We start from the raw sequence: 114450 nt of genomic DNA on the forward strand, positions 1-114450 counted from the left end.
CGGCACCGACACGATCGACTTGACCCGGTACGACGCCGTGTGGCCGGAGCCGTTGATCACCACGACCTCACCCGTGGTGATGCGTCGCAACCGGGCGAAGAAGCCCAGCCCCTCGGTCTTGGTGTCGACGTGACCGGCCAGCACCACCGATCCGAACGGATCGCCGGCCTCGGCGCCACCGTCCCACCACCCGACGTCTTTCCCTTCCGCCGGGACCTTGAGCTGACCGTCGACGGTCGTTGCCGGAAGCACCGGTGCCTTCGCGCCGCCGGGCAGCACGACCTGCCCCGGGACGAAACGGATCCGCTGGCTCGGCGCCGGCGTACCGACCCGACCGGGCGGTGCGGTGCCCGGATCGGAGGGTAGCGGGATCGTCGGCGTGATCTCAGTGGCGAGCCCCGGGACGGACGACGGCGCCGGCGTTGCTGTGCCGTCGCCCGTCCCGGTGGTGGCGCTGTCGGCCCTGGCGGTACATCCCGCCAGGACCAGACAGCAGAGTGCGGCCCAGGTCAGCGGCCGTTTCAGCGACGTACCGCCTTCTTGTGGGCCTGTTTGCGGACCGTCACCACAACGGCCAGCAACCCGGCCAGAATCGCGATCGCCCAGAGGCCGGATCCGTGGGACGCGGCAGAGTTTCGCGCCTGGTCAAGCTCTGCCGCCTGTCCGCCGGTTCCGGTGTTCACCAACTGGGGCTTACCCGATCCGGTGGCCGGGAGTTTGATCGTGCCGACGGCAACGGTCATCGTCTTCTGACTCGGTGCGCCGACCGCGAACACGCGGGTCAGATATCCGGCTTTCGCCGCCAAATCCAACGGACCGAGAACAACAGGTGAAGTCGCGCCGGTAGGAACGATCTCGACCGAGTAGGTCGCCGCCGGAACGACTACATCGAGTGATTCCCCGTTCGCGACATTACTGAACAGCACCTTCCCGTTCACCCGGATGTCGGCCGGTCCGACCGCCGCCGTGTGCGCCACCCGCAGCGCCGCCTTGTCGGTCGGGATCGAGTTCAGCTTGTTCGCGTACGTCGTGATCACCGGAGCACCCGTCGGTGACGCCGGGTCGTGGATCACCACGTCCTCACTGACCCCGGTACCGACCGAGACCTGACGCTGGATCACCACCTTTCCGTTCTGCCTGGCAGTGATCATCCGCTTGCCCGCGGCCACACCGAACGGACCGATGAGCTTCGCGGTCTGTACACCGGTGGCCACCGTCCGGCCGTCGATGCTGATGTCCAGACTGCGGCTGGGCAGACCCTGGACGATGTACAGGTCACTCACCACCGCCGCGTCCGACGGCGCCGCGAGTACCACCGGCACGGCTGCCACGGTCACCGCCAGCAGCAGCGGAATCACCCTTCGAACTACCGGACCGCGAATTCTCGAAATTACCCCCTGAGATACTCCGCGGAATTGTCCGGACACGCTCCGTCTCTGCATTCTGTCCCCCCTCGAACTTCACGGAAAAATGCGGCAATAATTGCCGAACCCCACTAATTCGGGCGTATCGTATGCGCAAGTACGATCCGACCGCCAGAGGTAACGAATTTTTTCCGGCCAGGACCGTTTGGGGGGCGACGACGCATGCCAGGACGAGGTTCTGTCGATCGTGAGCTCCTCCCTGGCGTATCGGGGGTGGAGGATCTCAGCCGCACGACTGTGCGGACGCCGGTGCCCCGCGTCGGCGGTTCCGCCCTCCGGCGCGGGGCGGTGGCGGCGATCGCGCTGACTCTGGGGCTCAGCGCGGTGACCGCCTGCTCCCTTGGCGTCGGCGGTCCGGTCGCACCGAGTCCGGGAATCGACACCGAGCCACCAATTGCGAACGGTACCGAGAGCGTTCCGGTAACTCCTGGTCCCGGAATTACCAAGCCCGGAATCCGGCTCATCGCCGTACCGCGATCGGACGGAACGTTCGACATCACCGAGGACGTGCTGTTGCCCTCGGCCATGAACATCCTGCAGGTGCAACTGCCGGAGTCGGGCAAAGACCTGCCCGGGATGATGGCCAGGACCACTCCCAAGGCGACGAACCTGAAGATCGTCGCGGACAACCAGTCCGTGCCGCTCGAGCAGACCAGTCTCGGCGGCGCGGCCGACATCCCGTTGACGACGGCGGCGACCAGGTTGCGTCTGACCTACAAGCTGTCGGGGTCGACGATCCGCACCACACCGTCGAAGCCGGAACGCGCCAGTACGGCGATCCGGCCGCTCGCAGCGGCGTCCGAAGGGACACTGCCGGCCAGCCTGTCGGTGACCAGTGGCTTGCTGAATGCTGTCTGTCCGCTGTTGACCGACACCCGCTGTGCGGCCGGCGATCCACCGAAGCTCGGGATCATGCCGGAGATCCCGGCCAGCAAGGCACTCGTCGTACTGCAGCTGAATCTCCCGCGCGACACCTGATCCGTTTGACCTTCGTCGGGCGCGCGTCCGATGTCCGGCTGTGCATTTACGCTGTGCGCATGAGCGACGAGCGGATCGCGTTGGGGACCAGCCGGGGCCGATGGGTGCTGGCGGCTACCGCGCTGGGGTCGGGGATGGCGTTCCTGGACGGCACCGTGGTCAATGTGGCGCTGCCGGCGATGGGCGAGGAGTTCGGCGCGGACATCGCCGCGCTGCAATGGATCGTCAACGGCTACATGCTGACGCTCGCCTCGCTGATCCTGCTCAGCGGTTCGCTCGGGGACCGGTTCGGACGGCGGCGGACGTTCGTCATCGGCGTGGTCTGGTTCGCGGCCGCGTCCATCGTGTGTGCGGTGGCGCCAAACCTCGAGGTGATGATCGCGGGACGCGTGCTGCAAGGACTCGGCGGCGCGCTGCTCACACCGGGCAGCCTGGCCATCCTGCAGACCTCTTTCCGGCAGTCCGACCGCGGCAAGGCGGTCGGGACCTGGTCGGGCCTGACGTCGGTGGCCGCGGCGGTCGGCCCGTTCGTCGGCGGCGGCCTGGTCGACAGCGGCTCGTGGCGATGGATCTTCGTCCTGAACGCGCCGCTCGCGATCGCGACCGTGCTGGTCACGCTCCGGCACGTGCCGGAGACCCGTGACGAGACGGCGACCGGCAAGCTCGACATCAACGGCGCGATCCTGGCCACGATCGGCCTGGCTGGTCTCACCTTCGGTCTGATCGGCGCAGGCGATGGCGGATTCGGCAGCCCACGCATCCTGGTCAGTCTCGCCATCGGCGTGATCGCGCTGGCCGGCTTCGTCGAGTTGGAACGCCGCAGCTCGCACCCGATGCTGCCACCCGGCATCTTCAAGAACATCCGCTTCACCGGCGCCAACCTGGTGACAGTGGTTGTGTACGGCGCTCTCGGGACCGCGACGTTCCTGGTTGTCGTCTACCTGCAGACCGTGCTCGGGTACTCCGCTCTCTGGGCCGGTGCGTCCCTGCTACCAATGACCGCGCTCATGCTCGGTCTGTCCGGATACGCCGGTGGCCTGTCCGACCGGATCGGCGCCCGGATCCCGATGACCGTCGGGCCGCTGCTGATGGCCGGCGGGTTCCTGCTGATGCTGCGGATCGCGCCGGGCGCCAGTTACTGGACCACAGTCCTGCCGGCCGTCGTCGTACTCGGACTGGGTCTCGTCTCGACGGTCGCACCGCTGACCGCGACCGTGCTGTCGTCGGTCGAGGACCACCACGCCGGGATCGCATCCGGCGTGAACAACGCGGTCGCCCGGTCGGCGCAGCTGATGGCGGTCGCCGCGATCCCGGTGGCAGCGGGGATCACGGGCGACACCTATCGCGACATGGACGCGTTCCAGACAGGCTTCGGGAAGGCGTTGTGGATCTCGGCGGGGCTGGCCGTGGCGGGCGCGGTGATCGCGTGGGTGACCCTGGGCGATCGGACCAGGCAGCCGGTGCTCCGGGTCCATCACCACACCCATTGCGCGCTCGAGGCCCCGCCGTATGCGGACAGTCACACGCCGGCTCGTTGATTATCGAGCCGTGAGGTAGCGCTTGCGTACGTCGGGGGCCAGTCGCTCGATGGCGTAGCGGAGCATGGTGCGCGGCATCCGCGGCGCGTACTGATCGAGGAACGCTCGTAGCTCCGGCTCCGAGACGCGCTTACCGGCTTCCCGCAACATCCAGCCGGACGCCTTGTGAATAAGGTCTTCGCGATCGTCGAGCACTTCGACCGCGAGCGCGTAGGTGTCCGCGGTCTGGCCTACTCCGATCAGGAATTGCGTTGCCACCAAGGCGATCCGGCGTTCCCACAACGTTGCCGAGTGCACCAATTCGTAAAGAATGTCCCGGGGTTTGTCTCGTACGTAGCCGCCGACGATCTGTGGTGCGCTGCAGTCGACCAGGTCCCAGTTGTTGACGTACGCCGTACTGCGTAGATAGAGCTCGTGGATCGCGGTGACTTCGGCGGGGTTCGCCGTACGCGGCTGGAGAGCGCGGGAGGCTCGATCGGCCAGCAGGCAGAGGATCGTCAGCCGGTGCTCGTGGACCGGGCCGGCGAGGGCTTGCTCGAGCTCGGGCAACGGGAGGTCGGCGCGCAGGTACGGCTTGAGGATGCCACGGATCGTCGACAGCTTCACGCCGATCATCTGGTCGCCGTGGCCGTACCCTCCAGGCTGCAGCTGGAAGTAGCGCGACAGCACCTCCGCCGTCGCCGGGTCGGCGACGGCGTCAACCTCTGCCAGCAGGTCCTGCGTGTTCAGAGGACCAGACCGCCGGTCGCGCGGAGGTTCTGGCCAGTCATCCAGCGGCCGTCCGGGCCGGCCAGGAACGCGACCACGTCCGCGACCTCGGCCGGCTGGCCGACCCGGCCGAGCGCGGTCATCGCCACCAGCGTCTGCTGGACCTCGGGCGGGTTGGAGTCGCGGAACATGTCCGTGTCGGTCGCACCGGACGAGACCGTATTGACGGTGATGCCGCGGGGACCGTACTCGCGCGCGGCGATCTTCACGATCTGCTCCAGCGCTCCCTTGCTCGCGGTGTACAGCGAGTTGCCCGCGAAGGGCAGGGCGGTGTTGAGGCTCGAGATCGCCACGATCCGGCCGCCGTCGGACAGGACGCGGCCGGCGGCCTTGATGGCGAAGTACGGGCCTTTCGCGTTGATCGCGAAGATGTGGTCGTACTCCTCCTCGGTGACGTCGGCGATCGGCTTCAGCATCACCTGGGCCGCGCTGCACACGACGATGTCGAGTGAGCCGGTCGGCTCGAGCGCACGCTCGAACAGTTCCTCGGTCGCGCTCAAGTCGGCCTGATCCGCCTGTACGGCGAACGCCGTACCGCCGGCTGCTTTCACTTCGGCGACCACATCCGCGGCCTTGGCCTCGTTGGCGACGTAGCTGAAGGTGACCACGGCTCCGTCGGCGGCCAACCGCCGTACGATCGCGGCGCCCATCCCCCGCGATCCGCCCGTGACGAGGGCAGCCTTTCCTTCGAGTACACCCATTGCCCTTGTCTATCACCGGGTGGGTCCGTCATGTGCTTGATTGAGTGGCAGCGCTTACAGCGACGTCCACGGGGTCAGGTCACGCTCCGGGGTCATCAGCGGCACACCCGTTGTGAGGCTCGCTCGTTGGGGCATACGGTGAGACCAGGGCAGTTCCATCCGCCAGGACCTACCGGCGTTCGTGGCGCTACCCGGGGGAGATACCGGCGTGACAAGCCACCCAGAGCCGCGGGACGGCGAGATGATCAGAACGACTTTCGACGCTGTGACCGAGGAACTGGAACCGGGAGTACTGCTGGTCAGGCTGTCCGGTGAAATCGATATCGCGACCACCGACTTCGCCTCCGAGTCGATCCGCGCGGCCGTCGCCCCACCGGCCCGGCTGGTTCTGATCGACGTCTCCGCCGTCACGTTCTGCAGTTCGGCAGGTCTCGGCAACCTCGTCGAGGCCCGGAACCTGGCCGGCGAGCAGAACATCACCCTCGCCCTGGTCGGCGTCGGCCGCCCGGTCGACCGCCCACTCGCCGTCACCGGCCTGGGCGGCCAGTTCCGCATCTTCGCCACCGTCCCAGAGGCCCTTACCCAGCTCTAACGACACCCCTGGTTGGCGCTCTTACCCGGCTGTAACGAAGGCTCACTCGTGGATACGGTAGTTTGCGGTGTCTCCGACAAAGGAAAGTCATGGGTGAGCTGACCAAGATCGTGGTCGTCGTACCGACCTACAACGAGCGGGAGAACCTGCCCGTGCTGGCCGGGCTCCTGTCCGACCTGAACCTGCCCGGCCTGGAGATGCTCGTCGTCGACGACAACTCCCCGGACGGGACCGGTGACGTCGCCGACACACTGGCCAAGGAGTCGCCGGAGCACGTCGGCGTACTGCACCGCACCGCGAAGGACGGCCTCGGCCGCGCCTACATCGCCGGAATCACCCGCGCCCTGGACGAGGGCGCCGACATCGTCATCCAGATGGACGCCGACCTGTCCCACCCGGCGTCCGTGATCCCGACCATGGTCGAGACGCTGCGGACGACGGACGCCGGCGTCGTGATCGGATCCCGGTACGTCGAGGGCGGCGAGGCCGCAGCCGAGTGGGGCTGGCACCGGCGCGCGCTCTCTGCCTGGGCCAACTTCTACGTGAACGCGATCCTGCGACTGCACGTGAAGGACGCCACAGCCGGGTTCAAGGCCTGGAAGGCCGACACGCTGCGCTGGATCAACGTAGGCACCATCGAGAGCAACGGGTACTCGTTCCAGGTCGAGATGAACTACCGCACGGTGAAGCGCGGCCTGAAGATCGCCGAGGTCCCGATCCGCTTCGAGGAGCGCACGGTCGGCGCGTCGAAGATGACGTTGAAGGTGCAACTCGAGTCGGCCCTGATGCCGTGGAAGCTGCTGTTCTCACGGTCCTGACCGATCCCGTCGTACGACGTTCTGTCATCCGTAGCCGAGCTCGTGCAGCCGGGCGTCGTCGATGCCGAAGTGGTGCGCGATCTCGTGCACCACGGTGATGTTCACCTCATCGAGGACGTCGCCGAAGGTGTCGCAGATCGCCAGTGTCGGGTTCCGGTAGATCGTGATCCGGTCCGGCAGGACGCCGCCGTAGTCGTGCCCGCGCTCGGTCAACGGGATGCCTTCGTAGATCCCGAGCAGCTCCGGATCGCCCGGCGGTGGATCGTCCTCGACGAACACCGCCACGTTCTCGATCAGCAGCCCGAGCTCCTCGGGTATCTCGTCCAACGCCTGCGAAACCAGCGCCTCGAAGTTCGCCCGGCTCATCTCCATCACACCCCCAGTATCTCGTTTTGGAAGCTGGCACGGTCTCCTCTATGCTTACGGCTGTCCCTGGAGCTTCGGCTCCCGCGGTCCGAGTCCCCATCGTCTAGTGGCCTAGGACGCTGCCCTTTCAAGGCGGTAACGCGGGTTCGAATCCCGTTGGGGATACGGTCGAAAGACCGGTGTCAGAACCACCTCGAGGATGCTGTAAGATCGTCGAGTCATCTGGCCCAGTAGCGCAGTTGGTTAGCGTGCCGCCCTGTCACGGCGGAGGTCGCGGGTTCGAGTCCCGTCTGGGTCGCCAGGAGAAGGCGGCGGTGTAAAACACACCGCCGCCGAACTTTCTCCCCGGGTCAGGTAGCTCAGCTGGTAGAGCGTCCGCCTGAAAAGCGGAAGGTCGGCGGTTCGAGACCGCCCCTGACCACACTCCACCCTCTCCTTAACCGGTGAGGGTTTTTTCATGAGGACTTCTTCCCCGCGTGCTACGCAGCCGCCATTCGTCGCTCCGCTCCTCACAGCGCCCGCTCCGCGCGCTCCCGCCCACCCGACCTTCCTTGCGGGCTACCGCCCGCGGCCTGCGCGCTGCCGCGCGCGAGCGACCACGTCCGGGGCGGGCCACATCCGCCGGCGCGATACTGATCAGATCAGGCAGACCGAGCACGTCGTACGACCATCACCGCATGTCCTATCCACAGCTGGTTCGAAGGCTGATTACTCGAACCGCGCAAAGTGCACTAATTTCGGAGCATGCGTGTCGGTGTGTATGTAGACGGATACAACCTGTACTACGGAGGCCGCGATCTGTGCGGACGGAGTCAGCCTGGTTGGCGATGGCTGGACATCCGCAAGATGGTGGACGGCGTACTCGCTCGAAAGCCGAGGTGGCCGACGGCATCGATCGATCGAATCGTCTACTGCACGGCTCGGATCGACGTTCGAACGAACGCGTCCGGCCACGCCGACCAAGAGACCTATCTCAGGGCGCTGTCTACCAGCAGCTGCGTCGACCACATCGAGTACGGCAGATATGTAGCGAGAACCAAGGTCGCACCGCTCGCCACGAAGGACGACCGCGGTAGGCCAGTCCTGGTGACCTCTAGTTGGCCGGTCATGGTGCTGGACTCATCGTCGAAGCCCGTGCATGACGCTCAGTTCCTGGTCAGCGTGTTGAACACCGAGGAGAAGGGTTCAGATGTCAACGTCGCCTCGCACCTGCTCATCGATGCGCTCACGGGCGCTGTTGACGCGGCCGTTGTGGTGTCGAACGACAGCGACCTGAAGCTTCCGATCCAGAAGGCACGCGGCCTCATCCCAGTAGGGCTGATCAACCCTCAGCGGGGATACCTGGCAGGGGACCTCAAAGGACGGCCTACGGACGGAGTAGGAAACCACTGGTGGCACCAGCTAGATCCCGCAGACTTTGCCAACTCGCAACTCCCACCCCAAGTCGGCTCCCACAGCCGCCCAGCCGGCTGGTAACGGCGGAGCCGCCACTGGTGGCAGCCTCCGACAGAAAGGTTCCGACAACTCCTGTCACAACTTGCTAGTCACAATCCGACCAGCTAGAGTCGTGAACACATCCACCCGTCCCTTCGTGGGACGGGTTTTTAGTGCCTGTTGGGCAAGCCTTCGCAACCTCGGACGGCGGCCGCGTCACAAGCGCCAGCGTCGATCAGGTCCGAACCATGATCTCCGCCTCGACACCATCGAACGACGCGCAGGCGGCGCCCGAGTGCGGGACCACTGCCAGGAGGTATCTCCACGACGTCGCTCTGCCCATGCTGCAAAGGGAAGTCGAGGCACACTCCCGCTCGAATCTCTTCTCCGCCGTGGCCGAGCTGTGCGAAATCGTCGGATGGATGTACTACGACGCCGGGCAACACCGCATGGGCCAGACGTCTCAGTGGTTGGCGATGGGGTGCGGATCACGTTGCCGTGTGCGGATCGCGGCACGATCGGTCGGGGTCGCTGGGGACGTGGCGTGTGCGATGCTGCTCGCCGTGGAGAGCCGCGACGATTACGACCACGGTTGGCTGTTTGGCCTGGTCGATCCCGACCCGGCGGTACGCGCTGCGGCCCTTCGCCGCCGCGAGGCGGACGCCAGTGACTGGCGGGATGCCCTGGATCGCTGCAACGCGGCGTACTGGGCAAACGGCGGCAGTTTCGACTTCTCGGATTCACCGGCCCTGGGGGCGGCGAGCGACCAGGCCGAGGCCGCCATGCGGGAAGCCCGAGACCGTGGCTTCTCCGGCATCCTGTCGGAATTCATCACCGAGAGCCTGCCTTTCGGCCGCCGGGATCCCACCGCCCTGCGCCGTCTCGTGCCGTTCGCCGTGCTCTTCTTACAGTGGGAGGTCGCCTACCCGCAGGACTGGTGCTCGCCGAGTTCGCCATGGGGTCTCAAGAAGGACGTCCTACGGGGCCTTGCCAGTATCGAGGTACCCCGAGACTCGCGGGCGGCGCTGGTCGAGCTGGTCGTGGCCGCGGTCCGCCGCGAGCACCGCTGCGAGGACCGCGGGTTTGTGCTGCTGGCGCGCCGGCTGGACGGGCCCGACCTGCGCAATCCGGTCGCCCAGTGCCTAGACTCGCCCGACCCGATCGTCCGCCTGCGAGCACGCTTCCTTCTGGACGTCCTCGCCGATCCGAGCATGCGCGCGACAGTCGCAAGCTGGAAACGCTGGCTGGCATCAACCGCTACGTGACGCTCGCATGACGCCGCTCGTCGTCGGTACGCGCTCATCGCGCGTATCGACGGCCGGCGCCGGCCGTCTCTCGCAAGGCGACTGTGGTCGCGACGAACGGGAGCTTCGCTGATCCGGTCGCGGGGCAGAGAATGGTCGGCTCACGGGGGTGTGGATAGCTTGATCTGCGAAGGGTCTGCTCAGAATAATCTGGTGCTATGACCGCTGAGCCGATGCAGGGCTCGCCGGAGGACCCGAGCGAGATCCTCCGTATGTTGCCGGGCAAGTGGCATGAGCAGTTCCTCAGCGAGCACCGCGGTGGCCTGGATGCTGCCCACGAGGTGTGGCGCTTTCAGCAGCTGCGAGATGTGCTGCATCTCTGGCGGCTGCGGGTGGTTGCGTACTCGGATCCGGGCTTCGATGATGCCCTGCAAGCGACCCGCGAGGGTCGAGCTGAGGAGTTCGTGCCGGCCGAGCAGGCGATACCGGGCTGGTTCGATCGGCCGTAAGCTACAGCGGGTAGCCCGATACTCGCCGCGGTCGATCGCTGGCGGCGCCTTATTAATAAGGGGAACGATGACCGACCAGCCGATCACTCTTCAGCCTGTTGCGCATGTCGTTGGTGGTCGGATCGAGCCTACGGACGACTACTGGGGCGGGACTCAGGCGATCATCCGGATTGACGGCGGACTGTTCGATGCTGACGCGACGCAGGGGCTCGAGGAGTTCTCGCACCTTGAGGTGGTGTTCTCTTTTCACCTGACGGACCGGACCGATCTCCCGCTGGGCGCACGCCGGCCTCGCGACAACCCCGACTGGCCAGAGGTAGGCACCTTCGGGCACCGCAACATGCGCCGCCGTAACTGGCTCGGAGTTTCGCGATGCCGGCTGGTGAAGGTCGACCGGCTGGATCTACATGTCGAAGACCTTGACGCCGTCGACGGGACCCCTGTCCTCGACATCAAGCCCTGGTTCGCCGATTTCGGCCCCCGCGGATCCGTCCACCAACCGACCTGGCCCACCGAAATGCTCACCAACTACTACGCGCCCAACAGCTAACCGATCGGCGGTTGCGGGTCATTGCTGCTGGGGGCGGCGCGTGTGCACACTCGGATTGGGGTTACGTCGGGCTCAGGGCGGGTTCTGGTGCTTGGGCCGGGCGGTGGCAGGGGGAGGCGGGGTGGACGAGTCGCGAGGTCTTCGGCGGGCGGGGTGGGCGGGGGCGGCTTCGGTTGGGTTGTTTGTTGTGGGGGTGGGGCTGGGGTATTTGGTGGGGGTCGACGATGCGGGTATGTCGGACGCCGCGATCCTTGCGAGGCTCAATGATGATGGGCGGCAGGTTGCGGCTGGGTTTGCGTTGCCTGTGCTTGCGGGTGGGGTTGCGCTGCTGCTCTGGTTCGCTACTGGTCTGCGGCTTGTGTTGGACCGGCTGTCTGGTGGTGACCCGCTTGGGCACACGATCGTGCCTGCTGCAGCGATGTTCGGTGGGCTGATGATCACCGGGGTCTCGCTCGATGTGGCGAACGCGTTTGCGGCATGGTCGGACGAGTTCACTGCCGACCCGGACACCGTTCGCGCGTTGGGCATGGCGGGGCAGGTCCTCGCGCTGACCGGGCTGATCGGCTGCGGTGTGGTGGTCGCCGTCACGACGCGGATCGCCCAGCGGGCGGGTGCCCTGCCGACGTGGGCGATCTGGGTGTCCTATGCGGTCGCGGTGTTGTCCCTGTCCGGCTTCTGGAGTGGGGGGATGGCGTCGGTGGCTGTCGCGCTGTGGCTCATCGGCGCCGTCGTTGGGGTGCTGCGCACGGCACGGCGGACTATGGGTACCAGCTAGACACATCAACTGCAGGTCCAGTGGCCCTCGAGTCTTGATGGGTTTGGCCGCGCACGTGAGACTACGGGGATGCCGGAGGATCTGGTCGACGTCGCGTGCCGTTGGGTTGGGGCGTTGGAGCGGGCCGATGTGGCGGGGGCCAAGGCGGTGTGCGGTCTGGTTGGGTGGGATCCGGGGCCGTGGATCGTCGGGTCCTGGCAGCCAGACGTAGCGGAGTTCGCGGGGTCGGAGCGAACGGTGAGCAGTGCTCGGCAGGTCAATGAGCACATGGTCCGCGTTGTCTTGACCGGTAGCCGCGGTGAGGCGTTTGTGAGCGTGGTGCTCGACGCGGCCGGCAAGGTCGTCGGGACTTCGGTCGACGCCGACGAGCAGGATGGACGATTCTCGGTCGTTGTGGGTTGCCCCGAGGAGCGTGAGGACGAGGTACGCGCGTTTTACACGATGCTCACCCGTGGGCGGATCGGGGTGGGCGAGGGTCGAATGCGACCTCCGCGCTGGGGTGATCCGGCAAATCCGACCCAGATCCACCTCGATGTGCAGGTTGCTGAACTGGAGCCCGCGGAGTACGCGGTGCTGGAGCATGGCGCCACGAAGCTGGAGGACTTCCCGGGCTGGCGCGTGTACGCCGACCCGGTGGGGCATCCCTTCTGTCTCTACCCCGGGCCGGCCAAACCCACGGACCGCGTCGGCACGCTTGCCCGCGTGGTGATCGACTGCGCGGATCCATCACCGCTGGCACGGTTCTGGGGCGCCGTACTGGATATGCCGCGTACGGTCGAAGACTCGGCCGACCGGATCGTGATCGCGCGGGACGGCGAGCGGACGCCGATGCTTGCGTTGCAGCGCGTTCCCGACTACCGACCACCACGCTGGCCCGACCCTGAATACCCACCGCAGATGCACTTCGACGTCGGTTTCGACGACCGGGCTGAGAAAGAACGCCTCGCCCTGGCGCTCGGAGGAACGCTGCTACCGCCGCAGGGCGGCAGCTGTCCCGTGTACGCCGACCCTGCCGGCCATCCGTTTTGCCTTTGCTACAAGGGTGAGTGAGCTAGCGCAACGGTGTTCAAAGGAACAGTTGTACCGCGTCCGACTGCATGAGCTCATGAGGCCCGACGTACGGAAGGACGGGGGTTTCGACTTTCCGTTGGCCGGCGAGCGGACGATCTTTGTGCCTTCGGGGTTGGTGTAACAGGCGTCGAACTGGGCCTGCTGTTCCGGACGGTTTTGGGAGTGGCGTAGACGACGCCGCCGTTGGCGTCGTACGCGTGAATGGTGGCACTCGGGTCTACGACACGGTGGTCAGCCACTCTCGGAGAGTGGTGAAGTCGGCCGGGGTCAGACCGACCTCGGGGGCGACGGTGTGGACGAGGGCTTGGGCCGGGTGGTGGGTTTGGACCCAAGCGCGGTCGGCGTCGGTCGTTTCGTCGTCGACCCAGATGAAAGGGCGGCCGGCGGCCCAAGTGACGAGGGCGCGGGTCTTCCAGTGGAGTCCGGCTTGCTCGTCCTGATCGTCCTGGGAGGAACGCTCGGGCCAGATCACCACTGGCAACTGGGGAAACCCCAGGATCGGCGAGATGTCGTCGTTCGCCTCGGTCATCCAGGCCGTGGCCCAGATCAGGTCACAACCTAATGCCGCTAGCAAGCGTCCATGGTCAGGGTTGATGCTCTGCAGCAGTGGGTCGCCTTCGGGTGCGGAAGCCGTCGGCTCCAACTGCGAGCGAAAGGGAAGGAGCGTTCCGTCGACATCGAGGAAGAGCAGCGGGCGCGACACGACTGCACGATAGTGGAAGGCTGCTGCGGTGATTGACGATTTTGCCAAGGCGTATCTGCACGGGGATCTGCGCGACATCCGGCAGGTGATGCTGTGGAAGCTCGAGGGGCTTGCGGAGTACGACGTACGACGGCCGCTGACCTCGAGTGGGACCAACCTGCTGGGCCTGGTGAAGCATCTGACGCTCACGGAGTCGAGGTACTTCGGGGAGATCTTCGGGCGGCCGTTTCCCGAGGACCTGCCTCGGTGGGACGACCTGGAGGCTCGCGGTTCGGATATGTCAGCGACTGCGGATGAGACGCGGGCCGAGCTCATCGACCGCTACCGCCGCGTCTGGGAACACTCGGACGCGACCATCGCAGCCCTCCCGATCGACGCTCCCGCTCACGTCCCTTGGTGGCCGCGCCCGAACGTGATGCTCTTCAACGTCCTGGTCCACGTACTCGCCGAAACCAGCCGCCACGCCGGCCACGCCGACATCCTCCGAGAACAACTCGACGGCACCACCGGCGATTGGCCCCGCTAACCCATACAGCGGACCCTCAGTGCGGTGAGCTGTGCCGGAGTCGCACCAAACTGCAGGACGTACGCCGCGGAACCGCCGTACCGCCTATGTATGTGCATGAGGATCCCCCGAACGGTCTCGGGGTCAGGCGCTGGTTCGTAGACGGTGGCCGCGTAGTCCGCGGTGATGTCCTCGACCGGTACGCCGAGAAGGTCCAGCACCAGCGCAATCAGCAGACCGGTCCGATCCTTACCCGCGTGACAGTTGACGACGACAGGCCCGGCAGGAGCATCCGCGATCGCGCCAACTGCCGCCGCGAATCGTTGCGACCGTTCGTCGAGCAGGATGCGGTACTGCTTGAAGAGATCGGGGTCGTCTGGGTCGTCGGGGTCTGTCAGTGGGATGTTGAGCCACCGATGGTCGGTCGAGAACGGCGACGGGAAGGCTGCGCACTCCCAGGCGCTGCGGAGGTCGATGAAGCGGCTGATGCCGTGGGCTTGGACTGCCGCCAGGCCGGTGTCGTCGAGCTGGTCGAGGTTGTCGCTGCGGATGAGGGCCCCCGACCGCATCGGCCGGCCGGATGCCGTCCGCATTCCACCGAGGTCTCGCACGTTGCTGCAGTTCGGCCAGGTCAGTGGAGTCATGCGATCACGTTACGGGCGGGAGACTCACAACAGGCTCGAAGGGCCACTCCGCCTGCGCTGTCGCTGCAGAGCAGGCGGAGTGGTCCCGACGCACTATCTGATCGGTGCAGCCAAACTTCTACGCAGCGCGAGAGTGCCCGCTGTAGTAGAGGACTTGGCTGTCGCCGCAGCGGTCGCGGCTTCCGGCTCTGGTGCTGGGACGGGATCGCACTGGACGTCTGAGCGGTTGCCGGCCTTGCGGGCAGGGAGTGCGCCCGTTTCCAGGTACGCCGCGATGCGGTCGTCAGTACACGTGACACCCGACAGCGAGCCCGCGTGCGTGGTCCCGCCGACACCCTCGATCAGGACGGAGTTCGGGAACGTCTTGCGGGTCTGGATTGCACCCGAGTACGGCGTTGCCGGGTCGAGGGTCTCGTTGATCATCAACAGGCTCTTCACCTTGCTGCCGTCGATCTTGACCGGCTTGCCGGCCTTCGCGGGCCAGTAGACGCAGGGTGCGTTGAACCAGGCGTTGTTCCAGGTCAGGAACGGCGCCTTCGCGTACGTACGCCAGTTGTCGCGCCGCCACACGTTCCAGTTGGTCGGCATCTTGGCGTCGGTACACGTGACAGCGAGGTACATGGCGAACCCGTTGTCCTCGAACGGCGGGCCGCCGTACAGGTCGACCAGCGGCGCGGCGTCCTTGTCGTGCACCCATGCGGCGAACGCGTTGGCCACATCGACCCAGCCGTACACGTAGTAGGCCGCCTGCGTGAAGATGTCATTCCACTCGTCCGGCCCGATCTTGCCGGCGGCCGGGTGGCGGATGAGCTTGTACATCTCGGAGTAGTAGCGCTGCTCGACCGCGGCCTCGGTCTTGCCGAGATGCCAGGTCGAGTCGTGGGCGGCGACGTACGCGAAGTACACCTTGATGCTCTTGTTGAAGGCGACGTCCTGGTCGAGGTTGGCGGCGTACCAGACTCGGCGGGCGTCCACGACGCCGTCGAAGACGACGCGCCGCAGCTTGCTCGGGTACAGCGTCCCGTACACCTGACCGAGGTAGGTGCCGTACGAGAATCCGTAGTAGTTGATCTGCGGTGCGCCGAGAGCCTTGCGGATGCTCTCCATGTCGCGCGCCGAGTCGATGGTCTTGAGGTGGCCGAGCAGTGCATGCTGGTCGGCGTCGCAAGCCTTCGCGTAGGCCTTGGAACGCTTGAGCCAGGTCTGCTCGATCTTCGGCGTGACCGGCACGTAGAACGGACGGTTGTAGCCGGCGTAGTCAGGGATGCAGCTCAGCGCGGGCTTGCTCGCACCGACACCCCGTGGATCGAATCCGATCCAGTCGTAGGAGTCACCGGCGCCATGCGGCACGAAGTCTCCGAAGATCGCGTAGATCAGACCTGACCCGCCCGGCCCCCCTGGATTCACCAGCATCGGCCCCTGCGCCTGCGCATCGGGTGTCTTGTGCTTGACGCGCGACACCGCGAGCTGGATCTTCGTCCCGTTCGGATGGTCGTAATCGAGCGGCACAACGACGTAACCACACTGTGCTCCCGCGGTCACCAAGCGTGGAATGCTGCACGCGCCCCACTGCACAGGCGGCGGTGTGTAACTCGCTTGGGCCGGCTTCGACGGCGCGGCGGTCGCGAGCGGTACCGAAACCACCCCGGCAACCAACGCGGACGAAATTGTTGCGGCAACTACCAATCGACGAATTCTCATGCACCCTCCCCTTCCGCCGTCATCCTGAACCTGCACGCGGTGGGAGACAAGGACCTGCGTGAGCGCCACGCGGTCGGCGTGGCGCTCACACGGGAAATCATGCGGCTGCTGTTGCCTCGGCCAACTGCTCCGGGGTGGGCTGGAACTGGGGAGTGACCAGGGTCAGGAGGACGTTGGCCACGGAGAAGAGCGCTGCGACCAGGAGGCCGCGTTCGAAGCCGGACTGGAGTGCTGCCTGCTGGGTGGCACCGTGGGTCAGCTCGCTGGTGGTGTGAGAGATAGAGACAGTGGTGACGATGGCCAGGCCCAGTGCGCCGCCCACCTGGTACATCGCGTTCACCACGCCGGATGCGGCGCCGGCCTCAGCAGGCCGGACCTCGGAGACCGCGTTGATCTGGCCGGGCACGCCGACCCCGATGATGCCGAGTCCGAAGATGATCAGCCCAGGGAGAAGCTGTGACACGTAGCTGCCGGTGGCGTCCGCCTGTGAGAGCAGGAGCAGACCGACAACGCTCAGTACGGCGCCACCGAGCTGGACTGTGCGAGTGCCGAGGCGCTGCACGAGCTGAGCGGCGAGCACGGCCCCAACGATGGCCGCACCACCCATCGGCAGGAAGTGGACTCCAGCCTCGAGCGCACTGTCACCACGGACCTGCTGCAGGTAGATAGCAGTCAGGAAGAACATGGACAGGAAGCCGGCACCGTTCAGACCGAGCGATGCGCCGGACACGCTCAACGCACGCGACTTGAACAGCCGCATCGGCACCAGCGGAGCCGGGGACCGCCTCTCCACGACCACGAATGCGCTCAGCAGAGCCACTCCGGCAACCAGTACGCCGATGACCTCGGCCGATCCCCACCCGGACGGCTCGGACCGCACCACGCCGTACACCACTGCCATCAGGCCGGCCGTGCCGAGCACAGCACCCAGGGTGTCGAACGTCCGAGGTCCAGTGGCATGCCGTACGTCGCGAACGAACACGGGGACCACGGCGACCAGCGCGAGCACGATCGGCACGTTGACGAAGAAGACCCATTGCCAGCTGAGTGAATCGACCAGCACGCCGCCGGCCACGACACCGAGTGTCCCGCCGAGCCCGGCGAGACCACCCCAGACGCCCATTGCGATGTTCCGCTCGCGGCCATGCGCGAACGTCGTCGTCAGGATCGCCAGCGCGGCAGGTGACAAGAGTGCGCCACCAAGGCCCTGCACTGCCCGGGCACCGATCAGGAACTCAGGTGAACTCGACAGTCCGGCGATCAGCGAGGTCACGCCGAAGAGCAACAGCCCGCCGACGAACACCCGGCGCGGCCCGAGCAGGTCGGCCATCCGTCCACCGAGCAGCAGGAAGCCGCCGAAGAGCAGGGTGTAGGCGTTGATCACCCATTGCAGGGAGTCGGCGGAGAAGTTGAGATCCGCCTGGATGTGGGGCAACGCGACGTTCACGATCGTCACGTCGAGCACCACGATGAATTGCGCGAGAGCCAGCACCGCCAGGGTGGCCCAAGGACTGCGTCGCATGTCTACCTCACCGAGAAGAGAGTGTGTCTACGCTGTATGTATGCACTGTATGTATACGCCGTAAGCTTACATAGTAGACAGTAGGTCTACGGTGTAAACTTGTCAACGTGACCAGCAAAGAACCCGCCCCGCGGCTCGATCCGGAGAAGGTCGTCGACACCGCGCTGAAGATCGCCGACGACGAAGGACCGGCCGCCGTGACACTGCGGCGACTGGCCACGCTGCACGGCGTCACCCCGATGGCGCTGTACCGGCATTTCAAGGACAAGGACGACCTGCTCGCCGCTGTCGGCGACCGGATGTTGTCGGACGTCGTCCTGCCCGAGCCGAGCGACGAGGCGTGGGACAAGCAACTGCAGACCCTGCTGACCGCCTTCGTGACCGCGCTCCGCGCCCACCCGCGGCTGGCGGACCTCACGCTCACTCGCATCCTGATCGCCGAGCCGGGGCTGGACCTGTCCGAGCGGGCCCTGGAGTTGCTGACCGCGGGCGGGTTCTCCGTCAACGACGCCGCCCAGGTCGGCCGGCAGGCGTTCTGCGCGCTGATCGCCCTGGTCACCACGGATCCGGTCGCACGCGAGGTGAATGACCCGATCGCGCGTGAGGATTCACTGCGGCGCAAGCGCGCGTCTCTGGCCGCTTTGCCGCCGCGGAAGTATCCGCTGGTCACCGCTGCCGCGGACGCATTGATCTGCACGGACGACAGGGAGCGCTACTACTCCTTGGGGATCGAGATGACGGTCGCCGGCATCCGCGGCGTACTCAAGTAAGGCGTACTCAAGTAGTAGGGAGCAGTCCTTGGCAGTCAGCGTCATGACCTACCTGCAACAGAACAGTCCGGACGAGCTGGTGCCGGCGCGTGAGCAGCCGGTCGAGGTGCGTCGGGTCGAGGAGGTCGCACCGGAGTTCGCCCGCTACCTCTATACCGCTGTCGGCGGGCACTGGCACTGGTTCGGCAAACTCGGGTGGAACTGGGACCAGTGGGTCGAGTGGCTGAGCCGACCGGGCTTCGAGACCTACGTCCCCTGGGTCGGCGGTATACCGGCCGGGTACGTCGCTATCCGCGGCGTCGGCGACGAGGTCGAGATCGAGAACTTCGGACTCCTCCGTGCCTTCTTCGGCCGCGGAATCGGCGGTCATCTCCTCACGGTCGGCCTGCGGAACGCCTGGACTCTGCACGAGCGGCATGACGACGTCGACCCGATCACCAGGGTCTGGGTGAACACGAACACCTTCGACGGGCCGGCGGCACTCAAGAACTACGAGGCGCGCGGCATGACGCCGTACAAGACGGTGGAAGAGGAGCGGCCCGACGGCGACAGCCCTCCGCCAGGTCCGTGGCCCGGCTGGTCCGGCCCGCCCGGCGTGGTGCGTGAGGTCCCGGCGGGCTGACGGCGCTACGCTCCGAAACGCAGTGATACCAATCCAGGTGGAGGTATACCGATGGCGGGGAAGTTCGAACTGTACGAGGACAAGTCGGGCGAGTTCCGCTTCCGGCTGAAGGCCGGGAACGGCGAGATCATCGCGACCAGCAGTGAGAGCTACAAGACCAAGTCCGCGGCCCTCAACGGCATCGAGTCGATCAAGAAGAACGCCGCCGACGCGAACGTCGACGACCAGACATCCTGAAAGCTCAACAAAACAAGGGGTTCTCCACACCGTGGAGAACCCCTTGTGACGTCTAGAGCCCGTCGGCGAACACGACCCCACGGACCTCGACACCGAGGCCCTCGATCCCGGCGTCCGGGATCATCGCGGCCAGTTCGTAGGCACGCTCCGCGCTCGCCACGTCGATGAGATAGAACCCGCCCAGGAACTCTTTCGACTCCACGAACGGCCCGTCGGTCACGGCCGGTACGCCGTTGCGGACCTTGACCACCGCGCTCTTGGCCGGCTCGGTCAGCGCGACCGTGCTGTGGAATTCGCCCGACGCCTTGATCGTGTCCATGAATTTCTGGTGCCCCGCTCCGATCGCCTGCTGCTCCTCCTCGGTCAGCGCGGCCAGCACGTCGGGGTTGATGTTCAGGACCAGTAGGTAGTTCACGGTGTCTCCTTCAGCCGCGGCCCCCGGTGTGGGTGCCTCTCGATCATCAGTACGGAGCAGTCCGCCGCTTCTTGACATCATGCGAACGCAAGAGCAGATAGCGTCCCTCCATGGCCGAGCTGAGTCTCACAGATGTCCGGGCCGCCGCCGAGCGCATCGCCGGGGTCGCCCACCGTACGCCGGTACTCACGTCGAGGACCCTGGACGAGCGGGTCGGTGCCCAGGTGTTCCTCAAGGCCGAGAACCTGCAGCGCATCGGCGCCTTCAAGTTCCGCGGCGCGTTCAACGCGATCAGCCGACTGAGCCCGGAACAACTCCGGTACGGCGTCGCCGCGTACTCATCCGGTAATCACGCCCAGGCCGTCGCCCTGGCCGCCCGGATCGCCGGGACCAAGGCGGTCATCCTGATGCCTATCGACGCACCGCCGACGAAACTCGCCGCCACCCGCGGGTACGGCGCTGAAGTCGTCAACTACGACCGCTACACGCAGGACCGGGCCGCGCTGGCCGAAGAACTGGCGACCGAGCAGGGCCTCACGCTGATACCGCCGTACGACCACTACGACGTCATGGCCGGGCAGGGGACGGTTGCACTCGAGCTGATCGAGGAGGTCGGCCACCTCGGTGCACTGCTGGTCCCGGTCGGAGGCGGCGGGCTGATGGCCGGCTGCGCGACCGCCGCGACGATGCTGGCGCCGGGGATTCGGATGATCGGCGTCGAGCCGGCCGCTGGGGACGACCATGCTCGCTCGCTGGCAGCGGGCGAGCGGGTGGAGATCGCCGTACCCCGGACGATCGCCGACGGGCAGGCGATCTCGTCACCCGGTGAGCTGACCTTCGCGGTGAACCGGCGGCTGATGGACGCGGTCGAGCTGGTCAGCGACGACGAGATCGTGGCCGCGATGGCGTTCGCGTTCGAGCGGCTGAAGATCGTCCTCGAGCCGAGCGGCGCGTGTGCCTTGGCCGCATTGCTGGCCGGGCGGATCCATGGGCTGCCGGAGCGCGTCGGAGTGGTGTTGTCGGGCGGGAACGTCGGTCTGGACCGGTTCCGGGCCTTGCTCGAAAAAGCCTGAATCCACAAGGACTTCAGGGCACCTTGAGGGCGCCCTGAGTACACACTGTGCTCGTTGTCACAGACAGCCACGATCAAGTGTGACCGAGGTCACATTGCGGGCCTCATTTCAAGCCTGCGGCACGCTCAGACGCGCTCAGGACACCTGGTGTTCACCCAGGCTCGTTGACCCGTCAGAGAGCCCTTCAGAGCCTTTTAGGAGGGTGTCTGTGGATCTGAGGGTTTGCGTCGTGATCGTTCTGTTATACAGTCGTCGGCGGTTCGGTAATCAACACGAACCGCACGCGGGTCAACGCCGAGCCCTGCCAGGCCCACGTGCTCCCCTCGAAAACATTGGCAGGGGTGGGGGACCCAGGAGGTTGGGTCTCGACCGTGAGTGGTCGAAACCCTGGGGTGAAGTCCGCGGGAGCGGACCGGGCTATGAATCCCAGCCCGAACCCGACAGCTAACCTCGCAGGCGTCGGGAGACAACCATGCCCGTCACTGCCCGGCGGACGTCGCTTTCGCGCGCCGTCAGCCATTCCAGCGAGTCCAGTACCGTCCGGCCCACCGGCCGGACCCTGGGTAAGCACCGCAAGATCAGCAAGCCGTCGGCCCCGCGGGCCGCGGCAGCCGTCCTGTCGGTCGGCCTCGCCGTCGGCGGTGGAGCCGCCCTCAGCGTGACCACGACGCCGGCGACCGCTTCGGCCACCACGATGACCGCGGCGCAGCTGCGCGGCCACACGGGTGTCGCGAGCCGGCCGTTGCTCCGGTTCCGGGACTCCGGCCCGACGGTGAAGTACGTCCAGAAGGCTCTGCACCTGGGGCCGGACGGCTACTTCGGCAACAGCACCGTCCGGGTGCTGAAGAAGTTCCAGGCCTCCTGGGGTCTCAAGTCCACCGGCTACATGGACCGCAACACCTGGGGTCGGCTCACCTGGGCCGCCAAGCACAAGGTGCTCTACGGCAAGGGCAGCGTCAGCAGCGGTAGCAGCGGCGCCAGCACCGGCACCTTCCGCGCCCGGGTTCTGAAGGAAGCCGCGAAGCTCAAGGGCACCCCGTACCGCTACGGCGGCACGACCACCCGTGGCTTCGACTGCTCCGGGTACACCGGTTACGTCTACAAGGTCGCCGGTAAGAAGCTGCCGCGTACGTCGCGTCAGCAGTACAGCGCCACCAAGCACATCACCCGCAGCGCCGCGAAGCCGGGAGACCTCGTCTTCTTCAAGAGCGGTGGAGGCGGCGTGTACCACGTCGGCATCTACGCCGGCGGGAACCTGCTGTGGCACGCGTCGCGTCCGGGTGCTCCGGTCGCGAAGGCGAAGATCTGGACCAGCAGCGTGGCCTTCGGCCGCGTCTGAGTTCACCTCCTGCCGGTGAGCGCCCGTCCCATGGCGCGCCGGTTTGTCAGCGTCCTCTCCCCCCGGGAACGCTGACCCCGAAACCGGCCCGGGCCGTCGTCCCCCACCCCTCCGACGGCCCCGGGCCGGTTTCTCATGTCCGCCTCAGCCGTCCAGCAGGCCGGCTTCGTAGGCCAGGATCGCGACCTGGACCCGGTTGGTGGCGCCGAGCTTCACCAGCGCCCGGGACACGTGCGCCTTCACCGTCGCCTCGCTCATGAACAGCGTCTTGCCGATGTCGGAGTTCTGCAGGCCGCGGCCGACCTCGACCAGGACCTCCCGCTCCCGCTCGGTCAGCTTGCTGATCCGTTCCTGCGCGACCCGCCGCCGATCCGTGCGCGGGTCCGCGGCGAAGTGTCCGATCAGCCGCCGGGTCACCGCCGGCGACAGCATCGCGTCGCCGGCCGCCACGACCTTGACCGCCTGCACGAGCTCCCGCGGCGGCGTGTCCTTCAGAAGAAAGCCACTCGCACCGGCCTGCAGCGCGCGAAACACGTAGTCGTCCAGATCGAACGTCGTCAGTACGACGATCTTGGGCGGATCCGGCAGGGCCTGCACCTCGCGGGTGGCGGCCAGTCCGTCCAGTCGTGGCATCCGGATGTCCATCAGGACGACGTCCGGCTGGTACTCCTTCACCTTGGCCGCCGCGTCGGCACCGTCGTCGGCCTCCGCGACCACCTGCAGGTCGTCGTCGGACTCGAGGATCATTTTGAGCCCCGCGCGTACCAGCGCCTCGTCGTCCACGATCAGCAGCCGCGTCATCGTTCCCCTTCATCAACAGAGACTGGCCCAGAGACTGGCCCAGAGAGAGGTCCCGCGACAGGAACGGCGTTCTGGCGGTTGTTGTCCGGCCAGGGCAGCCAGGCTTCCACCTGCCAGCCACCTTCCAACGTCCGCCCGGTCGTCAGTCGACCACCGACCAACTGCACTCGCTCGCGCAACCCGACCAGTCCGGCGCCCGCGCCTGGGAGCAGTGAATCAGCAGCCACCGGTCGGACGTTCGTCACCCGGACCGTCACACCCGCACCCGGGGCTCCATGCACGTACACATCGGTCGACGCACCCCGTGCGTGCTTGTGCACGTTCGTCAGCGACTCCTGGACCACGCGGTAGACAGTCCGCCCCACAGACACCGGTACGTCGTCCGGCAGCGTGAACTCGCCGGTCACTCCGACTCCGGCCGCCCGCGAAGCCGCAACCAGTCTCTCGAGGTCCGCGGCCTGAGGCACGGGAGCCAGGTCGGCTCCGTCCACACTGACGTCGGAACGCAGTACGCCGAGGACCTCGCGCAAGTCCTCCATCGCCTGCCGCGCGGTCTCGCGGATCAGCCGGGCCGACCCTTCGACCTTGTCCGGACCCACGGTCGGGTTCACCTCGAGGCCTCCCGCGTGCAATGCGATCAGCGAGACCTTGTGCGCGAGTACGTCGTGCATCTCCTGAGCAATCCGGGCCCGCTCGCCCAGCCGGGCCTGCTCACTGCGCAGCTCGCGCTCGGCCTCGGCCCGCTCGGCCCGGTCCCGGAGTGACACCATCAGGTCCCGGCGGGCCCCGATGTACGCGCCGATCGCGATCCACGTTCCCACCAGGAACGGTGCAGTGAAGACGGTCACCCAGAACTGGCCGCCGGTGGCCAGCGTGTTGACGACGAACGCGATGAGCGCGGCGATGCTCAGGCCGAGCAGGACCAGATCGCGGCGGCGGATCGCCAGGGTCAGTAGGGCCAGTCCCATCGGAATGAAGATCTGGCCGGTGAGCAGCGCAATGATCGCGATGACGGTGACGGTGACCGGGAACCGCCGGCGCCACAGCAGTGCGACCGACGCGACCACGCCGATACCCAGCTCGTACCAGTCCTTGGGTCCCCAGCTGTTACCAGTCGTCGCCTGGAGGACCGACGTGAGCAGGCTGAATGCCATGTACAGGAAGTCGCGCATGCGTGGGGCGTGCCTGACCCACCACGCGTGCCACGTCCGCAACTGTCCCATTCCGCCAGCGTAGTTGGACGGTGTACCCGATCACGTCCACCTTCCGGGTGGGTTCAGGGCTGATCCCGGACGACTTTCGTAGGGGGTAGGAGCAGCCGGTCGGTCGATGTGCCGGAGGGGTCGACGGCGGTTGACTCGTTGACATGATCACAGTCGAGAATCTGACCAAGCGGTACGGCGGCACCACGGCCGTCCAGGACGTGTCCTTCACCGTCCAGCCAGGCAGCATCACCGGCTTCCTCGGCCCGAACGGCGCCGGCAAGTCGACCACGCTGCGGATGCTGACCGGGCTCACCCCGCCGACCTCGGGGAGCTCTACCATCACCGGCAAGCGGTACGTCGACCTGCCGAACCCGGGCCGCGTGGTCGGAGTGATGCTGGACGCCGCCGCGCAGCACCCGGGCCGCACCGGCCGCGAGACGCTGCAGCTGAACGCCAGCCTGCTCGGTGTGCCGAAGGGCCGCGCCGACGAGATGCTGGAAGCCGTCGGGCTCACCGCCGCCGCCAAGCGCCGGGTCGGTCAGTACTCGCTCGGTATGCGGCAGCGGCTCGGTATCGCTGCCGCCCTGCTCGGCGACCCCGCCGTACTGATCCTCGACGAGCCTGCCAACGGCATGGACCCCGAGGGCATCCGCTGGATGCGCGGCCTGCTGCACGACTTCGCAGCGCGCGGCGGCACCGTGATCCTGTCCAGCCACCTGCTCGGCGAGGTCCAGGCGACCGTCGACCGGCTGGTCGTCATCGGCGGCGGCCGGATCGTCGCCGACGGCTCGCTGGAGGAGTTGCTGGCCGGGAGCGGAACGCTCGTCCGCGGTCTCGACCCGATCGGCCTGAACCAGGCCCTGACCGCGGCCGGCCTGAACCTCGAACCGCTCGCCGACGGCTCGCTGCGCGTCGATGCCACCGCCGAGCAGGTCGGGCGCGCCGCTGCGGCCGTCGGCCAGATCCTGATCGAACTGCGCCAGAGCGACGGCGCCGGCCTGGAGGACCTCTTCTTCCAGCTGACCTCCACCCCGACCGCCGCTGCGGCCTGATCACACCTATCGCTGGGAGACCATCACCATGACCACCGTCACTGACGTCGCGCCGACCGCACCGGCCAAGCACCGGGCCGAGGTGGCGACCGCCTTACCGCCCGCCCGCGGGCAGTCCTTCCTCAAACTCGTCGCCGTCGAACTGCGCAAGTCCGTCGACACCCGCAGCGGCCGCGTCCTGATCGCCGCGATCCTGCTGATCGGGCTCGCCGCGATCACCTGGCAGCTCACCCACCTCGACGGGGGCCCGGCCACCTTCGACAACGTCCTGGCCGCTGCCTCGGCAGGCACGATGCTGATCCTGCCGGTCATCGGCGTGATGGCGATGACGAGCGAGTGGACCCAGCGGACCGCGCTGACCACGTTCACGCTGTCGCCGCGCCGGATCCGGGTCCAGCTGGCCAAGTTCGTCTCCGCGGTCGTCCTGAGCGCTGTGGTGATGACCGGAGTTATTCTGCTCGCCCTCGGCGCCACCGCGCTGGGTGGAGCTTTCACCGACCAGACCTCGTCGTACACCGGCCTCGGTGGCCAGGTGGCCGGCGCGTACCTGTCGGTCGCGCTGAACGTCATCATGGGTGCCGCCTTCGGTGCGGTCATCGCCCAGACCGCGGTCGCGATCCTGGTCTTCTTCATCGCCCCGACCGCCTGGTCGCTGGCCGGCCCGGCGCTGTTCAAGGACAACGCGAACTACCTGGACGTGTTCGGCGCGCTGGGCCGGATCGCCGAGCGCGATCTGCACGGGATGGTGCCCGAGACGCTGACCGCGGTCGGGGTCTGGATCGTCCTTCCGACCATCGTCGGACTGTGGGCAAGCTCACGTCGCGAGGTCAAGTAACCCTGACCCGGCGGGGCCTGGACGCGGTGGGGTGAGCCGGTTTGAGGGGACCGGTTCACCCCACCGGCGCGTCTTCTGCCCTTTCCGGCACGGCGTCCGGGGCTTGCGACGTACCAGCCAGGGGGCCGGTGCGTGTGTCGATCCCCCGCTGCGGGTATCCTTTAACCACGATTACTGACGACTGATCCGTGGGCGCCACGCTGCGTACCCGGTTGACTTGTGCGAGGGGGTCGACGCTATGGGGCGCGGCCGTGCAAAGGCCAAGCAGACGAAGGTCGCACGCGACCTGAAGTACCGCACCTGGGACACCGACTTGGACCAGCTCAAGAAAGAGCTGTCCGGATCTGGTGAGCCGCAGGGTGGCACCGCTTCTGCGAACGGCGACGACGACGGCGACGAATACGACGCCGACGACTATCACCCCCGTCGGTAAGCAACAGCTCGGCTGACTGCTCAGCGCTCCTCCGGAGTGCCTGAGCAGTTCACCGTGCGCCCGACGAGCTTCATACACCAGCACCACCGAGGCACTGAAGCCTGCCCAGATCACCTAGCTGGGCAGGCGAGCTCTGTGGAGAGGACCGGGGTCGGCTCCGGCTGTCCGGCCCGGCTCGCCGGACCATAGTCGACCCGTCCTGCCGGCTGCACCGGCCTGCTGAGGTCGGTTTGCTTTGGGGCGTGGCTTACTTGGCGTAGGCGCCTTCGAGTGTGACGGTGCCGCCGGGGGTTGCGGTGACCTCGCCGCAGACCCACGCCGGGATGTCGCGTGCAGCCAGAGCTGCGATCGCGGCGTCGGCCGCGGCCGGGTCGAGTACGGCGACCATGCCGGCGCCCATGTTCAGCGTCTTCTCCAGCTCGGGCAGTGCGACGTCTCCGAGCAGACCGACGAGCCCGAAGATCGGTGCCGGCGTCCACGTCGAACGGTCGATCCGGACCGACAGCTCGCTCGGGATCACCCGCGCCAGGTTCGCCGCGAAGCCACCGCCGGTGATGTGCGACATCGCGTGCAGCGGACGAGCGTCCTCGTCGTTCAGCTCCTGGATGAGCTCCAAGCAGTGCTTGGCGTAGACGCGGGTCGGCGTCAGCAGCACCTCACCGAGCGTGGTACCGAGCTCGGGAACCTCACGGCCCAGAGTCCACTTGGCCCGGTCGAAGAACACGTGCCGAACCAGGGAGTACCCGTTCGAGTGAAGCCCCGACGACGCCATCGCCACAACCACGTCACCCGCGCGCACCCGCTCCGCGCCGAGCAACTCGTCGGCCTCGACCACACCGGTGGACGCGCCGGCCACGTCGTACTCGTCCGGCTTCAGCAGGCCGGGGTGTTCCGCGGTCTCGCCGCCGACGAGCGCCGTACCGGCCTCGACGCACGCCTCCGCGATGCCCTTCACGATCTGCGCGATCGTCTCCGGGACCACCTTGCCGGTGCAGATGTAGTCGGTCATGAACAGCGGCTCGGCGCCACACACGACCAGGTCGTCGACGACCATCCCGACCAGGTCGAACCCGATCGTGTCGTGCTTGTCGAGCTTCTGCGCGATCGCGACCTTCGTCCCGATCCCGTCGGTCGAGGTCGCCAGCAACGGTCGCCGGTACGACGTCAGCGCGGTCGCATCGAACAGCCCCGCGAACCCACCGAGCCCACCGACGACCTCCGGGCGAGTCGCCTTGGCCACCCATTCCTTCATCAGCTCGACGGCCCGGTCACCGGCCTCGATGTCGACTCCGGCAGCGGCGTAGCTGGCGCCTTCGGTCACGTCAGTCTCTCCCTAAAAATACTTACGGCCGGCTGAGCGCGTCCGCCGCGCCGCCACCACCCGAGACCGTGGCCAGGCCGTCGACATCGGTCGTCACGGGGTCCTCGAGCAGGTGCTTGCCGAGGAACTCCGGGTCGGGCAGGGCGACCGGGTAGATCCCGTCGAAACAGGCCCGGCAGAGCTTGTCCTTCGGCACCGTCGTCGCGTCGATCAGGCCGTCGAGGCTGATGTAGCCGAGCGAGTCGGCGCCGAGCGAGCGGCAGATCTCCTCGGTGTTCAGCCCGTTCGCGATCAGCTCCGCGCGGCTGGCGAAGTCGATGCCGTAGAAGCACGGCCACTTGACCGGCGGCGCGGTGATCCGGACGTGGATCTCCTTCGCGCCGGCCTCCCGCAGCATCCGGATCACCGCGCGCTGCGTGTTGCCGCGGACGATCGTGTCGTCGACGACGACGAGCCGCTTGCCCTCGATCACCTCGCGGAGCGGGTTCAGCTTGAGGCGGATGCCGAGCTGGCGGATGGTCTGACTCGGCTGGATGAAGGTGCGCCCGACGTACGCGTTCTTGACCAGGCCGGAGCCGTACGGGATGCCGGAGGCTTCGGCGTACCCGATCGCGCCGGGCGTGCCGGACTCGGGCGTCGCGATGACGAGGTCGGCCTCGGCCGGGTGCTCCTTGGCCAGGCGGCGACCGATCTCGACGCGGGTCGAGTAGATCCGGCGGCCGGAGATCTGCGTGTCCGGGCGGGCCAGGTAGACGAACTCGAAGAGGCAGCCCTTGGGATCGGGCTCGGCGAACTTGGTCGAGCGGAGTCCGTCGGCGTCGACGGCGACGATCTCGCCGGGCTCGACCTCGCGGATGAAGCTGGCGCCGACGATGTCGAGGGCCGCGGTCTCGCTGGCGATCACCCAGCCGCGCTCGAGCCGGCCGAGGACCAACGGGCGGATGCCTTGCGGGTCGCGCGCCGCGTACAGCGTGTTCTCGTCCATGAAGATCAGGCTGAAGGCACCCTTGACCTTGGGGAGCACCTTCGCGGCGGCCTGCTCGATGGTGAGATCGGGGTAGCCGGCCAGCATCGACGTCAGGATGTCGGTGTCGGACGAGGCGCTGTGCTTCGCGTTCGCCTTCGCGTGCTCGACCTCGACGTCCAGGCCGAGGTCCAGCTCACCCTCGCCGTTCAGGCTGGCGGCGAGCTCGCCGGTGTTGGTCAGGTTGCCGTTGTGGCCGAGCGCGATCGAGCCGGTCGCGGTGGACCGGAACGTCGGTTGCGCGTTCGCCCAGACGCTCGAGCCAGTGGTCGAGTACCGGCAGTGGCCGATCGCGATGTGCCCGCGCAACGAGGCGAGCGTCGCCTCGTCGAACGCCTGGCTGACCAGACCCATGTCCTTGTAGACCAGGATCTGAGATCCGTTGCTGACCGCGATCCCGGCAGACTCCTGGCCGCGGTGCTGCAACGCGTAGAGACCGAAATAGGTGAGTTTGGCAACTTCTTCGCCAGGAGCCCAGACACCGAACACCCCACAGGCGTCCTGCGGCCCCAGATCCTGAGGGTCAAGTTCATGAGTAAGCCGACCATCGCCACGAGCCACGCCAGCAGTCTACGTGACGCTCAGCCGCGCCCGAACCAGAGCGACTACCAGCAGCTCGCGGCCATCTGGCAGTGCGGAGGGATCGTCTCGACGCCCGCGGTAACGGTCGACGACGCAGCGCCGAGCGAGAGCAAGAACACAGTCCCCGCGACTACGGACAGCACCTTCTTGATCACAGTTAGCCCCTTCATAAATAATCCCAACCCGACTATTGAGTGCTCTTTGTCGACGCTCTCTGTATATGGTCGGTTCCGACAAGTTCTGGGGAGAAGGATCGTGCTCGAGCCGCTGGGTGTGGATGAAGCCACCTTCGCGGTTTACCACGCCCTCCTCAGCCACCCAGACAGTACGCCGGAGCAGATTGCCGCGCTAGTCAGCCGATCTGAGCCCGAGGTCCACGAGATGATGGACCGGCTCCGCAAGCTCGAGCTCCTCGTCCCGACCTGGGCGAACCCGAACAGCGAGCACGCGGTCCATCCCCGCGTCGGGCTGGCGAGCCTGGCCGAGCGCCGCCGGGCGAACCTGAATGCCCAGCTCGGCGAGCTGCGCGAGGCCGAAGCAACCGCCGAGGTGATCGCCGAGCAGTACAACGAGTTGCTGACCGCACGCAGCAGTGGCGACGTCGAGGTGATCAAGGGCCGCGGCAATGCGTCCCGCCGGATCGACGAGCTGGCGCTGAAGGCGCGCGACACGTTCTGGGCGCTGGTGCCGGCTCATATCGACGACACGGTTCGTCCGGTCGAGGGCTCTCCCGACCTGCCTCTGCTCGAGCGTGGTCTCAAGATGCGGGCGGTCTACCTGCAGAACATGCTGGAATCCAAGGTCGCGACCGAGTACGCGGCCGCCATCCACCGCCTCGGCGGTGAGGTGCGGGCAACGCCGACCCTCCCGATGCGACTGCTGATCTTCGATCGTGAGATCGCGATCATGCCGATGGACCCGGAGAATCCGACCGCCGGCGCCGTCATCCACCGAAGCCCCGCGGTCGTCTCGGTAGCGCTCGCCCTCTTCGACGCCTACTGGTCCCGGGCCGCCGAGCTCTTCGACCCAGAAGACCGCGACGACGACACCCCGCTGACTCCGCACGAGGCCGAGGTCCTCCGCCTGCTGGCCGGCGGCGCCAAGGACGAGCAGGTCGCCCGTCTCCTGGGCATCTCGCTGCGCACCGCCCGCCGGATCACCGCGAACCTGTCCGAGCGCCTCGACGCCGCCAGCCGCTTCGAGCTAGGCGTCGCCGCGGCAAAACGCGGTTGGGTCTAGCGGCTCAGATCGTCTTCAGTGCGGCCAGGAGTTTGGTGAGGGAGTCTCGGGCGTCGCCGAACAGCAGGGTGGTCTTGGGGTCGTAGAGGAGTTCGTTCTCGATGCCGGCGAAGCCCGGGCGCATGGAGCGCTTGAGGAAGATGACCCGTTGCGCCTCGTCGGCGTTGAGGATCGGCATGCCGTAGATCGGCGCCGACGGCGTGTTGCGTGCCGCCGGGTTGACGACGTCGTTCGCACCGACCACCAGAACGACGTCCGTCGACTTGAAGTCGCCGTTGATCTCGTCCATTTCGCGGAGTTGGTCGTACGGGACCTGGGCCTCGGCGAGCAGTACGTTCATGTGACCGGGCATGCGGCCTGCCACCGGGTGGATCGCATAGTCGACCTTGACCCCACGGCTCTGGAGCTCTTCGACCAGGTCGCGCAGGGTGTGCTGGGCCTGGGCGACCGCGAGACCATACCCAGGCACGATGATGACCCGGTTCGCGTACCCGAGCAGGATCGCCACGTCCTCGGCGCCGCCGGAGATGACGGGCCGCTCGGACGCCACACCGCCGCCCAGCGTCGACCCACCGCGGACCGCGCCGAAGAGGATGTTGAAGACCGATCGACCCATCGCATCGGCCATCAGCTTGGTCAGCAACGTACCGGCCGCGCCGACCAGGGTGCCCGCCACCAGCAGCAGCGTGTTGCCGAGCACATAACCACCAGCGGCAACCGTCAGACCCGTGAACGCGTTCAGCAGTGAGATCACGATCGGTACGTCGGCCCCACCGACCGGCAGCACCAACATCACGCCGATCGCCAGACCGACCAGGCAGAGCAGTACGCCGACCCACACGCGCGGATCCGAGACGAGCCACACCGCGAGCGCGAACCCGCCGAGGATCGAGGCCACGAACAACACCGGCAGACCCGGGAACGTCACCGGCCGGGTCGTCATCATCTCCTGCAGCTTGGCGAACGTCACCACCGAACCGGAGAAGCTGATCGCCCCGACCAGCACCGTGAACGCGGTCGCGATCGCTGCCACGGTCGCGTCGGCCGAGACCTCGCCGAGCTCCATCAGCGCGACCAGCGCGGCCGCGCCACCGCCGACACCGTTGAACAAGGCAACGAGCTGCGGCATGTGCGTCATCTGCACCCGCCGCGACCCGACCACACCACCGATCGTGCCGACGATCAGCGCGATCAGGATCGGCGCGAGGTGGTCCGGCTTGTACGCCGCGAACGTGATCAGGACCGCGAGCACCGCACCGGCGGCACCGAGCAGGTTGCCGGTCCGGGCGCTGCGCGGCGACGAGAGCGCCTTCAACGCGACGATGAAGCAGACCGCGGCGACCAGATAGCCGATCTGGGCCCAGGTGGGAATCACTTGTGCAGCTCCTTCTTGCGCGCCCCCGGGCCTTTGAACATCTCGAGCATCCGGTCGGTGACCACGAACCCACCGACCATGTTCACCGTCGCCAGAACGACGGCCAGCAGCCCGACGATCACGCCGAGCGCCGAGTCGGCCCGCCCGGTCACGATGATCGCGCCGACCAGGATGACGCCGTGGATCGCGTTCGCCCCGGACATCAGCGGGGTGTGCAGCGTCGAGGAGACCTTGCTGATCACCTCGACCCCGACGAACGCCGCCAGTACAAAGATCGTCAGCAGAGCGATGGACTCGGTCACGGTGCCTGTCCTTCTAGGAGGGCGCGGGTTGGTTCGTGCAGGACGCTGCCGTCGTGGGTGACGCAGCAGCCGCGGACGATCTCGTCGTCGAAGTCGGGGTCGAAGGCGGCGTTGCGGGTCATCAGCCGGATCAGGTTGGTGACGTTCTGGCCGTAGAGCCGGCTGGCCGGTCCGGCCATCTGGCTCGCGACGTTCGCTCCGCCCCAGACCAACGCGTTGCCGATGATCAGCTCGGTGCCGGCCACGGATCCCTCGACGTTGCCGCCCTGCTCGGAGGCGAGGTCGACGACGACCGAGCCCGGCTTCATCTGCTCGACCATCGACCGTGACACGAGCGTCGGTGCGGAACGACCCGGTACGGCGGCTGTCGTGATCAAAGCGTCCGCAGCGGCGACGTACGGCGTGAGCAGCTCACGCTGGAGCTGCGCCCGTTCCGGTGTCATCTCCCGCGCGTACCCGCCCGGGCCGTCCAGGGTGCCGAGCTCGAGCTCGATCGGCACGGCGCCCATGGACGCGATCTCCTCGGCTGCCGCCGTACGAACGTCGTACGCCTTGACGACGGCGCCCAAACGCTTGCTGGTCGCGATCGCCTGCAGCCCGGCCACGCCGGCACCGAGGACGAGAACCTGGGCCGGCGGGACCGTGCCGGCGGCAGTCATGTTCAGTGGGAAGAACCGGGGCAGCCGCTCGGCCGCGACGATCGCGGCGCGATAGCCGGCGACCAACGCCTGTGAGGACAGGGCATCCATCGACTGGGCCCGGGAGATGCGCGGGATCAGCTCCATCGCGAAGGCGGTCAGCTTGGCCCGGGTCGCCGTCCGGACCGCGTCCGGCGGATTCGTCGGCAGGAAGGACATCAGCGCCGTACCGGCGTGCAAGCGCTGCAGACGCTCCCGCTCCAACGGCTGCACCGAGGTCACGATCGTGGCCGCGTGATCGGCGCCCCAGGCAACCTCGGCCCCGGCATCGCGGTACTGCTCGTCGGAGAACAGCGCCCGCTCACCCGCGGCCGGCTCGACCGCCACCTCGTATCCGAGCTCGACGAGTTTCGCGACTTGTTCCGGCACCAGCGCGACCCGGCGCTCGGCCGGTCTGGTCTCTCGCACGACTGCGATCTTCACTCGCCGAAACCTATGCCAAACACTGGGTCGCCGAAAAGCCCGGCCACGGGGAGTTGGGCTGGTTCTGTCACCGCGTCAGGCCCCTTCGGCCAAGTTTTGCAGCAGCAACGCCTCGGCCAGGCAGACCTTGGTGAACTCGGCGAGGTGCAGGCCCTCGTCGATTCCGTGGGCCCGGGTGTCGGGATCCTCGACGCCCGTGACCAGGACCGACGCGTTCGGGAAGGCCTGCTGGAACTCGGCGATGAACGGGATCGAGCCGCCCATCCCCATGTCGACCGGCTCGACCCCCCACGCGGTTTTGAAGGCCGATCGGGCCGCTTCGTAGCCGGCGCCGCGCGCATCCACCGTGCACGGCTGGCCGGTCTGGCCTTCGGTGACAGTGACCTGCGCGCCCCAGGGCGCGTGGTTCTCGAGGTGGGCCTGCAATGCGGCGCTCGCCTTGGTCGCGTCGTCACCCGGCGCCACCCGCAGGCTCACCTTGGCTCGGGCGACCGGTACGAGCGTGTTGCTGGCCTCGGCCACGGACGGCGCGTCGATGCCGACGACGGCGATCGCCGGGCGGGTCCACAACCGGTCGACCAGCGAACCCGAACCGGTCAGCCGGACGGAGTCCAGCACACCCGACTCGGCCCGCAGCCGGTCCTCCGGATACTCGACATCCGCGGCCCGCGACGCATGCAGCCCATCGACCGCGACATCACCCTTGTCGTCGTGCAGGGTGGCGAGCAGTCGGCACAGTGTCGACAGTGCGTCCGGGATCGGGCCGCCGAACAATCCGGAGTGGACCGCATGGTTGAGCGTGCGGACCTCGACGTACGACTCGACGAGACCGCGCAGCGACACGGTCAGCGCCGGCCGGCCGATCTCCCAGTTGCTGGAGTCGGCGATCACGATCGCGTCGGCGGCGAGGTCCTCGGAGTATTCGTCGAGCAGTTGCAGCAGGGTCGGCGAGCCGATCTCCTCCTCACCCTCGACGAACACCGTCACTCCGACCGGCAGATCGTTGCCAAAGGCCCGTACGGCGGCCAGGTGCGCCGCGATCCCGGCCTTGTCGTCGGCCGCGCCCCGGCCGTAGAGCCGGTCGCCGCGCTCGGTCGGCTCGAACGGGTCCGACGTCCACTGGTCGACCGCACCGGTCGGCTGAACGTCGTGATGCGCGTACAGCAGGACCGTGGGCTTCCCGGCCGGCGCTGCCTTCTTGGCGATGACCGCCGGCGCACCGTCGTTCACCCGGACGATCTTCACCTCGAAACCCTCGGCCTGGAACAGCGCCGCGGTCGCCTCGGCGGAGCGCTGGACGTCGGCCGCGCGGGCCGGCTCGTAGCTGACCGAGGGAATCCGGATGAGGTCCTCGAGGTCAGCGCGGACGCTGGGCAGAACGCGGTCGATCGCCGCGGACAGATCGGTCATGCGCCTACCGTACGGCGTAACCCGGTGGGGCCCCACGTCGAGCACCACGGACTCCATCGCGGTCCGACCCGGCGACGGTTATGGCGTGTAAGCGACCGAGTCCACGACCTTGTCGTTCTCGGCGCCGGTGCCGCCGCGCACCTGGATCCGGAGCAGGGTCGCGTTGTCCAGCCGCCGGTACTCCTCGAGGATCGACGGATTGCTCCCGCAGACGTAGTTGAAGCTGACGGTCTCCTGGTTGCCGCGCTCGCCTCCGACTGCGGCCCCCGCAGTGCAGCCTGCTGGTGCGGTGCCGGTCCGGGGCAGGTCGGTCGCCTTGACCAGGCCGACGAAGACACCCTCGACGGCCGGATTGGTCTGCCAGGCTGCGGTGTTCGTGCTGACCACCATGGACTTGCCTTGGTCCACAGCCTTCTGCGACCAGTTGCGCGGGACCTCCACGGATACCGGGCCGTTCCCCACCTTGACCGGACGGCTGAGGATGAAGCGGTAACCGCCGTACCCACCGCCCGCCGCCAGCACGATGGCGAGGAGGATGGCGATCACCCGGCCTCGGATCGAGCGCTTTCGCCCTGTTGCCAGGGTGAGCTGGTTGGCGCTGGACAGCGCGGTGGCTTGGTCGATCGGAGCGGCGACGGGCGCCGGTGCGGGCATTTCGGCCGCCGGAACCAGGCGATCCGGGACCTTGCCCGTGGTGTGCGCCTCTTTCAACGCGTTGAGGAAGCTGTCCAGATCGGGCCAGCGCTTGTCGCGGTCCGGCTCGAGAGCACGTCGTACGACGACGTCGATCGCATCCGGTACGTCCTCGCGCAGAGTGGTCATCGAGGGCGGCGGATCAGCGATCTGCATCACCGCACCGAGGCTGGCGACGCCATGTGGTGCTTGTCCGGTGAAGGCGGCGTACGCGACCGCTCCGAGCGAGTAGAGGTCCGCACGGTGGTCCAGCCGCTCACCACGGACCTGCTCGGGAGCGACGTACGCCGGGGTGCCGCCGGGCAGCGTGATCCGGGAGACCTCGGCCAGGGCCTTGCCCAGCCCCAGGTCCGACAGCATCGCGCGGTCACCGGCCGGATCCGAGCGGAACAGCACGTTGGCCGGCTTCACGTCCCGGTGCAGGACCCCACGAGTGTGCAGGTGCTTGAGCCCGCGGCCGACTTGCGTGATGATCCGGACCGCCTCGGCGAACTCCAGCGGGCCGGCCTTGATCCGCTCCGCCAGCGTGCCGCCATCGGCGTACGTGAGCACCATGAACGGACGGCCGTCCTCGGCCTCACCGACGTCGTGGACGCCCACGACGTACAGGGAGTCGACGCGGCGCAGGAACCGGCCCTCGGCCAGGAACCGGCGCCGGACGTCGTCGTCCTCGATCCAGTTGTCGGACAGGATCTTGACCGCGACCTCGGCGTCGAGCTGCTCGTCGCGGGCGAGCCAGACCGTCGCGAAACCACCGGCACCCACCCGTCGGACCAGGGAGTACCGGCCGATCCGCGGTGGTTCGTCCATGGCGCAATTATGCTCGATCCTTCCTGCGACTCGATCGCTGGAGCAGACAATCCGACGTTTCGGAGCAGACAATCGGATCGCTCGGGGCGAACATTCGGACGTTTTCAGGCGTCCAAGGCCCCGATGGAGACGTTAGGAGTCCGCCGATGCGGAAGATGAACGGGCGCCTGATCGCCCTGGTGGCGGCCGTCGCGGTAGCCGCGATCGCCACCGGCGGAGCCCTCGCCTACCGCCAGGGGCCGAGCCACAACACCCAGGTGGACGCCGCACCACTGGCCGGCACCCCGTCCCCGGGCCAGACCCCCACGCCGCCGACACCGACCCCATCGGCGACGCCGAAGTCCACCCCGCCGCCGGCGCGGACGCCGGTGCCGACGGCGACGCCGTCCAAGGCCGGCCCGGTCAAGTCGAAGATCGAGCTGGCCAAGCTCGCCGATGGTCGTGCGCCGCAAGTCACCTACGTCTCCGGACGGACCGTGAAGGGCGGGCCGGGTCAGGAGGTCACCGTCCCGGGCAAGGCCGACATCCAGGCGGTCGCCCGGCTCAGCCAGTCAGTGCTGGCGATCGTGACCAAGGGAACCAACCAGACCGAGATGCTGACGCTCGGCTCCGACGGCAAGATCCTGAAGCGCACGCCGGACGTCACCGCGGTGGTCACCACCGAGGACGGGATGGCCGCGGCCTACACCGCCACCAACCGCTCCGAGGCAACCGGCCAGGAACAGCCAGGCGCCATCATCTACGCGGAAGAGAAGGCGGTCCAGAAGCTGACTATGCCGGGCGTCTACGACGCGTACCCGCTCGGCTACATCGGCGGCAAGGTCTACTTCAGCGCCAGAGCAACCGAGGCGGGCAACAGCGGGACCTTCTACTCCTGGATCCCCGGGGCCTCGAAGGCGACCGCGATCAAGGGCGTCCCAGTGCCGACCGCTCTGAGCAGCGACGGCACGCTTGCCGCGTCGTTGATCAACCAGACCGACTACAAGAGTTGCACCAACGTCAACGAGGCCGCGACCGGCAAGCGACTGTGGAAGACCTGCGACTACATGGTCGACAAGTTCACCCGCGACGGCAGCACCGCAATCGCAGGCCCCTTCTACCGGGACGGGTACGGCGACGGCCTCACCGCAGCCCTCGACGCGACGACAGGCAACCTCCTGCACGAGTGGAGCGGAGTCTTCCGCCAGACGGTCGCCGAAGACGACAACCACCTCCTGATCCTCGCCGACGACGGCGAAGAAACCCCAGCCTCGATCATCCGCTGCACCATCACCACCGGCACCTGCGAACGAGCCACCCCACTAGCCAAAGGCAACCTCCTGATCGGCAGCTGACTGTCTTCGCTGTGCGAGGATGTGCGGACGTTCGGATCGGAGGAGGGGTGGAGTGCGAGCTCGAACCATTGTGGGAATCGCTGGGGGAACTCTCGCGCTGACGTGTGGCGCCGCGCTGCCGGCGTTCGCGAACAACGTGGACCTGGCTGTTGGGCCGACACCGACGCACAAGTACCACCACGGCATGTGGTCGGACGCGACCGACAACCTGGGAGCTTGTCTCGGAGGCGCAGGCACGTTCTACAAGGTGGTCGTCACCATCCGTCCGTCCGACGGCACTGGTCCGGTCTTCTCCGAGATCGACACCACAGCGGGCAATGGGTGTGAGTACACCGGGAACCTCAGCATTCCTGAGGACGAGCGTTACATCATGACGCTGACGGCCTACAACGTGGTCGCGTCGAAGAACCTCAGCGACTCCCTGGGCTTCTACACCTGAGCGTCTGCCGGCAGCAGACAAGGCGATGTCCGAGGTCATCCGCGGTGAGACTAGGCGCATGGGTCGGGTTGTGGTGTTGGCGGATGTGCATGGGGTTTTGCCGGCTTTGGAGGGGGTTCTGGCGGAGGCTGATGTGGTGAGTGCGGACGTCATCGTGGTGGCGGGGGATGTCGCTGCTGGGCCGCTGCCGGTGGAGACGTTGGATTTGCTTGCTGGGTTGCGTGAGCGGGTGGTTTGGGTGCGGGGGAATGCGGATCGCGAGCTGGTGGAGATGGCTCGGGGGACGTATGAGCTGGAGCCGCCGGATGCGGTGTCGCCTTGGGCTGCCGGGGAGTTGCGGGCGGATCAGGTGGAGTTGCTGGCCGGACTGCCGACGACGGTGACGATCGGGGACGTGTTGTTCTGCCACGCCACTCCGCGGAACGACGAAGAGGTCGTGCTGGTGGATAGCCCGATCGACCGGTGGGCCCAGGTGTTCGCCGACCTGCCCGACGAGGTCAGGACGGTGGTCTGCGGGCATACGCACATGCCGTTCGCCCGACAGGTCGACCGACGGCTCGTGGTCAACGCCGGCAGCGTCGGCATGCCGTACGGCGCTCCTGGACCGAGTTGGGCTCTGCTAACACCGGACGGCGTACAACTGCGTCGTACGGAGCTGGATCGGGTCAAGGCTGCGGAGCGGATCGTGAGTGAGTCGACGTACCCAGGACGCGAGGAGTGGGTGGCGGCGTACCTGCTGACCAACTACTCCGACACGGAGGCGCTGGCAGCGTTCAGACCGCGCGCTGCGGGCTGAGCGGCTACCGTCAAGGAGTGTTCGCGCGGCGGCGGAAGCATTTCGGGACTCCGGCTGACAAGGCGACGTATGCGACCCTGCATACCGCCTCGCTGGCCTCTCCCCACCTGCGCGAGGGTCTGACGCCCGCAGCGGCCGGCAAAGCGAGCCGCCACCTCAGAGACCTCCTCGGTACGGCGGCCATCGCCATCTGCGACCCCTCCGGCGTACTGGCCTGGGACGGCGTCGGCGGACCCTACGAAAGCAACCACCGCAGGGACGCCAAAGCCATAGCGGCCCCAACTCTCCGCTCCGGACGTACGGCGGTGCTCGGCGCGCACGATGTCGCCTGCGGCGATCCGCAATGCCCGATCCGGACCGCGGTGGTCGCCCCCATCGTCACCGAGGAGCGAGTGGTCGCCGTACTGGTCGCGTACAGCATCCGCTCCTCGGCCGCGTTGGTGCGGGCCACCGAGGAGGTCGCCCGCTGGGTGTCCGGCCAGGTGGAGCTGGCCGAGCTCAACAAGGAACGCACGCGGGCCATGGAGGCCGAGCTGCGAGCACTGCGCGCCCAGATCAGTCCGCACTTCATCTACAACGCACTGGCCGCGATCGCGTCGTTCGTCCGGACTGACCCGGAGCGTGCGCGTGAACTGCTGCTGGAGTTCGCGGACTTCTCCAGATACGCACTGCGGCGCGGCGGCGAGTTCACCACGCTGTCGGACGAGTTGCGCAACGTGGAGCGCTATCTGGTCTTGGAGCAGGCGCGATTCGGCGACCGGCTCAAGGTGTCGCTGCTGATCGCCCCTGAGGTGCTGCCGGTGGTCATCCCGTTCCTCGTCGTCCAGCCGCTGGTGGAGAACGCCGTACGGCACGGCCTCGAGGCGGGCGTCGGCCGGATCACCATCCGCGCCCGGGACCAGATCAGCGAGGCAGAGATCAGTGTCGAGGACGACGGCGTCGGCAGCGACCCCGAGGTGATCCGCGCGGCCCTGTCCGGCGAGCCCAGCAGCGACTCGGTCGGCCTCGGCAACGTGGACGCCCGCCTACGACAGGTCTACGGCGACGCATACGGCCTGGTCGTGGAGACCGCAGTGGATGCAGGAACGAAGGTCACCTTCCGAGTGCCCAAATACTCCTCAGGAGTGCACGCATCCCCTTAGTGTGAGGGCATGGCCGACACTCCTTTGCGCGCGCTGGTTGCGGACGACGAGGAGCCTGCCCTGGCCGAGCTCGTCTATCTGCTCACCCAGGACCGGCGGATCGGCCCGATCCGGACCGCGTCGAACGGACCGGACGCACTGAAGATCCTGCAGGGCGCCGATGTGGACGTGGTGTTCTGCGACATCAAGATGCCCGGCCTGGACGGCATCGACCTCGCCAAGGTGTTGTCGAAGTTTCGCCAGCCACGGCCGCAGATCGTCTTCGTCACGGCGTACGACCAGCACGCGGTCGAGGCGTTCAACCTCGAGGCCACCGACTACGTGATGAAGCCGGTCCGGGCCGAGCGACTGGCCGAGGCAGTCCGTCGGGTGGTCACCGCCGGAGCACCGGCCGCATTGCAGACGCCCGACGAGACCGACGACGAGGTGATCGCGGTCGAGCTGGCCGGGGTCACCAGGTTCGTCCAACGCTCCACAGTCCGGTACGTCGAAGCCCAAGGCGACTACGCCCGTCTACACACCGGACAGAACTCGCACCTGGTCCGCATCCCACTCAGCACGCTCGAGGAACGCTGGCGCGACTCCGGCTTTACCCGGATCCACCGCAGCACGCTGGTCGCACTCGCGCATGTGGACGAGATGCGCGTCGACGGCGGCCGCTGCGCGGTCCGGGTCGGCGACGACTGGCTCCCGGTCAGCCGGCGTCACACCCGCGAACTCCGCGACCTCCTGGTCCGCTCGACCTCGCTGCGATGAGACTGCGTTGATGAGTACGCCGGAAGGCCCGCGACGGGTCCGGGTCACGAGCCCCCGGACGACAGCCGCCCGCCGTCCGATCACCCCGACCGGTACGCGCGAGATCGACGAGCAGACCCGGCTCGGCGAGATCTACATGCACTCGTTGATCCAGTCCCAACTGCGGCTCACGCTCGCTGTCATCGCCGGGGTGATCGTCGTCCTGGGCAGCATCCCGCTGCTGTTCTGGCTCGTCCCGCCGACCCGCACACTCTCGATCTCCGGCCTGCCGTTGCCCTGGGTCGTCCTCGGCGTCGCCGTCTATCCCGTGGTCTATGTTGCCGCGCGCACGTATGTCCGCAAGGCGGAACGGATCGAGACCGAGTTCACCGAGTTCGTCGGACGCCGCTGATGTCACCGGCGATGAGCCTGACCGGCATCGGATTGGTGATCGTGGCAACGATCGGGATCGGCCTGTTCGGGCTGCGCATCTCCCGCACCACCAGCGACTTCTACGTCGCCAGTCGCGCGGTCACCCCACGCTGGAACGCCTCCGCGATCAGCGGCGAATACTTGTCGGCGGCATCCTTCCTCGGTGTCGCCGGTCTGGTGCTCGTCAACGGCGCCGACATGCTCTGGTTTTCGGTCGGCTACACCGTCGGCTATCTGATGCTGCTCGTGCTGGTCGCGGCGCCGCTACGGCGATCCGGCGCGTACACGCTGCCCGACTTCGCCGAGACCCGATTCGAGTCCGCGGCGGTCCGCCGGATCTGCTCCGGCCTGGTCGTCGGCATCGGCACTCTGTATCTGCTCCCCCAGTTGCACGGCGCCGGATTGGCCGTCCAAACTGTCACGGGTGCGCCGCCACAGGCCGGTGCGTTGATCGTCGCGGTCATCGTGGTGATCAACGTCGCCGCGGGCGGGATGCGGTCGATCACGTTCGTCCAGGCCTTCCAGTACTGGCTGAAGCTGACCGCCTTGGCCACACCGGTCTTCGTGATCCTGATCGCCTGGCACCATCCGGTCGGCGTCCTCGACTCCCTGCACGGCGCGGCGGCCGCCTGGGCCGAGCCGCTGTCCAGGGCCGGCGGCCGGGACCATCCGCTGTACGCGACCTATTCGTTGCTCATGGCCCTTTGTTTCGGAACGATGGGCCTGCCGCATGTCCTGGTTCGCTTCTACACGAACCCGGACGGACGAGCAGCACGACGTACGACGGTCGTCGTACTGGCGCTCCTTGGTCTGTTCTATCTCTTCCCACCGGTGTACGCCGTCCTGGGCCGGACGTTCGCCCCCGATCTCGTCAGCAGCGGCGCGGACACCGTCGTACTCGAGCTGCCGGGGCGCGTTCTTCCTGGTACAGCAGGGGATTTGCTCGGTGCGCTGGTCGCGGCCGGGGCGTTCGCCGCGTTCTTGTCGACGTCGTCCGGGCTGACGGTCGCGATCGCGGGGGTGATCGACCAGGACCTGTTGCGCAGCCGGCTGAGTCGGTGGACCGGCGGCGATTACGTGGCCATCAACAGCTTCCGGATCGCGGCGCTCCTTGCGATGACCGTGTCCTACTTGGCGTTCGCGGTCACGGGCGCGGTGAGCCTCGCGGACACCGTCGGGCTCGCGTTCGCGGTGGCCGCGTCGACCTTCTGTCCCCTGCTGGTGTTGGGAATCTGGTGGCGACGGATGTCGACGACCGGGGCCACGGCCGGCCTGGTGGTCGGCGGAATCGCGGCGAGCGCGGCGGCACTGGTGAACGTGGTCGGCGCACCTTCCGGTGGTTGGCCGCGAGCCCTCGTCGGTCAGCCGGCCGCATGGACGATGCCACTCGCCTTCCTCACCGTCATCATCGTCTCGAAGCTCACCCCGGACCGGATTCCGGCCGGCACGGCCCGCAGCATGGTCCGCCTGCACACCCCCGAAGCGGTCGACGTCGATCGAGGTCTTCCGCAGCGATAGGAACCGCTTGTCGTGCGCTTCCGACCGCTCGGCGCAGTGAAGTGATCCACCTGCCGACTGGTGTGGTCCGCTGAGCGCTCGATGCGTGTGGGTGCTGTCGGCACAGAGTGACCGAGGCCACAGTACGGACATGCCCGGCCTCTTCCGCCCGGCTTGATTCCTGTATGGAGGTCACGCGATGAGTGATACCGCGCGCGATCCGGATCTTTCGACGTACCGGGATGTCCAGTTGTCACCGGACTTCTCCGAGCTGCGCCGCAGGTTCCGGAACTTCGTGTTCCCGATGACCGGGCTGTTCCTGGTCTGGTACTTCGTCTACGTCTTACTGGCCGACTATGCGCACGGCTTCATGTCACACAAGGTCGGCGGCAACATCACCGTGGCCCTGCTGTTCGGGCTCGGCCAGTTCGTGTCGACGTTCGCCATCACGATGATCTACGTCCGCTGGGCCGACCGCCGGCTCGACCCCGAAGCCGAGAAGCTGCGCCACGAGATCGAGGGAGCCGAGCAGTGACCGCCCCATTGATGGTGCCGATGGCAACAGATATCGGCAACCCGACCGTCAACATCCTGATCTTCGCGCTGTTCGTGGTCGCGACGCTGGGGATCGTCCTGCGGGCCTCGCGGAACAACCGGTCCGCGGCCGACTTCTACGCCGGCGGCCGGTCCTTCACCGGCCCGCAGAACGGCATCGCGATCGCGGGCGACTACCTGTCGGCCGCGTCGTTCCTCGGCATCGCCGGGGCGATCGCACTGAACGGGTACGACGGCTTCCTCTACTCCATCGGCTTCCTGGTGGCCTGGCTGGTTGCCCTGCTGCTGGTCGCCGAGCTGCTCCGGAACACCGGCCGGTTCACGATGGCCGACGTCTTGTCGTTCCGGCTGAAGCAGCGTCCGGTCCGGATGGCGGCGGCGATCTCGACCCTCGTCGTCTGCTTCTTCTACCTGCTCGCGCAGATGGCCGGCGCCGGTGGTCTGGTCGCGCTGCTGCTCGGTGTCTCGCACAAGACCGGTCAGAGCATCGTGATCGCCGTGGTCGGCGCGATCATGATCACCTACGTCCTGGTCGGTGGCATGAAGGGCACGACCTGGGTGCAGATCATCAAAGCCGGCCTGCTCGTGATCGGCGCCGGGATCATGACGATCTGGGTGCTCTGGAAGTACCACTTCAATCTGTCCGGTCTGCTCGGTGCGGCCGTCGACAAGAGCCCGGCGGCCGGCGAGAAGCTGCTCAGCCCGGGTCTTCAGTACGGCGCAACGGGGATCAGCAAGCTGGACTTCATCTCGCTGGCGCTCGCGCTGGTGCTCGGCACCGCGGGTCTGCCGCACGTGCTGATGCGCTTCTACACGGTGCCGAACTCCAAGGAAGCCCGGCGCAGTGTCAGCTGGGCGATCTGGATCATCGGCATCTTCTACCTGTTCACCCTGGTGCTCGGGTACGGCGCCGCCGCGATCGTCGGCCCGGACCGGATCAAGGCCGCGCCGGGCAAGGCGAACTCGGCCGCCCCGCTGCTCGCCTTCGACCTCGGCGGTGAACTGCTCCTCGGCATCATCTCCGCGGTCGCCTTCGCCACCATCCTGGCAGTGGTGGCCGGCCTGACGATCACCGCGAGTACGTCGTTCGCCCACGACATCTACGGTCAGATCATCAAGAAGGGCCAGATCAGCGGCGACGGCGAGGTCAAGGTGGCCCGGTACACCGCGGTCGTGATCGGTCTGGTCGCGATCGTCGGCGGGATCTTCGCCAACGGCCAGAACGTCGCCTTCCTGGTCGCCCTCGCGTTCGCGGTGGCAGCCAGTGCGAACCTGCCGACGATCCTGTACTCGCTGTTCTGGCGGCGGTTCAACACCCGCGGCGCACTCTGGAGCATCTACGGCGGTCTGGGCTCGGCGATCATCCTGATCGCGTTCAGCCCGGTCGTCTCCGGCAAGGTGGACGCCAAGACCCACCTGAGCCTGTCGATGATCACCGACACCGGCATCGACTTCCACTGGTTCCCACTGGACAACCCGGGCATCGTCTCGATCCCACTGGCGTTCCTGCTCGGCTTCATCGGCACGATCACCAGCAAGGAGCCGGTCGACGTCGACCGGTTCGCCGAGATGGAGGTCCGCTCCCTCACCGGCGCGGGCGCCGAGAAGGCGGTCGAACACTAACCCACCAGACCTGTCAGGCAGGCCCTGCTGATTTCACGCGAACCTGCCTGGCAGCCCTACCCGAGCGACGGACCCGACCACCCGGCGGGTCCGTCGTTCGACGTTTACGTCAGCTGAGCTTGAGCTTGGGCCAGAGCTTGAAGAACGCCCAGGCCGACGCGGCGCCTCGGTTCTCCTCGGCGGCGTGCAAACGGCCGAAGGTGAAAGCGTTCCCGCCGTCGAGATGGACCTGGACAGCGAGTCCGCGGAGCAGGTCGCGGGCGACCACGCTGTCCTGGTGCTCGCCGAGGATCTCCTGCACCTCTTCCGCATGGCTGGCGAGGTCTGTGGCCTCGGCACCCAACACCGGTACGGCGGACTCCGCCGCGTACCGCAGGCGCTTCGCGGACTTCCGGACCTCGTGGAGCTCGTGGTCCTGCTCCTCGGCCGTCTCCGCCTTCTTGGCCCGGTGCACTGCCTTCCGGATCCGCTTCCAGTCGTGCCCGAGCAGGTCGTGGATCTGCTTCTTCGCCTTGGCGTCGTCGCCGACCACCGGAGGCTTCGCGATCAGCTCGTCGAGTGCATCCAGCAGCCGGAAGTACCGCTCGCTCTCCAGCGCTGCCAGCGAACCCGTCCGGCCCTGCTTGTACACACTGCGCAGGTGGTCGTCGATCCGGCCGGCGACGCGACCCATCACGAGCTCGACGGGCTCGGCCGCTACCAGCTCGGCGAAGTGTTCGCGCTGCACCTCGGCATCGCGCGCGACTCCGAGCTCGCCGGCCAGCCACTTCAGCTCGTCGCGGAGCTGGTCGCCGACCTCGCGGTCCACGACCGGCCGGTACGTCGCCAGCGCGGACCGCAGCCGTCGCGTCGCGACCCGGAACTTGTGGATCGAGTCGGGCAGATCACGCCGTACCTCAGGATCGCGCTCGCGGATCGCCTGCACCTGGGCACTCGCGTACGCACGGAACAGCTCAGAGGTCCGCGGCTTCGACGGCAGCTCCCACTCGTCGCTGTCCGGCACCCGATCGCCGAGCGCCCGGGCCAGCTTGCTCGGACCCGAGGCGGGTCGCGCCCCCGCGATCCGCAGCAGGTCGCCGGCGTCGTCCAGCAGAACGTCGTCGCCACCGACGAGCTCGACCTCCCACTCGCGCCAGCTCTCCGGCTCGCCACCCTCGACCGTCGCAGTCACGTGGTCGTCGGCGACCTCGGCAAGGACATCGCCGTTCGCGTCGAGGAGCTTGTGCACGATGCGCCGTGTGTTCAACCTCACCACCGGCGCCAGGTCGTGATCGCGGACATGGACGCGGACCGTGCGGACCACCGCAATCGGAACGGTGCGCGTCGCCCGGCCGAGCGGGTGATGCACCTCGAGCCGTTCGCCCGACGACACCGGGAACTTGACGTGCCAGCCGTCGTCCTCGCCACCCGTCCGCCGGCGCAAAGTCACCTTGTTCGCGGCCAGATCGAGCCCGGCCGTGTCGTAGTACACGGCTTCGAGATCCAACTCGACAGGTTGCGCAACACTCGCCACCCCGGGCAGCTCGTGCAGCGCCGGGAGCATAGTTCTCTCGTCGACGTCGTACTTGGTCTCGATCTCCAGCTGCTCTGTCGGGGACATGGCTACTGTTTACCAGGCGTTCATGAACTAGTCAGCTGATAGCTCGCAGGTCGGAGACGAGTCGCTGGAGGTCGCGGTCGGGGACTCCGTTGTAGGAGGTGGTCCGGATTTGGCGGCGTTGGTTGTGGCCGAGGCCTTTGCAGATCAGTACGACGAAGGCCAGCAAAGTGATCATGTGCGTCCCACCGCCTTGAAGAAGGTGTAATGAAAGGTGCCGCCGGGCTCGGCGGTCTTGTCGAGCTCGCGGATGCCGGCGGCCCACTCGGCCGGGGTGCGGAGGCCGGCGGCGAGGGCGCGCTCGCGGACCGACTCGACCATCGCGATGAACGTCTTGCGGGTGAAGCCGTCGACCAGGTGCGGGAGCGTCTCGTCGGCGTACACGGTGCACGGGTGGGCGTGGACGTCGTCGTACCCGGCGTTCGCGAGGAGTGGTTGGAGGCGGCGGCCGATCAGCGCGTCGCCACCCGATTCGGCCTGGAGGGTGACAAGACAGTCGATGACTGCCTGCGCGGCCGTACTGCGCGGGTGGAAGAACGCCGACTGGTGATCGCCCTCGATGACCGTGATCGTGCCGCCGGGTTTGAGGTGGTGGCGGAGTCGGGTGAGCGCGGTGTGCGGATCGGGCAGGTGTTCGAGCACGAAGCAGACGAAGATGTGGTCGAACTGCTCGTCGTCGGAGAGGTCGTGGAGGTCGGCGTGCCGCCAGTCGACTCTCGCGTTCGGTGCGGTTGCGGCGACGCGGGCCTTCGCTTGGGTGAGTGACTCCTCGGAGACGTCGATCGAGACGAGGTCGATGCCTGGGCTGCGAGTGACCAGTTGCACGGTCTGGGCGCCGACTCCGCATCCCGCCTCGAGGACGCGGCTGCCGGCCGGGTAGGTCGTGCCCTCGTGGAGCAGGTCGGCCAGCGTCTGGGCCTGGTCGGTCAGCCGGCGGGTCTCCGCCGGGGTGTAGCCGTGCACGTAGTCGGTTCCCATACCTCCAAAGTGCCGTCACAATGGTCCAATGGACAGGTCCAATCCAGGCCAAACTGGTAGGTCCAATGGACCGGTGGGTGCCGACTTCCTCCAACTGAACCCCGCCGAGGCATCACCCGGCGGTCTCGCCGACTGGCTCACCGACCGCCTCCGCGCCGCGATCTCCGACGGCCGCCTCCCGATCGGCAGCCGCCTCCCCGCCACCCGAGTCCTGGCCGCCGAACTAAACCTCTCCCGAGGCGTAATCACCGAGTCCTACCAACGCCTAACCGAAGACGGCCACCTACAACCCAACGGCCGCTCCGGAACCACAGTCGTAGCCGCCCCCCTCACCACCCACCCCGCCGACCAGACGGGCACACCCCGCCCACCCCGCACCACCAGCCAGGCGGCGAGAGCTCACCCCGGCACCACCCCACCAGCAGCAACAGGCTCTGGAGCACAACCGGTCTTTTCTGAAGGCCTTGGCCTTCGGGCGCGGCGAGGCGTGGGGCCGGTGGTTGAGGGTCCTGGGGTGGATGTGTTTGACAGTTTGCGGGTGGCGCCGGCTCGGATCGACCTGACACCAGGGGTGCCTGATCTGGCTGCCTTCCCGCGGGCAGCGTGGTTACGTGCCGAGCGAGCCGTCCTGAAAGACCTGGAGTCCGCGGAGTTCGGGTACGGCGACCCAGCCGGCACCCCCGCAGTCCGACGCGCAGTAGCCAGCTGGTTAGCCCGCAACCGCGGCATCACCGCCCACCCCGACGACCTGATCATCGTCTCCGGCGTATCCCAGGCCATCAGCCTGGTCGCGCAGGCACTCATCCGCCGCGGCACCACCGACATCGCCGTCGAAGACCCCGGCTCACTCGGCGCCCGCCAGCACCTGAACAACCTCGGCCTCACCACGATCCCGATCCCAGTCGACACCAACGGCCTCAGCGTCGACCGACTCCGCGAATCCGGCGCCACCTGCGTCATGGTCACCCCAGCCCACCATTTCCCAACCGGCGTAGTACTAGAAGGAGAACGCCGTCGAGACCTGATCCAGTGGGCAGCCGAAGGCGGCCTGATCCTTGAGGACGACTACGACGCCGAGCACCGCTACGACCGTCCGCCGGTCCCAGCACTCCATGCCATGCTCGCCGACCAGGTCATCTACGCCGGCAGCGTCTCGAAACTCCTCGCCCCATCGCTCCGAATCGGTTGGATGCTCCCGCCCCCGGCGTACCAGCAGGAGTTCGTCGCGCTCAAACGCCTCGCCGACCTCGGCAACGCCGCCCTCCCCCAACTCACCCTCGCCCACCTGATGGAGTCAGGCGAACTCGAACGCCAACTGCGCTTCCTCCGCCGCCGCCACCGAACCCGCCGCGACGCCATGGTCGACGCCATCCACAACTACTTGCCCACAGCAACCATCCACGGCGCGGCCGCAGGTCTCCACCTCACCATCACCTTCGACGACAACACGAGCGACGTCGAACTCTCCGCGGCCGCCCTCCAGAAGGGCGTCAAGACCCACCCGCTCTCCTGGCATTGCCAGCTCCCGTACGCCCCCGGTCTGGTCCTGGGCTACGCCGCCCGCACCCCCACCGAGATCACCGAAGCCATCGCCACCATCGCCGGGTGTGGGCATCGAGTCGTGGATCGGGGTTGGTGACACGCCGCACCATCGCATCCGGATTCACGACTCGACGAACCCGGCCCGAACCCATACGCACGACTCGACACCGACCGGACCGACGTGGTGGGTGGGCCCATGAAATCAGGGGTTCCTGACCCGCATCCAGGGGCCGCAACCCCCTATTTCAGGGGTCTACCCATGAAATAGGCCGAGCTCGGTGACCGTTCTTGCCGAAGCACTGGTCAGGTACGACGAGGACGCGGGATCACCAGCGGAGTCCCGGTCAACGGGTCCGGGATCACCTCACAAGCAAGCCCGAACACCTCTGACACCACCTCTGCGGTGATCACCTCATCGGGCGACCCCACTGCGACCACCTCTCCGTCCTTCAACGCGATCAGGTGGTCGGCATACCGAGCGGCCAGATTCAGATCATGCAGTACGAGCACAACCGTCTTGCCACGCTCACGATTCACATCCTGCACGAGGTCCAGGATCTCCAACTGATGCGCGAGATCGAGGAACGTCGTGGGCTCGTCGAGCAGCATCGTCTCCGCATCCTGAGCCAGCGCGAGCGCGATCCACACCCGCTGCCGCTGCCCACCGGACAGCTCGTCCAGCGGCCGATCGGACAAGTCGGCAACGCCAGTCGACGCGAGCGCCGCGGTCACCACCCGCTCGTCCTCCTCCGACCATTGCCGGAACCACTTCTGATGCGGATGCCGTCCACGCCCCACGAGATCGGACACCGTGATCCCGTCCGGCGCAATCGGCTGCTGCGGCAGCATCCCCAGCTTCCGCGCCAGCCGCGATCCACTCAGCTTCGCCAGATCCACATCGTCCAGATAAACGGTCCCACCGCGAGGCGTGAGCAGCCGAGCCAGCCCGCGCAACAACGTCGACTTGCCGGACGCGTTCGCGCCGACGATCACCGTGATCCGCTCCGCCGGGATGGTCGTCGACAATCGCCGTACGACGGGAGTCCCGTCGTACGCGAGGGTCAGGTCATCGGTGCGTAGGACGGTCATCATCAGCCTCCTCGGCCGACGCGGTTGGCGCGGGCCATCAGGATCAGCAGGTACGGCGCACCGAGGAACGCGGTGACGACGCCGACGGGCAGTGCGGTCGGCGCGAAGATCTCGCGCGCGACCAGGTCCGAACCAACCACCAGCAACGCTCCGATCGCCCCGGCCGCGAGTAGTCCTGCCACCCGCTCGGCAACCAGCCGACGCGCGAGTTGCGGTGCCACCAACGCGACGAAGCCGATCGGCCCCGCCGCAGCAGTGGCGAACGCGGCAAGCACCACCCCGACCGCGATCAATACCCCACGCGAGACCTCGACCCGACCCGCGAGCGTCCGCGCCAAGTCGTCCCCGAGCTCGAGCAGCCGAAGCTGGCGTGCGGCAGCCAAGGCCATCGGCAGCGCCACGACCAGCGTCGCGCCGATCAGGACGACCTGCGCCCATGATCGACCGGCCAAGCTCCCGGCCAGCCACATCGACGCACTCTTCGCGGTGTAGATGTCCGCCAGTGTCAGCAGGTACGCCGTCAACGATCCGATGATCGCGGTCACACCGACTCCGACCAGGACCAGCCGGTACCCGGAGATCCCGTTGCGATAGGCAAGCAGATACACAGCGATTGCCGACAGCAACGACCCGGTCAACGCGCCGGCCGGGATCCACCCGCTGCCGAGGACCGTGATCATCAGCACGGCGGCCAACGCCGCGCCCGCGTTGACTCCGATCAGGTCCGGGCTGACCAGGGGGTTGCGGGCCAGCCGCTGGAAGATCGCGCCCGAAATCGCGAACGCCGTACCGACGCCGATCGCGACCAGGACCCGTGGCAAGCGGTTGTTCACGACCACGTCGTGCGTGATCAACGAACCCTGCCCGGCCAGGGTTTCCAGGACGGAGGAGAGCGGGATCTTGTAGTCGCCGAGAGTCAACGACACCGCGCCGATGATCAAGGTCAGCAGCCACGCGACCACGGAGATCACGACGCTGCCGGAATCCACCCGCGTGGAGATGGGTCCGACTCTGATCGTCTTCACAGGTCGGCGGTCCTTCGGCGGCGCACCAACGCGATGAAGAGCGGCGCTCCGATCAATGCGGTGACGATCCCGACCTGCAGCTCGGCGGGCCGGACGACCAACCGTCCGAGGACGTCGGCGAGCAGCAGTACGGCGGGCGCCAGCACCATCGACCACGGCAGGATCCAGCGGTAGTCCGTGCCGACGATCGTCCGGGCGACATGCGGTACGGCGAGGCCGAGAAATGCGATCGGTCCGGCGACAGCGGTCGCCGTACCGGCCAGAACGACGACGGCAAGGCCGGCGAGCACCCGCACGAGCATGATCCGCGTTCCGAGCGTCCGCGCCAGCTCGTCGCCCAGCGCAAGCTGGTTGAGCGAGCGCCCGAGCACGAGCGCCAGAACGGTGCCCACGGCAATGAACGGAACCGCCTGGCCGACGATTCCCTGATCGGCCAACGTCAGCGACCCGACCACCCAGAACCGGAACTCGTTCAACGTCGACAGATCGAGCAGGGTGACCGCAGACGTCACCGACCCGAGCAACGCCGAGATCGCGGCGCCGGCCAACGCAAGCTTGACCGGTGTCGCCCCACCCCGACCGATCGCGCCGACGAGGTAGACGACCACTGTCGCCACCAACGCCCCGCCCATCGCGAACCAGACGTACCCGGTCAGGCTGGTCACCCCGAACAGCCCGATCGCGGCCACCACGGCCAGCGCAGCGCCCGCGTTCACGCCGAGGATCCCCGGGTCGGCCAGCGGGTTCCGGGTCACGCCCTGCATCAGCCCACCCGACAGCCCGAGGGCAACGCCGACCAGCAGGCCGGACAGGGTCCGCGGCAGCCGTAGGTACCTGATCACCCGATCGGAATCACTGCCGCTGAAGTCCGCCATCGCCAGGTACACGTCGTGCGGCGCGAACAACTGATTGCCGACAATCAGCGACAAGAGCACCGCAAGTCCCAGCACGACACAGCAGACCAGCAGCCCGGCCGCACGTTTCACTTGACCAGGTCGGGGTGGATGAGCTGCGCGATGTTCTCGGTGCTGTAGGCGCCGCGAACGCCGGCCGAGTGATTGGCGAACAGCCACGGAATCACGCGATGATTGCGGACCGCCTTCAGGTTCGCGTACGCCGGGTTCGCCAGCAGCTTGTCCACATCCGCCTGCGACGAGGCCGGCGTGAGCCCGGCATCACAGCAACCGCTGATCAGCACGTAGTCGGGGTCGCGCTTGATGAACTCCTCGACGCTGATCTTCACGTTCCGCTTGGACGTGAGGTCGGCGAACGCGTTCGTCCCACCCGCCTGCCGGATCAGGACGGTACCGAAGTCGGGACCACCGGACACTGTCATCCCGCCGCCCTCCAGCCCGGGCCGCAGAATCGCGACCGTCGGCCGATCGGCACCCTTCACCTTCTCCGCCACGGCAGCGATCCGCCGCTGCTGGTCGGCGATCACGGCTTCCGCCTTGTCCTCGACGTCGAAGATCCGGCCGAGATCACGCAGATCGGCGTACACGTTGTCCATCGAGACCGTCGCGGGGTCGATCGCCTCGTCGCCCTTGCCATCCGCGGTCGGGCAGAGCGGACTGAAGATCCACGTCCGCACCCCGAGCTCGCTCAGGCTCTTGCGACTGCCGAAGCTCGAATCGCTGCCGGCGGAACTGAAGACGTCGTTGAACCCGGACAACACGAAGTCCGGATCCAGGCTGAGCAACTGCTCGCGGCTCGGCAGGTTCTTGTAGTACTTCGCCTCGGCCTGGGCCGCCGTGTACTCCGGCAGGACCTTGGCATCCAGGTACGCCGTCCCCACGAGCCGATCCGAGATCCCGAGCGCATGCGCCAGCTCGATGGCTGGCTGGTACGCCGCGAACACCCGCTTCGGTGGACCGTCGACGGTGACGTCGATCCCGCAGTTCTTCACGGTGATCGCGCCGGGACCGTTCTCCGCGGTCGCGGCCGGACCACAGGCCGACAGCAAGGACAGGGACAGGACAACAGCGACAACGCGCACAACGGCCATGACGGACCGCTCCTCCAGCACCTCGTGGACGGGTCTGACGCGCCGTGGCCGGTCTCCTGGCTGACGGGTACAGCATCCACCGGTCTGACCTTCCCAGCCGCACGCGGCCAGTGGTCTCCTCAACGGAACGACAGGCGGAAATCCCGATCACAGTGGCGAGGGCCGCTCCGGTATCTCACCGGCTTCCCGAGCACCACGACGCCGCCACAGTAACATCCGCGATTCGATCGCAGGTACGGCTGCTCAGCGGGTGTAGAGCGGAGCCATCGCGAGCGCGAACGACGTCATCAGGTCCACATCGACCGCGCGGGCCGGGAGCGGGACCAGCTCGATCAGCTTGTCGTCGCCGACCCGGATCGTGGTGCGGCCGGTGGCGATGTCGACGTACCCCTCGTCACCCAGCGGGATCGGCTGGGAGGTCTTGGCGGCGCGGATCGGCGCCATCAGCGCTTCCGCCTTCCGGGTACGTCGTACCGAGGTCGACAGCACGCTGTCCGCGGTGACCCACCCGCAGACCAGGTCACCGGGCCGGCTCTCGCCGTCACGGCGAGCTGTCGCCGGAGCGCCCATCACCTTCTCGGCGAGGGACGACCCACGCTCGCAATCCGACTGCAGGATGTCCGGCCGCGGGTCGGGCAAGCCGGGCGCCTGCTTGGCGACGTCCTGACCCAGTACGACGTACTTCGCCAGCGTCGCCTGCGGTCCGATGACCCGGTACAAGCGCCCTTGCAGCAGGAACACCACGAACGTGCTCGTCCCGTATCCGGCCTCGCCCACGAGCGCAGGCTTGGCCGGCTCAGCCTTCGTGGCCGTGTAGGCCTTCAGGGTTGAGGTGAGTGTCGATTTGGTTGCCGGGAGCACCGAAGTCTCGACCTTGAGGACCGGGCCACCGGCCTTGGTGCTGAGCGCGAGCTGACAGACGTCGTACGTCGGCAACCCGAAGTCGGCCGGAAGCTGCGCGGGCTCGATCTGCACCGTCGCAACGGCGAGCGTCGACTGCACGAGCGTCGGGTCCATCCGCACACACAACGTGTCGGCGACCTTCGACCCGCTGGGGGTCTCCGAGGGCGTGGCCGACGGCGTTGGCGTGGGGATGTCCGACGGTGTCTGCGAGCTCACCGAGACGAGCGGCGGCACGTTGGGAGCGTTCTCCTGACCGGGGCCGCTGCATCCCGCCAGCACCGCGGCAACCCCGATGAGCCCTACTACCGAACGCATGCGCATGGTCACCCACACTACTCAAAGCTTTCGAGGAACTCCTTGCTCTTCGCGATCGCGAACCCCCAGCCCTGGCTCACCGTCACCTGCGGCGGCACCGACACCTCGTCGGGATTCGTCAGTACGTCGAGGAGCACGGGCCCGGGCGTCGCGAACGCCTGCTGCACCGCTGCTTCCACCTCGTCCGGCTTCTCCACCCGGATCCCGGTCAGCCCGATCGCCGTCGCGACCGCGGCGAAGTCCGGATTCGCGAGCTTGGTCCCGTACTCCGGCAGCCCGACCTGCTCCATCTCGAGCTTCACCATCCCGAGCCGCCCGTTGTCGAAGACCACGAGCTTCACCGGCAGCTGATAGGACACCGCGGTGATCAGGTCGCCGAGCAGCATCGACAGTCCGCCGTCACCACAGAACGCGACGACCTGGCGATCCCGATCCGCCGCGGCGAGCCCGAGCGCCTGCGGCATCGCGTTCGCCATCGAACCGAGGTTGTACGACCCGACCAGGCGCCGCGACCCGCGCATCCGGACGAACCGTGACAACCACACCGTCGACATCCCGGTATCGGTCGTGAACACCGCGTCGTCGGCCGCATGCCGATCGACCACGGCGGCGAGGAGCTCGGGCCGGATCCGACCGTCCGGGTTGTCCACCTTGCGCCGCAGCAGCCCCTTCGCCTTGTGGTCGAAGCCCGGATCGGTGAATTGCTGCTGCCGCTTCCGCCAGGATTCGTACGTCGACCGGGCCTTGTCCAGGTGCCCGGTGTCGGTCTTTGCCTCGAGCAACGGAAGCAACTGCGCGAGCGTCGGTTTCGCATGCCCGACCAGCGCGTGCGCCGCGCTGATCCGCCGCCCGATGTGCGCCCCGCGCAGATCGAGCTGCACGACGGTCTTCCCGGCCGGCAGGAATTCGCGGTACGGGAAGTCCGTCCCGACCAGGAACAACACGTCGCACCCGTCGAACGCGACCTTGCTGGCATGGTTGCCGATCAGCCCCGACTGCCCGACCTCCTGCGGCAACTGCTCCTCGAACCCTTCTTTCGCCTTCAGCGTCAACACCGTCGGTGCAGCCAACGTCGCAGCCAGCTCCTGCACCTCGGACAGCGCCTCCCGAGCGCCCATTCCGACCAGGAGCGTCACATTCTTGGCGGCGTTCAGCACCGCAGCGACCGCAGCCAACTCGTCCGGTGCCGGAACGGTCTGCGACGCCGGCTCGACGAACCGCGGCACCGCCGTACCGTGCGGCAACTCCAGACCACCCACGTCACCAGGGAACGACAGCACCGCGACCCCGCGCTCGGTCAGGCTTGCGTTGACCGCCTGCTCGATCAGTCCGGGTGCCTGCTCGGCCGTCATCACGGTCGCGGAGAAGACGGCCACGTCGGCGAACAGCGCGTCGTTGTCGACCTCCTGGAAGAAGTCGCTGCCGATCTCCTCGCGCGGCACCTGGCCGCAGATCGCGAGCACCGGCACCCGCGACTTGGCCGCGTCGTACAACCCGTTCAGCAAATGGATCGCGCCCGGCCCGACGGTCCCCATGCAGACGCCCAGCTTGCCGGTCAGCGCGGCCTGCGCGCCGGCCGCGAACGCCCCGGCCTCTTCGTGCCGCACCCCGATCCACTCGATCCGATCCTCCCGCCGGATCGCGTCGGTGACCGGGTTCAGGGCGTCACCGACGACACCCCAGACAGAGCTGACGCCGTGGTCCGCCAGCGACTCGACGAGCAGTTCAGCAATCGTGGTCATCCATGACTCCTCAGGGCTTGAACACATCAGGATCCGCGTGCGCCCAGTCGCGGGCCCACTCGGCCGGGAGGTCGTGCGGACTGCCCAGCAACTGGCCGGGTGTCAGGTGGTCGAAGAGCTCGGCATAGCTGGCGGTCCGGGTGTGGTCGATCCGGCGCAGCAGCATCCGCGGTTCGAGTTGGTCGGGTCCGTCCAGACCCATCGAGGCGATCACCTGCATCGCCTGCTTGATCGTCTCGTGCTGGTAGCTGGCGACCCGCGCGGTCTTGTCGGTCACGTCGAGCGCGCGCATCCGGCGCGGGTCCTGGGTGGCGACCCCGACCGGGCAGGTGTTCGTGTGGCAGGTCTGCGCCTGGATGCAACCGGTCGCCATCATCATCGCCCGGGCCGCATTGGTGTAGTCCGCGCCCTGCAGGATCCGCTTCACGATGTCGACCCCGGTGGCCACCTTGCCCGAGGCACCGACCTTGACGCGGTCCCGCAGCCCGACGCCGACCAGCGCGTTGTGCACGGTGAGCAGTCCTTCGGTCAACGGCGTACCGACGTGGTCCTCGTACTCCTGCGGCGCCGCGCCGGTCCCACCCTCGCCGCCGTCCACGACAATGAAATCCGGTGTGATGCCCTCGGCAACCATCGCCTTGCAGATCGCGAGAACGTCGGTCCGCGAACCGACGCAGAGCTTGAAACCGGCCGGCTTACCGCCCGCCAGCTCGCGCATCCGGGCGATGAACAGCACCAGTTCCCGCGGCGTCGCGAAGACCTTGTGGTACGGCGGGGACACGCACTTCTCTCCCCGCGGAACACCCCGCGCGGCCGCGATCTCGGCGCTGACCTTCGCCCCCGGAAGGACTCCGCCGATCCCCGGTTTCGCACCCTGGCTGAGCTTGAGCGACACCAGCTTGACCTGGTCGTCGGCGGCCTTGTCGCGGAACTGGTCCGGGTCGAAGTCGCCGTCCTCGGTCCGCGTCCCGAAGTACCCGCTGCCGATCTCCCAGACCAGGTCGCCGCCTTGCCGGTGATACTTGCTGATTCCGCCCTCGCCCGTGTCGTGGGCGAAACCGCCCTTGCGCGCACCCCGGTTCAGCGCCTCGATCGCGTTCGCGCTGAGCGCGCCGAAGCTCATCGCGGAGACGTTCAGCAACGCCATGTCGTACGGCGCGGTGCAGTCCGGCCCACCGATTCGGACCCGTGGGATCTCTGCCGAGACCGGGCGCGGCGCGGTCGAGTGCACCAGGTACTCGTACCCGACCGCGTTGACGTCCCGCTCGGTCCCGAACGGCTGCTCCTCGTTCTCGCCCTTGGCCCTGGCATAGATAGTCGAGCGGGTGTCCCGGTCGTACGGACGACCGTCGTAGTTCCGCTCGATGAAGTACTGCTGCAGCTCCGGCCGGATGTCCTCGAGCAGGAACCGCATGTGTCCGATCACCGGGTAGTTCCGCAGGATCGAGTGCTTCTTCTGGATCAGGTCGTACAGCCCGAGGACCAGCACCGCGATCACGACCGCCAGCAGCACCCACCAGCCCGCCCCGCCGATCACCGCCGCCAGCAGAGTCAACGCACCCAACACGCCGAGCGTCGCCAGGACATAGAAGCGAACCACCGCACCTCCTCGGATCAGGACCCACCCCGAGTACCCGGCAAGGCCTGGATCCGAAACTACCCGCTCGTCTCGGCAGTGGTGCGGAGATCCCTTTCCCGGACCGCGTGTTCGTCGGTGCGAGCGTCGTACCGCCAGAACTCGCGCAGCCACGCCGCGGTCCCGACCACGCCGATGACACAGAGCGCGCCACCGCTGACGATGGCGAACCGGACGCTGGTGAGGTCTGCCACGATGCCGGACCGCGCTTGTCCGCCCAGCGGACCGAGGGAGTAGCCGAGCATCTCGATGCCCGCGAGCCGGCCGCGCATCTCGTCCGGGATCGTCTGGTTCCAGATCACCGACCGGAACAGCACCGACACCATGTCCGCTCCACCCGCCACCGCGAAACACCCGATCGCGACCCAGATATTCGGCGCCAGTCCGGCGATTCCTACCGCCGCACCCCAGCCGATCGTCGCGAGGACGACGGCTCGGCCCTGGTGGTGCACGTGTTTGGCCCAACCGCTGGTGAGGCTGGCGCACATCGCGCCGATCGCCTCGGCGCTGTAGAGGAGACCGAGCAGTTTCGGCTCCTTCAGAATGTCGGTCGCGAACGCCGGGAACAGCACGATCGGCATCGCGAGGAACATCCCGACCATGTCGACCAGATAGGTCGCGAGCAGGTCCTTGCGCCGGAACGCGTAGACGATTCCGCCGCCGATCGCGCGCAAACTCGGTGGCGTGCTGCGGTCATTGGTTTTGTACGGGCGTAGTCCGGCGTACAACCCGGTGGCCAGCACGATCCCCGCGAGCTCGACCCCGAACGCGTACGAGACCCCGACCGATCCGACCAGGACACCACCAAGGGCCGGGCCGGCGAGCTGGCCGATCTGCGACGTCAGCGAGCTGAGCGCGACCGCGGCGGGGATCTCCTGGTGTGTCACCACCCTCGGCAACAGGGCCTCGCGGCTCGGGCGTTGCAGTGACGTGGCGATCGCGTTCAGTGCGCCGCAGAGGTAGATGACCCAGACCTGCGGGTGCGCGATCAGGGTGTTGCTGAGCATGACGGCGGAGATGACAACCTGCGCAATTCCCGATCCCACCAGCATTTTTCGCCGGTCCACGTGATCGGCGAGGGCGCCGCCGTACAGGCCGAACACGACCAGTGGCGCGATCGTCACCAGCCCCATCGCGCCGACGGCGAAGTTGGATCCGGTGAGCTTGTACAGCTGGTACGGCAGAGCGACGTACCCGACCATGCCGCCGAGGTAGAAGATCGAGCCGGAGATCAGCAGGATGCGGAAGTCCCGTGAGCTGCGCCACGGGGTCAGATCGACGCGGAGCCGGGCCAGCCGCGCGCGCACACTTGCTGCCACCGAGACATAGTGTCAGGCCCAAGCGTCTCCGACGAACCTGTTTTCGGGCGTGGACCCTTCCATCTGGATCGAAAGGCCCCGGGAGCGAGCCTCCGGCGCCCTACGGTGGAACCGATTGGTTGCCCAAGGCGTCAATCTTTCCGGCCGGGCACACCGCCCGGCCTCCTCGACAACGGAGAAGAACCGGATGATCTCGATCAAGTCGGCGCGCACCAAGGCGCTCGCCACCCTCGTCGCTGGCGTGGCGGCCGGTGCCACCCTGCTTGTTCCTTCGGCCGCGCAGGCGACCGGTACCGTCAGCACGGCAGCGACCGCTGCCACGGCCCAGACCAAGGCTGTCGCGGTCTCCGACCTGCTTCTTCCGGGCCAGTACCTCAAGGCCGGGCAGTACCGCCGTTCCAAGAACGGTCTGTACACGCTGATCATGCAGACCGACGGCAACGCGGTCCTCTACAAGGGCAAGACGGCGCTGTGGGCCAGCGTGACGGCTCGCAAGGCGTCGTCGCTGGTCATGCAGAAGGACGGCAACCTCGTCATCATCTCCGGCCGGACACCGGTCTGGGCGAGCAACACCGGCGGCAGCACCGGCGCGTTCCTGGCCGTGCAGAACGACTCGAACCTGGTCATCTACAACGTCCGTAAGAAGGCCGTCTGGACCCGGACCATGGTCATCGGCACGCTGGGCGCCGGCCGCCTGCTCAAGCCGGGCGAGCTGCTGATCTCGCCGAACCGGATCTACTGGCTGGCCATGCAGACCGACGGCAACGCGGTCATCATCAAGAACGGCAAGACCCCGCTGTGGAGCACCAAGACCATCAGCAAGGGCGCGTTCCTGGCCATGCAGTCCGATGGCAACCTGGTCGTCTACAGCGCGGCCAAGAAGGCCCTGTGGGCGACCAACGTGAACCGCAAGGGCTCGGTCCTGCAGATGCAGAACGACGGCAACCTGGTCGTCGTCTACGGCCGGACGCCGGTCTGGGCGAGCGGTACCGGCGGTCGCTGACCCGCCGCCCCACTTGCTGGGCCGCGACACTCCCGGGCGGGGGGCTGTCGCGGCCCAGTTTGCCTTTTCAGGCACGTTTCAGGCACAGCTGCTGTCAGGCGAGGGGCAGGTACGGGCTGAGGTCGGTGCGTTCGCCGCTGGCGCGGAGTTTGCCCGTGGCGCGGGCATCAGGCCAGCTGATCCGGCCCAGCGCGAGGTCGATCCAGAGCTCAGGCGGGAGCTCGACGACGGCTCCCGGCGTACCCCGGGTGTGTCGCGGGCCTTCGATGGCCTGCACCGCGCCGTACGGCGGCACCCGCACCTCGACCGCGTGCCCGGGAGCCTTCGCGACCAGGAGGTTCAGCAGCTGCTTGGTGAGCAGCTTGAGGTCGGCGCGTTCCGCCGTACCGTCGTCGTACCGGCGTAGTGCCTGGTCCAGTGCCTCGGCGCGCGCGGGGTCGTGCGTGTCCACGACGTGCCAGCGTACGCGCGGATCGCAACGGATTGCGGGGACGCCCCTTTCGTCAGGGATAATCAGGCGGGAGACAGGAAGTGAGGTCGGGATGCTGACGCCCAGGCACCAGGCGCTGCTGATGACGCTGGCGGGAATGACCGTCGGCGTGGCCGTGTTCGGCGGGGTTCTCGCCTTCAACGGCAATCCGCTGGCGGGGAACGACACCCCGGCCGGGATCGTCAACAGCCAACCCGCGCCCAGCACACCGGTCCGTACCGACGGGCTCCAGGTCGACTCGCTGCAGTACGTCACGCAGACGTTCGGCACCTCGAAGGCGCCGGTCTCGGCCGAGGTCCCGACCGGGTGGAAGAGCTCGCGGGACGACACCCGGCCGCGGTTCCAGGACCCGACCGACGTGTGGCAGATCCGGTTCGACACGCGCGGGAGCAAGCAGTCGCCGGATCAGCTCGTGCAGGCGCGGGAGCGCAGCATCGACGAGCGCGACCTCAAGGTGGTCAGCCGTGACAACGGCACGCTGATCTACACGTACGTCGACCAGATCCGCGGACCGCGGATGGGCCTGTCCCGCTGGATCTCCACCGACAACGGGGAGACGTCCGCGGTCGAGATCACGGTCGGCGGCCGCCCGCAGGACGAAGCCGCCCTCCGAGCCATCCTCCAGCACGCCACCGACACCCTGGAGCTCCCCACAGCCTCAGGCGACAACAGACCGAACTAGCACTTCACGTCCGCTGTCGGCGCCGTCCCCTGCAACAGGTAACTCTCGACCGTGCCATCTACGCAGGCGTTGCCTTGTTTGTAGCCGGTGTGGCCGTCGCCGTCGCGGGTGATGAGGACACCGCTCTCCAACTGGTGAGCGAGCCCGACAGCCCAGGCGTACGGCGTCGCCGGGTCACGCGTCGTACCGACGACAAGGATCGGCTTCGCACCCGCGGCCTTGATCGCGTGCGGCGCGCCCTGAGCCTTGACCGGCCAGTTGAGGCAGACCGACGACGACCAGAGCATGAACTCGCCGAACCGCGGTGACGCCGCCTTGTACTCCGGCTCCTCCGCCTTCAGTTGCGCGATCGAGGTGTAGTCCGGCCGGTCGACGCAGTTCACCGCATTGATCGCCTCGTTGGCGTTGTCGGCGTACCCGTTCGGCTGCCGGTCGGTGTACTGATCAGCGAGGGCGAGCAGGCGCGCGCCGTTCCCGGAGAGGCCGGCGGCGACCGCGTCCTCGAGCTGTGGCCAAAGGTCCTTCACGTACAGCGGATAGAGGACTCCGAGCACGGCGATCGCCTGAGTGACCTCACGCTTGCCGTCTCCGGACAGCGGAGTGGCGTCGGTGCTCTGGATCAGCTGGTCGATCTTCCCGAGCACTTCGGCCTTGGTGCTCCCCAGCTGGCACGACCGCTGCGCGCAGTCGTCCGCGAATGCATCCAGCGCGGTGTCGAAGCCCTTCGCCTGCGCGATCCCCATCTGCTTCGTGGTCAGCGACGGGTCGACTGCACCGTCGAGGACCAGGCGGCCGACGTTCTTCGGGAAGAGCTCGGCGTACGTCGCGCCCAGATAGGTGCCGTAGGACGCACCGAAGTAGTACAGCTGCGGGTCGCCGACGATCCCCCGCAGTACGTCGATGTCTCGGGCGGCGTCCTTGGTCGAGACGTGCGGAAGCAGGTCGCCGGAACGCTGCTCGCAGCCGGCCGCCATGATCTTCGCCTCGTTGTTCAGGTCGGTGATCTCGGCCTCGTTGTCCGGGCTACCGTCCGTCGCGATGAACTTGTCCAGCTGGGTGGTGTCCAGGCACCGAACCGGCGTCGACTCGCCGACACCGCGCGGATCCCAGCCGATGATGTCGAACTTGCGCAGGATCGACGACCCGAACGCGAACCCGGCCGCGGCGGCGTACTCCTGCCCCGACGCACCAGGCCCACCCGGATTGATGAACAGCGTGCCGACCTTCCCGTTCCGGTCCCGGGCCAGCACCTTCCGCGCCCGCAGCTCGATCGTCTGACCGGTCGGCTTGCTGTAGTCCAGCGGCACGGTGATCGTCGCGCACTGCTGGTTCGTCCCGCAGCGCTCCCATTCGGGCTGCTGGGTGTAGAACTTCTCCAGCCCGGCGGGAATCGGCCCGGTCGGTCCCTTCGGCACCGGATTCGTGCCCGAACCGTTCGTCGACGTACCGCCGTCCGCGTTCTGCGCGCGACTCGCCACCCCACACCCACTCGCCAGTACCGCCAGAGTCGCCACGAGGACGGTTGTGTTGCGGAATCTCACTGCGGGGTGTCTCCTTCGTCGTGGTGCAGGCGGCGACGCCGGCGCGGCTTGCGGCGCCGACGCTCCTCCGTGGTCTCCGCCTCAGGTGTCTCGAGCTCCGGTTCTGCCGTTTCCGGGTGGGTGACCGCGGATGCGATGACTTCGGGCTCATCGGGTACGACGTCCACCAGGTCTTCCGCCAGTGGTTCAGTTACTGGTGCTTCCAGGGGCGCGTCCGAGGTCGTCGTACTGGACGCTTCGTACTGCTGCCGTGGCGAACAGACGTCCGCTCGACTGCACGCACACCGCCGGCCAGAAGCAGCCAGCCGAACCACCACCGTGTCGCTCGGGACGTTGTGTCCCACGACCACTCCATCACCCGCGGGGGTCTCCACCTGGGTCCCGGTCGCCGGCGCCTTCGCGTTGAACTCCTGGTACAGCGGGTGCTCGTACTTGAGACAGCACATCAGCCGCCCGCACGCACCGGAGATCTTCAGCGGGTTGAGCGGCAGGTCCTGGTCCTTCGCCATCCGCACGCTGACCGGCTCGAAGTCCTTCAGGAACGTCGCGCAACACAGGTCCCGCCCGCACGGCCCGATCCCACCCTGCAGCCGCGCTTCGTCGCGCGCACCCACCTGCCGCAGCTCGATCCGCGCCCGCAGCGCGCGGGCAAGATCCCGCACCAGCTCGCGGAAGTCCACCCGATGCGGCGCGGAGAAGTACACGATCACCAGCTGATCGACATCCGGCCGCCGGTCGACGAAGTCGATCCCGACCACCTTCATCGGCAACTCGTGCTGCCGAATCGTCCGCTTGGCGATCACCCGCGCATCGGCCCGCCGCTGCCGATTCTGCTCGTCCCGGTCGAGGTCCGTCGCGGTAGCGATGCCCGCACACAGCGGCAACCCACCGATCTCCTCGGTGACGTACTGCGGAGCCCACACACACTCCGCCACCTCCGGCCCGTCGTCGGTCGGAACCAACACCTTCTCCCCGACCCGCGGCCGATGCGAGCCGGGGTCCAGGTAGTACAGCCGCCCATACCGCTCGAACGACACCGCCATCACCATGCCCACCCCGCCACACTACTTCCAACCCCCGCGTACTATTCAGCCCCCGCGTGCTCCGCAGCCGGGGGAATTACCGGTGGCTGTTCTTTACTGTGCTGGTGAGGTCTTCGCCGGGTGGGCCGTAGGCGGCGCAGATGACCATGCGGTCGTGGTCGTTCCAGAGGTTTTCGTCGGGGGTCCACCAGGCGACGTCTAGTTCGGACTTGTCGACGGACTTGCCGACGTACGCGGCGAAGACGGTCGCGCAGGCTGACTTGGCTTGGGTGTTGACGGCGGTCTTGCCCGGGTACGGGCCGTCTCCCAGCGTGACCTGCGAGATGATCTCGCCGTCGTGGGCCTCGGTGCAGGTCCGGCGGATGGCTTCGTCGTCGGCGGAGCCGTCGTCGAAGCACTCTCCGACGCTGAGATCTTCGTACGTCGTGGTCGAGCTCGACGTCCCCGACGCACCGTTGTAGTCGTCGTCGAGGCTCGAGCCGAGCGCGAAGAGGAAGACCAGGAGCAGTACGTAGCCGACCGTGAGGACCGAGCCGATGATCAGGCCGGCGATCGCCATGCCCTTGCCGGTCTGGTTCCGCTTCTTGATCTGGACCAGCGCGGCGATCCCGAGCGGGATCGCGACCGGTGCCGAGATCCCGATGATCAGCCCGCCGAGCCCACAGGCCAAGGACGCCGCGGCCAACCCGTTCGTGCCACCACCCTGCTGACCCGCGTAGCCGTACCCGTACGCATAAGGCATCGGCGCCGGGTACGACGGTTGCCCGTAAGCCTGCTGCCCATAAGCCGACTGCGCCCCAGCCTGCTGAGCCCCAGCCGGCTGCGGACCAGCCTGCTGATATCCGGCCTGCTGATACCCACCCGGCTGCTGCCCATAAGGAGCCTGCTGCCCGTAAGCACCCTGTTGCTGGGGCGGCGGCTGCCCAGGAGCCGCCCACTGCGTCCCACCCTGCGCCTGACCAGGCTGACCGGCCTGGGGCTGCCCCGCCTGGGGCTGACCAGCCGGCGGCAACTGCGGACGCCCGTACGTCGGGAACGGCTGAGTGGCGTCCTGAGGCCGATCCTGTGGTCTCCCCGGATCTGGTCCGTACGGTGGCTGAGTCACATTTCCCCCACTGCTTCCCCGCTCGTACGACGGGCGCTGGAACGACTACCGCTGTGATCCGCGCATGCTACCGGTCAACTTCATTCCCGGCATCCCGACCAGACACAGGACGTTGCCGTCAGCAACAGCACGATTTTCCAGCACGACGTAGTACATGTCCAGTTCGGACCGCTCGTACGGCTTGCCGACGAAGTCGCTGAACGCGATCGCGCACTGCTGGGTCGCCACGGTTCCGGTCTGCTCGGAGGAGAGTCCGCTCAAGGCGGCCCGGACCTTCGCGTACGCCTCGCCGGTGTGCGCGGCCGTGCACGCCGCGATCCGCACCGACCGAAGCGTCGCCTCCTCCAGGTCCGCGTCGAAACACCGCCCGACCTCGACCTGGGAGATCGACACCGTCTTACCGACGCCGGCCCGGCGCTCGACGTCCAGGCCGAGGGCGACCGCGACGCCGATCGCGATGACCCAACACAGACTGACCACGAGAGCGCCGTACGCGAGTCCCTTGCCGCGCTGTCCGGTTCGCTTGATCCGGCGCAGGGCGATGCCCGCCAGGACTACCCCGAGCGGCACCAGCCCAGGCAGGCTGGTCGCGAGCGCGGCCACGGCGTACCCGTCCTGCCGTTGCTGTGCCGGAGTCGGGACGCCCGTCAGCCATGACTCGGCCGACGGCAACGAGCGCCGCACAGGCTGCGTCGGAGGGGGCGGCTGGCTCATGAGGGTCCGTTTCGGCACATTTCACGCCGAGCGATCTGTTTAGCCCGGACACACGGACATCGGACCCGCGGGTCTCGGTGTTACATCAGCTGCCCAGTAATCGGACAGCCGTCTCAGAGAGTGACCACCCTGTCGCCCTAGCCTTCGAACAGCGCGATCGTCATCGCTTCCAGGGCGAGCAGAGGGGCCACATTGGTCTCGATCGCCTCACGACACGCGGTGATCCCGCCGATACGGCGGATCGTCTGTTCAGGCGTGGTCCGAGCCGCCAACTGCTCGATATTACGGTGCAGCTCGGCGTTGATCAGCTCGGTACCGGCCTTCGTCTGTACGACGAGGACGTCGCGATAGAGCGCCATCAGATCGACCAGTGACCGGTCCAGGACGTCGCGTTCCCAGCGTTTGGCGCGCGCCTTCTGCTGGTCCTCCTGCTCCTTCAGCGCCGCGTTCGCCTCGCGCGGTTTGGCGCCCTTGGTCCCGACGCCGAGCGCCTGCTCGAGTGCGAGCCGTTCCTTCTCGTCGACCTTCTCGGCGCTGACCTTGGCCTCCTCCTTCGCAGCCTCGACCAACTGCTGCGCAGCCTTCAGACACGCACCGAGGTCGCGCAGCGCGAACGGAACCTCCAGCACCTTGGTCCGCCGCTCCCGCACCTCCTCGTCGCGCGCCAACGCCCGAGCCCGGCCGATGTGACCCTGCGCCGCGCGCGCCGCGAACCCGGCCAGCTCCGCGTCCACACCCAGCTTGCTCATCAGCATGTCCGCGACCGCGCCCACCGGCGGCGTCCGCAGCACCAACAGCCGGCAGCGCGACCGGATCGTCGGTACGACGTCCTCCACGGTCGGAGCGCACAACACCCAGACCGTCCGCGGCGCAGGCTCCTCGATGCTCTTCAGCAGCGCGTCCGCGGCCTGCTCGGTCAGCCGGTCCGCGTCCTCGACCACCATCACCTGCCACCGGCCCTGCGTCGGGCTCATCGCGGCCCGGCGGACTAGCTCGCGGATCTCGCTGACCCGGATCGACAGCAGCTCCGTGCGGATCAACGACACATCGGGGTGTGCGCCGCTGAGCGCAGTACGGCACTCGTTGCACGTCCCGTCGCCACTGTGAGCACACTGCAGCGCTGCCGCGAACGCACGCCCGGCGTTGGACCGGCCGGATCCGGGCGGCCCGGTGATCAGCCACGCGTGCGTCATCCCAGCAACTGCGGCGCCTCGCTCGCCCCGCATCCCCGCCTCGGCGCCGGCGACAGCCTTCTTCAGTACGGCGACAGCCGGCTCCTGCCCGACCAGGTCGTCCCAGACGCTCATCAGTCCACCTTGGGGAGGATCGGCTGGAGCCGGCCGCGGATCTGCTTGGCCAGGTCTTCACGGTTCTGGGTGGCGTCGAGGACCAAGTAGTGCTGTGGCTCGGCGGCGGCGAGCTCGAGGAACGCGTTCCGGACGCGCTCGTGGAAGTCGTTCGACTGCGCCTCGATCCGGTCTCGCTCGGTGAACCGGCCGAGGCCGTTCGTCGGGGGGAGATCGAGCAGGATGGTCAGGTTCGGCCGGAGGTCATCGGTGGCCCAGCGGTTCACCCGCTCCACGTCGCTCTGCTCCAGGTCGCGGCCGGATCCCTGGTAGGCCAGCGCGGAGTCGACGTACCGATCGGTGATGACGACGGCACCGGCCTTGAGTGCGGGCTTGATCACCGAGTCGACGTGCTCAGCCTTGTCGGCGGCGTAGATCAGGGCCTCCGCGCGATGCGAGATGTCGCCGGTGGCGGGGTCGAGGACGAGCTTCCGCAACGTCTTGCCGAGCTCGGTCGCGCCCGGCTCACGGGTGAGCAGGACCTGCTGGCCCTGCTCCTCCAACCACTCCACGAGCAATGCGGATTGGGTCGACTTCCCAGCACCTTCGCCGCCTTCGAGGGCGATGAACAGTCCGGTCGTCGGATACACACCGGGGGTCTTGCCGAAGCTTCGTCGTACGTCGCGCCAGAACGGGACTCCTGGGCGGTCGTCCATCTGCCGCCAAGCGACCAGACCGATCACGCCGGCCACGATCGCGGCGATCAGCATGGTCATCGAGGCGCCGTTGTACGTCACCGACTTCTTGGCAACCGTGTAGGTGTGCCGGCCGATCGCACCGGCAGCGAACGGCGCAATGGCCAGCGTGACCGCGAGCACTGTGCGGACCGCTGACTGCACGAACGCGAAGGTCCGGCCGCGGACCGCGTCCGGAACCTCGAGACCGAGCAGCGTGTAGCCGGAGACCCACGACGCACCCGCACAGAATCCGAGCAGGATCGCAACCATCGTGGCGATCTCGATCTGCTGAACCAGCGCCAACCCAGCCAGGCAGATGCCGGAGCCGACCAGTCCGGCCGCAAACAGCCGGCGCCGGGACAACCCGGAGAAGATCCGTGGCCCAAACCCCATCCCGAGCGCGAGACCACCGAACACCGCACCGAACAGCACGCCGTAGCCAGGATCGCCTGCACCGAGACCCTCGACGTACGTACGACCGAGGCCGACCACGACCGCACCGGCCGCGAATGCGCCGGAGATCCCGACCACGAGCCCGCGGATGACCGGCGTACCAGTCACATAGGACCAGCCCTCGATCATGGTCCGCCACAGCGTCGGATGGTCCTCGTGCTCGTGAACCGCGCGGCCGATCTCGGAGACCGAGATGATCGCGAACGCCGAGATCACGAAGGTCGCCGCGTTCACGTAGACGGCCAGGTCGATCGAGAAGTCGCCGGCCCAGCGGAAGAGCAGGGTGATCGCCGTGAAGATGACCGCGGCCGGCAGAGCGGTCCCGTACGTCGTGATCAGGCTGATCTGGTTGGCTGCCTCGAGCCGGTGCCGGGGCACCAGGTTGGGCACGCTCGCGTCCTTGGCCGGACCCCAGATCAGGCTGACGATCTCGATCAGCACGGTCGCCACCAGCACCCAGGTGAGGGTGCCGACGATCGGGATGCTGACGAAGAACGCGGCCCGGATCAGGTCGCCGATGATCATCGTCGACCGCCGGTCCAGCCGGTCCGCGATCCAGCCGGCCACCGGACCCATCACCAACGCCGGCAGCACCCGCAGGAACAGCACGCCGCCGATCGCGAAGTTGGCGGCCTGATAGTCGTCGCCCGCGAACGACTTCGCCATCGCGGTCAGCGCCAGCAGCCCGATCCAGTCGCCGAGACTGGACAGACCAAAAGCGATCCACAGCCGCCGGAACGCCCTGATCCGCAACACCGCGCGCACATCGTGCGCCGGTGCAGGATCGGTCAGCGGGTCGTAAACCTCCGGCACACCGCAAGACTAGTGGGCGGCCCGGACAGCTTTGGCCAGGGCATCCAAAGCCGCGTTCAGTTCGGCCGGCGGCAGGAACCCGAACCCGAGACGGCAGATCCGCGACTCGTCGTCGAACCAGTTCCCGTCGGCCAATCGGACACCGAGATCTGCCGTCGCCCGCCGGAACTGGTCCAGCGAAACAGCCGGCTTGAGCCGGATGCAGCACAGCGCTCCCGCATCAGGACGGACCCACTCGACCAGGTCGCCGTTCGCCTCCACCCACTTCTCGGTCGCGGCGAGTCCGGCGGCGAGCCAGGGCCGACGTACGGCGAGGATCTCGTCCTCCCGCTCGAATACGCGGAGGGCCAGCGCCTCGGTCACCGGCGCCGCGGAGACAACCGTGCTGAACTTGCCTGTCTTCAGCTGGTCCATCAGGTCCGCGTCCGTGCCGATGACCCATCCGATCCGCAGTCCGGCCGCGCCGTGACACTTCGACAGCGACGCGACGGTCACCACCTTGGGTCCGAGCCCCACAACGGTCTCCGCGACCGGGTCATCGCCGTACGACGCAATCCGGTAGGTCTCGTCGACCATCAGGTATGCGTCCGGGCAGATCTCGGTCATGGCGGCGACGATCTCCGCGAGGGTGGCCTGCGGGATCGCGACACCGGACGGGTTCTGCGGGGTCGCGAGGCTGACGAGCTTGGTGTCTGGCGTGAGGTACGCGCGGACGGCCTCGGCGGTCACGCGGTAACCGTCGTCGAAGCTGAGCGGGACCACTCGAACGTCGGATCCGACCGATGCGTAGGCGTTCCGGGCGATCGGGAACAGCGGCGCGGTCGTGACGACCTGACCGCCGTGATCCGCCAGGAGGTAGGCGAGCAGGAAGATCCCGTGCATACCGCCGACCGTGATCACTACCTGTTCCGGACGTACGCCGTGCCGCTCGGCGATCGCGGTCCGCAGCCGAAGGTCACCGGCCGCGGTGCCGTACCCGAGCTCGAGGTCGCCCAGCTCCGGCGTCAACAGGTCGGAGAGCTTGAGGTCCGGCCCGTAGCTCTCGCCCAGCTCGTGCCGGGGCTGCTCGGCGGTCAGGGACATGATGTCGCTGCGGGGGAAACTGGCCATGGATCCATCGTTCGGGACGGACTCTGGCGGACCCAGAGCCAATCCCGCAGAATTGGATCGCGAATGAGACCAATCGAGGTGGTTGAGCGGTTGGGTCGCTGGTCGTCGGGCCGCGGCCCGCTGTACGTGCTGCTCGCGACCCGCCTCCGCCGACTGATCGACGACGGCGAACTTCCGCCTGGAGCGCTGCTACCGGCGGACCGCGCACTGGCCGGCGCGTTGGCCGTCGGCCGGACCACTGTGGTCGCGGCGTACGACTTACTCCGGTCAGAAGGCCGCATCACTCGTCGGCAGGGCAGTGGGACGCTCGTTGCTGGTGCGCCGAGTGCTGGGGCAGTCGAGGACGCACCGGTGGACCCGATCTTCCTCGACTCGTTGGAGGGGCGGGACGACGACGTACTGTTCGCCATCTGCGCCGCACCAGGTGAGCCGCCGCCCCAAGTCGCGGAGGCCTACGCACGGATCGTTCCTGAGCTCAGCCGGATCACGCGGGACATCGGCTACTACCCGTACGGTCATCCGATCCTGCGGGAGGCACTCGCGGCGCGATATGCGTCGTACGGCGTCCCGACGTCGCCTGACCAGGTGATGGTGACGAACGGCGGGCAGCAGGCGCTGTCCTTGATCGCGCACGCGTTGCTGTCGCCGGGCGATCAAGTGCTCGTGGAGGCACCGACGTTCTCCGGTGCGCTGGAGGCGTTCCGGGAGGAGGGCGCGGTGCTGCGTGGTCTGCCGGTTGGGCTGGAGGGCTTCGAGGCGGCAGTGCGGGAACGACGTCCTGCGTTGGCCTATGTGATTCCGACGTACCACAACCCGACTGGCTCGGTGATGTCTCCGTTGGCGCGTGAGCGGTTGGCGCGGACCATCGGCGTACCCCTGATCGAGGACGAGGTGCCGGCGGATCTGGGCTTCCCGGGTACGACGCGGCCCCGGCCGCTGGCGGCGTTCAGCGAGTCGGTGATCTCGGTCGGCTCACTCAGCAAGAGCGTCTGGGGTGGACTCAGGATCGGCTGGATCCGCGCCTCCACTCCACTCATCAACCGCCTGGCCCGCATCCGCGCCGTCCACGACTTAGGCGGCAACGTCCCCACCCAGCTCGCCGCAGCACACCTCATACCGCAACTGGACGACCTAGGCCTGGCCGAAGAACTCCAGTCCCGCCACGACCACCTGCGCGGCCTACTGGCTCAACACCTACCGAGCTGGCACGTCCCGGATGTCACCGGAGGCCAATGCCTCTGGGTCCGCCTCCCGTACGGCGACGGCACCTCCTTCGCCCAAGCCACCCTCCGCCACCACCTGGCCATCCTCCCCGGCGCCGCCCTCGACATCACTGCCCAAAGCCACACCCACATCCGCCTACACTTCCGAGCCACCCCCACCGACCTAACCGAAGCAGTAACCCGCCTAACCACCGCCTGGGCGACCTACAACCCCCCACCCACCCAAACCCGCCCCACCCCCTCAATCACGCTTTGAAGCAGCTAGCCGCCGTAGAACATAACGTTCTACACTGGCCGCATGGACAGCATCCCAGTGCGGGAACTCAACCAGCACACCAGCGCCGTGCTGGCGCGGGTCGTCAACGGTGAGACCTTGGAGATCACAGTCAGCGGACGCCCGGCCGCTCGCTTGGTTCCGATCGACGACACCGCCGGCATCCGCGCCGATCTGATCCGGCGTGGCCGGTTGATCCCTGCGAGCAATCCAGGACCGCTCACGCTGCCTCCGGGCGAGCCCGACCTGACAGTCGACTCCACCGACATCATCTCCGACCTTCGCGAGGAACGCCTGTGATCTTCCTCGACTCGGCCGCGATCGTGAAAATGCTCCGGCGGGAGGCAGAGAGTGCAGCCCTCGAGAGCTGGCTCGCGACGCAGGCGGACAAGGAGCTCGTGGCATCGGCGCTGGTCCTGACCGAGGTACCACGAGCACTGCGCAGGTCCGATCCAGGACGACTGGCAGCCGTTCCGACCATCTTGGCAAGACTCGATCGCGTCCCACTCGACGAGACCGTGTTGGCAACCGCTGCGGCCTACACCGACCCGATGCTGCGAAGCCTCGACGCGATCCACCTGGCCAGCGCGCAGACCCTGGTCCTCGAGGGTCTGGAGCTGACTGCTTTAGTCACCTACGACAAGCGCCTGCTGGGTGCGGCGGCCGAGATCGGTCTGCCGACCGCCGCGCCCGGCGCCGATTAGCGCGTGAACCGCAGGGTGAGGGTGGCTGGGGTAGTTTTTAGTTTGTCTCGGTCTGGGAGGGCTGGGCCGCAGGCGGCTGTGCCTACGCCGGATTGGGCCAGGTCGAGGGTTACGTAGGTGGTGTTGCCTGGGGTTAGGTCCGGGGTGTGTTTGGCGGACTCCAGGGCTTGGGTGGTCCAGTCTCGGACGGTCAGCCCGAAGAGGGTGTCGATGGCGTCGATGCGGAGGCCGTCCAGGGTGACCCAGCGGGTGTCGATGCGGTGGCCGTTTTCCTGGGGGCGGACGTACGGCGTCTGCAGGTCGGCAACCGTGGACGAGTACTTGCCGACCGCGGCGGCCTCGCGGGTGTCGACGTACGCCTCGTTCGGGCCGGTGCCGAACCACTCGACCTGCTGCACCTTGGGCAGTTCGAAGGTGATGCCAAGTCGGGGCAGGACCTCGGGGAACTGGCCTTCGGGCTGGATACGCAGGTCGAGCTCCAGCGCGTCGTCGAACCTGCTCCACCGCCAGGTCGAAACCAGACCCCACTGCAGCTGCGGCGGCGCGGTCCGCGTCACGACGGTCCAGTCGTGGGCGCCCAGCTCGACCGAGACGATGCGGTGCTGCACCCGGTGCAGACCCTGCTCACGCCAAGCTTCTGCAACGCCAGGGATTGCGTCGTTGTCGATCGGCGCACGCCATACGTCCAGCCGGGCGTTGGCGAACTCGGGGAACGTGATGCCGTGCACGCCCGCGACACCTTCGGCCGGCGCACCCGCAACCAGGTGATGCGCCCGCTCGACGTCATCAAGCCGGATCTGCCCCCACGCCACCCGATGACCCGCCTCGGCCCACGCAGTCGCTTCGGTCAGTTCGGCCGTGACGGTGAGCCAGCAGTCCGCGCGTTCGCGCTGCTTCTCAATGCCCGGCGGCAGCTCGACGGTGACCGTCTCGCCGGGTGCGATCACGGGCACCGGCAGCCCGCCACCGCCGACCAGCTCACCCTCAGCCTCGACGCGGATGGTGAACGTCAAGTGGCTCGTGTCCAGGACCTCGTAGCGGTTCGTGATCGACACCCCACCGTTGCCGTCAGCAACAATCCGCAGCGGCTCGATCACCTTGGTGTACTCGAGCATGCCGGGTGACGGCGTCCGGTCCGGGAACAGCAGGCCGTCGCAGACGAAGTTCCCGTCGTGGATGGTCTCGCCGAAGTCCCCGCCGTACGCGTAGACCTCGTGCCCGTCGATCGTGGTCCGCAGGCCGTGGTCGATCCACTCCCAGATGAACCCGCCCTGGCAGCGCGGGTACTTCTCGAACACCTCGCGGTAGTCGAGCAGCCCGCCCGGCCCGTTCCCCATCGCGTGCCCGTACTCACACAGGATGAACGGCAGATTCCGGTACAGCGAGGTGTCGGCCCCGATCTCCGCACACCCGGCCGGGTCGGTGTACATCCGCGAGTAGATGTCGACGAACTCGGCCTCGGTGTCACGCTCGTAATGCACCGGCCGCGACGGATCCAGCTCCTTGGCCAGGTCGTACATCGCGCGCAGGTTCTCGCCCATCCCGCACTCGTTGCCGAGCGACCAGATGATGATCGACGGGTGGTTCTTGTCGCGTTGCACGGTACGACGCATCCGCTCGACCAGGTCGTCGCGGAACCGCGGGTCCATCACCGGATTCGGCAGGTTCGGCGGCTCCGGCTCGTACCCGAATCCGTGCGTCTCCAGGTCGCACTCGTCGATCACGTACAGCCCGTACTCGTCGCACAACGACAGGAAATGCGGATGCGGCGGGTAGTGGCTGGTCCGGACGGCGTTGACCCCGGCCCGCTTCATCAGCAGTACGTCGTCGAGCATGTCCTGCTCGACCAGCGCCCGGCCGCGATCGGGGTGGAACTCGTGCCGGTTCACGCCGTTGAACAGGACCCGATTGCCGTTGACCTCGAGGATCCCGTCGACGATGGCGACCGTCCGGAACCCGATCCGCAGGCGGACCTCACCACCGTCCGTCCGCAGCACGGCGTCGTACAGGCGCGGCACCTCGGCACTCCACGGCTCGACCTTCTCGATCCGGACGTGTTCACCCGTCGGCACCTCGAGTCCCAGCGACGGCACGCTCACAGTGCCCGGTACGTCGGACTCCACCAGCAGCGTGCCGGCTCCGTCGACATGGTCGTACGCCGCCTTCACGAAGACGTCGGTCGGGGCATCCGGGCGCAGCGCGAGCAGGTTGACCTCGCGGAAGATCCCGGACAGCCACCACATGTCCTGGTCCTCGACGTAGCTACCGGCGGACCACTGGTGCACGCGCACCGCGATCCACGCTTCCTTGCCTGGGGCAACTACCTCGGTCAGGTCGAACTCCGACGGCAACCGCGAACCCGACGACCACCCGACCAGCGAGCCGTTCACGTGCACCGCGAACCGCGAGTCGACACCCTCGAACCGCAGCACCACCCGCGCGCCGTCCCAGTCCGCCGGGATCGTGACGGTACGAACGTAGTCGCCGGTCGGATTGTCCGTGGGCACGAACGGCGGCTCGACCGGGAACGGGTACACCACATTCGTGTACGCGGGAGCGCCGTACCCCTTGAGCTGCCAGTGGCTCGGGACCGCGATCGTGTCCCATCCCGAGGTGTCGGGGTCGTTCAGGTCGTCCGGCGCGTCCGCCACACTCGGCGAGAGCCGGAAACTCCAGTCACCACTCAACGGCAGGCGCGCAGCGTCATCATCCAGCCACGCCCGCGCGGGCAGCACGTTGGCACCAGGAGCGAATTCCTCGACATAGTGGGTCACATCCACCGACCCTAATCCCAACCTGTTCACGTTTCCACACCGATGAACAGATATGGACAACCAACGAGAGCTACAGCAAACGCCGCTCCACAGCGGCCGACCCATCGCCGCCCCGCCCACCCCACGGCCCGGCTGCCCCATTTCAGGGGCCGACCCCTGGAATGGTGGGTTGCGGACGGTGAATTCCAGTGACCAACCCACAATTTGAGGGGCCGGCCCCTCAAATGCGAACCCCGGGGACCGGTGGGGGTGAGGGCGGGGGGCGGGGGGCGGGGGGCGGGGGGTCAGGGCTGGCAGTTCTTGCAGACTCCTACTAGGGCTACCTGCTCGGGGGCCAGGTGGAAGCCTAGGTCTCGGGCGACTTTTTTGCGGGCGGACTCGAGGATGTCGCCGGGGGCGTCGTAGACGGTGCCGCATTCGGAGCAGCGGAGGTGGAGGTGGCGGGGGGCCAGGTCGCCGGCCAGGTGGTACGTCGTACCGGCGCGTCCGAGGTGGACGTGGGTGACGAGGCCGAACTCGCCGAGTGCGTCCAGGGCGCGGTAGACCGTGGCGCGGTGGATCCCGGGGCGCAGCTGCTCGGCCCGTTCGCCGATCTGCTCGGCGCTCAGGTGCTCCTCCGTACCCGCGAGCACCTCGACGACGGCGAGGCGGGCGGGCGTGACCCGCTCACCGCGCTCGCGCAGTCGCTGCGCGCTCACCTCGACCGCACTCGTCATGTGCGTCCCCTCAGGACTTCTTCGCCGCCGTCTTCTTGGCCGCTGTCGTCTTCTTCGCAGCGGTCTTCTTGGCGGCCGTCTTCTTCGTGCCGGTCGTCTTCTTCGCAGCAGCAGTGGTCTTCTTCGCCGCGGTGGTCTTCTTCGCCGCGGTGGTCTTCTTGGCAGCGGCCGTCTTCTTGGCCGGCGCCTTCCGAGCTGTCTTCTTCACCGGACCACGCGCCCGCTTGTCGGCGAGCAACTCGGCCGCGCGCAGCAGCGAGATCGTGTCGACCGCGTCGTCCTTGCGCAGCGTCGCGTTCGTCTCGCCATCGGTCACGTACGGACCGAAGCGGCCCTCCTTCACCACCACCGGCTTGCCGGACTCCGGGTCCTCGCCCAGCTCCTTCAGCGGCGGCGCGGCAGCCCGGCGACCCCGCTGCTTCGGCTCGGCGTAGATCTTCAAAGCCTCGTCGAGCGTGATGTCGAACATCTGCTCCTCGGTCGACAACGACCGCGAGTCCGTGCCCTTCTTCAGGTACGGCCCGTACCGCCCGTTCTGCGCCGTGATCTCGTCACCGGACTCCGGGTCCTTACCGACCACCCGCGGCAGCGACAGCAACTTCATCGCGTCGGCCAGCCCGATGCTGTCCAGCGCCATCGACTTCAGCAGCGACCCGGTCCGCGGCTTCGCGCTCTTCGGCGCATCCTCCGGCAGGACCTCGGTCACATACGGCCCGAACCGACCCGCCTTCGCAACCACCTGAAGACCCGTGTCCGGCGCCGCGCCGAGCTCGATCTCGACACCCGACGGCTGCTCGAGCAGCTCGCGCGCCTTGTCGACGGTGAGCTCGTCCGGCGGCAGATCCTCCGGCACGTTCGCGCGCCGCTCGTCCTTGTCCTCGACGTACGGACCGTACCGGCCGACGCGGACGACGATCCCGCTGTCGTCGTCGCCGACCGGGAACGTGGACATCTCCCGCGCGTCGATGTCGCCGAGATCGCTGACCATCGACTGCAGACCCTCGAGGTTGTCGTCGCCGAAGTAGAACCGGGACAGCACCCCCTCGCGCTGCAGATCGCCCGCCGCGACCTCGTCGAGCACGTCCTCCATCGTCGCGGTGAACGCGTAGTCGACCAGCCGGGTGAAGTGCTCCTCCAGCAGCCGCACGACCGCGAATGCGAGCCAGGCCGGCACCAGCGCGGTGCCCTTCTTGTACACATACCCACGGGCCTGGATGGTGCCGATGATCGACGCGTACGTCGACGGCCGGCCGATCTCCCGCTCTTCCAGCCCACCGACCAGCGTGGCTTCGGTGTAGCGCGCCGGCGGCTTCGTCTCGTGCCCCGAGGCCAGCACCTCGATCGCGGGCAGTACGTCGCCCTCGGACACGTCGGGCAGCCGCGTCTCCTGGTCGTCCGACCCGGTGGACGGGTCGTCCTGCCCCTCGACGTACGCCTTCAGGAACCCATGGAAGGTGATCACCCGGCCGGACGAGGTGAACTCGCACTTCTCCCCGGTCGACGCGGTCGCGTCGATCTTGATCGAGACGCTGTTACCGACCGCGTCCTTCATCTGGGACGCGATCGTCCGCATCCAGATCAGCTCGTAGAGCCGGAACTCGGCACCGGACAGACCGGTCTGGGCCGGTGTCTGGAAGTGCTCACCGGCGGGCCGGATCGCCTCGTGGGCCTCCTGCGCGTTCTTCACCTTGGAGGTGTAGACGCGCGGCTTGTCCGGCAGGTACGACGCGCCGTACAGCTCGCGGACCTGGGCCCGGGCGGCGGTGATCGCAGTGTCCGACAGCGTGACGCTGTCGGTACGCATATAGGTGATGTTGCCGTTCTCGTACAGCCGCTGGGCGATCTGCATCGTCTGCGACGCGGACATGCCGAGCTTCCGCCCGGCCTCCTGCTGCAGAGTCGTCGTCCGGAACGGCGCATACGGCTTGCGGGTGTACGGCTTGGACTCGATCGACCGGACGGTGAACTGCGAGTCGCGCAGCGCACCGGCCAGCGCGGTCGCGGTCGCCTCGTCCAGGTGGACCGTGTTCTGGCTCTTCAGCTCACCGGTGGAGGCGAAGTCGCGCCCCTGGGCGACCCGCCGGCTGTCCACCGAGACCAGCCGCGAACCGAACTGCCGCGGTTGCCGGCCCTCGCCGGCGTCCAGCGTGGCGTCCAGATCCCAGTACGACGCACTCCGGAACGCGATCCGCTCACGCTCGCGGTCGACCACCATCCGGATCGCGACCGACTGCACCCGGCCCGCCGACAGCTTCGGCATGACCTTCTTCCACAGCACCGGCGAGACCTCGTAGCCGTACAGCCGGTCGAGGATGCGGCGCGCCTCCTGGGCGTCGACCAGCGCATCGTCGATGTCGCGGGCGTTGCCGACCGCGTCCTGGATCGCCTTCGGCGTGATCTCGTGAAAGACCATCCGCTTGACCGGGACCTTCGGCTTCAGCTCCTCGAGCAGGTGCCAGGCGATCGCCTCGCCCTCACGGTCCTCATCGGTGGCGAGGAAGAGTTCGTCGGCGCCCTTGAGCAGATCCTTCAGCTTGCGGATCTGGGCCCGCTTGTCGGCGGGAACGACGTACAGCGGATCGAAGTGGTCCTCGACGTTCACGCCGAGCCGCGCCCAGGGCAGGCCCTTGTACTTCGCCGGGATCTCGTCCGCGCCGCTCGGGAGGTCGCGGATGTGGCCGAAGCTGGACTCCACCACGTACCCGGACCCCAGGAAGCCGGCGATCATCCGCGCCTTCTTCGGCGACTCGACGATCACCAGGCGGTTGCCCGTCGATGTCTTCGACCCTGCTGCCCCTGCCACCGCACTCCTAGCTCTAGCACTCTCGTCCTGCCGACAACGCCCACGACCGGACGCCTGTTCCCCGCTCTGCTCCGCACGCGGCGACCCAGCCCCGCCCGAGGACAGAGTACGGCCGACCGCAACGCATTTCTCAACGCACGGTAACCGGTCCCGGCCCGATTACACCCCTCAGGGTTTCAGACTGTGGCCAAGAACCCACCCGTCGCAGCGCGTCGCGACCTCGCCACGCCCAGCCCCCGCCGTCTACGAGAGTACGCCGTCTTCGGGGGTCAGCAGGTCAGCTGCGCCCGGATGCGTCACTCCGCGAAGCGGACTTCCGGAAACTTCGGGGAGTCGCCGCGCAGCAGCAGCCCGGGCCGGCGGCGCAAGGTCTGGTCGAAGAATGCACCGATGTACTCGCGCTGGGCCCGGACGCTCCGGTCCGGATTCACGCCGCCGACGAGAGCCTTCATCACCGACGTGATGATCGGGTCGTCGCCGTAGATCGCGCGGAACAGCTGGTCGAAGATGAACTGGTAATCGGTGAAGGCCTTCTGCTTGGCTCCGGCCAGGCTCAGGTTCAGCTTCCAGCCGCGCTGGGCGTCCCAGAAGTTCGCCCACGAGACGTCGTACCCGTCCTTGCCCGGATCGGTGCGCTGCGTCTCGTCCGAGCCGAAGAGCAGGAACGGCCGGTCGAGTCCCTTCTCCGCCGCGTCCCCGAGCGGGCCCTTCGCCCGGTCGTCCTGCAGCGTGCCGTCGAGGTCGAGGCCGGCCAGCACGCGGTGGTCCTCGAGCAGCGTGTTGGCGGTCGCATATCCGCCCAGTGAGAAGCCGAACATGCCGACGTTCCGCAGATCCAGTCCCGCTCGCACCCCGTCCGGCAGATCGTTGCCCTCGGCATCGGGATTCTCGCCGGCCGCGATCCGTTCGAGCTGGTCCAGGACGAACCGCGCGTCCGCCGTCCGGGTCTCGACCGCCTTGCGGGTGAAGTCCGGATCGGGCAGCTGCGACACCGGTACGCCGGGGACGAACCGGCCACGGGGGAACTCGACCGGCGTCTCGTGCGTGTGGTCCATCGTGACCACGACGTACCCACGGCCGGCCAGGTCCTCGACCAGCGCGGTGTTCACGAACCGGCTGTACTGATAGCCGGGCGAGAACAGGACGACGGGATGCCGGAAGGGCTGCATCGGCGCACCGACGCGCGAGTGCGTCTCGGTGTTCGCGAAGTCGAACGTCCCGGTCGGCAGTGCCAGCCCGTACTCACCGGTCCACGCATCATCAACCTCGACCGCAGTCCGGGCCGGCATGTACTTCGCGTACGGCGCCCCGCCGAACAGCGTCGCCGGGTACCACAGGCTGATCATCAGCTCCCGGTGTCCGCTCGGCATGGTCGGATCCGGCCGGTCCTTGTCGACCAGGTGGAGTTCGGTCGTCCCGAGCGCCTTCCGTCCGGTCGGCTCCGGCAGCCGGAACGTCACCGGGTGAAAGTCCGGATCGTCCGTGGCCCGGAAGCCGTTCGCCCCGGCGTCGTCCGGCTCGAACGGTGACGCCGCCGCGAACCCAGGGGCTGCCAGCGCGAGACCCGCGGCCAGGCCACCCGTCAGCACGAAACGCCTGGTGATCGTGTGACTACTGGGGCCGATGGGACGCGTGTTCGCCATGCGACTCATCGTCATGGTCGCGTTTCTCTCTGTGATGGAGACCTCATCTCAAGTTCATGACGGCCGACCTGATGACAACGCGGCCTCGGTGAGCTTCAATGTCGCCATTCTGTTCATAGATGCGTGAAATGAGGCACTCGTGAGCATCTTTGTCCGCATGAAACGTTCAGTAGTCGCCGCAGCCCTGATCGCGGGCGCTCTGGTGCATGTAGCCGCCCCGGCCCACGCGGCCGGCAGCACGCTCGGTGACGTGACCGGGTTCGCAGCCGACAGAGCGACGTACACCCTCAGCTCCGGTACCGCGAAGGTGCGCGTCGTGTTCCTGAAGGACGACGTCTTCCGGCTCTGGCTCGCACCGGACGGGAACTTCACCGACCCGGCGGGTACGCCGCCCGACGACCCGAACGCCCCGGCGTCGACCATCGTCACCAAAACCGACTACAGCACCCCGGTGACGTCGTGGCGCGATCGCGGCTCGTACTACTCGCTCACGACCGGCAAGATCGAGGTCCGTGCGCAGAAGTCGCCGCTGCGGTTCTCGCTGTACCGCACGAACGGCCAGCTGGTCTGGTCCGAGACCGCACCGCTGTCCTGGACCGACACGTCCACGACGCAGACCTTGGGTCGTGGTCCCAACGAGCAGTTCTTCGGCGGCGGCATGCAGAACGGTCGCTTCACGCATCGCGACCAGACGATCAAGATCTCCACGGACTTCAACTGGGAGGACGGCGGCAACCCGAACGCCTCTCCTTATTACATGAGCACCGCGGGCTACGGCGTACTGCGGAACACCTTCACCCCCGGCAGCTACAGCTTCACCAGCCCGGTGGTCACCACCCACGACGAGAAGCGCTTCGACGCGTACTACTTCGTGGGAGACCTCAAGACCTCGCTCGACCGCTACACCGAGCTCACCGGCCGCCCGTTCATGCCACCGATCTACGGACTCGAGTACGGCGACTCGGACTGCTACAACCGCGGTCACTACGGCACCGACCCCGACCCCGACAACGACTGGAAGGTCAACCCGGACAAGGTGACCACACTGGACGCGGTCAAGGTCGCCCAGCGATTCAGGGACGAGGACATGCCCGGGGGCTGGATGCTGGTCAACGACGACTACGGATGCGGGTACTCCGACAACACCGACTCCGAACTGGTCGGCGACACCTGGTGGGGCAAGCGGGACATCCCGGCCCTCAAGCAGACCGGCGACGAATTGCGCGCCCGCAACCTCCAGATGGGACTGTGGACGCAGTCCTCGCTGGACCGGCAGCCGGCCGAGGTCGGCGACGCGGGCGTCCGCGTGCGCAAGCTTGATGTCGCCTGGGTCGGTCCGGGCTATCGGTACGCGCTGAGCGCTTGCGACACCGCGCACAACGGCATCGAGCAGTACAGCAACGCACGCGGGTTCGCCTGGATGGTCGAGGGCTGGGCCGGTGCGCAACGGTGTGCAGTGCAGTGGACCGGCGACCACAGTGGTTCGCTGGACGCGATCAAGTGGCAGATCCCTGCAATTACGGGCTCCGGCAACTCGGGCATCGCCTACAGCGCCGGTGACGTGGACGGGATCTTCGGCGGCTCGGCGACGTCGTACGTGCGAGACATGCAGTGGAAGGTGTTCAACCCGGCCTTCATGACCATGTCCGGCTGGTCGACTCCGGCTTCCAAGCAGCCATGGGCTTACGGCGACCCGTACACCTCGATCAACCGTAAGTACCTCAAACTGCGCGAGCGTCTGCTGCCGTACTTCTACACGTACGCCGCCGAGGCGCACCGCACTGGAGCACCCCTCAACCGCTCTTTGGTACTGGAGTACCCGGACGACCCGAAGACGTGGGACGACACCACCAAGTACGAGTTCCTGGCCGGCAAGGAGTTCCTGGTCGCACCGATGTTCGGTGCGGACGAGGTGAAGAACGGGATCTACCTCCCCAAGGGCCGGTGGGTCGACTACTGGACCGGACGGGTCTACCAAGGCCCGACCACGGTGAACGGGTACCACGCACCGCTCGACACGTTGCCGCTGTTCGTGAAGGCCGGTGCGGTCGTACCGATGTGGAAGTCAGGGATCAACTCGGCCGCCGAGCAGGGCTTCGGAGACCGTCTGACGGTCGACATCTATCCGGAGGGGAAGTCCTCGTTCACCCTGTTCGAGGACGACCGGGTCACCCGCTCGACCAAGTCGGCACAGCAGACCTTCGCGGTCAGCGCACCGACCCAGTCGCGCGGTGACGTGACCGTCAAGATCGGTCCGAACACCGGTTCGTACGCCGGGAAGCCCGCAACTCGCCCGTATGAGCTCACGGTCCACACCGGCAGCGCACCGCGCGTGGTCACCGTGGACGGCCGCAAGGTGGCGTGGACCTATCAGAACGGTGTGGTCAGCGTGCAGACCGCATCGATCCCAGCCGCCCGGAGTGCTGTGGTCCAGCTGATCGGCACGTCCTCCGTCGGCGGACCGTCGGTGTCGGACACCTTCGGCACACCGGAACTCACCACACCCTCGCTCTGGAACGCACCAGGCCAGGCCACTGAGGTGACGGCCAGCTTCCGCAACGGCAGTCACTCGACCATGCGGAACGTGCGTCTCGACGTTCAGGCTCCCACCGGCTGGACGACGACCGGCCAGAACACCTTCGCCAGCGTAGCTCCGGGCCAAACCGTGACCACAAAGTTGCAGGTGAGTCCGGCCGCCGATGCGAAGCCGGCCAGCTTCACGTTGCAGCTGAAGGCGTCGTACGTTGCCCAGGGCAAGAGCTACGCGAACACCACGGCAGCGACAGCACAGTTGCCGTACGCATCGTTGTCGCAGGCAGCCAACGTGGTCGGGATCACCGATGCGGCGACCTATGCCCACGGCAACTTCGACGGATCCGGCAACAGCTACAACGGCGAGGCCCTCGCCACGGCCGGATTCACCCCAGGCGCGAGTGTCACCGTCCAGAATGCGTCGTTCACCTGGCCGACCGGCGCTCCCGGAACACCCAACCTGGTCAAGAACCAGTCGGCCCCGATCCTCGTCTCCGGCACGGGATCGCACCTCGCCCTCCTGGGCGCCGGCGCGAGCCTCAACGCCACCGGCGCGGTGACAATCATCTACACCGACGGCTCCGAATCCCAAGCGACCTTCCAGCTGCCGAACTGGTGTTGCCAAGACCCAACTACTGGCGGTGCCAAGACAGCGGTCTCGGTCAAGGGCCGCTACACCCAGGCCGGGCTCGCCAACACCACCACCGACTACCGGGTCTTCTACACCAGCGTGTCCCTGGACGCAGGCAAGACCGTGAAGGCGGTGAAACTGCCCGGCGGTGGACTCGGCTTCTTCGCGGCCACCATCACCAGCTGAGTGGGAAGATGGGCCGCATGACCGAGCTCACGGGGACCGACGTGGATGCGCTGCGACAGGCGTTCACGACAGCCGGATACACAGTGGAAGGCGTCGCTGACCGGTTGGGGCCGCAGGCAAACGGTGCGCTGGCTCGCAACGAGACGACTCTTGCGAGCCGGCGCACCGCCGGTGGTGATGCCCTGGACACGATGATCCGACTGTTCCTGTTGCAGCGGATCGTGCCGGAGGCCCTTGTGGTACAGGCGTTCCCGGCTGTCGATTTGGTTGCTCTAGGCATCATTACTGTTGACGGCGGGGATGCTCGGGCGCTGCTCGACATCCGGCCGTTCGCGGAGGACGAACGGCAGTGGTGGGTCGTCGCTGACCTCACCCCCGGGCTCGACGGTCGCCGCGAGGCGATGCGCTCGGACTATGTGCTCGGAATCGCGCCCGCAAGCCTGAGCCTGATCCACCTGACCGTACCGATCAAGGCCGAGCGGGCCCTCGACATCGGCACCGGCTGCGGTATCCAGTCGTTGCACCTGGCCGACCGCGTCAACCAGCTCATCGCCACGGACGTCAATCCGCGCGCCCTCCAACTGGCTCGGTGGACCGCCGCGTTGAATCGCATCGACCTGGAGGTGCGGGAGGGCAGTCTCTACGAGCCGGTCCGCGACGAGCGATTCGACCTGATCGTGAGCAACCCGCCGTACGTGATCTCGCCGCCCGGCGGTGGGCTCACCTACCGTGAGACAGGGTTCGCCGGTGACGCCGTAGTCGAGCAACTGGTGCGCCAGGCGCCGTACCACCTGACTGACGGTGGCTGGTGCCAACTGCTGGCCAACTGGACCTGCGTCCGCGGTCAGGACTGGCAGGACCGGATCGCCGGCTGGACAGGCGATCGCTCCGCATGGGCCGTACGGCGGGAGCAGCTCGACCCATCCGAGTACGTCGAGCTCTGGCTGCGTGACGCGGGTCTGCAAGGGTCCCCGGCGTACACCACCAGGTACGACGAGTGGATGCGCTGGCTGGACGAACAGGACGTCGAAGCGATCGGCATGGGCTGGATCACCCTGCACAACGTAGAAGGCGAGCTCGACGCCGAGGCGTGGCCGTATGAGATCGAACGACCGATCGGTCCACACGTGCTGCACCGGTTCGAGCGCAAGGAAGGGCTACCCGCGGATCTGACCGCTCTGCACCTCACGTTGGCCGACGATGTGGTCCAGGAGACGAGCGGCCAGCCCGGCGCGGAGGATCCGGCCACAATCGTGCTCCGGCGTCAGCGTGGGATGCGACGGGCCGAGCAGGCGGACACCGTGCTGGCCGGCTTCGTCGGTGCGTGTGACGGCGATCTGAGCGTCGGACAGATCCTGGCCGCGCTGGCCGACCTACTGGATCGTTCAGTAGAGGACGTCCATCGTGACTACCTTCCGAAGGTCAGAAGCCTGGTAATAGAAGGCTTCCTCGACTACTGATTGCGGCGTCGGCGTTTCTCGGCGTACATGCGCCGGTCGGCCACGGTCAGCAAGTCAGCGACCGGAGTGCCGTCGGTGCTGCTCGCCTGCCCGATACTCAGCCGCAGCATCCGGAACCACGGCTCCTGTGACCCAGCAGCCACCCGGTCCGCCGCAGATTTGATCCGCTCGACCAGCTCCCGCGCACCCCGCTCATCAGGCTTGTCCAGTACGACGACGAACTCGTCCCCACCGGCCCGAGCGACCACATCCTCCGCCCGGCACTGCTCCGACAGCAGCACCCCGACCCGGCGCAGGACGTCGTCCCCACAGGCGTGCCCGTAGCTGTCGTTGATCACCTTCAGGTTGTCCACGTCGATCGCGATCACCGCAACCGAACGCCCGGCATCGTTCGCGACGGACATCCGCTCATCCAGCGCACGCCGATTCCCCACGCCGGTCAGCGGATCCTCCCGTGCGGCCCGCCACTCGGCGTCATGCCGGATCGACAGCTCATGGTTGGCCAGTGCGCTGCGTACGGCGTACAGACCGCGTAACCGCTCCGCCCACCAGCCTCTGGTGATCGCACGCGCGTACTGGAGTCCCGTCACGGCTCCCACGTCACCCGACTCCGCCACGATCTGCACCGCGGTATGGCGAACCAGCGCCTCCACCGGAGGATCAGAGGTCGGCGGCAGATCGCTACCCGCCCGGGCCGCGGCCTCCATCGCATCGTCGGTCCGCCCGGTCGCGGCGTACGCCTTGGCCAGGTACGTCCCCGCGATCGCAGCCAGCTCCAGATCGCCCAGCTTGGCGAGCTGATCCCTGCAATCCTTGAGGATCACCGCGGCTTCGGCGGCACCCGCTTCCTCGTCACTGGCCGCCAGCCACATCCGTCCGGCGATCGGCCAGTACCCGAGCAGGTCGGCCCGGACGATCACCTCGTTCGCCTCACCCGCCCATCGATGCGCCGACCGCCTGCGCACCCGGATCTCCTCGTCGTACGACGGATCGCCCAGGCGCTCGAGCTCGTGGGCCCACCGCAGGTTGGACTCCGCGAGATTCAGCCGGTTGATCGCCGGCGCCTCCGCGAGACCGAGCGGATCGTGATCGCCTTCGGTGGCGAGCTCGAAGTGGGGGATGCACAGCTCGTACAACCGCAGCAGGTCGTAGGCGTACCCGAGGCCGGTGTGCGCCCAGCCGGCCAGGCCGAGGTCGCGAGTCCGCGACAGTGCGTTCTCCGCGGCCACGAGATCGGCCACCGAGTCACCACCCTCGCCGGTGCGGATCAGCGTGACGATGCGGATCGCGATCGCGTTCGCCTCCCAGCCGGGCGCGTCGATCGCGCGGGCAACCCGGATGCACCCGTCGACGGCCTCCAGCGCCTCAACGGCATCGGTGGCGTGATGTGCGGCGACAGCCCGCACGTATTCGGCCGCGGCGCGCTCGTGGCTCGGTTCCGGCCCCAACTCGGCCAGCACTGCGCTGATCTCCTGACCCGCCTCGGCCGGGCTGCCCGACTGGGCTCGAGTCATCGCCGCCGCGATCCGTGCCGTCACCCCCGACGTCTCGCGCACCACGTCTCCACTCCCCACCCACGTACCTGCAAGCTCTCGCCTCACCTGTTGCGTCGCTTGTCCCCGTACAAGCGCCGATCCGCCGTGGCGACCAGTTGATCCACCCCGACCCCTTCCGCGGTCGCGGCGTACCCGATGCTCAGTCCGAGCCGCCGTAGCCAGGGTTTCTCCGTCGCCGTCGCGATCGCGCCGACCGCCATCCGGATCCGCTCGGCCAGCTGCGCGCCGCCCTTGGCGTCCGGCTGGTCGAGCACCACGAAGAACTCGTCGCCTCCCGATCGAATCACGGCATCGGTCGCTCGCGCCTGTTCTACCAGGAGATTTCCCACAACCCGCAGCAATTCGTCCCCGCAGGCGTGCCCATAGGTGTCATTGACGAGCTTGAGACGGTCGACGTCGATCGCGAGCAGCGTGACCGCACGGCCCGAGTCGCGGGCCGCGGTCAAACGTTCGTCCATCGCCCGCCGATTCCCCACGCCGGTCAGCGGATCCTGCCGGGCCGCGTGCCACTCGGCGTCGTGCCGTGCGGACAGGTCGCGGCTGGCAAGCGCATGCCGTACGGCGTTCAACGCGCGCTGCCGCTCCTTCCACCAACCCCTCGAGACGGACCGCGCGTACTCCAAGCCTGCCAGGGCTCCTGGCTCATCAGCGGCAGCGGCGATCTCGGATCGGGTCTGCAGGACCAGGACCACAGTCGACGGGTCGGCCAACGGGGTCAGGTCGTCCGCGGCCCGGTCCGCCGCTGCCTTGGCATCGTCCGGTTTGCCGTCGGCCTGGAGAGCCCTGGCCAGGTAGGCGCCGGCGAGTGCGAGCCGTTCGGTCTCGCCGAGCTTGCTGATCTCGTCGCGGCACTCGATCAACTCGGCGACCGCGACGGCCGGATTCGCCTGCGTAGCAGCAGCTGCGAGCCACAGCCGGGCGGTGAGCCGCCAGAACTCCTGGCTCTTGTCCTTGACGATCACCCGCTCGGCCTCACGCGACCAGTACGCGGCCGAGGCCAGACGGTCCTCGATCTCCTGCCCGTACGACGGATCACCCAGCCGCTCGAGCTCATGGGCCCAGCGCAGATAGGTCTCGGCCAGGTTCAGCCGGTCAATGGCCTCGGACTCGGTCAGCTCGAACGCATCGTCCTCGAGCTGAGCGGCCAGCTCGTAATGCGGAATGCACAGTTCGAAAAGGCGCAGAACGTCGTACGCGTAGCCCAGACCGGTGTGAGCCCAGGCGATCAGCCCGGCGTCCCGGGTCCGGCTGAGCGCGGCCTCGGCGGCGACCATGTCGTTGACAGTGTCGCCGCCGCGTCCGCTGCGGGCGAGGGTGATGATGCGGATCGGCAGGGCGTTGGCTTCCCAGCCTGGCTCGTCGATCGCCTTCGCGACCTCGATGCACGCGTCGACCGCCTTGAGGGCCTCGTCGGCGTCGCTGGCGTGATGCGCTGCGACACCACGCACATACTCGGCCGCGGCGAGCTGGTAACTCGGTACACCGTCCAGCTCGGCCCGGATCGCATCGAGCTCGGCCGCCGCGCTCGCGTGCCCGCCCGACTGGGCCGCCGTCATCGCGGCGGCGATCCGGACGGTCAGCGCATCTCCCACCGCCATCTCGCCACTACCCATACCCGCCGACGGCCTTCCCTGTTACCGCACCCGTACCTCGGGCCAGACCGCCCATTGTGACTACTCACCCCCGCTCCTGTCACGACCCGAACCGGCCATCGACCACCTAGTGCCACAACGGGATTACATAGAAGAACCACCAGTTCCGATACGCCGTCACCGTTTCAGCTGTTCGGTACACCGATCGGGTAGACCACGGCGGCCTGGCTCGAGGCGAACTTGGGAGTGGCCACCGTGCACGTCAGGACCTTGGTCGAGCAGCTGAGCAGGTCCAGCGGCGCCGACTCGTCCGACCCGAACCCGACCGCGAAGAACTTCTCGTCGCCGGCCCACTGCGTGGGAGCGATCAGGTTGTAGCCCGGATACTTCAGGTCCAACTGACGATCACTTCGTACGTCGAACAGCCGGGCCACGTCGGCCTTGTCGGTGAGCAGGTAGCGAGCCGACGGGGACAGGTTCGCGTGCCAGCCTTCGAAGTGCTTGGGGTTGGCAGCAGCGATATCCGGTCCGACCGCCAGATCGTTGCCCGCTTCGGCGGCAGGACGCTCCCAGACGAGCTGACCGTTGCCGGCCGCCTGCAGCAGGGAGGTAGCCGCGCCGGCCTTGATCAGGGGATCCGTGCCGGTCACGATCGTCCAGCGGTGCAACCCGTCGGACGCGGCGAGATAGGCAACTCCGTCGTCGATCGCGGCCACCCGCACCGGATCCGACTTCTTCGCATCGCCACGGCGATTCCCGATGGCCGTCCGCCCGACCTCGCGGTCGGAGGCAGCGTCGTACAGGACGAACTCCGGGACCGGTGGGCGCATGTCGACCCAGCCGACGATCGCACCGATGTCGTCAGCGGCCAGCAGGTGGCTGGTGTTACCACCGCCGATGCGCTTGCTGTCCCGTCCGGCCACGCGATAGACGAATCCGTCGGTACCGGTGACGACGAAGCCGGCGTCGGTCTGCACGAACGAGGCGATCTTGAGGTTGGTCTTCAGTACGTCGGCGCCGTAGTGGATCGTGTTCCCGAGAGCCCACGTCGCTCGACGTTCGGCGTACGGCGACGCGGCCGTGTTGGCGCGATTCGTCGCGGTACTCGAGACCGGGGCGTTGGATTCGCCGGCGGAGACCTTCCGCACGGCAAGGGTCCCGCCGCCGACCACGACGGCTGTCGCGGCGACCACGCTGACCGCAGCCGCGAGCCGGCGCCGCTTCCGGCGCTGTGTGCCGGTCCGCATCACCGCCGCCACGTCGATGTTCGGCTCGCCCACGGAGTCGGCCTGTTCGGTGAGGATGTCGTTGAGCAGGTCGGTCATCCCACCATCACCTCCTTCAAGATCGCGCCGGCATCAGGGCCCAGCCCCGTCCGTAGCCTCGTCAACGCACGGCTGGCTTGGCTCTTCACCGTGCCTTCGGAACACCCCAGGACCCGGGCGGTCTCGGTCAGGCTGAGGTCCTCGAAGAAGCGCAGGACCAGCACCGCCCGCTGCTGCGGCGGGAGCTTGCAGATCTCGGACCACAACCACATCCGCGTGGTCATGTCGTCGGTCTTGGCCGGAACACCCACCGGCACGTCGTCCTGCGGCCGCTCGGCCCGCCACGCCTTCCGCCGGAACCAACTCGTTGCCTTGTTGGTGATCACCCGCCGCGTGTACGCCTCGGCGTTGGCCGAGTCACGCAGCTTGCCCCAGCGGGTGAAGGTCGTGGTCAGGGCCTCCTGCAACAGATCCTCGGCCAGCCCACGGTCCCCGATCAGCAGATACGCATACCGGAACAGCGCCCGTTGGCGGCCAACCACGAACTGCTCGAACTCCTTGGCCTCTGTGGCCTCAGCCGCCATCGATCCCCCCAGGTCCCGCCTCGCACGTCGTCATACCCCCCAGATGCGCCGAGCCCCCCAAAACGTTGGCAAGCCTGCTGCAGCGGATCCCGTCAGCCTGCGGCTTGGTTGGTGGCGGAGGTGTGGAGGCGGACCGGCAGGGACTCGACGCCGTAGACGATCGAGAAGTCGCGGAAGCGGAGTTGCTCTTCCGGTACGGCGAGGGTGAGGTCGGGGAAGCGGTGCGCGAGCGCCAGGAAGGCGGCGCGCAGCTCCATCCGGGCCAGCTCAGCGCCCACACACCGGTGCATGCCGTGGCCGAAGGCGAGGTGCGCCGACGAAACCGTACGGCGGGGATAGAAGTCCTCGGCGTCGTCGCCGAAGATCTTCTTGTCCCGGTCGGCCCCGGACAGCGACACCGCGACCAGGTCGCCCTTCTTCACCTGGTGACCGAACAGCTCTTGGTCGTGCCGCGCGAACCGAGGGAACGCGACCTGGACGACGGTCAGGTACCGCAGCAGCTCCTCGACGATCACGTCGACGGCTCCCGGCTCGTTCCGAATCAACTCGAAGTTGGCGGGGTCGCGCAGCAGCACCAGCGTGCCGAGCGCGAGCATGCTTGCCGACGTCTCGTAACCACCGAGGAACACACCGTCGGCCAGACCACCGAGCTCGATGTCGTCGAGGTCGTCACCCTGCGACCGGATGATCGAACCGATCAGTCCGTCGCCCGGATTCTCGCGCTGCTTCCGCACGATCTCGAAGAGGAAGTCCCGTGATTCCGACGCCGACCCGAAGACCCCGATCCCACCACCGGACAGGTCGAACCGGGCCGGCCCCAGCGCGCGGAACCGATCGCGATCGGACTCTTCCACCCCGAGCAGGTCGGCGATCAGCAGGAACGGCACGTTGAAGGCGAAGTCGGAGACGATGTCCGCGACCGGGCCCTTGGCCTCCATCAGGTCCAGCTGGTCGTTCACGATCTTCTCGATCGCGGGCTCCAGCCGCGCCAGCCGGCGCTTGGTGAACTCCGGCGTCAGCAGCTTGCGCAAGCGCGTGTGGTCCGGCGGGTCGGTGAACCCGAGACCGCCGATCCCCTCGGACGGCTTGTTCGGGTCGGAGCCGACCAGTGGCCGGATGTCGTTGCTGAAGTTGGTGGTGTCGGCGAGAACGACCTTCGCCTCGGCGTGACCGCTCACCACGAACACGTTCAGCCCGAACAGGTGAGCCAGTTTGTGCACCGGCTCGGTCTCGCGCACGCGGGCCAGCTCCGGGACCGGATCCAGGCCCTCGCGGCGCAGCGGCATCGAGACCTGGCGTGGGAACATCCGCATCTTGGACAGATCGAGACCACCCCTGCGGGTGGTCCTGCTCAAGATCCGGTTGCCGACCCATCGCTTGAGGTATGTCGCAACCATGACTTCCACGCGCCCTCTCTAAAACCGCAACCCCGACGGCTTGCGTCATCAAAACTAACGTCGCCAGGGACCAGACCTGATGGTGATGGCACTACTCCCGCAGTGGCGTTGGCACCACCATGGGAGGGGGCCATGGTTCTACCAGCACAGACCTTGTCACATCCAAGTTCCACGCTTCCACCGGATCCCACCTGTACATTGCCCTGGCCGCCGGCACGCCGTACCTCAGGGACACTTCAGGGAAACTACCGCCGAAAGTAGGATGCGCTCTCCGCCCCCAGCAGCTTTTACTGAAAGATGACCCCGGCAACAATCCCAACCCCATGACCCTAGGTTAGCCTCACCTACACCCTGAGATTCCCGTCACACCGGTCCTCAGCGGTGACACGGTTAAACGGCCCGTGGGACATCCGGTTTCCCAGATGTTCCACGGGCCGTAGCGACCAGGACCCCTCAGCCCGGCCGGGCACGCGCCCCGGCCAGGGCCCCTCAACCTCGGCCGGGGTGGTTCAGTTGGTCAGGCGTCGCGCTTGCTCGCCGAGAACAGGGCGATGGCCAGCAGCACGGCCGCCCACCCCGCGAAGTAGAGCAGTGCCCACCACGGCCCGAGTGCGTACTGCGCGTCGGCGCCGGGACCGTTGGACCCGAAGTCCTGGCCCTGGTTCAGGAACGAGGCGGCGTTCTGGAACGGCGACCAGCGCGACATGTCGTCGCCGACCTTCGGGATCAGGTTGAACAGGTTCTCGACCAGCAGCGGCCAGAGGATCAGGATGGCGATCGCACCGGCGCTCTGGCGGATCAGGATGCCGACCGCGACCGCGATCACCGCCGACAGTGCGAACACCAGGCCCTGGCCGGCCAGCAGCCGCCACTCGGCTCCGGTGTTGATGGACAGGTCGGCGCCGTCCGCGAAGATGTTGCCGATACCCCACGCGCCGAACGACGCGACCAGGCCGACGACCGCGGAGAGCCCGGCTACCACAGCGGTCTTGCCCAGCAGCAACGACGCCCGCTGCGGAACGGCCTGGAAGCTGGTCCGGATGGTGCCGAACCGGTACTCCGTCGTGACCGCGAGGGCGGCCATCACCATCATAACCATCTGGCTGAGCTGAGCTCCGCCTTGGGTCAGGCCGATCGTGACGCCGTCCTTGGTGAAGCCGGCGGCCAGCGCGGCCAGGCCGAGGGTCAGGACGGCGGCGACGATCATGCACCACCACGGCGAGCGGGTGGAGAAGAGCTTGATCCGCTCGACTGTGATCACCGACATGTCAGTTGTCCTCCTTCGGACCCGAAGCGACCTCGGTGGCGGTCGGCTCGTCGAGTGGTCCGCCGACCGCTGCGGCCAGCTGGTCGTGCGCGTGGTACTGGACCGAGTCACCGGTCATCTGCATGAAGGCCTGCTCCAGCGACCCGCGCTGCAGGGTTAGCTCGTGCAGCACGATGCCGTGCGCGGCAGCTGCCTCACCGACCTGGTCGGTGGTCAGGTCGCCCTCGACGAACAGCACCTTGCCTTCGTTCTCGACGTCCTCGATCCGGGTCACCAGTTGCTGCTGGTTCAGCACACCGGCCAGCTGGTCGAGCTGCGGCGTCCGGACCTTGACCGTCGTTCCGCTGGCGCGGTCGACGAACTCCTGCGTGGTGCTCTGCGCGATCAGCTTGCCGCGGCCGATCACGATCAGCTCTTCGGCGGTCAGCGCCATCTCGGACAGCAGGTGGCTGGAGACCAGCACGGTCCGGCCCTCGTCGGCCAGCCGGTGCATGAAGGTCCGGATCCAGACGATGCCTTCCGGGTCGAGGCCGTTCACCGGCTCGTCGAACAGCAGCACCTCCGGGTCACCGAGCAGGGCACCGGCGATCCCGAGCCGCTGCGACATACCCAGCGAGTAGGCGCCGGCGCGCTTGTTCGCGACCTCGGTCAGGCCGACCATCTCCAGCGCCTTGTCGACGCTGTCCTTGGGCAGCTGGTTGGACGCGGCCATCCAGGCCAGGTGCGCCCGGGCGGACCGGTTCGGGTGGACCCATTTCGCGTCCAGCAGCGCGCCGACCTTGGTCAGCGGCTTCTTCAGGTCGCGGTAGCGCTGGCCGTCGATGGTGACCTGGCCGGCGGTCGGGGTGTCGAGTCCGAGGATCATCCGCATCGTGGTCGACTTGCCGGCCCCGTTCGGGCCGAGGAAGCCGGTCACCTTGCCGGGTTTCACCTCGAAAGACAGGTTGTCAACGGCAACGGTTGCGCCGTATCGCTTGGTGAGGCCCTTTGCCTCGATCATCGCCGTACTCCTCGGTCGGGTGGCGCGCCAGTGTCGTCGGGCGGGCTGTGCTACATCAGTATCGAGGTCAGAAGGGTCCAGATCATCGGACCCGGGGCGGATCCGGTGTGTCCACCCGTGGGTTGATTCTGCCGTCCGGATGGATGCCCCGGCCATCGGTTAACGCCCTGACCACAACCCCGACGATCCCCTATGCCGCGGCCTGCCACATCAGCCGAAAGTCGACGGGCGCTGTACTTCTGGATGCCGAGAGCAACAAACGTTTGAAGCGGAAGTGACATCCAAACGACAGTCAGGCCGGTACGCCGTACAGGACCAAGTTGTGGGTATACCGATGATTCTTGTGGTCGTACGCGCCGATGCACGTGACCAATGCCAACCGTGGCTTCACGTCACCCCGGAAGAGGTCCGCGGGCAACGCCTTCTGGTCATAGGTACGACGGGCAACGATCCGATACTTGTGGACGGCTCCGTCTCCGCCGGTGACCGCGACCGCGGCACCGACCGGCACCTCCGACAATCCCGCGAAAACTCCACGCCCGTACTTGGCCGAGTCCACGTGCCCGACGAGCAGCACGGTGCCGTCGTCCGAGCCCGGCGACGCACCCGCCGCCCACCAGCCCACGTCGTCCGGTGAGGCCGGCACCTGCAACTGACCGTCGCCGGCGGTCGCGACCGGCAGCACTGCCGCGTTCGCAACACCGGGCAGCTTCACCTTGACCGGCGGTACGGCGACTTCCCGGGCCACCGGCGTCGGAGCAGCCTTCGGAACGTCGCCGGAGTTGTCGGGCAGCTTGCCGAACACCATCAGGAGCCCGACCGCCACGGCGGCTGCACCGATCAGACGTCGCCGCGCGGATCCCGCCTTCCCGACCAGGAGAAGAATCATTCCGACGCCGACCAGAACCATCGCGATCAGCGAGGCGGTCCGCCGGCCGTCAGCGATCTGGCCGCCGTCGCCGGTCGGCACGATCGGCGTGTGGGTCTCGACCTTGCAGGGACCGGCCACCATCCGCAGATCCATCTGGATCACGGGCTGGGCGCCTTCCGCCACCGATTCGACCGCAGGCGATGCGCTCTTCGGCACGTTGCCCTGGACCAACGTCAGGTACTGCTGGTGTTGCTGACGCTGCAACACCAGCCAGGCATCTTCATACCCGGACGTCCCGGCCTTGGCCTGGAGAGCGGTGAGCTGCAGCCGTTGGGTCCGGGTAGGGATCGTCGGCAGCACGATGCCGAAGCGCTGGGCGAGCGTGGTCTCCTGCGCGGCGAGATTGCGGTGATCGCTTTCGATCTGGGCGCCGGCGCGTTGCAGGCAGGCACTGTGTTCCTTCGCCTGCGCGGCATGCGCGGCCAGGATGATGGTGAGGTTGTACTGGTGCGCCGCGATCAGGTAGACCGCATCGGGTTGAGGCGTCGCGGCAGTGGCCGGCTGCGCCATCCCTAGCGCTCCAGCCACGACAAGCAGCAACGCCGAGAGACGAGCAATCGTCACGTGTCGAGGGTAGTCGCCACGGACTGCCCTGGTCCAGACATGACAACGGCCCACCAGAGTCTGGTGGGCCGTTGGCATGCGCTGGATCAGGCGGCGACGTTCGCCTCGGCGGGGGTCTCCGAGATGACCGACTCGCGGCGCTTGGAGATGACCACGGCGACGACCAGGATGGCCAGCGCCACCAGGGCGATGATGATCCGCAACGGCGTGTTGGTGTCGTTGCCGATCGTCGACATCCCGACGACGGCCGGAGCGATCAGCACCGAGACCAGGTTCATCACCTTGATCAGCGGGTTGATGGCCGGACCGGCGGTGTCCTTGAACGGGTCACCGACGGTGTCACCGATGATGGTGGCCTCGTGCGCCGGCGAACCCTTGCCGCCGTAGTTGCCGTCCTCGACCAGCTTCTTGGCGTTGTCCCAGGCTCCACCGGAGTTGGCCAGGAAGACCGCCATCAGCGTGCCGGAGCCGATCGCACCGGCCAGGTACCCGGCCAGGGCCGGTGCCCCGAGACCGAAGCCGACGGCGATCGGCGCGGTCAGCGCGAGCAGACCCGGGGTGGCCAGCTCCCGCAGCGAGTCCTTCGTGCAGATGTCGACGACCTTGCCGTACTCCGGCTTGCCGGTCCCCTCCATGATCCCGGGGATGTCGCGGAACTGACGCCGTACCTCGTAGACGACCGCACCGGCGGCGCGGCCGACCGCGTTGATGGCCAGACCGGAGAACATGAACACGACGGCCGCACCGAGGATGATGCCGACCAGCGTGCCCGGGTTGAAGACCAGCGCGTCGGCCTCGAACTTGGCGTAGTTCTCGGCCAGCGAGGTCCGGATCGCGTCGGTGTAGGAGCCGAACAGCGCGGTCGCGGCCAGTACGGCGGTCGCGATCGCGATGCCCTTGGTGATGGCCTTGGTGGTGTTGCCGACGGCATCCAGCTCGGTCAGGATCTGGGCCGCCTCGCCGTCCACGTCACCGGACATCTCGGCGATGCCCTGCGCGTTGTCGGAGACCGGGCCGAAGGTGTCCATCGCGACGATGACGCCGACGGTCGTGAGCAGACCACAACCGGCCAGCGCGATCGCGAACAGCGCGACGATGCCGGAGCCACCGACCAGGAAGGCGCCGTACACGGCCGCGGCGATCACGACCGCGGTGTAGACGGCGGACTCGAAGCCGACCGAGATACCGGACAGGATGACGGTCGCGGCACCGGTCAGCGAGGTCTTGCCGACGTCCTGGACCGGCTTGTCCTCGGTCCCGGTGAAGTAGCCGGTCAGGGCCAGGATGACCGCGGCCAGCACGATGCCGATGATCACCGACACCGTGGCGATGAGCCGCGGGTCGCCGTCGTTCGCGGCGATGGCGTCGGTCGCGCCGGTCAGGCCCTTGAAGGTGCTCGGCAGATAGACGAACGCCGCCACCGCACAGAGCACGGCGGAGATCAGCGCGGAGATGTAGAAGGCGCGGTTGATCGTGCGCAGACCGTTCTCGCCGGTCCGCGGCCGGGTCAGGTAGACACCCGCGACGGCGGTGACGGCACCGATGGCCGGCACGATCAGCGGGAAGATCAGGCCCTGCTCGCCGAACGCGGCCTTGCCGAGGATCAGCGAGGCCACCAGCATCACGGCGTACGACTCGAACAGGTCGGCCGCCATACCGGCGCAGTCACCGACGTTGTCGCCGACGTTGTCGGCGATGGTCGCGGCGTTGCGCGGGTCGTCCTCGGGGATGTTCTGCTCGACCTTGCCGACCAGGTCCGCGCCGACGTCGGCGGCCTTGGTGAAGATACCGCCGCCGACCCGCATGAACATGGCGAGCATGGCGGCACCGAAACCGAAGCCCTCGAGCACGGTCGGCGCGTCACCCTTGAACAGCAGCACGACGAGCGCGGCGCCGAACAGGCCGAAGCCCACGGTCGCCATGCCGACGGTGCCACCGGTCCGGAACGCGACCCGCATCGCGGGGTTGCGGCCCTCGGCCCGGGCGGCCGCGGCAACGCGGACGTTGGCCCGGGTCGCGAGCCACATGCCCAGGTAGCCGATCAGGGCGGAGAAGCCCGCGCCGACCAGGAAGAAGACGGACCGGAAGATCTTGAGCGTGGTCTCACTGGTGCCGGCACTGTGCGCGGGCAGCAGGAACAGCAACAGGAACGCGACCACGGCGAAGATCGACAACGTCCGGAACTGCCGGCTCAGGTAGGCCGATGCGCCTTCCTGGACCGCCGCGGCGATCGTCTTCATGTTCTCGGTGCCATCGTTCGCGGCAAGCACCTGGCTCCGGAAAACCATCGCAATGGCGACCGCGAGGATCGCGATTCCACCGACGACGATCACCAGTACGGTGTTGCTCGACGAAAGATCCACCGCTTGTGCAAGCAGCGCGGACATCCGTCCTCCTTGTAGGCAACCCTTCCAGGCTTGCGGCCCCCATCTGCCGGAACCGAAGGGTTGGGGAAATACGACACAGCGCCAAAGGACTGGCGCGGTGGGTCACTCTAACGGGTATCCGACCAGACCTGACGACAGGGTGGTCTACGCCATACCAGGTCGGCCAAGCAAGCAGATGACTCAACGTAGCGACGGGGACACCTTTTCGCTTCGCTCGGACACCCGCTCGCTCGGCTCAGATCGCCGAGGCCACGTCCGGATGGATGTCGAAGACCTTGGTCAGGCCGGTGATCCGGAAGATCTTCAGCAGCCGTTCCTGCGTACAGACCAACGACAGGGTGCCGTCGTGCGTACGCACGCGTTTCAGTCCTCCGACGAGGACGCCCAGACCGGTGGAGTCCAGGAACTCCACGCGTTCCAGGTCGATGACCAGGTCAGTGACACCGTCGTCGACGAGAGCGGCGATCTTCTCGCGGAGCTTCGGTGCGGTGTAGACGTCGATCTCCCCCGCCACCTCGATGACGGTCCGCCCGCCCTCGGCGCGCGCGGTCAGCGACAGATCCACTTCGGCCTCCGATCCCGTGAACTGCAGCATCTAACCATGTACGGACCGTAAGTACAGACCGTTGCCGAAAACTCTTTCATCTCGTCGTACCGAAGTCGATTCCCCTCCGCAAAAAGCCGCGTGCATCCGCTCGTGCACCGGACCGTGCACATACCGACAAATGCTGTCCGTGGCGAAGGCTAGGCTCGCCGTATGCGTGCGGGCGGTGAGGCGGCGGCTGTTCTGAAGCGGCTCGCCGCCGGTCGGGACGATCGGCTCACCCATGTCGAGTCCGTGCCACCCAGGCTGGGACAAACGTGTGCTTGGCCGCGATGGGTCCCCGACGACCTGCTCGGCCAACTGGCCGATGCGGGCATCACCGCGCCGTGGACCCACCAGGTCGCGACGGCGGAGGCGGCGTACGGCGGGAAGCACGTTGTGGTCGCGACCGGCACGGCATCGGGCAAGTCGCTCGGCTATCTGCTGCCCGCGTTCGCCACCTTGAGCATCGCGCAGGCCGCATCACCGCATCGCCGGACCGCCTCGGTGCTGTACCTGTCCCCGACCAAGGCGTTGGCGCATGACCAGCTCCGCGCGGTCTCGGCGTACACAGTGCCGGGTCTGCGCGCGACAACGCTGGACGGCGACTCGGAGCTGACCGAACGCGATTGGGCGCGCGACCATGCGACGTACGTGCTCAGCAATCCGGACATGCTGCATCGCTCGGTCCTGCCCAACCACCAACGCTGGGCGCGCTTCCTGGGCTCCCTGCAGTACGTCGTTGTCGATGAGTGCCACCACTACCGCGGCGTCTTCGGTGCGCACGTTGCCGGCGTGCTGCGGCGGTTGCGCCGGGTTTGCGCGCGGTATGGCGCCCATCCGATCTTCGTCTGCGCTTCGGCGACCGTGGCCGAGCCGGCCGGATCCGGCGAGCGACTGACCGGTCTGCCGATGGTCGAGGTGGTGTCCGACGGCTCGCCGCGCGGTGGGATCTCGTTCGGTCTGTGGGAGCCGCCGCTGACCTCTTCGCGGGGAGAGAACGGCGCCCCGGTACGACGCTCTGCCACAGCGGAGGTGGCTGACCTCCTGACTGACCTGGTCGTGTCGGGAGTGCGGACCGTCGCGTTCGTGCGCTCCCGTCGTGGCGCGGAGAACGTGGCGATGACAGCCCGGGAGAACCTCATCGAGGTGGACCCATCACTGTCCGAGCAGGTCTCGGCGTACCGCGCCGGCTATCTGCCCGAGGAGCGCCGACGGCTCGAGAGCATGCTGCAGAGTGGTGAGCTCACTGGTGTCGCCGCGACCAATGCGCTCGAGCTGGGCATCGACATTGCCGGACTGGACGCCGTGCTGCTGTCCGGCTGGCCTGGTACGCGCGCATCCCTGTGGCAGCAGGCCGGCCGCGCGGGCCGAGCCGGTGGGGACGCCCTGGCCGTGCTCGTGGCGCGTGACGATCCGCTGGACACGTACCTGGTCCGCCATCCGACGGCGATCTTCGGACGTCCCGTCGAGGCGACGGTGTTCAACCCGGAGAACCCTTACGTCCTGGGACCACAGCTGTGCGCCGCCGCGCAGGAGCTGCCGCTGACCCCGGAGGACTTCGAGATCTTCGGCGGTACGACGGAGTCCGTGATCGCCCAGCTGGTCCGACAGGGTTTGCTCCGCGAGCGACCGCACGGCTGGTTCTGGACGCGCCGGGAGCGGGCTGTCGATGCCATCGACATCCGATCCGCCGGTGGGAAGACCGTGCAGATCGTCGAGGACCAGACCGGTCGTCTGCTCGGCACTGTCGATGGTGGGTCGGCGCACGCGTCGGTTCACGAGGGGGCTGTCTACGTGCACGCGGGCGAGTCCTATCTGGTCCGGTCACTCGACCTCGAGGAGCACGCAGCCGTCGTCGAGCCCGCCTCGCCGGACTACACCACGTTCGCGCGGGACGTGACCGAGATCAGCATCTTGGCCACGGAAGAGGCGTGCACCTGGGGGACGGCGGAGTTGTCGCGCGGATGGGTCCAGGTGACGAGCCAAGTGGTGTCGTACCAACGCAAGCTGCTCGCGACTGGCGACGTACTGGATGAACAACCCCTCGACCTGCCCGCGCGCACACTGCGGACGAAGGCGGTCTGGTGGACCGTGCCCGACTCCGCGATCGAAAAGCTCAGGCTCTCCGACGTGCCCGGCGCGGCGCATGCGGCCGAGCATGCATCGATCGGCCTGCTCCCGCTGTTCGCCACTTGTGACCGCTGGGACATCGGTGGCGTCTCCACCGCCCGGCACGCCGACACCGGCCGGCTCACCGTCTTCGTGTACGACGGCCACCCCGGCGGGGCCGGTTTCGCCGAACACGGGTACGCGGCGGCCCGCGAGTGGTTGACGGCGACACGCGAGGCGATCGCACACTGTGAGTGCACGGATGGTTGCCCGTCCTGCGTACAGTCACCCAAATGTGGGAACCAGAACAACCCACTCGACAAAAGCGGCGCGGTGGCGCTGCTCTCGGCATTACTGAGCAGTGAGGCCTGAAACGTCCGGCAAGTCCGGACAGAGAGGCAGCTGGCCATGTTCGTTCTCGGACTCGTTCTGATCGTTCTTGCGGTGTTGTTCGGACTCGGGGTCTCGGTGTCGTCCACCGCCTCGACCAAGCTGGAGGTCTTCGGGGTCGACTTCGGCGTCTCCGTGCCGACCATCTTCTTCCTCGGTGTCGCCGCCGGCGCGATCCTGGTCGCCGGACTGTGGTTGACGAAGAAGGGACTCGGGCGCGGCTGGCGGCGGCGCAAGGAGATGCGCGCACTCCGCGCCCAGGCCGCCGCTCCCGCCGCCGAGCCCACTACCGGGCCCACTGCCGGCCGGGAGACCCCTGTCGGCGGAGAGACCACCGTTGGCGGAGAGATCACTGAGAGTGATTCAGCTTCGGAGCTCCCGGCCGGTGCCGGTGCGTCCTCCGAGCGGCCGGGGGACGAGCGGCTCGCCGTCGAGCAGGAGCTCGCTCCGGACCCCACTGACACCAAGCAGCCCCACTGAGCACTCTGTTGCCCATGGCATCAATTAGCTCAGTGGCGATCCCGTTTATCGCCGCACAGCGGTAATATCTCGATCGCCACACAGCCTGCACTCAGCGCGGCCACGGACGTTGCGCAGCGGCATTTCGATGCCCTGCGCAACGAGTTTTTCCTGGCAGTTAGTTGCCATTGGCATCAAGTTTCGGGGTCTCGCCATAACCACCCTCGACACACCTGTGCCTTACTGGTTGTGGCGTCAACGTCGCGTTGAGTCACTTCGGCCTTCCGGGCCACACCGCCTCCTCACGGGGGACCGACCCGCTGCTCACCCCACGCAAAGGGGTGTCTGTCGCGGTTCCCGGAATCCGGATCGACCCACGCCTCGGGGTCCCGACGACCTGACGCCGCGAGATGGCACGACCTGTGGAGGTTGTCTTGATCATCCGTAAATTGTTGAGCCGCACCGGCGTGACAGTGCTCGCGGTCAGCGTCGCACTGGCCACCGCCGTACCGGCCCAGGCCGCGAACCCGGTGGCAGGCGGAACGTCCACCCCGGGCGTCGAGGTGGGCGTGGCGAAACAGATCGCCACCCGCGCCGACACGCGGTACTGCCTCACCTTCGTCGCGGCCGCCAAGGTCCCGATGGCGGTCATGATGGTCTGCGCCCCGGGTAAGGAAGGCAAGACCCAGGAGTGGATCTACACCGAGTCCGGTCAGCTGCAGGTGGCGATGAGCAAGAGCGTCGGTGGCGCCCTTGCCAAGACCGGTGCCTGTCTGGACAGCGGTGCGGACCTGGCCAAGGTTCCGGCCGCGGCACCACTGCTGGTACTGCCTTGCCGTAGCGGCGACGGGCAGAAGTGGACCTACGACGAGAGCGCGGGCACGTTCGTGAACGCCGCCAGCGGTCTCGCCCTCACGTCTCTGCTCGGCAAGGGGAAGGCCAAGCAGGCACAACCGACCGGCGCGATGTCCGCGACCGGTACACCGGTTCAGGGTTGGAGCGCACTGCCGCTGCCGGGTCTGGACATCCTGGGTGCGGTCCTGGCACTCGTGAACGCGCTGCTGGCATCACTGGGCCTGGCCCTGCCACTGCCGATCGCGAACGCCGCATCCAGTCTGCTCAGCCTGGTTCGGGGCTCGACCCCGATCCCAGCTCAGATGACCGAGCTGCCGAAGCAGATGATGCAGTTGGCGCAGAAGTAACCTCACTGCACCCAACGACAGCCGGCCCCGACGATGTCGGGGCCGGCTGTTTTCTCACTCCTTCGAATCGACGCGACGTTTCAGTTGTGTCCTGGTGATCCTCGTTCGGTGGTGAGTGGTGCTCGGGGGAGACTCCGGAATCCTCGCTGCTTGCGCGTCAGCGGGAGCCCGGTGAGATCGTCACCGACCCACCAGTCCGGTCGTGGCCGTCACCAGCCGGCCGGAGCGGTCACCACCAGCAGTGATGCCACCAGTGGTGGCAGTGGCCAAGCAGGTCGTCCAGAAGGCAAGCAACTCCGTCAAGTAGTCCCATGTCGTTCACCTCCGATCACTGAACCAGTCGGCAAGAACGTACCTCCGCGATCACGTTCTGTATCTACTCAACTACCTGTTGCCACGAAACCTTGAGCATCCTTTAACTGGTCCGCAATGCTGCCCGCGCGGCCCCGGGTTGACAGATCCGCAATTGGTTGCCTACAGCACCAGACAATGTTCGTCCCGGGTTGGTAAAAAGTCTTCACATAGTTGCCGATGAGTGCCAATCTTTGACCGGATCACCTCCGACCGGACCACCTCTCGCCTAGGAGCCCTCTGATGCGATCACTTCGGCTGTGGACGACCGGCGTACTCGGCGCCGCCGCTCTGGCCCTGCTCACCGGCTGCCTCGGTACGTCGGACTCCGGCAGCGGCGACCAGGACGCGAACCGCAACTCCGACGCCACGAAGGTCGAGCTGACCATCGGCTCGAACGCGGTCAAGGGCGGCAAGAGCAGCGCCGGCGCGACCTTCATCGAGGACGTCCTGATTCCGAAGTTCGTGGCCGAGCAGAAGGGCAAGGGCGTCGACGTCACGGTCAAGTTCCAGGGCGACGGCTCCGACGACGAGGTCTACAAGCAGAAGCTGTCGCTGGACCTGTCGAACCACTCCGGACCGGACCTCATCCAGATCGACGGCATCTGGGTCGGCGAGTTCGCCCAGGCCGGCTACATCAAGCCGCTCACCGACACCGTCGGGGACGCGAGCAAGGTGGACAGCTGGGACGGCTGGAAGCAGATCCCGGAGTCGGTCCAGGCGCTCGGCAGCTTCGAGGGCAAGCGGTACGGCGTTCCTGGTGGGACCGACGGCCGGGTGCTCTTCTTCAACAAGAAGCTGTTCCAGCAGGCCGGGCTGCCCGCCGACTGGCAGCCGAAGTCGTGGGACGACATCATCACCGCCGGCCAGGCGCTGAAGAAGCTCGCCGGCGTCACGCCGATCCAGATCAACGCCGGGACGGCGATGGGCGAAGCCACCACCATGCAGGGCGTACTGCCGCTGCTCGTCGGCACCGGCGCCACCATCAACACCGACGGCAAGTGGCTGGGCGACACCCCGCAAGTGCGTCAGGTGCTCGACTTCTATCACCAGATCTACAGCACCGGCCTCGGCGATCCCGTGCTCCAGAAGGAAGCCAAAGGCCGGGACAAGTCGTTCGCCGAGTTCGCCGCGAACAAGGTGGGCATTCTGCTGGAGAGCGACTACTTCTGGCGCAGCGTCGTAGAGCCGAAGCAGGGCGTCGCGAAGATGGCTGACCGCGACACCGCCGTCGGCTACGCACTGATCCCGGCCGCCAAGCCAGGTGGCGGTGTGAAGGGCCAGGACTTCGTCTCGATGTCGGGTGGCGGTGCGACCGTGATCAACCCGAACACGAAGTTCCCGCAGCAGGCCTGGGAGCTCCTGCAGTTCATGAACTCCGCGGAGCTGGTGAAGGCCTCGCTGGACGGCGCGGCCAAGATCACCCAGCGCACCGACGTCAACAACGAGGTGCTCGCCGGGGACCCGATGCTGAGCTTCGTCAACACCAAGGTCCTGCCGATCACCCAGTTCCGGCCGGGCCTCGCCGAGTACCCGAAGATCTCCGCGGCGCTGCAGCAGGCGACCGCGGACGTGGTCGCCGGGAAGTCGACGGATGCCGCGGCGACGGCGTACGAGAAGGCCGTCGAGGCGGCGGCCGGCAGCAAGGACAAGGTCACCACCAACTGATGACATCTGCTCCCGCACCCGCGCCGGCTCGAACGCCCGAGCCGGCGCGGCCCGCCCGTGGTTCGGCGCGTGGTCCGGCCCGGGACGTCGCCGGGCTCGGCGTCGGTCGGGCGCTCGGCTTCCTCGCTCCGGCGTTGGTCCTGATCGGCGCGTTCCTGGTCTTCCCCGCGGTCTGGACCATCTACATCGGCATCACCAACTACCGGCTCACCGGTGTCGAGGCGGTCTCGCCGTCGATCGTTGGCCTGTCCAACTACACCAAGGCCCTCAACGACGCGCTCTTCCACAACGCGCTGTGGCTGACGCTGCTGTTCGTGCTCGGCTCCGCGATCATCGGCCAGAATATCCTCGGCTTCACACTGGCATGGGTGATGCGTCGTACGCGACCCGTCGTACGACGTACTGTCCAAGGGCTGGTGTTGCTGGCCTGGATCCTGCCGTCGACCGTGGTCGCGTACCTGTGGGTCGCGTTCTACGACCGTGACGGCGGCACGCTGAACAGCATCCTCGGTACGCCGGGGACCGCCTGGCTGATCGACTACCCGATGGCCTGTCTGGTGGTCTTCAACATCTGGCGCGGTACGGCGTTCTCGATGATGTTGTACTCGTCCGCACTGGAGGCCGTACCGCCGTCGCAACTCGAGTCGGCGCGGATGGTGGGCGCGTCGGGCTGGCAGACGCTGCGGGACGTGGTGTTCCCGCACATCCGCGGGCACGTCCTCACCAACACGCTGCTGATCTCACTGTGGACGGCGAACGACTTCTCGCCGTTCCTGCTCACCAAGGGCGGACCGAACCACGAGTCCGAGACAGTGCCCGTCTACATCTACAACGTGGCCTTGCAGGGTGGTGAGCTCGGGTACTCGTCGGCCATCTCGTTCCTGTTGTTGCTGGCGAACCTCCTGGTCTCACTGGTCTACCTGCGACTCCTCCGGAGGCGCTCATGACGCCGGCTTTCGTCGTACGGCGGATCGGCTTCTACGTCCTGATCTCCGCGATCACACTGTTCTTCGCCGTACCGATGCTGTGGATCGCGTCGGCACCGTTCGATGCGTCGCCGGGTCTCGGGGTGCACTGGCCGGACTGGACGCTCTCGAACTTTCGTACGACGCTCGAGCACCCGTACGCACTGCACTCACTGGTCAACTCGCTGCTGATCTGCGTGACCACAGCGTTGGCCGTGACCGCGTTCGCCGCGTTGGCGTCGTACGCCTTGTCGCGCGTCCGCATTCCTGGCCGGGACGCCTTGCTGTACGGATTGTTGCTGCTGTCATCGGTCGTCACGGGTACGGCGGCGATGGTGCCGATCTTCGTGATGATGTTCCAACTGGGGCTGATCGACTCGCGGTTCGGGGTCGCGCTGGTGATGACCGGCGGGTTGTTGCCGGCAGCAATTTTTATCCTGAAGGACTTCGTCGACGCGGTGCCGAAGTCGTACGAGGAATCGGCGCGGGTGTTCGGCGCATCCACCTGGCAGATCCTGCGCGACGTCGTACTGCCGGTGTCGCGGCCCGGTCTGGCCACCATCATGGTCTGGGCGTTCGTCAATGCCTGGGGCAACTTCCTGGTCCCGTTCCTGCTGATCCGGTCGATCGACAAGCAGCCCGCCGCGGTGCTGCAGCAGACCTTCACCGACGAGGGCGGCAGCGCGAACCTCGCGGTGATCCCGGTCTTCGCGCTGCTGTTCTCGATCCCGGTCGTTGTGCTGTATCTACTGGTGAACTCGCGGTACGGGTTCCGCTTCCACGGAGGAATCAAGAGCTGATGGCGGGCATCGACATCGAAGGCCTGGCGACCGTCTACCCGAACGGCGTACGCGCCGTCGACGGGCTGGACCTGCACGTGGCCGACGGCGAGTTCTTCGCGTTGCTCGGCCCGTCCGGTTGCGGCAAGACCACGCTGCTGCGCACGATCGCGGGTCTCGAGTCCGCCACCGAGGGCAAGGTCCGCATCGACGCGGCCGACGTGACGCGGCTCGAACCGGGCAAGCGCGGCGTGGCGATGGTCTTCCAGGATTACGCGCTCTTCCCGCACATGAACGTGGCGGAGAACATCACCTACCCGTTGAAGGTACGCCGGGTCTCGCCGGCGAAACGCGCGGTCGTCGCCGAGCAGACGGGTGCTGAGCTTTCCTTGCAGGGTTTGCTCGAGCGACGGCCCGGCCAGCTCTCCGGCGGCCAGCAACAACGAGTCGCCCTGGCCCGCGCGATCGCATCTTCAGGAAAGGTGCTGCTGCTCGACGAGCCGCTGTCGAACCTCGACGCCCGGCTGCGGCTGGAGGCACGCACGTTCCTGAAGAAGCTGCAGCGGGACCTCGGCATCACCACCGTCTTCGTCACCCACGACCAAGCCGAGGCGTTGGCCCTGGCCGACCGCATCGCAATCATGGAATCCGGCAAACTCCGCCAACTAGGCACCCCCCGAGAAGTCTTCGCCCGCCCCACCAACACCTTCGTCGCCAACTTCATCGGCTCCACCCCCATGAACCTCCTCCCCGGAACACTCACCTCCGCCAACCCCGCCGCCGGCACCGTCTCCGTCTCCGTTGCCGGCGGATCGTTGCCGGTGAGCATCGCCGGCACTGGAGCTGACGGCGGCTCGAGCTCGGTGGGTGCTGAGGTCACGGTCGGCATTCGCCCCGAGTACCTGACGATCGCGCCGGGCGACCTCACCGGCCCGTCGCTACGTGGTTCTGTCGTGGTCGCCGAGAACCTCGGCACCCAATCTCTGGTGACGGTCGACTGCGACGGCACCCTCGTCGGCGTCACCGTCGCCGAAGAAGACGAACCGTCGCCGGGCGCAGCCGTCGTCCTCACCGCCCCCGCCTCCCGAGTTCTCCTGTACGACCAGGAGTCCGGCGACCTCCTCACCCACCAGCCGATTCCGGATACGGTCGGTTGATGGCTGTCACGTCGTACCGCAGAACTTGGACTCTCGACGACCGGGCCGAGTCGGTGTGGCACTCGCTGCCGGTCGACATCCCGGCAGATTGTCCGGGCCTGCTGGTCACGCTCACAGTCCCACCGATCCCAGGCGCCGTGATCGACCTCGGCTGCGAGGGAGCAGGCGGGTGGCGTGGCTGGTCCGGCGGCGCGCGCCAGACCTTCGCCATCACTCCGACCGCGGCGACCCCCGGCTACGTCGCCGGCGAACTCGAGCCCGGCACGTGGTGGGTCGTTCTCGGCCTGTACCGGATACCCGTCGAGGGCGTTGAGCTCATCGTCGAAGCAGTCACCGGTCCGGTGGCGGAGATCCCGGGCCTGACGGAGTACGCCGACCTCACGGCGGCAGTCGCCGTACCGGCTCGTCCACCACGCCGAACGCTGCCCGCGTCATCAGGACTGAAGTGGATCGCCGGCGACTTCCACGCGCACACCCTGCACTCCGACGGCTCCACCCCGGTCGCCAACCTCGCCGCCCTCGGCGTCGCCGCCGGGCTGGACGTCCTCGCGGTCACCGACCACAACACCGTCGCCCACCACCTCGAACTACCCTCAACCGGCAACCGCTTCGGCATCGGCCTGATCCCCGGCCAAGAGGTCACCACCGACACCGGCCACGCAAACGCGTTCGGCGACATCGGCCCGATCGACTTCCGCCAACCCGCCGCCACCTGGGTCACCGAGGTAGCCCGACGCGGCGGTCTGCTCTCGATCAACCATCCACTCGGCGGCGACTGCTCCTGGCGCCAACCGCTCCCCGAACACCCACCACTGGCCGAGATCTGGCACTCCTCCTGGCTCGAACACACCTGGGGCGGCCCGATCGCCTGGTGGCAGGCATGGGGCCTCGACCGTACGACGCCCATCGGCGGCAGCGACTGGCACAACCCAATGTCGTTCACCCCACCCGGCTCGCCAACCACCTGGATAGCCGTAGACGCCGAAGCCGAATCCCCCGAAGAACTCGCATCAGCCACCCTCACAGCCCTATCCGCCGGCCGAACCGCAATCTCCTGGTCCTACACCGCCCCCGTCCTGGTCCGAGCAGACGACGAACTGGTAGCCCTGAACGCCACCAACAGCCTCGTCATCTCCCCCGACGGCACCCACCACCAAATCAACTCCCCCACCCAAAGAATCCCCGCCCCGCAAGGCCCGCACCTCCTAGCCACCCACACCGGCACCTTCCTATCCACCTGCACCTAACCACCCACCCGGTTGGGCTTATCGCGGCGTGTGCCTGAGGTTGAGGTCGGTCTGGGGTGGGAGGAGGCAGACTGGCTGGATGACATCTGAACGGCGGCAGGTGATCGTGGTTGATGCGGCTAACGTGATTGGCTCGCGGCCGGATGGGTGGTGGCGTGACCGGCCGGGCGCGGCGCGTCGGCTGCTGACGAAGCTCGCGATACTGCAGGAGAATCTCCAGGAGACCACCGACATCATCGTGATCCTGGAAGGCGCCGCCAACCGCGCCTTGTCCGGACCCGAAGCGCCAGACACCGGCGCGCTCCGCGTGCTCCAGGCACCCGCCTCCGGTGACGACACCATCACCGCCATCACCGCCGAGACAACCGCCCGCCCGGACCACCCGGAGGTCACCGTAGTCACCGCCGACCGAGGCCTCCGCCAGCGCACAGACCCCACCGGCGCCACCTCCACCGGCCCAAGCTGGCTCCTAGACCAACTCGACCAGCTCTAACCCCACACACCTACCTCCTCCCCCGCCAGCCACCCGACTCAACAGCCACCGCCCTGGCGCGTGCCAAGTCGGCGCACCACGTCAGCAACGCACGAGAAAGGCGAGTTCGGCCGGGGCTGGCTCAGTAGCGGCCGGCGGTTCGGCCGGGGCTGCCTCAGTAGCGGCCGGTGGTTCGGCTGGGATAGAGGGCGCGGACTTGGGGGCCGTAGGTGGCGATCGCGGCCTCGACGGCTGCCGTGTCGCGGACTCGCAGCGCCCTCCGCTCGGCCGAGTACGCAGCGGCCTGGTCGATCCAGCCCTGCATCGCCTCCGGATCTGGGTCCGACTTCTTCCTCTCGGCCGTGATCTGCGCGGCACACCAGCCGATCAGATCGCCGAACAGGTCCTCGGCGACTTCGTACCGGACGCCGGCATGCAGGGACACTTGGGAGTCGTCGCCCGTCGGGGTGGTCATGAATCTCCTCTGGTCATCGTGCGCTGCGCTCGGGTGGCAGGCTAGTCGAGGAGCCAGCCGTTATGTTCGGCTATTTGTACTGCATCGGCTCGGGTTCGGGCTCCGGTTTTGCCGATGGCCGACCAGAGGCGGGTGCGTACGACGCGCTCGGAGACGTCCAGTTTGCGTGCCATCAACGCCACCGAACCACCCTCTCGGGCGGCTCGCAGGGTGTCTGTCTCCTGGGCGCTCAGCGGTGTCTCGGAGTACTTGAGGGTCTCGGCCGCGAGGTCCGAGTCGACCACGCGTAGGCCGAGGTGCACCCGTCGTACGGCGTCGGCGAGCTGCGGTGCCGGACAGCCTTTCAGCGCGAACCCCTTCGCCCCGGCATCGAGACCGCGCCGCAGATGCACCGGCCGCCCGTACGTCGTCAGCATCACCACCCGGCACTCCGGCATCGCCGTACGGAGCTGGCTCGTCACGGCGATGCTGTCGTGTCCCGGCCCACCGGCGTCGAGCAGCGCGACGTTCGCACGGTGCCGTTTCGCGGCACCCACGATGTCGTCGGTTCTGTTGAGCTCGGCAACGATCTCCAGATCGCGCTCACGCTCCAGACCGCTGCGTAGCACGCCGCGGCTGAGGATCTGGTCGTCGACCAGCAGCAGCCGGATCCGGTCGGGCAAACGTGCCTCCGAGGTAACCGTCCGGACGTCGGGGAAGTACGTCCGGGAGGATGAGCAGGACTCGGTTCCAGATCATGGAGCCCGCCCGCACACCTCGTCCACATCAACGCGGCATCTCTACCAGATTGCGACCAGATCGCGACCCCTCGAAAACCACCGCACGGTTGGCCACCTTCGGTCGAAGCGCGAGGTAGACGATCAGCGCGCTGGCGAGGGTCAGGACCACGTCCACGGACAGGGCTAGGTGAAGGCCGCTGAGGTGGACGGTTTGGCTGGCGGCGATGGCGATGAGCAACGGCGTACCGATGGTGCCGCCTACCTCCTGCGTCATCGACGTGAGGCCGGCGGCCAGGCCCTGCTCGTCGTTGGGCAGCCCGGATGTTCCCACCACCGAGTACGACACGATCGCCGCGACATGGCCGAAGAATCCGACGAACAACGCAGGCACCAGGATGACCAGCGCGATCCGATGCTCACCGAGGAACACCAACGGCAGCGTCGCCAGCCCCTGGATCCCCATGCTGACAGCCAGGACCAACCGGCCACCGAACCGCCCGATGATCCGTCCGGCCAGAACACCCGCAGCCACGGACGCCAGACCAGGAACCCCGAACACAATGCCGGTCATCAGCGGTGACAACTCCAGGACCTGCTGCAGATACAACGTCGTCAGGAAGATCATGGCCGGCTCCATCGCGCTCACCACGAGACCCGCGACGTTCCCCCACGTCACCGTGGGCCGCTTGAGGATCTGCACCGGCACAAGCGGAGCCGACGTGCGCATCTCGATGACGCCGAACGCGACCAGAAGGACCGCACCCACAACACCGATCGGAACGCTTCCCTCGATCACGGCGTAGACCACCGCGAGCAATCCACCGGTGACGGTCAACGCGCCCGGCACGTCCACCTTCGGCTTGCCCACGATCCGGCTCTCCTTGATCACGAACGGCGCGAGGACCAGGACGACGAGCGCGGCTGGAACGTTGATGAAGAACGCCGCTCGCCAACCGAGCATGCTCACCAAGAGACCGCCCACGAGCGCGCCGACCGCGAACCCGGCTGACAGCAGTGCGCCGCGGAGACCGAGCACCCGCTCACGCTTCGCGCCGTCGCGGAAGGTCGTGGTGAGCAAGGACAACGCTGACGGAAGTGCCATAGCTGTAGCGAGACCTTGCAGGGCACGCGCAGTCAGCAGCACTCCGGCCGAGCTCGCCGTGCCGCCGATGAGCGACGCAGTGGCCAGCAGGACCATCCCGCCCAAGAAGAGTCGACGTCGACCGAACAAGTCGCCCAGCCGTCCGAAGAGCAACGTGAACCCCGCCGCCGGCAACGCGAAGGCCGACGTGATCCAGGCCAGTCCCTCGCCCTGGAGCCCGACGCCTCCGCCGGCCTCTGGAAGCGCGACATTCAGGATCGAGAAATCGACCGACATCATGAATCCGGCCCCGAGGAGCACGAGCACGATCGCCCACTCCCGACCGGTGAACCGCAGACTCGCCGTGCTGGTCATCGCAAACACCCTTCGCTATATGGCAACTCATTGGTTGCGACTTTATAGCAACCGCTCGGTTGCGTCAATGAGTTGGTCAGACGGGTCCGGCTCGGGCTGTGGCGGTGAGGATTGGGTTGGCGAAGGGGAGGTGGATTTGGAGGGCTACCTCGACAGTCACTGCTGTGGGCGTTGAGTGGCAGGCGATCAGTTGGACCTTGTGAACGGCGGCTATTCGGGCTGCGGCGGCGCAGGACGTGGAGAGCTGGGTGTCCATCGGGAGTTCGGTGGCTGTGGAGGGTTGGGCGGCCGTGGCGAGGTGGGCGTCTCTGGAGAGGTGGGTGTCTGTGGTGGAGGAGGTTGAAGGGCTCAGGGCTGCGCCGGCGCTGAGGGCTGTGAGGTCGGCTGCGGTGGAGAGTCGGTGACGGGCCGTGGAGATGGTGGACCAGAGGGTCGCGGCGGCGAGTGCGGTGATGAGGAGTAAGGCGGCGAACAGGGAGTGGAGGGTGGCGCTGCCTTTCTCGTTCGGGGTCATGGGGTCTCCTCGAGCTGCTTGTTCGGGATGGGTGCGCCTTCGGTGGGCATCTCTTCAGTGGGTTCGGCTTCGACGGGTTCTCCTTCGACGGGTTCTCCTTCCGCGGGTTCGGCTTCGGTGGGTTCGGCTTGGAGGGTGGCTTCGGCGGATAGGTGTGTGGGGGTCAGGGGTCCTAGGAGTGGCGGGTTGTGGGCGGGTTGGGCTGTGACGGTGACGTGGATGTCTGGGCCTGCGCGGGTGATCGTGATGGTCGCGGCCGGGATCGTGCGGTGGCCGATGGCCTTGGCCTCGTCGGGGGACTCGCCTCGGGCTACTGCGCGGGCTACGTCTCGGGCAGCGTCGATGCATTGGATGTTGAGGACGACCAGGCCGATCGACCAGATGCCTAAGAGGAGAAGGGAAAGCAGCACGGGCAGGGTGATCGCCAGCTCTGCGGTGACAGCACCGCGCTGAGATGGTTCGGTTCGCGCGTTTGGTGAGGTCGCCTGTCGGGCGGGGTTGGGTGAGGTTTGGGGTCGGGTGGGGTTGAGGAGGTTGGGGGTCGGCATGGGGGCCTCCGGGTGGGGTGGCGGCCGGTCGGGTTGAGGGGACCGGCCGGCCGCCGGGTGGATCAGAGCTGGATGCCGTCGACTCCGGCGAGCTTCAGTGCGTAGTTGATGAGGGCCTTGAGGGCGTTCATCATCACGTCGGACTTGAGGAGAGCGACGAGGATGCCGCCGAATCCGCAGGCAGCGACGACACTGATGGCGTACTCGGCGGTGGCGGCGCCGCGCTGGCTGCGGGCCCGGGTCCGGGTGCGGAGATGGTTGCGGACGGCTACTACTGCCTTGGACATCTGGTACCTCCGGGGTTTGCGATCGGCCGATCCGGATCGCTCATTGATTAACATGCCGTTGTTGGATGCCCTTTTTTACAAGGACTTTCGGCCTGTGGACGACGGGGTGGTCAGGGGTGCAGAAGGTAGGGGATGAGGGCGTCGGCGATCGTCGGGACGATCGAGAGAAAGATGAAAGCGGGTAGGAAGCAGAGGCCTAGTGGGAGGGCCGAGCGAGACTCTGCTGCTCGGGCTCGTTGGTCGGCGGCGTGGTGATGCGCCCGGCGGGTGTCGTCGGCTATGTGTTCGAGCGTTCTTGACAGTGGTGCGCCTGAACGGATGGAACGGTCTATTGCTCGGGCTACTGCGGCACAGGCTGGTTCGGAACGTAGGTGGGACCAGGCGTCGGTCGGGTCGGCGCCGAGAGATAGGTGGTGGGCGACCTTTGTCAGTAGGTCGGCGAGTAGGCCCGGGACGGCGGTGGCGACGAGGGTGAGTGCGTGTTGTGGCGGGCGGCCGGCGCGGAGGCAGGCGGTTAACAGGTCGACCGCTAGTGGGAGATCGCGGGCGATCTTGGCTGCGCGTTGTTTGGTGGCGGCTGGTTCGAGACGGGACAGGACGCGCGGAATTGCGTAGACGGCGAGGGCGGCTGGTACGACGCCCCACGGGAGGCCGATCAGGAGGAGTGCGCCGAAGGCGGCGACGGCTGCGGCTAGACGGTGGGGGCGTGACTTCGTCGTACGCGGGCGGCGGGGTGGTGCGGTCAGGCGGCGGAGGTCGGGGCGGGGTGGCGTGAGTAGGTAGGTGGTGATCGCCAAGGCTGTTGCGGCGTAGAGGGTTGCGGACATGAGGACCTCGGTCAGGTGGAGGGTTCGGAGAGGTGGGTGGTCCAGTGGAGGCCGAGGGTGGTGAGGGTTAGGCCGGCGGCCAGGCAGAGCCAGCCGGCGGGGGTGGCGGTGAGGAACGTCAGAGGTCTTGCGCCTAGGGAGTAGCCAAGGGCGATGCCGAAGATGGGAAGGGCTGCGAGGATGCGGGCGGTGGAACGGGCGCCCGCGAGGCTGGCTTCGGTTTGTCGGTGGATGGTTTCGTCGGCGCGGAGGGAGTCGGCGAGGCGTTCCGTCAGGGCGGCGAAGGCGGCGCCGGACTCTTCGGCTACGCGCCAGGCTGCTGCCAGCGCGCGGAGGCCTGCGGCGCCTGGTGCTTTGGCGGCAAGCTCCAACGCGCCTGGTACGTCGCCGCCGAGCTCGGCTGCAGCGTGGGCGACTTGGAAGTCTGGGCTGATGGATGCGGCGCCTTCGAGGGCATCGACGGGTGGGCGTCCTGCGGTCAGGTCGGCGGCTAGGACGTCGAGAGCTTCGATGATCTGCGCGCGACGGGCGGCTGCGGTTGCACGGCGTTGGTGATGTGCGCGTTGG

General features: G+C 67.5%; 107 protein-coding genes, 3 tRNA genes and 2 riboswitches (2 of these 112 running past the window's edge). Of the genes, 49 read left to right on the forward strand and 61 right to left on the reverse strand.

The genetic code is table 11. The features are described 5' to 3' along the window. Nucleotides 1-252: the 5' portion of a class F sortase gene (locus ACWF4Z_RS15285; RefSeq protein ID WP_452243653.1), read on the reverse strand. 153 nt of this gene lie to the left of the window's left edge; only the first 252 of its 405 coding nucleotides appear in the window; it begins with the start codon at nt 250-252; the stop codon falls past the left edge of the window. A gap of 269 nt (nt 253-521) precedes the next feature. After that, nucleotides 522-1358, reverse strand: coding sequence for a DUF4397 domain-containing protein (locus tag ACWF4Z_RS15290; RefSeq protein ID WP_452243654.1), 837 nt, complete (start codon nt 1356-1358; stop codon nt 522-524). A gap of 279 nt (nt 1359-1637) precedes the next feature. Here ACWF4Z_RS15290 and ACWF4Z_RS15295 point away from each other — a divergent pair, with 279 nt between their 5' ends. Further along, entirely contained in the window at nt 1638-2402 is a 765-nt protein-coding gene (locus tag ACWF4Z_RS15295; protein WP_452243655.1) for a hypothetical protein, read from the forward strand. Nucleotides 2403-2461: 59 nt separating this feature from the next. Then, the gene (locus ACWF4Z_RS15300; RefSeq protein ID WP_452243656.1) at nt 2462-3940 is read left to right on the forward strand and encodes an MFS transporter; all 1479 of its coding nucleotides are present in this window, start codon (nt 2462-2464) and stop codon (nt 3938-3940) included. On the opposite strand, the gene ACWF4Z_RS15305 is transcribed toward ACWF4Z_RS15300, so the two are convergent. Further along, a complete protein-coding gene (locus ACWF4Z_RS15305) occupies nt 3941-4714 on the reverse strand; it encodes a DNA alkylation repair protein (protein ID WP_452243868.1) in 774 nt (257 codons plus the stop codon). It lies immediately after the preceding gene. Beyond that, entirely contained in the window at nt 4666-5409 is a 744-nt protein-coding gene (locus ACWF4Z_RS15310) for an SDR family oxidoreductase (RefSeq protein WP_452243657.1), read from the reverse strand. The genes ACWF4Z_RS15305 and ACWF4Z_RS15310 overlap by 49 nt, the downstream gene beginning before the upstream one ends. A gap of 241 nt (nt 5410-5650) precedes the next feature. On the opposite strand from ACWF4Z_RS15310, the gene ACWF4Z_RS15315 reads away from it, so the two are divergent. Then, the gene (locus ACWF4Z_RS15315; protein ID WP_452243658.1) at nt 5651-6001 is read left to right on the forward strand and encodes an STAS domain-containing protein; all 351 of its coding nucleotides are present in this window, start codon (nt 5651-5653) and stop codon (nt 5999-6001) included. Nucleotides 6002-6090: 89 nt separating this feature from the next. Beyond that, nucleotides 6091-6819 carry a polyprenol monophosphomannose synthase gene (locus ACWF4Z_RS15320; protein ID WP_452243659.1) on the forward strand — a complete coding sequence of 243 codons (729 nt, stop codon included), beginning with the start codon at nt 6091-6093 and terminating at the stop codon, nt 6817-6819. 24 nt (nt 6820-6843) lie between these two features. On the opposite strand, the gene ACWF4Z_RS15325 is transcribed toward ACWF4Z_RS15320, so the two are convergent. Continuing rightward, entirely contained in the window at nt 6844-7191 is a 348-nt protein-coding gene (locus ACWF4Z_RS15325) for a metallopeptidase family protein (RefSeq protein ID WP_452243869.1), read from the reverse strand. 86 nt (nt 7192-7277) lie between these two features. On the opposite strand from ACWF4Z_RS15325, the gene ACWF4Z_RS15330 reads away from it, so the two are divergent. From ACWF4Z_RS15330 to ACWF4Z_RS15370, 9 genes are all read left to right on the forward strand, one after another. Continuing rightward, a tRNA-Glu gene (locus tag ACWF4Z_RS15330) sits at nt 7278-7350 on the forward strand. 59 nt (nt 7351-7409) lie between these two features. Continuing rightward, nucleotides 7410-7486, forward strand: a tRNA-Asp gene (locus tag ACWF4Z_RS15335). Nucleotides 7487-7533: 47 nt separating this feature from the next. Beyond that, nucleotides 7534-7606, forward strand: a tRNA-Phe gene (locus ACWF4Z_RS15340). A 323-nt stretch (nt 7607-7929) separates the two neighbouring features. Then, complete coding sequence (locus ACWF4Z_RS15345; RefSeq protein WP_452243660.1) at nt 7930-8661, forward strand: hypothetical protein; 732 nt, start codon at nt 7930-7932, stop codon at nt 8659-8661. Between the two features lie 206 nt (nt 8662-8867). Then, a complete protein-coding gene (locus tag ACWF4Z_RS15350) occupies nt 8868-9884 on the forward strand; it encodes a hypothetical protein (protein ID WP_452243661.1) in 1017 nt (338 codons plus the stop codon). 197 nt (nt 9885-10081) lie between these two features. Next, entirely contained in the window at nt 10082-10372 is a 291-nt protein-coding gene (locus tag ACWF4Z_RS15355) for a DUF6247 family protein (RefSeq protein WP_452243662.1), read from the forward strand. 67 nt (nt 10373-10439) lie between these two features. Further along, on the forward strand, nt 10440-10922 hold the full coding sequence (locus ACWF4Z_RS15360; RefSeq protein ID WP_452243663.1) for an SAM-dependent methyltransferase: 483 nt from the start codon (nt 10440-10442) through the stop codon (nt 10920-10922). Between the two features lie 232 nt (nt 10923-11154). After that, the gene (locus tag ACWF4Z_RS15365; RefSeq protein ID WP_452243664.1) at nt 11155-11697 is read left to right on the forward strand and encodes a hypothetical protein; all 543 of its coding nucleotides are present in this window, start codon (nt 11155-11157) and stop codon (nt 11695-11697) included. A 69-nt stretch (nt 11698-11766) separates the two neighbouring features. After that, a complete protein-coding gene (locus tag ACWF4Z_RS15370; RefSeq protein ID WP_452243665.1) occupies nt 11767-12747 on the forward strand; it encodes a VOC family protein in 981 nt (326 codons plus the stop codon). Nucleotides 12748-12985: 238 nt separating this feature from the next. On the opposite strand, the gene ACWF4Z_RS15375 is transcribed toward ACWF4Z_RS15370, so the two are convergent. After that, on the reverse strand, nt 12986-13471 hold the full coding sequence (locus tag ACWF4Z_RS15375; protein WP_452243666.1) for an HAD domain-containing protein: 486 nt from the start codon (nt 13469-13471) through the stop codon (nt 12986-12988). Between the two features lie 28 nt (nt 13472-13499). On the opposite strand from ACWF4Z_RS15375, the gene ACWF4Z_RS15380 reads away from it, so the two are divergent. After that, nucleotides 13500-13997 (forward strand): DinB family protein, encoded by a 498-nt coding sequence (locus tag ACWF4Z_RS15380; RefSeq protein WP_452243667.1) that lies wholly within the window; start codon nt 13500-13502, stop codon nt 13995-13997. Here ACWF4Z_RS15380 and ACWF4Z_RS15385 read toward each other — a convergent pair. The 3 genes from ACWF4Z_RS15385 to ACWF4Z_RS15395 form a co-directional block, all read right to left on the reverse strand. Then, a complete protein-coding gene (locus ACWF4Z_RS15385; protein ID WP_452243668.1) occupies nt 13994-14620 on the reverse strand; it encodes a tyrosine-protein phosphatase in 627 nt (208 codons plus the stop codon). The genes ACWF4Z_RS15380 and ACWF4Z_RS15385 overlap by 4 nt on opposite strands. Before the next feature lie 93 nt (nt 14621-14713). After that, entirely contained in the window at nt 14714-16321 is a 1608-nt protein-coding gene (locus ACWF4Z_RS15390) for an alpha/beta fold hydrolase (RefSeq protein ID WP_452243669.1), read from the reverse strand. A gap of 97 nt (nt 16322-16418) precedes the next feature. Then, complete coding sequence (locus ACWF4Z_RS15395; RefSeq protein ID WP_452243670.1) at nt 16419-17843, reverse strand: MFS transporter; 1425 nt, start codon at nt 17841-17843, stop codon at nt 16419-16421. 107 nt (nt 17844-17950) lie between these two features. Between ACWF4Z_RS15395 and ACWF4Z_RS15400 the strand changes: the two genes are divergently transcribed. Genes ACWF4Z_RS15400 through ACWF4Z_RS15410 form a run of 3 tightly spaced genes read left to right on the forward strand, consistent with a single transcriptional unit; the run spans nt 17951 to nt 19472 of the window. Beyond that, a complete protein-coding gene (locus tag ACWF4Z_RS15400) occupies nt 17951-18613 on the forward strand; it encodes a TetR/AcrR family transcriptional regulator C-terminal domain-containing protein (RefSeq protein WP_452243671.1) in 663 nt (220 codons plus the stop codon). Nucleotides 18614-18641: 28 nt separating this feature from the next. Then, complete coding sequence (locus ACWF4Z_RS15405) at nt 18642-19235, forward strand: GNAT family N-acetyltransferase (RefSeq protein ID WP_452243672.1); 594 nt, start codon at nt 18642-18644, stop codon at nt 19233-19235. Nucleotides 19236-19286: 51 nt separating this feature from the next. Then, a complete protein-coding gene (locus tag ACWF4Z_RS15410) occupies nt 19287-19472 on the forward strand; it encodes a YegP family protein (protein ID WP_452243673.1) in 186 nt (61 codons plus the stop codon). Between the two features lie 52 nt (nt 19473-19524). On the opposite strand, the gene ACWF4Z_RS15415 is transcribed toward ACWF4Z_RS15410, so the two are convergent. After that, on the reverse strand, nt 19525-19887 hold the full coding sequence (locus ACWF4Z_RS15415) for a YciI family protein (RefSeq protein WP_452243674.1): 363 nt from the start codon (nt 19885-19887) through the stop codon (nt 19525-19527). Nucleotides 19888-19997: 110 nt separating this feature from the next. Here ACWF4Z_RS15415 and ACWF4Z_RS15420 point away from each other — a divergent pair, with 110 nt between their 5' ends. Together ACWF4Z_RS15420 and ACWF4Z_RS15425 are read left to right on the forward strand one after the other, a co-directional pair. Continuing rightward, on the forward strand, nt 19998-20960 hold the full coding sequence (locus ACWF4Z_RS15420; RefSeq protein WP_452243675.1) for a pyridoxal-phosphate dependent enzyme: 963 nt from the start codon (nt 19998-20000) through the stop codon (nt 20958-20960). Between the two features lie 305 nt (nt 20961-21265). Continuing rightward, nucleotides 21266-21433, forward strand: a riboswitch (cyclic di-AMP (ydaO/yuaA leader). Beyond that, on the forward strand, nt 21433-22299 hold the full coding sequence (locus ACWF4Z_RS15425) for a C40 family peptidase (RefSeq protein ID WP_452243676.1): 867 nt from the start codon (nt 21433-21435) through the stop codon (nt 22297-22299). (Overlaps the previous riboswitch by 1 nt.) Nucleotides 22300-22443: 144 nt before the next feature. On the opposite strand, the gene ACWF4Z_RS15430 is transcribed toward ACWF4Z_RS15425, so the two are convergent. Both ACWF4Z_RS15430 and ACWF4Z_RS15435 read right to left on the reverse strand, forming a co-directional pair. Beyond that, on the reverse strand, nt 22444-23100 hold the full coding sequence (locus tag ACWF4Z_RS15430) for a response regulator (protein ID WP_452243677.1): 657 nt from the start codon (nt 23098-23100) through the stop codon (nt 22444-22446). Further along, complete coding sequence (locus tag ACWF4Z_RS15435) at nt 23097-24323, reverse strand: sensor histidine kinase (RefSeq protein WP_452243678.1); 1227 nt, start codon at nt 24321-24323, stop codon at nt 23097-23099. The genes ACWF4Z_RS15430 and ACWF4Z_RS15435 overlap by 4 nt, the downstream gene beginning before the upstream one ends. 143 nt (nt 24324-24466) lie before the next feature. Here ACWF4Z_RS15435 and ACWF4Z_RS15440 point away from each other — a divergent pair, with 143 nt between their 5' ends. The 3 genes from ACWF4Z_RS15440 (at nt 24467) to ACWF4Z_RS15450 (ending at nt 26625) form a co-directional block, all read left to right on the forward strand. Further along, on the forward strand, nt 24467-25357 hold the full coding sequence (locus tag ACWF4Z_RS15440) for an ABC transporter ATP-binding protein (protein ID WP_452243679.1): 891 nt from the start codon (nt 24467-24469) through the stop codon (nt 25355-25357). A 28-nt stretch (nt 25358-25385) separates the two neighbouring features. Then, nucleotides 25386-26192, forward strand: coding sequence for an ABC transporter permease (locus ACWF4Z_RS15445; RefSeq protein ID WP_452243680.1), 807 nt, complete (start codon nt 25386-25388; stop codon nt 26190-26192). A gap of 238 nt (nt 26193-26430) precedes the next feature. Beyond that, nucleotides 26431-26625 carry a DUF3073 domain-containing protein gene (locus ACWF4Z_RS15450; RefSeq protein ID WP_452243681.1) on the forward strand — a complete coding sequence of 65 codons (195 nt, stop codon included), beginning with the start codon at nt 26431-26433 and terminating at the stop codon, nt 26623-26625. Between the two features lie 247 nt (nt 26626-26872). Here ACWF4Z_RS15450 and purM read toward each other — a convergent pair whose 3' ends face one another. Genes purM through ACWF4Z_RS15465 form a run of 3 tightly spaced genes read right to left on the reverse strand, consistent with a single transcriptional unit; the run spans nt 26873 to nt 29722 of the window. Then, a complete protein-coding gene (purM, locus tag ACWF4Z_RS15455; protein ID WP_452243682.1) occupies nt 26873-27946 on the reverse strand; it encodes a phosphoribosylformylglycinamidine cyclo-ligase in 1074 nt (357 codons plus the stop codon). A gap of 22 nt (nt 27947-27968) precedes the next feature. Continuing rightward, nucleotides 27969-29531 carry an amidophosphoribosyltransferase gene (gene purF, locus ACWF4Z_RS15460; protein ID WP_452243683.1) on the reverse strand — a complete coding sequence of 521 codons (1563 nt, stop codon included), beginning with the start codon at nt 29529-29531 and terminating at the stop codon, nt 27969-27971. A 44-nt stretch (nt 29532-29575) separates the two neighbouring features. Further along, nucleotides 29576-29722 (reverse strand): hypothetical protein, encoded by a 147-nt coding sequence (locus ACWF4Z_RS15465; RefSeq protein ID WP_452243684.1) that lies wholly within the window; start codon nt 29720-29722, stop codon nt 29576-29578. Nucleotides 29723-29807: 85 nt separating this feature from the next. On the opposite strand from ACWF4Z_RS15465, the gene ACWF4Z_RS15470 reads away from it, so the two are divergent. Next, nucleotides 29808-30791, forward strand: a complete 984-nt coding sequence (locus tag ACWF4Z_RS15470; RefSeq protein ID WP_452243685.1) for a helix-turn-helix transcriptional regulator — start codon at nt 29808-29810, stop codon at nt 30789-30791. 4 nt (nt 30792-30795) lie between these two features. Here ACWF4Z_RS15470 and ACWF4Z_RS15475 read toward each other — a convergent pair whose 3' ends face one another. From ACWF4Z_RS15475 to ACWF4Z_RS15495, 5 genes are all read right to left on the reverse strand, one after another. After that, the gene (locus tag ACWF4Z_RS15475) at nt 30796-32166 is read right to left on the reverse strand and encodes an NAD(P)(+) transhydrogenase (Re/Si-specific) subunit beta (RefSeq protein ID WP_452243686.1); all 1371 of its coding nucleotides are present in this window, start codon (nt 32164-32166) and stop codon (nt 30796-30798) included. Next, on the reverse strand, nt 32163-32468 hold the full coding sequence (locus tag ACWF4Z_RS15480; protein WP_452243687.1) for an NAD(P) transhydrogenase subunit alpha: 306 nt from the start codon (nt 32466-32468) through the stop codon (nt 32163-32165). Before ACWF4Z_RS15480 ends, ACWF4Z_RS15475 begins: the two co-directional genes overlap by 4 nt. Next, nucleotides 32465-33589, reverse strand: coding sequence for an NAD(P) transhydrogenase subunit alpha (locus ACWF4Z_RS15485; RefSeq protein WP_452243688.1), 1125 nt, complete (start codon nt 33587-33589; stop codon nt 32465-32467). Before ACWF4Z_RS15485 ends, ACWF4Z_RS15480 begins: the two co-directional genes overlap by 4 nt. 75 nt (nt 33590-33664) lie before the next feature. Further along, nucleotides 33665-34999 (reverse strand): M20/M25/M40 family metallo-hydrolase, encoded by a 1335-nt coding sequence (locus ACWF4Z_RS15490; protein WP_452243689.1) that lies wholly within the window; start codon nt 34997-34999, stop codon nt 33665-33667. Between the two features lie 78 nt (nt 35000-35077). Further along, the gene (locus ACWF4Z_RS15495) at nt 35078-36502 is read right to left on the reverse strand and encodes a serine/threonine-protein kinase (RefSeq protein WP_452243690.1); all 1425 of its coding nucleotides are present in this window, start codon (nt 36500-36502) and stop codon (nt 35078-35080) included. A 146-nt stretch (nt 36503-36648) separates the two neighbouring features. Here ACWF4Z_RS15495 and ACWF4Z_RS15500 point away from each other — a divergent pair, with 146 nt between their 5' ends. The 9 genes from ACWF4Z_RS15500 to ACWF4Z_RS15540 all read left to right on the forward strand — a co-directional run bounded on the left by ACWF4Z_RS15500 (nt 36649) and on the right by ACWF4Z_RS15540 (nt 45055). After that, on the forward strand, nt 36649-37836 hold the full coding sequence (locus ACWF4Z_RS15500; protein ID WP_452243691.1) for a hypothetical protein: 1188 nt from the start codon (nt 36649-36651) through the stop codon (nt 37834-37836). Between the two features lie 52 nt (nt 37837-37888). Next, nucleotides 37889-38275 (forward strand): hypothetical protein, encoded by a 387-nt coding sequence (locus tag ACWF4Z_RS15505; protein WP_452243692.1) that lies wholly within the window; start codon nt 37889-37891, stop codon nt 38273-38275. A 58-nt stretch (nt 38276-38333) separates the two neighbouring features. Next, nucleotides 38334-39071: a metallophosphoesterase family protein gene (locus ACWF4Z_RS15510; RefSeq protein ID WP_452243693.1), complete on the forward strand. Its 738-nt coding sequence runs from the start codon at nt 38334-38336 to the stop codon at nt 39069-39071. Nucleotides 39072-39088: 17 nt separating this feature from the next. Continuing rightward, a complete protein-coding gene (locus ACWF4Z_RS15515; protein WP_452243694.1) occupies nt 39089-40213 on the forward strand; it encodes a histidine kinase in 1125 nt (374 codons plus the stop codon). Between the two features lie 9 nt (nt 40214-40222). Beyond that, nucleotides 40223-40969, forward strand: a complete 747-nt coding sequence (locus ACWF4Z_RS15520; RefSeq protein ID WP_452243695.1) for a LytR/AlgR family response regulator transcription factor — start codon at nt 40223-40225, stop codon at nt 40967-40969. Nucleotides 40970-40979: 10 nt separating this feature from the next. Further along, nucleotides 40980-41360 carry a hypothetical protein gene (locus ACWF4Z_RS15525; protein ID WP_452243696.1) on the forward strand — a complete coding sequence of 127 codons (381 nt, stop codon included), beginning with the start codon at nt 40980-40982 and terminating at the stop codon, nt 41358-41360. Next, nucleotides 41360-42898, forward strand: a complete 1539-nt coding sequence (locus tag ACWF4Z_RS15530; protein ID WP_452243697.1) for a sodium/solute symporter — start codon at nt 41360-41362, stop codon at nt 42896-42898. The genes ACWF4Z_RS15525 and ACWF4Z_RS15530 overlap by 1 nt, the downstream gene beginning before the upstream one ends. Nucleotides 42899-43076: 178 nt before the next feature. Beyond that, nucleotides 43077-43412 (forward strand): DUF485 domain-containing protein, encoded by a 336-nt coding sequence (locus ACWF4Z_RS15535; protein ID WP_452243698.1) that lies wholly within the window; start codon nt 43077-43079, stop codon nt 43410-43412. Nucleotides 43413-43423: 11 nt separating this feature from the next. Continuing rightward, nucleotides 43424-45055: a solute symporter family protein gene (locus ACWF4Z_RS15540; protein ID WP_452243870.1), complete on the forward strand. Its 1632-nt coding sequence runs from the start codon at nt 43424-43426 to the stop codon at nt 45053-45055. A gap of 109 nt (nt 45056-45164) precedes the next feature. On the opposite strand, the gene ACWF4Z_RS15545 is transcribed toward ACWF4Z_RS15540, so the two are convergent. Genes ACWF4Z_RS15545 through ACWF4Z_RS15555 form a run of 3 tightly spaced genes read right to left on the reverse strand, consistent with a single transcriptional unit; the run spans nt 45165 to nt 47630 of the window. Next, nucleotides 45165-46655 (reverse strand): CYTH and CHAD domain-containing protein, encoded by a 1491-nt coding sequence (locus tag ACWF4Z_RS15545; RefSeq protein WP_452243699.1) that lies wholly within the window; start codon nt 46653-46655, stop codon nt 45165-45167. A 31-nt stretch (nt 46656-46686) separates the two neighbouring features. After that, nucleotides 46687-46830, reverse strand: a complete 144-nt coding sequence (locus ACWF4Z_RS15550; protein ID WP_452243700.1) for a hypothetical protein — start codon at nt 46828-46830, stop codon at nt 46687-46689. Beyond that, nucleotides 46827-47630, reverse strand: a complete 804-nt coding sequence (locus tag ACWF4Z_RS15555; RefSeq protein WP_452243701.1) for a methyltransferase — start codon at nt 47628-47630, stop codon at nt 46827-46829. Before ACWF4Z_RS15555 ends, ACWF4Z_RS15550 begins: the two co-directional genes overlap by 4 nt. Nucleotides 47631-47703: 73 nt before the next feature. Between ACWF4Z_RS15555 and pdxR the strand changes: the two genes are divergently transcribed. Then, nucleotides 47704-49269 carry a MocR-like pyridoxine biosynthesis transcription factor PdxR gene (gene pdxR, locus ACWF4Z_RS15560; RefSeq protein ID WP_452243702.1) on the forward strand — a complete coding sequence of 522 codons (1566 nt, stop codon included), beginning with the start codon at nt 47704-47706 and terminating at the stop codon, nt 49267-49269. Between the two features lie 206 nt (nt 49270-49475). On the opposite strand, the gene ACWF4Z_RS15565 is transcribed toward pdxR, so the two are convergent. The 8 genes from ACWF4Z_RS15565 to ACWF4Z_RS15600 form a co-directional block, all read right to left on the reverse strand. Next, nucleotides 49476-50261 carry an ABC transporter ATP-binding protein gene (locus ACWF4Z_RS15565; RefSeq protein ID WP_452243703.1) on the reverse strand — a complete coding sequence of 262 codons (786 nt, stop codon included), beginning with the start codon at nt 50259-50261 and terminating at the stop codon, nt 49476-49478. 2 nt (nt 50262-50263) lie between these two features. After that, nucleotides 50264-51286, reverse strand: coding sequence for a FecCD family ABC transporter permease (locus ACWF4Z_RS15570; RefSeq protein ID WP_452243704.1), 1023 nt, complete (start codon nt 51284-51286; stop codon nt 50264-50266). Then, complete coding sequence (locus tag ACWF4Z_RS15575; RefSeq protein ID WP_452243705.1) at nt 51283-52272, reverse strand: FecCD family ABC transporter permease; 990 nt, start codon at nt 52270-52272, stop codon at nt 51283-51285. Before ACWF4Z_RS15575 ends, ACWF4Z_RS15570 begins: the two co-directional genes overlap by 4 nt. Then, nucleotides 52269-53291, reverse strand: coding sequence for an ABC transporter substrate-binding protein (locus ACWF4Z_RS15580; protein WP_452243706.1), 1023 nt, complete (start codon nt 53289-53291; stop codon nt 52269-52271). Before ACWF4Z_RS15580 ends, ACWF4Z_RS15575 begins: the two co-directional genes overlap by 4 nt. A 29-nt stretch (nt 53292-53320) precedes the next feature. Next, a riboswitch (cobalamin riboswitch) is annotated at nt 53321-53504 on the reverse strand. Between the two features lie 30 nt (nt 53505-53534). Continuing rightward, nucleotides 53535-54515, reverse strand: coding sequence for a hypothetical protein (locus ACWF4Z_RS15585; RefSeq protein ID WP_452243707.1), 981 nt, complete (start codon nt 54513-54515; stop codon nt 53535-53537). 11 nt (nt 54516-54526) lie between these two features. Beyond that, on the reverse strand, nt 54527-56251 hold the full coding sequence (locus ACWF4Z_RS15590; protein ID WP_452243708.1) for a thiamine pyrophosphate-dependent enzyme: 1725 nt from the start codon (nt 56249-56251) through the stop codon (nt 54527-54529). 10 nt (nt 56252-56261) lie between these two features. After that, complete coding sequence (locus ACWF4Z_RS15595) at nt 56262-57851, reverse strand: FMN-binding glutamate synthase family protein (RefSeq protein ID WP_452243709.1); 1590 nt, start codon at nt 57849-57851, stop codon at nt 56262-56264. A 56-nt stretch (nt 57852-57907) separates the two neighbouring features. Then, complete coding sequence (locus ACWF4Z_RS15600) at nt 57908-59206, reverse strand: MFS transporter (RefSeq protein ID WP_452243710.1); 1299 nt, start codon at nt 59204-59206, stop codon at nt 57908-57910. A 187-nt stretch (nt 59207-59393) separates the two neighbouring features. On the opposite strand from ACWF4Z_RS15600, the gene ACWF4Z_RS15605 reads away from it, so the two are divergent. Then, nucleotides 59394-60209, forward strand: a complete 816-nt coding sequence (locus ACWF4Z_RS15605; protein ID WP_452243711.1) for a hypothetical protein — start codon at nt 59394-59396, stop codon at nt 60207-60209. 94 nt (nt 60210-60303) lie between these two features. Here ACWF4Z_RS15605 and ACWF4Z_RS15610 read toward each other — a convergent pair whose 3' ends face one another. Next, nucleotides 60304-60660 carry a sterol carrier family protein gene (locus tag ACWF4Z_RS15610; protein WP_452243712.1) on the reverse strand — a complete coding sequence of 119 codons (357 nt, stop codon included), beginning with the start codon at nt 60658-60660 and terminating at the stop codon, nt 60304-60306. Between the two features lie 91 nt (nt 60661-60751). Between ACWF4Z_RS15610 and ACWF4Z_RS15615 the strand changes: the two genes are divergently transcribed. Continuing rightward, a complete protein-coding gene (locus ACWF4Z_RS15615; RefSeq protein ID WP_452243713.1) occupies nt 60752-61381 on the forward strand; it encodes a hypothetical protein in 630 nt (209 codons plus the stop codon). On the opposite strand, the gene ACWF4Z_RS15620 is transcribed toward ACWF4Z_RS15615, so the two are convergent. From ACWF4Z_RS15620 to ACWF4Z_RS15650, 7 genes are all read right to left on the reverse strand, one after another. Further along, entirely contained in the window at nt 61378-62922 is a 1545-nt protein-coding gene (locus ACWF4Z_RS15620) for an alpha/beta hydrolase (protein ID WP_452243714.1), read from the reverse strand. The two genes, ACWF4Z_RS15615 and ACWF4Z_RS15620, sit on opposite strands and share 4 nt — an antisense overlap. Beyond that, on the reverse strand, nt 62919-63971 hold the full coding sequence (locus ACWF4Z_RS15625) for a PSP1 domain-containing protein (protein WP_452243871.1): 1053 nt from the start codon (nt 63969-63971) through the stop codon (nt 62919-62921). The genes ACWF4Z_RS15620 and ACWF4Z_RS15625 overlap by 4 nt, the downstream gene beginning before the upstream one ends. A gap of 70 nt (nt 63972-64041) precedes the next feature. Continuing rightward, the gene (locus tag ACWF4Z_RS15630) at nt 64042-65070 is read right to left on the reverse strand and encodes a DUF4190 domain-containing protein (protein ID WP_452243715.1); all 1029 of its coding nucleotides are present in this window, start codon (nt 65068-65070) and stop codon (nt 64042-64044) included. 45 nt (nt 65071-65115) lie between these two features. Continuing rightward, nucleotides 65116-65784 (reverse strand): DUF4190 domain-containing protein, encoded by a 669-nt coding sequence (locus ACWF4Z_RS15635; RefSeq protein ID WP_452243716.1) that lies wholly within the window; start codon nt 65782-65784, stop codon nt 65116-65118. Nucleotides 65785-65921: 137 nt separating this feature from the next. Next, a complete protein-coding gene (locus tag ACWF4Z_RS15640) occupies nt 65922-67091 on the reverse strand; it encodes a DNA polymerase III subunit delta' (protein WP_452243717.1) in 1170 nt (389 codons plus the stop codon). Beyond that, a complete protein-coding gene (tmk, locus tag ACWF4Z_RS15645) occupies nt 67091-69073 on the reverse strand; it encodes a dTMP kinase (RefSeq protein WP_452243718.1) in 1983 nt (660 codons plus the stop codon). The genes ACWF4Z_RS15640 and tmk overlap by 1 nt, the downstream gene beginning before the upstream one ends. A 9-nt stretch (nt 69074-69082) precedes the next feature. Further along, nucleotides 69083-70183 carry a pyridoxal phosphate-dependent aminotransferase gene (locus ACWF4Z_RS15650; RefSeq protein ID WP_452243719.1) on the reverse strand — a complete coding sequence of 367 codons (1101 nt, stop codon included), beginning with the start codon at nt 70181-70183 and terminating at the stop codon, nt 69083-69085. 63 nt (nt 70184-70246) lie between these two features. On the opposite strand from ACWF4Z_RS15650, the gene ACWF4Z_RS15655 reads away from it, so the two are divergent. From ACWF4Z_RS15655 to ACWF4Z_RS15665, 3 genes are read left to right on the forward strand one after another with little or no spacing between them, the layout of a single operon-like run. Continuing rightward, nucleotides 70247-71662: an aminotransferase-like domain-containing protein gene (locus ACWF4Z_RS15655; RefSeq protein WP_452243720.1), complete on the forward strand. Its 1416-nt coding sequence runs from the start codon at nt 70247-70249 to the stop codon at nt 71660-71662. Between the two features lie 42 nt (nt 71663-71704). After that, complete coding sequence (locus ACWF4Z_RS15660) at nt 71705-71980, forward strand: type II toxin-antitoxin system Phd/YefM family antitoxin (protein WP_452243721.1); 276 nt, start codon at nt 71705-71707, stop codon at nt 71978-71980. After that, nucleotides 71977-72384: a type II toxin-antitoxin system VapC family toxin gene (locus tag ACWF4Z_RS15665; RefSeq protein ID WP_452243722.1), complete on the forward strand. Its 408-nt coding sequence runs from the start codon at nt 71977-71979 to the stop codon at nt 72382-72384. The genes ACWF4Z_RS15660 and ACWF4Z_RS15665 overlap by 4 nt, the downstream gene beginning before the upstream one ends. Here the strand turns inward: ACWF4Z_RS15665 and ACWF4Z_RS15670 are convergent. The 4 genes from ACWF4Z_RS15670 to ACWF4Z_RS15685 form a co-directional block, all read right to left on the reverse strand. Continuing rightward, the gene (locus ACWF4Z_RS15670) at nt 72381-75164 is read right to left on the reverse strand and encodes a glycoside hydrolase family 2 TIM barrel-domain containing protein (RefSeq protein WP_452243723.1); all 2784 of its coding nucleotides are present in this window, start codon (nt 75162-75164) and stop codon (nt 72381-72383) included. The genes ACWF4Z_RS15665 and ACWF4Z_RS15670 overlap by 4 nt on opposite strands. 278 nt (nt 75165-75442) lie before the next feature. Then, nucleotides 75443-75874 (reverse strand): Fur family transcriptional regulator, encoded by a 432-nt coding sequence (locus ACWF4Z_RS15675; RefSeq protein WP_452243724.1) that lies wholly within the window; start codon nt 75872-75874, stop codon nt 75443-75445. Nucleotides 75875-75884: 10 nt separating this feature from the next. Continuing rightward, nucleotides 75885-78677 (reverse strand): type I DNA topoisomerase, encoded by a 2793-nt coding sequence (gene topA, locus ACWF4Z_RS15680; RefSeq protein WP_452243725.1) that lies wholly within the window; start codon nt 78675-78677, stop codon nt 75885-75887. Nucleotides 78678-78973: 296 nt separating this feature from the next. Continuing rightward, nucleotides 78974-80320 carry an alpha/beta hydrolase family protein gene (locus ACWF4Z_RS15685; protein ID WP_452243726.1) on the reverse strand — a complete coding sequence of 449 codons (1347 nt, stop codon included), beginning with the start codon at nt 80318-80320 and terminating at the stop codon, nt 78974-78976. Between the two features lie 157 nt (nt 80321-80477). On the opposite strand from ACWF4Z_RS15685, the gene ACWF4Z_RS15690 reads away from it, so the two are divergent. Together ACWF4Z_RS15690 and ACWF4Z_RS15695 are read left to right on the forward strand one after the other, a co-directional pair. Next, a complete protein-coding gene (locus ACWF4Z_RS15690) occupies nt 80478-83669 on the forward strand; it encodes a TIM-barrel domain-containing protein (protein ID WP_452243727.1) in 3192 nt (1063 codons plus the stop codon). A gap of 17 nt (nt 83670-83686) precedes the next feature. Next, entirely contained in the window at nt 83687-85129 is a 1443-nt protein-coding gene (locus ACWF4Z_RS15695) for a DUF7059 domain-containing protein (RefSeq protein ID WP_452243728.1), read from the forward strand. Here ACWF4Z_RS15695 and ACWF4Z_RS15700 read toward each other — a convergent pair. From ACWF4Z_RS15700 to ACWF4Z_RS15745, 10 genes are all read right to left on the reverse strand, one after another. Next, nucleotides 85123-86685, reverse strand: coding sequence for a diguanylate cyclase (locus tag ACWF4Z_RS15700; RefSeq protein WP_452243729.1), 1563 nt, complete (start codon nt 86683-86685; stop codon nt 85123-85125). The two genes, ACWF4Z_RS15695 and ACWF4Z_RS15700, sit on opposite strands and share 7 nt — an antisense overlap. Nucleotides 86686-86726: 41 nt before the next feature. Further along, entirely contained in the window at nt 86727-88283 is a 1557-nt protein-coding gene (locus ACWF4Z_RS15705) for a diguanylate cyclase domain-containing protein (RefSeq protein ID WP_452243730.1), read from the reverse strand. Between the two features lie 179 nt (nt 88284-88462). Beyond that, nucleotides 88463-89602, reverse strand: coding sequence for a hypothetical protein (locus tag ACWF4Z_RS15710; RefSeq protein WP_452243731.1), 1140 nt, complete (start codon nt 89600-89602; stop codon nt 88463-88465). Further along, a complete protein-coding gene (locus ACWF4Z_RS15715) occupies nt 89599-90126 on the reverse strand; it encodes a SigE family RNA polymerase sigma factor (protein WP_452243732.1) in 528 nt (175 codons plus the stop codon). Before ACWF4Z_RS15715 ends, ACWF4Z_RS15710 begins: the two co-directional genes overlap by 4 nt. Nucleotides 90127-90218: 92 nt before the next feature. Beyond that, nucleotides 90219-91523, reverse strand: a complete 1305-nt coding sequence (locus tag ACWF4Z_RS15720) for a cytochrome P450 (protein ID WP_452243872.1) — start codon at nt 91521-91523, stop codon at nt 90219-90221. A gap of 517 nt (nt 91524-92040) precedes the next feature. Then, complete coding sequence (locus tag ACWF4Z_RS15725; protein WP_452243733.1) at nt 92041-92790, reverse strand: hypothetical protein; 750 nt, start codon at nt 92788-92790, stop codon at nt 92041-92043. 1 nt (nt 92791) lies between these two features. Continuing rightward, nucleotides 92792-93790: an ABC transporter ATP-binding protein gene (locus ACWF4Z_RS15730; RefSeq protein WP_452243734.1), complete on the reverse strand. Its 999-nt coding sequence runs from the start codon at nt 93788-93790 to the stop codon at nt 92792-92794. Nucleotides 93791-94082: 292 nt separating this feature from the next. Beyond that, nucleotides 94083-95285, reverse strand: a complete 1203-nt coding sequence (locus tag ACWF4Z_RS15735) for a sortase domain-containing protein (protein WP_452243735.1) — start codon at nt 95283-95285, stop codon at nt 94083-94085. Between the two features lie 86 nt (nt 95286-95371). Continuing rightward, on the reverse strand, nt 95372-97672 hold the full coding sequence (locus ACWF4Z_RS15740; RefSeq protein ID WP_452243736.1) for a sodium-translocating pyrophosphatase: 2301 nt from the start codon (nt 97670-97672) through the stop codon (nt 95372-95374). Nucleotides 97673-97907: 235 nt separating this feature from the next. Then, on the reverse strand, nt 97908-98267 hold the full coding sequence (locus ACWF4Z_RS15745; protein ID WP_452243737.1) for an STAS domain-containing protein: 360 nt from the start codon (nt 98265-98267) through the stop codon (nt 97908-97910). 162 nt (nt 98268-98429) lie between these two features. Between ACWF4Z_RS15745 and ACWF4Z_RS15750 the strand changes: the two genes are divergently transcribed. The 9 genes from ACWF4Z_RS15750 to ACWF4Z_RS15790 all read left to right on the forward strand — a co-directional run bounded on the left by ACWF4Z_RS15750 (nt 98430) and on the right by ACWF4Z_RS15790 (nt 109078). Further along, nucleotides 98430-100739 carry a DEAD/DEAH box helicase gene (locus ACWF4Z_RS15750; protein ID WP_452243738.1) on the forward strand — a complete coding sequence of 770 codons (2310 nt, stop codon included), beginning with the start codon at nt 98430-98432 and terminating at the stop codon, nt 100737-100739. A 36-nt stretch (nt 100740-100775) separates the two neighbouring features. Further along, on the forward strand, nt 100776-101237 hold the full coding sequence (locus tag ACWF4Z_RS15755) for a hypothetical protein (protein WP_452243739.1): 462 nt from the start codon (nt 100776-100778) through the stop codon (nt 101235-101237). 413 nt (nt 101238-101650) lie between these two features. Next, the gene (locus ACWF4Z_RS15760) at nt 101651-102418 is read left to right on the forward strand and encodes a hypothetical protein (protein WP_452243740.1); all 768 of its coding nucleotides are present in this window, start codon (nt 101651-101653) and stop codon (nt 102416-102418) included. A 594-nt stretch (nt 102419-103012) separates the two neighbouring features. Further along, on the forward strand, nt 103013-104437 hold the full coding sequence (locus ACWF4Z_RS15765; RefSeq protein WP_452243741.1) for an extracellular solute-binding protein: 1425 nt from the start codon (nt 103013-103015) through the stop codon (nt 104435-104437). Beyond that, complete coding sequence (locus tag ACWF4Z_RS15770; protein WP_452243742.1) at nt 104437-105384, forward strand: carbohydrate ABC transporter permease; 948 nt, start codon at nt 104437-104439, stop codon at nt 105382-105384. The genes ACWF4Z_RS15765 and ACWF4Z_RS15770 overlap by 1 nt, the downstream gene beginning before the upstream one ends. Next, on the forward strand, nt 105381-106202 hold the full coding sequence (locus tag ACWF4Z_RS15775) for a carbohydrate ABC transporter permease (protein ID WP_452243743.1): 822 nt from the start codon (nt 105381-105383) through the stop codon (nt 106200-106202). Before ACWF4Z_RS15770 ends, ACWF4Z_RS15775 begins: the two co-directional genes overlap by 4 nt. Continuing rightward, on the forward strand, nt 106202-107338 hold the full coding sequence (locus tag ACWF4Z_RS15780) for an ABC transporter ATP-binding protein (protein ID WP_452243744.1): 1137 nt from the start codon (nt 106202-106204) through the stop codon (nt 107336-107338). The genes ACWF4Z_RS15775 and ACWF4Z_RS15780 overlap by 1 nt, the downstream gene beginning before the upstream one ends. Beyond that, nucleotides 107338-108585: a CehA/McbA family metallohydrolase gene (locus tag ACWF4Z_RS15785; protein WP_452243745.1), complete on the forward strand. Its 1248-nt coding sequence runs from the start codon at nt 107338-107340 to the stop codon at nt 108583-108585. The genes ACWF4Z_RS15780 and ACWF4Z_RS15785 overlap by 1 nt, the downstream gene beginning before the upstream one ends. Nucleotides 108586-108664: 79 nt before the next feature. Further along, nucleotides 108665-109078: a hypothetical protein gene (locus ACWF4Z_RS15790; RefSeq protein ID WP_452243746.1), complete on the forward strand. Its 414-nt coding sequence runs from the start codon at nt 108665-108667 to the stop codon at nt 109076-109078. Between the two features lie 154 nt (nt 109079-109232). Here the strand turns inward: ACWF4Z_RS15790 and ACWF4Z_RS15795 are convergent, their stop codons facing one another. From ACWF4Z_RS15795 to ACWF4Z_RS15830, 8 genes are all read right to left on the reverse strand, one after another. Further along, the gene (locus tag ACWF4Z_RS15795) at nt 109233-109532 is read right to left on the reverse strand and encodes a hypothetical protein (RefSeq protein WP_452243747.1); all 300 of its coding nucleotides are present in this window, start codon (nt 109530-109532) and stop codon (nt 109233-109235) included. Nucleotides 109533-109573: 41 nt separating this feature from the next. Next, complete coding sequence (locus ACWF4Z_RS15800; RefSeq protein WP_452243748.1) at nt 109574-110194, reverse strand: response regulator; 621 nt, start codon at nt 110192-110194, stop codon at nt 109574-109576. Between the two features lie 103 nt (nt 110195-110297). Then, entirely contained in the window at nt 110298-111707 is a 1410-nt protein-coding gene (locus ACWF4Z_RS15805) for an MFS transporter (RefSeq protein WP_452243749.1), read from the reverse strand. Between the two features lie 76 nt (nt 111708-111783). Next, nucleotides 111784-112221, reverse strand: a complete 438-nt coding sequence (locus ACWF4Z_RS15810) for a pilus assembly protein TadG-related protein (protein WP_452243750.1) — start codon at nt 112219-112221, stop codon at nt 111784-111786. Then, complete coding sequence (locus ACWF4Z_RS15815) at nt 112218-112769, reverse strand: TadE family type IV pilus minor pilin (protein ID WP_452243751.1); 552 nt, start codon at nt 112767-112769, stop codon at nt 112218-112220. The genes ACWF4Z_RS15810 and ACWF4Z_RS15815 overlap by 4 nt, the downstream gene beginning before the upstream one ends. 62 nt (nt 112770-112831) lie before the next feature. After that, complete coding sequence (locus ACWF4Z_RS15820; protein ID WP_452243752.1) at nt 112832-113056, reverse strand: DUF4244 domain-containing protein; 225 nt, start codon at nt 113054-113056, stop codon at nt 112832-112834. A gap of 110 nt (nt 113057-113166) precedes the next feature. After that, entirely contained in the window at nt 113167-113883 is a 717-nt protein-coding gene (locus ACWF4Z_RS15825; protein WP_452243753.1) for a type II secretion system F family protein, read from the reverse strand. A gap of 11 nt (nt 113884-113894) precedes the next feature. Next, nucleotides 113895-114450, reverse strand: partial view of a type II secretion system F family protein gene (locus tag ACWF4Z_RS15830; RefSeq protein ID WP_452243754.1) — the 3' portion only. It continues 257 nt past the right edge of the window; only the last 556 of its 813 coding nucleotides appear in the window; its start codon lies beyond the right edge, outside the window — the gene reads right to left on this strand; its stop codon occupies nt 113895-113897.

Source organism: Kribbella sp. NPDC055071, assembly GCF_053608045.1.

Coding starts and splice junctions, on each gene's coding strand:
- ACWF4Z_RS15300 (WP_452243656.1), top strand. CDS start 2,462: ATGAGCGACGAGCGGATCGCGTTGGGGACCAGCCGGGGCCGATGGGTG.
- ACWF4Z_RS15310 (WP_452243657.1), bottom strand. CDS start 5,409: ATGGGTGTACTCGAAGGAAAGGCTGCCCTCGTCACGGGCGGATCGCGG.
- ACWF4Z_RS15315 (WP_452243658.1), top strand. CDS start 5,651: ATGATCAGAACGACTTTCGACGCTGTGACCGAGGAACTGGAACCGGGA.
- ACWF4Z_RS15320 (WP_452243659.1), top strand. CDS start 6,091: ATGGGTGAGCTGACCAAGATCGTGGTCGTCGTACCGACCTACAACGAG.
- ACWF4Z_RS15325 (WP_452243869.1), bottom strand. CDS start 7,191: ATGGAGATGAGCCGGGCGAACTTCGAGGCGCTGGTTTCGCAGGCGTTG.
- ACWF4Z_RS15345 (WP_452243660.1), top strand. CDS start 7,930: ATGCGTGTCGGTGTGTATGTAGACGGATACAACCTGTACTACGGAGGC.
- ACWF4Z_RS15350 (WP_452243661.1), top strand. CDS start 8,868: ATGATCTCCGCCTCGACACCATCGAACGACGCGCAGGCGGCGCCCGAG.
- ACWF4Z_RS15355 (WP_452243662.1), top strand. CDS start 10,082: ATGACCGCTGAGCCGATGCAGGGCTCGCCGGAGGACCCGAGCGAGATC.
- ACWF4Z_RS15360 (WP_452243663.1), top strand. CDS start 10,440: ATGACCGACCAGCCGATCACTCTTCAGCCTGTTGCGCATGTCGTTGGT.
- ACWF4Z_RS15365 (WP_452243664.1), top strand. CDS start 11,155: ATGTCGGACGCCGCGATCCTTGCGAGGCTCAATGATGATGGGCGGCAG.
- ACWF4Z_RS15370 (WP_452243665.1), top strand. CDS start 11,767: ATGCCGGAGGATCTGGTCGACGTCGCGTGCCGTTGGGTTGGGGCGTTG.
- ACWF4Z_RS15385 (WP_452243668.1), bottom strand. CDS start 14,620: ATGACTCCACTGACCTGGCCGAACTGCAGCAACGTGCGAGACCTCGGT.
- ACWF4Z_RS15390 (WP_452243669.1), bottom strand. CDS start 16,321: ATGAGAATTCGTCGATTGGTAGTTGCCGCAACAATTTCGTCCGCGTTG.
- ACWF4Z_RS15395 (WP_452243670.1), bottom strand. CDS start 17,843: ATGCGACGCAGTCCTTGGGCCACCCTGGCGGTGCTGGCTCTCGCGCAA.
- ACWF4Z_RS15410 (WP_452243673.1), top strand. CDS start 19,287: ATGGCGGGGAAGTTCGAACTGTACGAGGACAAGTCGGGCGAGTTCCGC.
- ACWF4Z_RS15420 (WP_452243675.1), top strand. CDS start 19,998: ATGGCCGAGCTGAGTCTCACAGATGTCCGGGCCGCCGCCGAGCGCATC.
- ACWF4Z_RS15425 (WP_452243676.1), top strand. CDS start 21,433: ATGCCCGTCACTGCCCGGCGGACGTCGCTTTCGCGCGCCGTCAGCCAT.
- ACWF4Z_RS15430 (WP_452243677.1), bottom strand. CDS start 23,100: ATGACGCGGCTGCTGATCGTGGACGACGAGGCGCTGGTACGCGCGGGG.
- ACWF4Z_RS15435 (WP_452243678.1), bottom strand. CDS start 24,323: ATGGGACAGTTGCGGACGTGGCACGCGTGGTGGGTCAGGCACGCCCCA.
- ACWF4Z_RS15440 (WP_452243679.1), top strand. CDS start 24,467: ATGATCACAGTCGAGAATCTGACCAAGCGGTACGGCGGCACCACGGCC.
- ACWF4Z_RS15445 (WP_452243680.1), top strand. CDS start 25,386: ATGACCACCGTCACTGACGTCGCGCCGACCGCACCGGCCAAGCACCGG.
- ACWF4Z_RS15450 (WP_452243681.1), top strand. CDS start 26,431: ATGGGGCGCGGCCGTGCAAAGGCCAAGCAGACGAAGGTCGCACGCGAC.
- ACWF4Z_RS15465 (WP_452243684.1), bottom strand. CDS start 29,722: ATGAAGGGGCTAACTGTGATCAAGAAGGTGCTGTCCGTAGTCGCGGGG.
- ACWF4Z_RS15490 (WP_452243689.1), bottom strand. CDS start 34,999: ATGACCGATCTGTCCGCGGCGATCGACCGCGTTCTGCCCAGCGTCCGC.
- ACWF4Z_RS15495 (WP_452243690.1), bottom strand. CDS start 36,502: ATGGACGAACCACCGCGGATCGGCCGGTACTCCCTGGTCCGACGGGTG.
- ACWF4Z_RS15500 (WP_452243691.1), top strand. CDS start 36,649: ATGCGGAAGATGAACGGGCGCCTGATCGCCCTGGTGGCGGCCGTCGCG.
- ACWF4Z_RS15510 (WP_452243693.1), top strand. CDS start 38,334: ATGGGTCGGGTTGTGGTGTTGGCGGATGTGCATGGGGTTTTGCCGGCT.
- ACWF4Z_RS15520 (WP_452243695.1), top strand. CDS start 40,223: ATGGCCGACACTCCTTTGCGCGCGCTGGTTGCGGACGACGAGGAGCCT.
- ACWF4Z_RS15525 (WP_452243696.1), top strand. CDS start 40,980: ATGAGTACGCCGGAAGGCCCGCGACGGGTCCGGGTCACGAGCCCCCGG.
- ACWF4Z_RS15530 (WP_452243697.1), top strand. CDS start 41,360: ATGTCACCGGCGATGAGCCTGACCGGCATCGGATTGGTGATCGTGGCA.
- ACWF4Z_RS15535 (WP_452243698.1), top strand. CDS start 43,077: ATGAGTGATACCGCGCGCGATCCGGATCTTTCGACGTACCGGGATGTC.
- ACWF4Z_RS15540 (WP_452243870.1), top strand. CDS start 43,424: ATGGTGCCGATGGCAACAGATATCGGCAACCCGACCGTCAACATCCTG.
- ACWF4Z_RS15545 (WP_452243699.1), bottom strand. CDS start 46,655: ATGTCCCCGACAGAGCAGCTGGAGATCGAGACCAAGTACGACGTCGAC.
- ACWF4Z_RS15550 (WP_452243700.1), bottom strand. CDS start 46,830: ATGATCACTTTGCTGGCCTTCGTCGTACTGATCTGCAAAGGCCTCGGC.
- ACWF4Z_RS15555 (WP_452243701.1), bottom strand. CDS start 47,630: ATGGGAACCGACTACGTGCACGGCTACACCCCGGCGGAGACCCGCCGG.
- ACWF4Z_RS15565 (WP_452243703.1), bottom strand. CDS start 50,261: ATGACCGTCCTACGCACCGATGACCTGACCCTCGCGTACGACGGGACT.
- ACWF4Z_RS15580 (WP_452243706.1), bottom strand. CDS start 53,291: ATGGCCGTTGTGCGCGTTGTCGCTGTTGTCCTGTCCCTGTCCTTGCTG.
- ACWF4Z_RS15585 (WP_452243707.1), bottom strand. CDS start 54,515: ATGCGCATGCGTTCGGTAGTAGGGCTCATCGGGGTTGCCGCGGTGCTG.
- ACWF4Z_RS15590 (WP_452243708.1), bottom strand. CDS start 56,251: ATGACCACGATTGCTGAACTGCTCGTCGAGTCGCTGGCGGACCACGGC.
- ACWF4Z_RS15605 (WP_452243711.1), top strand. CDS start 59,394: ATGATCTCGATCAAGTCGGCGCGCACCAAGGCGCTCGCCACCCTCGTC.
- ACWF4Z_RS15615 (WP_452243713.1), top strand. CDS start 60,752: ATGCTGACGCCCAGGCACCAGGCGCTGCTGATGACGCTGGCGGGAATG.
- ACWF4Z_RS15625 (WP_452243871.1), bottom strand. CDS start 63,971: ATGGTGATGGCGGTGTCGTTCGAGCGGTATGGGCGGCTGTACTACCTG.
- ACWF4Z_RS15635 (WP_452243716.1), bottom strand. CDS start 65,784: ATGAGCCAGCCGCCCCCTCCGACGCAGCCTGTGCGGCGCTCGTTGCCG.
- ACWF4Z_RS15640 (WP_452243717.1), bottom strand. CDS start 67,091: ATGAGCGTCTGGGACGACCTGGTCGGGCAGGAGCCGGCTGTCGCCGTA.
- ACWF4Z_RS15650 (WP_452243719.1), bottom strand. CDS start 70,183: ATGGCCAGTTTCCCCCGCAGCGACATCATGTCCCTGACCGCCGAGCAG.
- ACWF4Z_RS15655 (WP_452243720.1), top strand. CDS start 70,247: ATGAGACCAATCGAGGTGGTTGAGCGGTTGGGTCGCTGGTCGTCGGGC.
- ACWF4Z_RS15660 (WP_452243721.1), top strand. CDS start 71,705: ATGGACAGCATCCCAGTGCGGGAACTCAACCAGCACACCAGCGCCGTG.
- ACWF4Z_RS15675 (WP_452243724.1), bottom strand. CDS start 75,874: ATGACGAGTGCGGTCGAGGTGAGCGCGCAGCGACTGCGCGAGCGCGGT.
- ACWF4Z_RS15685 (WP_452243726.1), bottom strand. CDS start 80,320: ATGGCGAACACGCGTCCCATCGGCCCCAGTAGTCACACGATCACCAGG.
- ACWF4Z_RS15690 (WP_452243727.1), top strand. CDS start 80,478: ATGAAACGTTCAGTAGTCGCCGCAGCCCTGATCGCGGGCGCTCTGGTG.
- ACWF4Z_RS15695 (WP_452243728.1), top strand. CDS start 83,687: ATGACCGAGCTCACGGGGACCGACGTGGATGCGCTGCGACAGGCGTTC.
- ACWF4Z_RS15705 (WP_452243730.1), bottom strand. CDS start 88,283: ATGGCGGTGGGAGATGCGCTGACCGTCCGGATCGCCGCCGCGATGACG.
- ACWF4Z_RS15710 (WP_452243731.1), bottom strand. CDS start 89,602: ATGACCGACCTGCTCAACGACATCCTCACCGAACAGGCCGACTCCGTG.
- ACWF4Z_RS15715 (WP_452243732.1), bottom strand. CDS start 90,126: ATGGCGGCTGAGGCCACAGAGGCCAAGGAGTTCGAGCAGTTCGTGGTT.
- ACWF4Z_RS15720 (WP_452243872.1), bottom strand. CDS start 91,523: ATGGTTGCGACATACCTCAAGCGATGGGTCGGCAACCGGATCTTGAGC.
- ACWF4Z_RS15725 (WP_452243733.1), bottom strand. CDS start 92,790: ATGTCGGTGATCACAGTCGAGCGGATCAAGCTCTTCTCCACCCGCTCG.
- ACWF4Z_RS15730 (WP_452243734.1), bottom strand. CDS start 93,790: ATGATCGAGGCAAAGGGCCTCACCAAGCGATACGGCGCAACCGTTGCC.
- ACWF4Z_RS15740 (WP_452243736.1), bottom strand. CDS start 97,672: ATGTCCGCGCTGCTTGCACAAGCGGTGGATCTTTCGTCGAGCAACACC.
- ACWF4Z_RS15745 (WP_452243737.1), bottom strand. CDS start 98,267: ATGCTGCAGTTCACGGGATCGGAGGCCGAAGTGGATCTGTCGCTGACC.
- ACWF4Z_RS15750 (WP_452243738.1), top strand. CDS start 98,430: ATGCGTGCGGGCGGTGAGGCGGCGGCTGTTCTGAAGCGGCTCGCCGCC.
- ACWF4Z_RS15755 (WP_452243739.1), top strand. CDS start 100,776: ATGTTCGTTCTCGGACTCGTTCTGATCGTTCTTGCGGTGTTGTTCGGA.
- ACWF4Z_RS15765 (WP_452243741.1), top strand. CDS start 103,013: ATGCGATCACTTCGGCTGTGGACGACCGGCGTACTCGGCGCCGCCGCT.
- ACWF4Z_RS15770 (WP_452243742.1), top strand. CDS start 104,437: ATGACATCTGCTCCCGCACCCGCGCCGGCTCGAACGCCCGAGCCGGCG.
- ACWF4Z_RS15775 (WP_452243743.1), top strand. CDS start 105,381: ATGACGCCGGCTTTCGTCGTACGGCGGATCGGCTTCTACGTCCTGATC.
- ACWF4Z_RS15780 (WP_452243744.1), top strand. CDS start 106,202: ATGGCGGGCATCGACATCGAAGGCCTGGCGACCGTCTACCCGAACGGC.
- ACWF4Z_RS15785 (WP_452243745.1), top strand. CDS start 107,338: ATGGCTGTCACGTCGTACCGCAGAACTTGGACTCTCGACGACCGGGCC.
- ACWF4Z_RS15790 (WP_452243746.1), top strand. CDS start 108,665: ATGACATCTGAACGGCGGCAGGTGATCGTGGTTGATGCGGCTAACGTG.
- ACWF4Z_RS15795 (WP_452243747.1), bottom strand. CDS start 109,532: ATGACCACCCCGACGGGCGACGACTCCCAAGTGTCCCTGCATGCCGGC.
- ACWF4Z_RS15805 (WP_452243749.1), bottom strand. CDS start 111,707: ATGACCAGCACGGCGAGTCTGCGGTTCACCGGTCGGGAGTGGGCGATC.
- ACWF4Z_RS15810 (WP_452243750.1), bottom strand. CDS start 112,221: ATGACCCCGAACGAGAAAGGCAGCGCCACCCTCCACTCCCTGTTCGCC.
- ACWF4Z_RS15815 (WP_452243751.1), bottom strand. CDS start 112,769: ATGCCGACCCCCAACCTCCTCAACCCCACCCGACCCCAAACCTCACCC.
- ACWF4Z_RS15820 (WP_452243752.1), bottom strand. CDS start 113,056: ATGTCCAAGGCAGTAGTAGCCGTCCGCAACCATCTCCGCACCCGGACC.
- ACWF4Z_RS15825 (WP_452243753.1), bottom strand. CDS start 113,883: ATGTCCGCAACCCTCTACGCCGCAACAGCCTTGGCGATCACCACCTAC.